This window comes from Streptomyces sp. XD-27, from assembly GCF_030553055.1.
Taxonomy (GTDB): Bacteria; Actinomycetota; Actinomycetes; order Streptomycetales; family Streptomycetaceae; genus Streptomyces.
In genome coordinates this window covers 4,904,046-5,019,388 of the sequence record NZ_CP130713.1, presented here as the reverse complement: position 1 = coordinate 5,019,388, position 115,343 = coordinate 4,904,046, and the positions used below count along the sequence as shown (strand labels likewise).

Sequence of the window (115,343 nt, the reverse complement as noted above, 5' to 3'; positions counted from 1 at the left end):
CCGTACGTACGCTGGACCCGGTGGCGGACGCGGAGCTGCTGCACGGCTGGCTGACCCACCCCAAGTCGGCGTACTGGATGATGCTGGACGCGGACGTGGCGGACGTGGCGCGGGAGTACCGCAGGATCGCCGACCACCCGCACCACGACGCGTACCTGGGGCTGCACCAGGGCCGCCCGGCGTTCCTCGTGGAGCGATACGACCCGAAGCACGTGGAACTGGTCGGCCTGTACGAACCGCTGGAGGGAGACGTCGGCATGCACTTCCTGTGCGCGCCGACCGACACCCCGCTGCATGGATTCACCCGTGCCGTGATCACGACCGTGATGGATTTCGTCCTCGCCGATCCGGCCGCCCGGCGCGTCGTGGTCGAGCCCGACATCGGCAACACGGCGGTGCACGCGCTGAACGCCGCGGTCGGCTTCGAGGTGGTCGGTCCGATCGTGAAGCCGGAGAAAGAGGCGCTGCTGAGCGTCTGCACGCGCGAGCAGTTCATGGCCACGCAAGGAGCAACGGTATGACCCCCGGCATGACCTCTGGAACGACCCCCGGCCTGACCTCTGGAACGACCTCCGGCCTGACCTCTGGAACGACCTCCGGCCTGACCTCTGGAACGACCTCCGGTACGACCCCCGCTACCCCCCCGCAGACGGACGCGCGGGGCGCGGTGGCGCACCTGACCCCGGAGCTGTGGGCCCGGGCGGGCAGGCAGCTGGTCCGCAAGGCGCTGGCGGAGTTCGCGCACGAGCGCCTGCTGAACCCGGAACCGCAGCCCGACGGCTCGTGGGTGGTGCGGAGCGACGACGCCGCGACGGAGTACCGCTTCCGGGCGCGGCGGCGTGCCCTGGACCACTGGCAGGTGGCGCCGGAGACCATCACCCGCCACCGGGACGGCACCGAACTCCCCCTGGACGCCCTCGAATTCTTCATCGAGCTACGAGGCACGCTGGGTCTCACCGACCGGATCCTTCCGGTCTATCTGGAGGAGATCAGCTCCACGCTCGCCGGTTCGGCGTACAAGCTCGCCAAGGAGCCGGTGAGCGCCGCCGAGCTGGCCGGGGCCGACTTCCAGGCGATCGAGACGGGCATGACCGAGGGCCACCCGTGCTTCGTCGCCAACAACGGGCGGCTGGGCTTCGGGGTGCACGAGTACCACGCGTACGCCCCGGAGGCCGCGTCCGAGGTCCGGCTGGTCTGGCTGGCCGGGCACCGCGACCACGCCACGTTCACCTGCGCCGCGGACCTGGACTACGAGGGCCTGATGCGCGCGGAACTGGGCCAGGAGGTGCTGGACGGCTTCGCGAAGACCCTGACCGACCTGGGCCTGAACGCGGCGGACTACCTCTACATCCCGGTCCACCCGTGGCAGTGGTGGAACAAGATGTCGGTGACGTTCGCGGCGGAGCTGGCCGAGCGCCGCCTGGTCTACCTGGGCACGGGAACGGACGCCTACCTGGCGCAGCAGTCCATCCGTACCTTCTTCAACACCACCGCCCCGTCCAAGCACTACGTCAAGACGGCGCTGTCCGTCCTCAACATGGGCTTCATGCGGGGCCTGTCGGCGGCGTACATGGAGGCGACCCCGGCGATCAACGACTGGCTGGCGGCCTTGATCGCCTCCGACGAGGTGTTCGGCGCCACGGGCCTGACGATCATCCGCGAGCGGGCGGCGATCGGCTACCGCCACGGCAGGTACGAGGCCGCGACCGACCGCTACTCCCCGTACCGCAAGATGCTGGCCGCGCTGTGGCGGGAGAGCCCGGTCCCGGCCCTGGAGCCGGGCGAGCGCCTGGCGACGATGGCGTCCCTCCTGCACACCGACGCCGAGGGCCGCTCCCTGGCGGCGGCCCTGATCCGCCGCTCCGGCCTGGCCCCGGAGGACTGGCTGCGCCGCTACCTGCACGCCTACCTGACCCCGCTGCTGCACAGCTTCTACGCGTACGACCTGGTCTTCATGCCGCACGGCGAGAACGTGATCCTGGCCCTGGACGAGACGGGGACGGTCCAACGGGCGATCTTCAAGGACATCGCCGAGGAGATCGCGGTCATGGACCCGGACGCGGCCCTCCCCCCGGCGGTCCAGCGCATCCGCGCCGACGTCCCCGAGGACAAGAAGCTCCTGTCGATCTTCACGGACGTCTTCGACTGCTTCTTCCGCTTCCTGGGCGCCACCCTGGCAGACGACGGCACCCTGCCGGAGGACGCCTTCTGGCGCACGGTCGCCGCATGCGTGGCGGACTACGAGAGGTCGGTCCCGCACCTGGCGGAGAAGTTCCGGCAGTACGACATGTTCACGGAAACCTTCGCCCTGTCCTGCCTGAACCGCCTCCAGCTCAGGAACAACGAGCAGATGGTCGACCTGTCGGACCCGGCGGGCGCTCTCCAGCTCGTAGGGACCCTGGAGAACCCGATCGCACGGTTCGCGGGGGAGGTACGCGGGGCCTGACCCGGGCGGGGGCGGGCCACAACGCACAAGCCCCTCCCCTCTCTCCCCCCCAGAGCCGCCGCCGGGCGGCCCGGTGCTGCCGGTTTCCATGCCGACCGGACAGCGCTGGGCCCCCGGCGGCCTTCTCCCCCGCCTCCGCGGGGCGGAGGCGGCCAGGACCTCCTCGTGCGGCCCGACCCTTCGGCCTGGCCCAGGGCTCATTGAGCGTCTTCAGTTGACGGGCGGGGCCGGCCCCGCCCGCCGGACTGGGTGAAGATGTCATTCACCACCTTCTGGGCCAGGTCCCTGTCCTTCTCCGGCACGTCCACCTTCACCCACAGCCTCCAGGTCCGCTGCCTGCCCTCGCTGTGCCAGACCACACTCCGGCGCAGATACATGGCGTAGCGCCGCTCCCTGCCCACGGTCCTGGTCTCCTGCGCGTAGTCGGTCGTACCGCGCTCGGGGGACGATGGGACGCCAGTCCACCGTGGGTCGCCATACTTCAGGAGAGCTCGCACGTAGGCGTCGGCGTCTCTTTCGTTGCAGGAGGCCCCGCAGCCGAGGTTGGACGCAATCCGGATCATGATGTCGGGCGCCAGTCCAGCCGCCGCCGTGGTGATGCGCTCACACTCGTACGTGAGGAGATCGCCCTCGCCGCCGGTGAGGCAGAACAACTGCTTGGGCGCACGGAAGGCGAACGGCAGGCGCCGGCTTGCCCACACGTACGATCGCTCCCTCTCCTTCCACGTCGCCCCGTACACAGACTGTCCCGGGACCTGGGTGTACTTGGCCAGCCGAGTGCCCTGCTTCGGGACCTCGGCGCGCGGAACATCGGCCAGTCGGCGCCGACTCGCTGTCAGCGTCCCCGTCCCGCCCCCGCCATCGGAGTCGTCGTCCAGGCCCGCGCGCCGCAGGAAGTCACGCATCAGGATCTCCGCGATCTCCCTGGTGCGCTCCCGGCCGGCGAACTCCTCGGCGTACGTGACGACGAACAGCGCGTTGCCGACCCGTACCCGCACCATCGCCTGCCAGGGCTCGGCCTCCATGGCCGACATCCCGTACCAGTCCTTCTTGACGAGTTCGGCAGCCTCGTCACCGAGCCCTGCCAGCCGCCGCTCCCCCCTCGCGAGGGGCCGCTTCCCGATGGTGCGGAACTGCTCTGCGGCGTATCGGACTCCGTTGACCTCCTTGTCCGACCTCCAGCCCACGGCGGCGATCCCGATCTCCACGTCCGGCGCGAACGGGGACTGTTCGGAGGCGACGCACACATTGCTGCCCGGTACGGTCGGCCACAGGCCCGGCAGCGTGACGACGTGCTTCTTCGTACGGCCCGACTTCGTGCCGTCGGTCATGACCTGCCGCATCTCGTGGTCGCTCAGCAGCGAACACGCCTCGGGCGCGAAGGCGACCGGGTCCGGCGGCGGCTCGGCGGACACGGCGCTGAAGAAGAGGACAAACAGCGCCAGGCCACCGGACAGGGAGGCCGAGGACGCGAACGGTGCCCGCATCGGAGTACGGACTTGGGGCTCACCGGTGTCGTAGGCCTCCGCCAGGCGGTCCCGCAGCTCGACGTGCCGGAACCGGTACACGCCCCCGGCCTGCCGCAGCACCCCCCTGGCGTGCGCGTCCTCGAGGAATGCCGTGAGGCGCCAGGGGAGTCGGCCCGTGACCGCGAGCCAGACGCGGGCCACGTTGTACCGGCCCCAGGCCGAGAACCCGGCGGCGTACAACCACACGGCGAGCAGGGTGGCGGCCACGGCGAACGCCCAGTCGCGTGGGGTCGCGACGTGCGGGCCGCGGTCGGTCCACTGCCAGGCGGCGAACACCAACGGGGGCAGGGCCAGCGGAAACCACGAGACCCCCGGCTCAGCCCCCGGCTCACCCTTTCCGAGCCTCAGCGGCGCGAGCCAGCCCAGGGTGAGCACCACGCGCCGGTCGGCCCGGAGCACCTCTCGCGGGGACAGACCCACCGCCGGATCGGCGAACCGCCACACGGCGGTCACGACCCGTTGCAGCTGGACCCCGATGACGAGCACACACCAGCCCGCCGCCCCCCACCCGAGGGCCACGGCCGCGGGGACGACGGCCCCGGCGGCGAGCACGGAGGCCACGGCCAGCACCCGCGCCTTCCATGCCCGCAGCGCCGCGCGCACCCGCGTTCCCGTGGGCCGGGCGAGCCGCCACGGGGAGGGGCGCTCGTCGTCGGGGTCGGCGGCGAAGCCGTAGAGCGTGAGCAGGCAGACCAGCGCGAACGCGGCCCACACCGGGAGCCACGCACCCCACCACGCGGCTCCCACGCCGGTCCACGCCACCATCAGGACCAGCAGCAGATACGCGGGCGCCAGACACAGTCCCCGCACCGGCCAGGGCATCTCCTCCTGCAGCCGCCACCACGCGAAGTCCTGCTCGTTGGCGGCCTTCATCCGGGCCGCGAGGAAGCCCACCCACCGGCGTGCGTCGCCGGGCTGCCAGCCGCCGTGTTCGGCGCGTATGTCGTGGGAGGCGCTGTAGGCGGTGTCGAGGAAGGCGTCGTACAAGTGCCGTTCCAGCACACCCTCTTCGGTGAACCGGCCCCGGGACAGCAGCTCCCGGGGATCGTTGCCGTCCCAGCCGTAGGCGACCCGGGCCAGTCCGGCCATGAGCGGCACACGCAGCACCTCGCGCAGCCGCACCGTCTCGGCGGACACGTCGTGCGCGTCGCGCAGCCGATCCAGGACCGGTGCCCAGGGGGAGCGGCCCGACCCCGAGGGGTTGAGATACGTGCCCACGGCGTCGACCGTGAGGCTCTGGAGGACGATCTCCGTGCGGGAGAACACGCTCGGGTCGGGTGCGTGCTCCCGGTACTCGTCCTCACGGCTGGTGAGGACGAACGGCCTTCCCCGCAGGCTCTCGCCGAGCTGGCGCAGGGCGTCCTTGCGGCGTGCAGAGGGCAGTTCGTCGAATCCGTCGAGGACCAGCAGGACGTGGTCGGTGGAGCGCAGGAGGTGGAGGGCGACGTCGTAAGGGCGGGCCCCGGGCACGGGCGTGCACACCTGGGGACAGTCGGCGGCCAGCTGCCGGGCCAGCCACTGGGCCAGTCCCCGGCGCGGGTTCCAGGACGCGAGGGAGACCACCAGGGGGACGGGTCGCGAAGAGTCCGGGGCGCGTGCGTCCAGCAGTTCGGAGGCGAGCCGCAGGGCCAGCACCGTCTTGCCCGCGCCCGCACCGCCGAGGACGATGAGCCGCCGGTCGGGGGTGCCTTCGAAGTACTCGGAGATGGAGGCGTGCGGCGTGTCCCCCGCGGGCGTCCACTCCACCTCGATGGGGTGGGGTTCCGCGATGTGCATCAGCCGCTCGTCGCGGGCGTACTGCCGCCGCAGCACCTCGGCGAGACCGTCGGCCACCCGCTGGAGGTGCTCCGGCGACTGCCAGGCCCGGTCACGCCGCCTGCGCCGCGCGGCCAGCACCCGTGCGGCAACGGCGGACGCCACGGCCAGGGCCAGCAGCAGCCAGCCGAGCCGCACCGGACCCGGATCGTAGCCGCGAGGCAGCGGCAACTCGGGTCGTACCGCGAGGAGATACAGCCCGAAGCCCGCGACCAGCCCCCGTACCCCCACCGCCACGTGCGGCTGGACGTACAGGTTCACAATGTCGCGCGCCTGGATGAGGAAGCCCTGCTGTCCACCGCTGGTGATGTTGTGCGTGTCCCCCGAGGGCTTCCCGTGCCCCGTCACCTGGCGCCTATCCGCCGTGGCCGCCGAGGTTGATGTCGCCGTGGATGTCGCGGGCCAGAATGACGGTCTCCTGCCGGCCGCCGGAGACCTCGTTGTGCACGTCACCGGGCCCGGTCCGCATCGCGTCGACGGCATCCTGCCGCCAGGCCCGCAGCGCATCGGCGAACGCGGAGTCCTGCCGAGCCCACTCGGCCAGCACCTGCGCCAACCGCTCGGCGCGCGCGACGCGTTCCACACTGCCGACCGCGGCGGCGAGAGCGGTCAACTCGCCCTCGCCGCCGGGTTCTGCGTCCGTCCGCCGCCGGACCAGATCGCGCAGGGACGTCCATATCTGCTGCCCGGCGGCACCGGCGGTGCCGCTCGCGAGAGCCATCAGCAGTTCCGGCGCTATCGGTTCCATGGACACCTCTTCGCGCTTGCCTGGACACGCTTCGTGCATCGAGGGTAGGGCAACCATCCCGAAGACAGGCCAAGGTCTTCATGAGCCTTCCAGGCTTCAGAAACCGGAACTCACCCGAGGCATCTCCATTTTGTCATGGCTCCATCAAGGCCAGCTTCTAGGGCGCAAGCTGGTCGAGACCACGCCCCCCTTCCCCCGCCCCGGCGCGCGGCCCCGCCCTCAGCCAACAGCCAACACCCAGAGCTCTGACAAACGGACCGCGACAGCCCGAGTCCGAGCTGCGACTCGGCCAGCTCACCGAAGACCCGCGCACTCAAGCAAGAAACCACCAGGTCAGCGCCGACAGCCACCCGCCGATCCCCACTCGGACACCCCAACCAAAGCCACATCCGCTACTCTGTCCCTGGTCAGCCACACCGGCGCAGGGGCCACCCACCACGCGGCCCTCACACCACGCTGACCAGCGGGCTTGCCGACCTCAATGAAGATCCACTACCCGGGTTTTCGACAAGGTTTTCTACAAGCCCCCGCCTCCGTAGCTCAGGGGATAGAGCACCGCTCTCCTAAAGCGGGTGTCGCAGGTTCGAATCCTGCCGGGGGCACAGAGAAACACCTGGTCAGAGGCCCTTCCGTCCGTCGGACGGGAGGGCCTTCGTACTCGCAGCACACATATGGCACACATGCGGCTGCGGGCAGAGGGTGGGGAGCTGTGCGCGATGCCCATGAAGGACGAGCTGGCCCAGCGCTGGTACGAGAAGCTGGTCGACCAGCTTGAGTCGGTGATGCGGACCGCCCTCAAGCCCGAGTACCAGGGCTACTACGGGCAGCTGATCCTGAGCGACGACGATCTTGGCGAGATGGGCGAGCTCAAGGACGTCCGGCGTGCCGCTCGGGAAGCGGGGCGCCGTCTCGGCTGGAAGACGACCACGCACCTCGTCGGTGGCCGACTCTTCGTGCTCGACGAGCGGGAGGTACCCGAGGAGATCGAGCAGCTGGCCGGGGACGCGACCGCTGCTGCGATCGACCGAGCCTGGCAGGAAAACCACCGACCGCGCGGCTGACCTGATCCGAGGGAGACGCAAGGGGCCGCCCCACCGCATCAGCGTGGTGGGGCGGCCCCTTCGGTTGCGGCTCCCCGGCACGGATCAGGCACACATCACGCGGCATCTTCCTCCAGGGCGGCCACCGCCTCAGCGGCCCTGCGGGTCTTCTTCTCCGCCTTCTCCAGCTTGGCCTTCGCCTTGGCCAGCTGCTTGGACCGGCGCTTGTGCATCTTCTTCGAGACCTCGTCCAGGCGGTCCGGAAAGAGGTGCCCGTACGTATCGAGGGTCAGCGTCGCGGACTTGTGGCCCAGCATCGTCTGTACGACGTTGACGTCCGCGCCACTGGCGATGGCGAGCGAGGCCGCGGTATGCCGCAGCTTGTGCGGGGTGACCTTGTGATGCCCCAGTCCAGCCTTCACGACCGCCGGCGCGAAGAACCGCTGACGGAAGTTGCGGGCCCGCAGCGGTCCGCCCTGTGGGGCGGTGAAGAGCAATTCCTCATCTCCCCGCCCCTGGACGTGGGGCTTCAACTCCTCGGCCAGGAACCGCGGGATCGGTACGGACCGGCGCTCATGGTTCTTGGGCGTGTCGAGGTAGAGCTTGCCGTTGTCCTCGGCGTACGCCTCGACGATGTGGGCCCGGCAGGCGTCGAGGTCAACGCGGCCCACCTTCAGCGCGGACCCCTCGCCCCAGCGCAGGCCGGTGTAGGCCAGCAGCAGTATGAACACCCTGTAGGCGCCCGACGCGTTGGCCAGCGTGTCGACCTGCATGTCGTCGAGGTACACGTGGTCGGCCGGCGTCGCCTTCGGCAGGGGAACGCCGACAGCCGGGTTGACCGCCAGACGACGAGCCTTGACCGCGTAGCCGAGAACGCGGCTGAGGACGACGTACGCCTTGCGCACCGATCGTGGGCTGAGTTTCCTGCCGCCGGTCGCCTCACCGGACAGCAGGTCTGCGAGCCACTCGGCGATGTCCTCGAAATGGATGCGGTCCAGCGGGGTGGTGCCCCACTTGGGGATCACGTGGACGTCGAGAACGCCGCGATAGCGGCTCCGGGTCGAGCGCTTGAGATGGATCTGCGCGGCCAGCCAGGACTCCGCCACCTCTGCGAACTTCACGCGGGCGGCTGCGGGATCACGGTAGGAGCCGTCGTTGAGACGGGACTCCATCCTCGTCCGCTCCGCCTCGGCGTCGACCTTGCGGGCGAAGGTCTTCATCTTCGGCTTGCCGTCGGGGTCGTACCAGCGCACGCGGTAGCGCCCGGGTGGCGTACGCCCTGCCCGCTTGGCTTCCGCCACGGCCCGTACGTACGCCGCGTGCCCTATGCGGTCCTCAATCCAGACCCGCGCCAACTAGCACCCCCTCCGGTCATCACTGGACACCGACGGGAGCGGCAGGAGCAGGGTCGTGGGAGGCACGCCGAGCGCGCTGGCGATGGCGACAAGGTCGTCTACGTCGCAGCGGCGGCGGGCGCGTTCGGTGCGACTGAGGGCGGTGTTGGTCATCGGGCGGCCCAGTGCGGTGCAGCGGGCGGCGAGCTGGTGCTGGGTCAGGCCGCGCACGAGGCGTATGTGCTCGATGGCGCGGGCGGTGTGGAGGCCGGCAGGGCCTATTTCGACAGGTCTGGTTGCCATGACAGTTAGCTGTAACTTGCAGCCTGGCGTTATGGCAAGAGTTAGTTCTTAAACTCTAGAAAAGTCGCCCGGGGGCGAAGTGGCGTTCGTCTCATCGAATTCCGGTACATCGCGAATCGTTTCGGCGCGGGCACCGTGCTACCTTCCCTAAACGTTTTCAAGATGGGCGTTTTGCGCAGGTATCAACCATAGCGTCCAGCGCGCTAGCCGCATCGCCCCAGACCACTCTGCACTGTCTCTGAGCTGCTGAGGTATCGGATTCCGACCCCTCTGCCGGCCGCTTCGCCGCAGAAAATTTCGGCTTCCGCGGGAGCGATTTCGGCAACCGGGGATCCGCCCTTACTGTTTTGGCCTCCCCGGCCACGCCGAGAGAAGTAGTACAGAGTTTCAGAACCAACTCTGGACTTTCCCCTGGATGGTGTGGCTGTGTTGTCCAGGCCCGTTGTTCAAGACCGAAAAGGAGCCCTGTGCCGAAGACCTCTCCCCGTAGTGCCAACGCACCTGCCGCCGCTGCGGCTGCCCAGCGTGGCCCGCTGGCCACCCCTGCGGAAGTCGCCGCGTACCTCGGGGTGCCGGTGAAGACCCTCTACCAGTGGAAGTACCGGGGGATCGGCCCCAACGTTTACAAGGTCGGCCGTCATCTGCGCTACCGCTGGTCCGAGGTGGACGCCTGGGTGACCGGCCAGTCCGCTTACGACCTCGCGGTCTGACGCCGCCCTTTCAAGGACAGCGAAACGGCTCTCGGCGAGCCACCGCCGAGAGCCGCACGGTCCCTGCCCCATCGCCCGCGAATGATCGATCCGGTGGGCCGGGCCTTGCCCGTCCGGCCCACCAGGGAGGAACGCCTGTGGACGAACCTACGTCCTCCACCACCCCCACCGCATCCCCGACGCCCACCTGGCCGCCTGTCGCCGTCCCAGGCCAGGGATCCCCCGCGACGCCCGATAGCTCGTCCGCCGAGGACGAGGAGCCGTCGCAGGCCACAGAGGGCGCCGCACTGCTGGATGAGCTGCGGGAAGCCATCGCCCGGTACGTGATCCTGCCCAGCGGCGAGGCACTGACCGCCGTCACACTGTGGGTGGCGGCCAGTCACGTGCAGCCCGCACTGCAGCACGCGCCCCGCCTGGCGGTGGTCGGACCGGCGAAGCGTTGCGGCAAGTCCCGCCTGCTGGATGTGATCACGGAGACCGTGCACGATCCGCTGATCACCGTGAATACCAGTCCCGCGGTAGTCTTCCGCGCCATCGGCGACGACCCGCCCACCCTGCTGGTGGACGAGGCCGACACCATCTTCGGCAGCATCAAGGCGGCCGAGAAGAACGAGGAGCTGCGCGGCCTGCTGAATGCCGGGCATCAGCGCAACCGGCCCGCCCTGCGGATCTCGGGTCCGGAGCACAAGCCGCAGGCGTTCCCCACCTTCGCCATGGCTGCGCTCGCCGGGATCGGCGATCTGCCGGACACGGTGATGGACCGGGCAGTGGTGATCCGCATGCAGCGCCGCAAGAGTGGGGAGCGGGTGGAGCAGTTCCGCTCCCGACGCGACATTCCCGCCCTGCACGAACTGCGAGACCGGCTCACCGCGTGGCTTCGCCCGCTGCTCGACACCGCCGCCGACCTGGTGCCCCCGATGCCAGTACAGGACAGGGCGGCTGACACTTGGGAGCCGCTGGTGGTCGTCGCCGAACTCGCAGGCGGCACTTGGCCGGAGCGGGCCCGCGAAGCATGCGTGGCCATGTGCGCGGCAGAGGTGGGCCAGGACGACGAGTCGAACTTGAAGACTCGCCTGCTGCGGGACATCCGCCGGGTCTTCGCGCGCTACGACGATCCCGACATCATGCGTACGCGGGACCTGCTGGAGGAGCTCCTCAAGGACCAGGAGGCTCCATGGGCGGAGTACCGCAACGCGGGCCTGACCCCACGCTACTTGGGGATCATGCTGAAGGACTTCGGCATTCAGGCGGCCGTTCTCCGTTTCGAGGGTGGACGGCAGGCCAGGGGCTTCACGCGCCTGCAGTTCACCGATGCCTGGGCCCGCTACTGCCCCGAGGAGCCGGCTCCCGGCAACGCTGACGAGACCACCCGTCACGGGTCGGGGGTCCACCCGTAAAGACTCGTCGCACGCGTCGCATCCCAGGTCATCCCAGTGACGGGTCGTGCAGCCGTGACGGGTCCTCCTGTATCACGCCGGGCCCCCGTACCTGCTCTGACCAGGCATGCGACGGGTGCGACAAGTCAGCACCTCTCTGCCCACGCCTCCCGCCGCGCCAGGCCACCTGCCATCACCCCGGAGTGCCTTTGCCTCTCGCCGCACCACCTCTCCCCTCCACCCCCGTCGTCCTTTCCGCCGTTGCTGCTGTCGTCCTGGGCGGCGCCCTCCTGGCCCGGCGGCTGATCCAGCAGCACACCCACCGCGGCCGAATCGAACGCCGAGCGGGCACACCCGCCGTGTGGGTTGCATCCCTGGCTGCGATCGGCTGCACCGCCTACAGCGCGGACACAAGCTGGCGGTTCGCCGCCGACTACCTGGACATGGGGAGCACCGTCGAGCGCGCCGCGATGTTCGCCGCCGCTGAGTTCGCCCTGTTCGCCACCGCCCTGCTGGCCCGGCAGAACCTCCACGGCCCTCGGCAGGCCCCCGGCCTGCCCGCCATCCTGACCTGGGCCATCACCGCGGTGCAGATCCTGCCCGCGTACGCAGAATCCGGGCCGGTCGGCGGCACGGTACGTGCCTTCGTCGGCCCGGTCATGGCCGCATTGCTCTGGCACCAGGCCATGGGCATCGAACTGCGGCACCGCCGACCCGAGGCCACGTCCCACAGCCTCATTGCCAGGGCTGGCCGGGAGATCCGCGAACGCGCGCTCTCCCGCCTCGGGCTCGCCGAACGCGACCGGGACGCCGCTCAGATCACCCGCGACCGTGCCACCCGCCAGGCCGTCGCCCTCGCTGCCCGCCACTCAGAACGCTCCCCGAAACAGCGGGGCAGCTGGCGCGGGCGACGCGCCGCCCGGCGGCTGTCGCGAGCCGTCGCACGGGCCCAGGTGGGCAGCGACCCACGCCAGCGCCAGGAGCTGCTGCACCAGCTCGCCGCCCGCCGCCACGCCAAGGCCCTGGCCACCATCGATCTCCCCTCCCCCTGGACCGACCTCACCGCTGCCACGAGTTCGGCTGACGCGCACAGCCGAGAAGCCGACGAGGGCAGGCGGTCAGGGGACGGAGCCCGGGAAGATTCCAGCCCGGAGCAGGAGACCACCGACCCAGTCCCGCCGCTCCCGGAACAAGCCGGTGCGACGCCGCGGCGCACCGGCCGCCCACCCGACGCCACGCACGAGGAACTGCTGGCCATCGGACGCACCGTGGTCGCCCGGATGGGAGAGGTCTCCCGCAAGGCCATCGTCGAAGAGATCCGGGAGAACCGTGGCCTCAAGGCCAGCAACGCACGTCTCAAGAACGTCGTCGACGCCCTGGAAGCCGAGTTCGAAAACGGGCCCGACCTCGGCAAGAGCACCAGCTAAGCCTGAGGACCACGACCTTCCGGTGGTACCGGAAGTACTTCCGGTACCACCGGTACGCCCCTAACAGGCCCTCGCGCTCAGGCGGCATCTTCCCGGGGACGGTCCCCATAGCTCGCATCACCCACGCGTCCGTCCTGGCGTGCGTGCACCACTCATGCAGGCCCACCCCCCATGCAACGGAGACATCAACCCCTAATGCACCACCCGCACCACGAACTCCCCTCTTCCCGGCTGGAGACGCCCACCACCCCAGACAACCGCGCAGCAAGTTGTCGGGTAAGGAGTCCTTACCCGGCCCCCGCCCTCAAGGAGGCGGAGGCATCCGGCGCCGAGGGGGCACCGGAGTCGGCCGGCCCTGGGGGGCCGACCGAGACGGGGACCAGCAAGCCGTCGTCGAACGTGCCGCAGAAGCCCGTGCAGCGTCGCCGTCTGCGTGACAAGCAGCTTCGCGAGCACCGCTTCCATCCCCGCTACAACGACGACGAGTTCGCCCTCGTCAAGAACGCCGCTGCCCTGAGCAAGATGGCAGCGGGCGGCTACGTCGCCGAATGCTCCCTCGCTGCCGCCCGCGCCGACGATCCCACCGCCGCGGTCGCCGACTACCGCGCCATGGTGAAGGCGCTGATGGCCGCCAACGGACAGCTCGGCAAGATCGGCAGCAACCTCAACCAGCTCACCTGGCACCTCAACAAGGACGGCGCCTGGCCCCACCACGACACCGTCCAACGACTCCTGGACCGCGTCGAGGCATCCATCGCCGAGCTGGATGCCGCCGTCGCCCAGGTCACTGAGGGGCGGTGAGCAGGTGATACCGAAGATCATCCTTGGCAAGGGCCCGAAGGCCATCCGCCGCACGATCGGCTACCTCTTCGGCCCCGGCCGGGCCAACGAACACACCGACCCGCACCTGGTGGCGTCGTGGAACGGCTTCGCCCCCGACCCTGGCCACAGCCCCCACCGCGATCCAAAGGACGTAGAGGCCCAGCTCGCCGCACAGCTCGACCAGCCCGTGAAGATGCTGGGCGACAAAGCCCCCAAGTACACCGTCTGGCACTGCCCCGTCCGCGCCGCACCCGAGGACCCGATCCTCACCGACGCCCAGTGGGCCGACATCGCCCGCCGCATCGTGGCCGCCGCCGGCATCGCCCCGGCCGGGGACGAGGAAGCCTGCCGCTGGGTCGCCGTCCGCCACGCCGACGACCACATCCACATCGCCGCCACCCTCGTCCGCCAAGACGGCCGCCGCCCCCGCCGCGACTACGACCAGCGCGCCGTCCAGCGCGAGGCCCGCAAGATCGAAATCGACTACGGGCTAAGGCGGCTCAAGCCCGGCGACGGCACCGCCGCCAAACGCCCCACCAGCAAGGAACACTTCAAAGCCAAGCGCCTGGGCCAGGACGCCGCATCCCGCGAGATCCTGCGCATGCGCGTACGCCGCGCCGTGGCCGCCGCCTCCAGCGAAACCGAGTTCTTCGCGTTCCTGGAGGCGACCGGCGTGAGCGTACGCCCGAAGACCGAGCCGTCCGGCGACGTGACCGGCTACAGCGTCGCCCTGCCCGGCGACGTCAACAAGCAAGGCGAACCCATCTGGTACGCGGGCTCCACCCTCGCAGGCGACCTCTCCCTGCCCAAGATCCGAAAGCGCCTCACCGACACCAGCCCCGAGCCCGCCGCTATCCCGCAGAGCAATCCGTGGCACCAGGCCACCGCCGCCACCGAACGCATCCCCCACCACCTCACCCACGGCGACGACCACGCCGCCCAAGGACAGCTCGCCGCACTCGGCGCCACCCTGGACCTGCTGCCACTCACCGCACCGACCGCGATGAAGGCCGAACTGGAACGAGCCTCCGCAGCATTCGAGCGCGCCACCCGCTCCCGCATCACCGCCGACCACGACAGCGCCCGCGTCCTGCGCCGCAGCGTCCAGGCAATCTGGCGCACCCCCTCCCCAGGAGGCGACGGGTCCGGCCTGGCGATGCTGATCGACGCCGCGCTCACCGCAGTGGCCTTCGCCAGGCACTGGCACCGCACCCGCCAGCACGCCCAACAGGAGGCAGCGGCCGAACAGACCCTCCTCCACCTGCAGACCGCGTACGCGCAGATCGCCGGACCGGTACTGGACGCCCTCGCCCACCGCGCGCCCACCCCACAGGCCAAGCACCGCTTCGCCCAGCACATCCGGCAGGCCGTCCCCGAGTACGCCGAGCGCATCCTCAAGGACTCCGCCTGGGGTGCCCTCGCCGCAGTGCTCGCGGAGGCAGAGAAGGCAGGGCACAACGCGGCCACCATCCTCGACCAGGCCCTCAGCCAGCGCCCCCTGGACGACGCACGCAACCCCGCCCGCGCGCTGACCTGGCGCATCCAGCGCCTCGGCCAACGCCACGCACCCGGCCCCGCGCCCAGGCCCGCAGCACCGCGCAGCACCCCACTGCTCCGGCGCACACGGCAGCGGCTGCCCTGCCCCCACAGCCGCCGCAGGCACGGCGCCGCTGATCAGGCCGGGGCGGACAGCTTGGGCGTGAGCAGCTCCAGCGCCTCATCCCACCGGAAGCGGTCCGCCCCGCCGCCGGCCTTCGGCCGGTGCGGCTCGTACGAGCCGACCAGGACGCCCATCTCGCGCAGCCGTTCCAGGCTCTGCCGGTACGCGGGATGGGCGGCCTGGGCAGAGTTCAGGTAGGGCAGGACCGCGGTGGGGATACCAAAGCCGTACGCCTCGCACAGGATGCCCAGCACCAGGGTGTCGGAGATCCCCGCGGCCCATTTGTTGATCGTGTTGAAGGTAGCCGGGGCCACCGCGATGGCGTCGGCGGGCGGCAGCGGACGCGGATCACCTGGGGAACGCCAGGCCGAGCGGATCGGGTAGCCGGTCTGTGCCTCGACGGCTGTCGCGTCTATGAAGCCGAGGCCCTGCGGGGTGGCGATTACACCGACGTCCCAGTTCGCCTCCTGAGCGGCCGTGATCAGCTTGCCGACGTCGCCAGCGATCCCGGCCGCGCACACGACGACGTACAGGAACGGCTTCTTGCTCTGCTGGTCGGGCTGATCACTCACGCGGGGACTCCCAGCTGTCGGCTGAAGTGGTGCAGTTCCGGCAGGGTACGGCGGCGGTCGCGGGCGGCCATGTCGGCGACCAGTTCCCGGACGGCAGGGCGGCGGATGTCCTGTGCCGCGCAGCTCTCAGCGATGCGCAGGGCCTGGTATCCGTCGGCGAGGCGGCCCTGCTGGCTGTAGGCGCGGGCAGTTTCGACCCACAGGGCAGCACGGCGCTCGGGTACGGGGATGTGGCGGCGCATGAGGGGACGGGCGGTCTCCAGGGCGATGCCCGCGTCGCCGAAGGAGACGGCCGCGCTGACCTCGTGCAGGGCGACATTGGTGGGGCTGAAGTTCGCCCAGGCGTCAGGCCGGTCGAAGGCGACGTAGCGAGCCACCTCCTTGGCCTCGGTGAGGAAGTCCTGGGTGGTGTCGCGGTCACCGTCTCTGCTGGCGGCGGTCGCCCCGCGGAGCAACAGCAGACCGACCGCTGCCAGGTACCGGGGCGAGCGCTGGTCGTAGGAGCCTGTGAGCTGGTCGGCGGTGTGGCGGATGATGTTCACGGCCTGGGCGGTGTGCTTCTCCCGCACGAGCACGTGGGCGTGAACGCGGACACTGGCGGCGAGGACGACAGGATCCCCGGACCTCTCCGCCTCGGCCATGGCCCGACCAGCCGCGAGCCAGGCGTTGCCCTGATCGGCTAGCTTCAGCAACAGGCTCACCGACGTCTGGTACGCGGTCGCGAGCAACCCGGACGCCTCCGCCGAGCCGGATGAGCCACCGGCGGCCTGGCGCAGATCGGCGATGAGACCCGGCAGGGTCTGCTCCAGTTCCGCGTAGTCGCACATGCAGAACATCCGGCGTACGGCCCGTGCCCGCTCCCGCAGCTCGTCGATGGCCAAGGCTTGCCCGGTGGCCGCAGGGCTCGTGCCTGGCAGCAGGACCCGGACCAGCTCGTGATGTGCTGCGGTCGACGGCGGCGGAGCCGCGAGCGCGGCGGCGCTCACGGCAAGGAAGGTACGGCGGTGCATGTCCTCGGTTCCGGGGTCGGCGGGGCTGGCGTCGGGGGCGGCGGCGAGGCCGAGACATTGCGGCGGAATCTCCAGTACCTGTGCGATCTCGCGCAGCACGCGCACGTCCTCCGTGCCCCTGCCGCTCTCCAGGCGGCTCACCTTCGACTGGTGATACCCCAGTGCGGCGGCGACGTCCCTCTGCGAGCGCCGCTGTAACACGCGTGCCTGACGGATCACTTCGCCGATCCGTCTCGCTTCGCTCTGCGCTTCGGCCATCTGTGCCACGGCTCCTCCTGCCGTCGCCGATCCTGCCTGCTCGACCGAGCGTAATCGACTGGCAATTGACCGTGATGCAGCTCCTGCATAAGTGATGCAGCCCTGGCACACGGCCTGGTTCCGGTTGCCCCTGGAGCGGTTGCGTGGAGTGGCCGCACCGATCCAGGAGGCCGCTCATGGAAGTGCACCAGATCTGTTTTCCCGTCGCGGGCACACGAGCCGCTGCCGCATCCGCACGGCAGCAGCTCGCTGCCGGGATACGGGCCTGGGGCGCCCTCCTCGACCCGGAGCTCCTGGACTCGGCGGAGCTGGTGGCCGCAGAGCTGATCACCAACGCGGTACGGCACACGAACGACGGTCCAATCGTGGCCACCGCCCGCCTGAACAGCGACGGTCTGCTGATCGAGGTGACCGACGCCAGCCCCAACGTCCCGCGGGTCGGCCTGCCGGATACGGAGAAGGAAGGCGGACGGGGCCTGTTCCTCATCGCCGCACTCGCCGATCGCCACGGATTCGATCCGACGCCGTCCGGCAAGCGCTGCTGGGCCCAGTTCAAGGTCAGCGCCCCGCTCCCGCCCCACCGCGCCTTCCAATGCAGAGGAGTTGACTGTTGACAGCTGTACGAGTTCCGCCAGTCGCCGCCGAAGTGGTCGCCGTCCGACCCGGCAGTCCCCTTGCCGGTTCCATCACCGTCGACGGGTCCAAGAACGCGGCTTTGCCCCTGCTGGCCGCCGCTGCGGCCCTGCACCGCCCGGTGCATCTGGGAAACGTCCCAGCGAACACGGACGTCGAGACGATGCTCACCCTGCTCCAGCAGGCTGGCTGGCACGCGGCCCGCCCGATCAGAGATCCGCACACCACGGTGATCCTGCCGAGCGACAAACCCCAGCCGGGCCAGGATCCCGAGGTCGCCGCTCGTATCCGGGCCTCGTACTACCTCGTACCGGCTCTGCTGGGCGCATACGGCCGCGCCTGGCTGCCGTGGCCGGGCGGCTGCCGGATCGGCGAACGTGGGATGGAATTGCACTTCAAGGTCTACGAGAGCTTCGGCGACCGCACGACCATCGACGACAACGGATACCTCGTCGAGGCAGCCGCCAGCCGGACCGGAACCGTGTCCCTGGTGCTGCCCTTCCGGTCCCGCGGGGCGACCATCGCCGCCCTCCTGCGCGCCGTCGTGGCTGGACGGTCTCTACGCCTCGGGAGGCCCAACCTCTCGCCCGAGGTGCTCAGCGTCGTTGAAGCACTGCAGGCAGCAGGATGGGAGTGCCGGGCCAGCGAGACCGTCCTGGCGCTCGAGCCGGCCGCCTCCGTCTCGGCGGAGACCATCGTCTGGAGGGTGCCCGGCGACAAGGTCGAAGCCGGAACCCTGGCCTGCGCGGTCGCTGCGACCGGCGGCAGCGCGCACATCTTCGGCGTACGCGGCGACGACGTCGCTCCTCTGATCAATGCCTTGCAGTGGATCGGTGTCCCCGCCGGCGTGGAGGGCGGTGCTCTCACCGTCCAGGCCCGCGACGCCGAGCCGACCGGCCGATCGCTGCGAGCCATCGCGTCCCTCTCCCCGGAGGGCCTGGACGCCGACTTCGAACCGCCACTGATGGCGCTGGCCCTGGGGTACACCGGCAAGCATCTGTTCGCCGACGCCATCAATCCCGGTCGCCACAGCAACCTGCTGCCCCAGCTCGCCCGCTTGGGTTCCGAGATCCACGAGCTGTCGCCCACCGAATGCCACCTCACCGGTCCGCAGCGGCTGACTGGCGCCGGGGTGGAGGCCACCGACATCCGCACGGGCTCCGCCCTGCTCATCGCTGGCCTCACCGCCCGCGGCGTCACCACCCTCGGCGGCCTCGACCAGCTCCGCCGCGGCCACGCCGACCTGCCCACCAAACTCCACGCCCTCGGCGCCGACATCTGCGAGGTCACCCCATGAGCCGAGAACTCCTCCGGATCACGGCCACGACCGATGTCCACTCCGCCTTCGACACGGGCGCGCCGATGCTCGCCCACCTCCACACCGCCAGGGCCGACAGCCTGATCGTCGATTGCGGCGACTTCTTCGAAGGCAGCGGCTTCTACCGCTTCGGCAAGGGCCAGATCGAACGCGAAATCCTCACCAGCCTGTACGACCTGCTCGCCCCGGGAAACCACGGCTGGCCGCACTACTTCGAACCGGATCTGCGCGTGATGACCGTATGCGCGAACACGATCGACGACGATGGCGAGCCCCTCTTCGACCGCGTACGCATCGAGCGCATCGGCGGCCGGCGAGTCGCCGTCACCGCGGCGATCGGCCCGCAAGCATTCAACGCGATCCCTGCTGACCAGCGCGCGGGCCACCACGTCACCGACCCGGCTCAGGCTCTGCGCGAGCTGATGCTGGAGCACCATCACCGGACCGACGCCTGGATAGTGCTGTCCCACTCCGGCTTCGACGAGGACCTGAAGCTGGCCGCGGCCTGCCCGTTCACAGACGTCATCTTCTCCGGGCACTGCCACAGCGACACCTACGGACCCGTCCACGTCGGCGACACCCTGGTGGTCAAAGGCCGTGAGCTCGGCATCGGCTACGCCACCGCCGAGCCCGTCGGCACCGGCTGGGCCGCCCGCACCTGCGCCTTCCCCACCCCATCCGTGGCCCCCGAGGACCTCGCCGTACTGCAGGAGAAGATCGCCTTCATCGGCCGGATGCTCGCCGCCACCCTCGGCACGGTGAACGCGCCGTACCGGGACACCGAATTGGATCGGCACCACCTACTGCAGGAAATCGCCGAACGGCTCCACACCGGGTTCGGGGCCGACGCGGTCGTTCTCAACGAGACCGCCCTGCGGCCCACCTACCTCGGTGACCGGCTCACGCTTGGGGACCTGCTGGCCATCGAGCCCTTCGACAACCAGCTCGTCCACGCCTTCCTCCCCGACACCTACACGAAGGACCTGGACGGCCTGCTCACGCGCCTGACCGAACAGGTCGGCCCCCTGGCCATCGCACCCCGGCCACTGCCAGCGGGAATCCGCTCCGTGCTGACCACCGGCTACCTCGCCGACACCTACCTCGGCGGACGCACCCGCCAGGCCGGGCTCCGGCTCGGCCAGGCCGTGCGCCGCACCATCGCCACCCCACTGCCCGAAGAGAAGGGAGAGACCGCCCGATGATCCTCACCGGCCCCGAGATCACCGCCGCCGCCCACGACGGACGCTTAACGATCACCCCCTTCGAGCCCGAGCAGGTCAACCCCAACAGCTACAACGTCCGCCTCGGCCCCACGCTGCTGACGTACACCGCAGCGGTCATCGACGCCCACCAGCCGAACCCCACACAGGTGGTCGAGATCGACGAGCACGGGTACGTGCTCCAGCCCGGCGAGCTCTACCTCGGCCACACCCTCGAACAGGTCGGCTCCGACACGTTCGTACCGCTGTTGTTCGGCCGCTCCTCCGTCGGCCGACTGGGACTTTTCGTCGAGATCACCGCCCCTATCGGCGACATCGGCTTTCACGGGCAGTGGACGCTGATGCTCACACCGATCCGGCCGCTGCGGGTGTACGCCGGCATGAAGATCGGGCAGATCATGTTCTTCGTCTCCACCGGTTCCATCACGCTCTACCGCGGCAAGTACCAGGCCGCCACAGGCCCGCAGCCCTCCCACTACTGGCAGGACACGGCCCGCATCCCGGCGGTCGCCTCGTGATCCTTACCGGCCCCGCGATCGCCGCCGCCATCCAGGCCGACGAGATCACCATCGACCCGTACGACCCCACCCGCCTCTCCCCGAACGCCTACGACTGGCGCCTCGGGGACACGATCCGCATCTGCGACAGCGACCTGGACGCCGCCGCCCCGACTGCATTCACCGAGCAGACCATCCCCACATCCGGCCTGGTGCTGAAGCCGGGCGTGCTCTACCTCGGCGTCACGCTGGAGAAGACCGGCTCCGAGACGTACGCGCAGATGCTCAACGGCGACCGTGCCACCGGCTCACTCGGCATCTGGGTCCACGTCTCCGCCCCGCTCGGCCACCAAGGCCACGCCATCCGCTGGACCCTGGAGATCCGCGCCACCAAGCCCGCCCGCATCTACCCGGGCATGACCTTCGGCAAGCTGATCTTCCTCACCGCCTTCGGCACCCCGGCCAGCTATCAGCAGCAACGCGCCAAGTACGCGGCCACCAGCGGCATCGACATCTCCCGCCTCTACGAAGAGATCTCCCGAGGAGCGCTGTGAGCCCCCTTGTCCGCCCGGCCACCGGACCGCTGGCCGCCACCTTCCTCGACCTGCCCGCCGGGAGCCCCGGCGGCAGCGTCGAACTCTTCCTCGACCTCTACACCGGCGACAGGCCCCTCATCCCCGCACGGGCATTCATGCTCACCCCGCCCGGTTCCACACGCCGCCCCCGAGCCGGCCTCGACCTGCTGCCCGTGGCCGGGAAGTGCCTGGAGGGCCCCGCCTTCGACCGCTACGTCGCAGCCCTACGCGAAGCTCTCGCGTCCGCGATCGACCCGTCCCAGATAGGCGTCCTGCACCTGCAGCACCTCGCCTTCGGCGCCACCCCCGCCCTGCTCCGAGCCCTGCCCGCACACCCCAGGATCGCCCTGGTCCACGGCACGGACCTGCTCTTCGCAGGAGTCCACCGCAACCAGCTCCAGGTCCTGCGGGAGACCGCCAGGGCCGCCCACGCCATCGTGGTACCCACCAGTGCGATGGCCGACCACCTCCTCAAACTCGCCCCACAGGTGGACCACCGGAAAATCGCCCACATCCCCTGGGGCATCCCCGACCACCTGATCACCGACCCACCACCTCGGCCTGCCCGCACGTCCACTAGCCACCTGCGCCTGCTGTACGCGGGTCGTCTGACCGCCGAGAAGGGCGTGGAGGCCCTGGTCAAGAGCCTGGTCCCCGTCCGAGGCGTCGAGCTGAGCATTGCCGCCCCCAGATCCCAGTTCCATGGCCTGGCCCCGCTGCTGCAGCGGGCAGGTGTGAGGGCCCGTTACCTCGGCTGGCTCCGCCGTCCCCAACTGTGGAAGGCGTTCACCGAACACGACGCGCTGGTCATGCCGTCCACCACCCTGGAGGCCATGGGCCTGGTCGCGCTGGAAGCCCAAGCCTGCGGATTGCCCGTCCTCTACCAACCCGTGCCTGGCCTCAGCGAAGCCCTCGCCGCCTCCGGCATGGCTACCGACTTCACCCACCCCGCCGCTCTCACCCGCGACCTCGACCGCCTGCGGACCACCCCCGGCCTACTACCAGCCCTACGACAAGCGGGCTACGCGAACGCCGCCCGCTACCCCCTCCCGGCGACGGCCCAGGCCCTGGCCGACCTCGGCCACCAGCTCACCTGAAACACGCTCACACATCTGGCCAGTGCGGCTGCTAGACCACCAGATGCCTGGTCAGAGCGCTGCGCCTAACAGCGTCGGCTGCTAGGTCCAGCACGGTGCGAGCAGCAGCGTGGCAACGAGAACGCCTGTGCCACGGCCGATGCCAGACACGCCATTGCCCCGCGCGTCCCGCCCGCGTCACTACGCTGACCCAGCGGGATGCCCACGGCGAACAGGGAGACCATGACGTACCGCACCGACTGCATCGAACAGCTCCTGAGTGAGGGCGTCCGCAACAAGGTCTACCCCGGCGCCGTGTGGGCCGTCGGCGACGCCGCGGCCACGCGCGCCCACAGCACCATCGGCGTCCTCGACCCCGACGAGCCGGACGTACCGATGCGGCCCGACACCGTCTTCGACGCCGCCAGCCTCACCAAGATCCTCGCCGTGTGGTCCTCCATCGGTGCCCTTTGGGAGGAAGGCAAACTCGATCTCGACTCCCCACTCGGCACCCTCTGGCCCGAGGTCGAAGGTCACCCGCTCGGAGCAGTGACCGCCCGCCACCTCCTGACCCACACCGCTGGCGTCCCACTGCGGGCCCAGCTCAAGAACCTGTACGGCACCGACCCACAGGACATCCGCGACGGCGTCCTCCACGAAGCCCTGCACCGCCACCCTGGCGAGGCCGTCGAGTACACCGACCGGGCCGCCCTCATCCTGGGCTACCTCGCCGAACACCTCTCCGCTCAGAGCCTCGACCGGCTCGCCACGGAACGAACCTGGCAGCCGCTGGGCATGAACTCCACTTGCTTCGGACCACTGCCCGCCGAGATCGCCGCCCGGTGCGCGCCAACCGAGCTCGACCAGGACACCGACACCCATCTCAAGGGCAATGCCCACGACTTCTCCGCCCGACTCCTGGGCGGAGTGTGCGGCATCGCCGGCGCCTTCACCGTCCTCGACGACCTCACAGTCTTCCTGCGCTACATGCTGGACACCGCCGCGGCCCCAGGGCGGGCCGGGTTCGGCCCGGCCTGGACCACGGAGTCGCTGACCATCCAGACCGGCACCCTGGAGCCCGCACGTGGCCTGTTCTGGCACCCCGCCCCCGGAACCGCTCCTGCCGACGACGTCTGGGTCCACTACGGCTTCACCGGCACCGGCATGTGGGTCTGCCCCAGACGCCGACGGTGGGCGGTGCTGCTGACCAACAAGCTCTACTACACCCGCGACCGCCAGCCCCTGACGGACCTTCGCAACGCCTTCCGCGAGCTGTCCTTCGGCTAGAACGGCAGCTGCGCAGCCAGCCGGCTCATCCCGCGCGGCGAGGAGCAAACGTGGCGACCAAGCCGTGGGGGACGCTGACACACCGCTGACACTGAGCACCAAGCACGGGTTTCGCCCGTACCTCCCAACCCACAAGACCAGGCTCAACCCCAAGGTGGCCGCGATCAGCACACGTTGTCAGAGCCTGCCAGTATCCTGACGGTCACTGATTTCGAGGGGGACAGTGTCAACCGTTCGTTCTAGCCGCCGGATTGAGAGGGCAGGCGTCAACGCCCTGCGCGCACTCCTTGAGGAAAACGATCACATCGTTCAGGAGATCGACGGAGGGAACGATCACGGTGAAGACATGATCGTTAACTTCACGCGCGGCGGCAAGAGAACGGGATACTGGATTGCCATTCAGGTAAAAAGCGGCAAGAAGTACAAGCGGGTCAATGGATATGCGATACCCGTAGAGGACCACTTCGAAGATTGGCGACAGAGCCGCATCCCCATCATTGGCGTCGTTTACGACATGAAAAAGAGAGAACTGTTCTGGATCAATCTCACCGAACAGTTACGATCCGTAGACGAAAGCCCTGGCTGGATTCAAGTAGCAAAGACCTCACGGCTCAACGCAGACACGGTTCACGAGTTTTACGCAGAAATTTCAACCTACGCCGGCGATTCCAGGATGCGCATTCGTGCGGCGAGTCAGGAAGAGGCGCTCACCGAAGCCGTGCGCGCCAGACGAGGGCTGGACCCTCAGACAGCACCCAACCCCCTCTACGAGAGCATGGCGGACTTCGCCCTTCGCCACGAGGAACGCCTTCACGTCATCTTAAGAGACCTGCGGCGGTCCCTTCCCTTGCAAGCCTTGGCCTTGATCATGCTATGGGAGTGGCCCCGCCAAATCCGCTTCGTTGAAGGATCTGCGGACATTAGCCCAGTCCCGTGGGTTCTCGGCCTTTACTCCTTCATGCTTCTCATGGGCTTGACCATATTCTTCGAGTTTAGGGCTGGGCGAGTCCCCAGAGAAACCGGCAAATGGCTCTCTCTAATCGCGGGCAACTTCCTCTGGATTCCGATAATGGACCCTGACGGGGATCGCGGCTGGTGGGGAACAACTTGGATCGTGGCCGGAGTCATCGTGCCCTCGCTTGGCATCAAATTTTTGATTATTAGCTTCGTCGGGTTTGCCCGCGACCGAAAGAAGAAGCAACTCCAATCACACATTTGAAAAACTCCGGCATAATCCCCATGAGTCGCCATTTTCATGCAAGGACGTAGGGCTGATCGGTTCGATCCCGGTGGCTCCCTCACCACCGCAGGAAGGCGAGGCAGTTGTGCACCGCAGCGTTGTCGCCGAAGCGTCGACTAGTAGTGCTTTGTCGGGTCCGGGACGTTGACCGTGAACCCGGCGATCGACGGCCTCGGGGCACGCCTGCGACCTGCGGCGAACGGCGCGGTCGCCGAGCAGACCCACTACCTGACCCCGCCGTATCGTCGCAGGTCAGCGACACCCGACAAAGCACTACTAGGCGGGCTGCGGGTCAGAGGCTCGAGCCTCGATGCGCTAGATCTCCAACAAGAGCGCCAATGCCGAGCGCAGCACTGCCTGTTCTTCGACTTCCGTCTCCACCTCGACGGCCCACACCTCCAGCTGGAAGTGCGCCCCCCGCCGACGGCATCGCACCGCTCTCCGACCTCTTGGGCCCGGTCTCCCGTTCCCTCGCCCTGCTCACCGTCGCTGGCCTCTGACTGTCGCTGTGTGCCCGGCTGAATGACCACCGCCTTCGAGGCGAGGTCGGGTGTGGGGTGCGCTTGATCAGGAGGGGGGTTCTCTTCGAGCGGGGCTCCCTGAATCTTCAACGCATCACGAGTCTGGGTGGGGCAACATGCGATTGGGCGATCCGGAGTCATTCGCGGGCCATGAGCTGGGCGAGTATGGCCACCACCGTGACAGCTCCCACTACGGCAGCCCCGAGTTTGGGGGCATGCAGGGTCAGGGCGCCGACGAGGGCGCCGACCAGCAGGAGGACTACGAGGCGCACGCTGATCTCTTCCATGAGGACCTGCTTTCCGTGTGCTGCCAACTGGGTTGTGCACCAGCGTGGACGCCACATGGTCAGCCTTGACGGCCCCAAGACGATCACTGACGACATCAGCCAAGAACAGCTATCGTCTGACGGTGTGCGACGGCCTCGGGCGATCGTGTGTTCAGGCGTCGGGGCGTCTGGTTTACAGGATCTGACACGGAACAACCGGGAGGGGCAGAGATAGTGGTCGCCCAGCCGTGGAAGAGGCCGGAGCTGTCCGACCAGCCTGACCTGAAGAAGCTGAACGATGAGCTCCACGATCTGAGACTGGACGCGGGGCTCCCGTCAGCCCGGACTATTCGCGATCGCGTCGGGAAGGATGCACAGGACTACTGGATCGTGAACCACCAGGCAGTGCTGGACACCTTTCAGAAGCCGGATCTCCCGCCTTGGGGCCGCCTTGAGGCCATCGTCAGCGCCCTAGCCGAAGTTGCTCGACGCAACGACGTTGACGGCGAAGTCGACCGTTTCAAGAGCCTGTGGAAGCAGGTCGTCAGGGAAACGGTGATGCAAGCCTCAGTACACCCTCCGGCAGATACCGCAGCCGACTGCGATGGTGACGCGGCTGACCTTTTCGAGGACCTGTGGAAGTGGTCGCAGGACGACAAGGAAACAAGCGGGCAGGCAGCAGAAGGGCCACCGGCCAGCGCCGAGACTCCTGCCGACGCCGACCAGGCCACTGCGCAGTTCAACTACGCGGAGGAGTCCTTGAAGGGCCTGATCCTCAACGCAGCGCAGGCCCTGTGGCACGACAAGGACGCGCTGAGAGTGTTCCTTGGTGTGGTGCGCCGCAGCGAGGGGTTCGTGAAGATGGCTGACGCAGCGGAGGAGCGAAGGCCGGCGAACGCGACGTTCTACGGCGTGAAGAGCAGAGAGTTCGAGGTGGACTACTCTCCGGCGCGATCGGAACTGGTCACGCTGCATCGCGTTCTAGACCAACACAGGCTGAAGCAGAAGTGGTCCTTCACCGACTTGGAGGAGCAGACGGGTGTCTCCGCGGATGCATGGATCCGCTGGTACACCCATGACGAGCTGCCCGAGCGTGAGGCGCTCGTTGCGTTCTCGCACATGGCGCGCCTGACGCCAGAGGATCACGTCCTGCTGCTCGGCCTTTGGGACGCGGCCCGTGATGCATCGGAGGTGCAGATACGCTCTGCCGCGTTGCCGTCCAGCATCAGCTTCGATGAGGCGTGGACGATGCGTGACCCGGCCGCATCGAGGTTGTGGGCGCTCGCCGGTGTCGGAGGCGACGGCATGACCGCGTACGGCCCTGATCTGGCCCGCGGCACGGCTCCGGCATTCGTTGTGGCCGGGTCGGCCAGGTCGGGTCGCTCCACGGCACTGGTAAACATCGCGCGCTCTCTTCTCGCAGCCGGCACCCGGCTCGTGCTGGCCACGCCCAGGCCGTCACCCTTGCGGGAATTGGCCGACCGGGACGGTGTGATGGCCTGCTTCGTGGAGGACAACATCGGGCACAAGCTCGACGAAGTTTTGTCGGAGGCGTCTACTGAGGAACCGGTCGCTATCGTGATGGACGACGCGGAGATCTTGAGCGAATGTGATGCCTGGCGCCTGCTGAAGAACCTATTGCAGCACGGCTTCGACGAGGGTACGGCGCTGGTCCTGGGCGGCGATGAAGGCAAGCTCCGGGGAGGCTACCGCTGGCTGAGCGAGGCGAAGAAAGCCCACCGCGGCCTCCTGCTGTCCCCCCAGAATCCGCACGCCGGCGATTGGATCGGCATCAAGACCGGAGACTCCATTATCGGCAGCCCTACCGCTCCTGGCCGGGGCTGGCTTCATCTCGGGGACGGCAGACTATTGGCAGTGACCGTGCCACACTAAGGGCTGTCCCCACTCGCAGTGCACTGTGCCAAGCCCGCGCCACGATGCCCCAGAACAGCTCACATGGTGACAGCCGCTGAGCTCATAACCAAGTAATGACTTACGTGGTGAGGCCATGTTGTGCGCAGGCGTGATCCGCGAGGGCGCGTAAGGCACCAGCGGTTCGGCTGAGGACCTCAAGGAACTGCTCGTCTGGCTTCAGACCCGCCAGGCCCGCACTAGCCAGAGTGGCGTCCCAGTTCGTTCCGCGGGCGTGGGCGGCGCCCGCGGAACGCAGACGCTGCAGGACACGCAGAGGCTCCACAAGAACGTTGGGATCGCCGCTGGTGGACTTGACCCATGCGTCCAAGCAGTTCAATGACGCCATCGACCGTTCGGTTACCCCCGGAAGCTGCCTTAGCAATTTGACATCGAGGTAATCCACAACGCCCTTCGCAAGGATCATCGTCAGTTTGTCAGCTTCGCCTTGCTCGCTGGTGAAGGGCCGGTGCAGTCCCTGGAAGTCGATCCTATCGGAGACATGCCACTCCCTGTAGACCGGACTCCCCAAGAACTGCGTCATAGCATTGCTGAAGCGCTCGCGGGCCTCATAGAGCTCCTGTAGAGGCTCATATGGGCCGACTCCCCATTCGCCAAGGATGTCTCTGCGGTATCGGGTTTCGTCCTTACCTCCTCGCGGGGGGACGTTGAAACCTCTCCAGTGGTCGCGTTCCTCGCTGGGAAGGCGACTACCAAGGTCGCCAAGGTAGACCTCAACAAGATCCTCTGCGTTACTGCCGATCGGCAGGCCCCACAACCGCAGGCAGCTCAGATAGCCATGTTCGATCCGATAACGCGAGGGCTCACTTCCGTAATGCGACAAGACCTGGCGACGAAAGTAGACCCTGGTCAGGTAATGCGGCGTCCCGCGATTAGTGAAGTGACTACTTAGCCTACTTGGATCGCAGGTAGCCGTGACTTCTTCACCCGTGTCGGGGTCTCTGTCGATGATGAATTCAGGGAAGCGCTCCTGCCTGGGGTGCGGGCGCGCGAGCTGCTCAGGCGATGCGTTAACCGGCAGCACGACGTACTTGCCGCATAGGCGCACAAAGCCAGGGTGCTCCGTCATGGAGAGGCTGCCGCTGTAGCAGGCGAAGTGGCGCTCAGACGTCCGCTCCACCGCGTCAATCTGGGGGTCGAGGACGGCATCCAACCAGTCGACACGGTTGTGTTGAACGACCAAGATCCGCTTGCGGATCGCTAGGTATCGACGCAGCGGCATTGCAGCCACCTCGATATGCAACTCGGCCTCGACCTGCCGGGACCGGACGAGCTCGTGATCGCGCCCAGCGTCATCCAGGTAGTACCAGGAGCCCGCCGATCTTGGAATCGCGTCGAAGTACCAAAGGAAGGATGGGGTGAACTCGACCGTAGGCTCTGCAAGCCCATGATGATCGCGGCGCTGCGCAAAGAACTCTGCTTCGGTCTCTGGGTCCACCAGCCCTTCTTCGAAGTGCATGGCGCCCGGACCGGTGGTCCACCATGAGCTCCCGATATCCCCGTCGTTCCAGGTGTAGTCCTGCAGTGCCTGATCCATGGCATCTGGCCGGATTAGGTAGCAGCCGACACCCCAGTCGCGATCGCCAGAAGAGAAGCCGAGGATCGTCACCCAGGCAGTGGGAGCCGATTTGAGCACAGACAGGTACGGTTCCGGCCGTACTTCGGGGGGTAGATCCTCGGGCCGTCCGCTGTTGTAGATCATCACGGCCACCTCCAAACGCACACACGCTCCCCGCCCACCGTTGACCACAGGTAGGCCGACAGCCAGTCCCCTCTCTCCAGGGTGCCGCGGCTGCAGCATGACCTGGGCGGCAGCACCCGTCGAGCCCGCACTTGTGCGTGAGCGATGCGTGAGCGGACGGTGCGGGAGGAGCTATCACAGGATGGATCTAGCGGCCTGCCGCGTGGCGCTGATTAGGCAAAACAGCGCCACGCGGCACAGCCAGGTACCACCCGGCAGGGATTCGATCCCACTCCTAAAGCGGGTGTCGCAGGTTCGAATCCTGCCGGGGTCACAACACGTTACCGCTCTGACCTGGAGTTTCTCCCCCAGGGAGGGGTTCTACTCGGCCTCGGACTTCTCGTCCGGGGCCGTTTGCGTGCGCGGTGCGTGAGTGGATGCGTCGCCAGAGCCGGTGGCTGCCGTGGACTCGGCGGCATCCCGTGGCCTGCGGGCGCGCGGTACAAGGCGCACCGCGGCCTCGGCGATCGCGAGGTAGCGTCGGGCAGAAGTCTCGTGTTAGGTCTCGGCCATGATGGTGATCGAGGAGTGGCCGAGCATCTCCTAGATGTCCTTCAGGGCGGCCCGGCCGCGAGGGCCAGCGTTGCGGCACCGTGGCGCAGGTCGTGGAGCCGATCCGGCGGGAGACCGATCTCTTCGTACAGCTCGACGAACCGCCGTGTGACGTTGGCGGGGTGGAGCAGCTCGCCGTTCTCGCGAGTGAAGACGCGTCCGGTCTCCACCCAGGCGCTCCCCCACTCCTCGCGGTCCTTGTCCTGCTTGGCACGATGTCGCTTGAGGGCCCGGAACCGTGTCGGAGTCCAGCGCGATGGTCCGCGCGCCCGCGTCCGTCTTGGGGTCGTTTCGTACACCTCCCAGCCGTCCACAACGAGCTGCTTGGCAACGGTAATGAGCCCGGCCCCGAGGTTAGTGTCGGTCCACTTCTGCCCGCACGCCTCACCCCGTCGCGGCCAGCGAAACGTGATCAGGTGGAACAGCGCGTACAGACGGCCCTCCGCGACGTGATCGGGGAAAAGGCCAGTGTGCTCTGGCGTCCAGACCATCACCGGAGAGGGCTTCTTCCCCGGTCCGCTTCCAGACCTCGCGCGAGCCCGATACAGGCGTCGGACTCGCCGGCGTAGCCATGCTCGTACCGACGTGCGGAGATCCCGTCATCGGAGGGCAGCGACCGTCATCGCCACCAGCCCTCTGAGGATGCCGCTCCCGGCGGCGGGGTGAGCGCACAACGATCCGATCCAAGTAGTTGGCGGCACCAGCTCACACCAGGGTCAGGTGACCGTCCGCTGTGTGCTGCGGGCACGCGACGAGAAATGGGAGAGCGGCGACACACACAACTGGCGTGGACACCGGGAGCGGCAGCGCGGGCCGTCAGTCACGACCTGGTCTGGGACTCTCCGCACGCGTGGCGAGCAGTCAACTGGTTCTGGCCATCCACTCGTGCAGGGAGATGACAGTGCTGGCTGGCGAATCACTTCTGATGCCTGGCCAATCCAGTACTTCCGCAAGCGGTGTCTCTTCCGCGCAGGTATCTAGACTCGAATTACCCTCGTTTTTGACGCCACTTGTAACTTCCGTCTTGGCACGGCCCTCGATGAGGGCATCGACGTAGCTCAACGTATTCTTCGGAGTCTCGGCCACTGTAGCAAGTCTGTCCATGGCAGCCACATAGTATTCAACTTCACGGCGTTCGTCGATGTACACGGCCCCCGAGAGTTGTTCACGATGAACAATGTCGGGCAGATCGCTGTCGCAAAACCCGAGAATGGTGAGTGCGCCACCGACCGCAAAGTTCCACTTTGCCTCGAACGGCACCACTTGCACGATGACGTTCGGCAGTTCGGAGATCTTGGTGAGCCGCTCCAGCTGATCCTTCATTACCCGGCGCCCCCCGACTACGCGGTGTAGCGTCGCTTCGTCGAGTACCGCCCACACCTTGGGGGCGTCGAGATCTGTCAGCAGCTGTTGCCGTTTCATTCTCAGTTCGACCCGCCGGTCGACCTCCCGCGCTGACGCAAGCGGCAGTGCAGTGCGGGTAACGGCCTCGGCATATTCAGGGGTCTGCAGGAGACCTGGGATCACTTGAGTGTCGTAGGTCCGAATTCTGCTGGCTGCGGATTCCAAGTCCAGCAGCCTTGGGAACCAATTTGGCAGGACATCGGAGAATGCGTGCCACCATGGTGTCCGATGTGATTGCCTCACCAGTTCCAGGTACGCTTCCCTTTCTCCCGGGTCCGCCACTCCATACAGGTCGAGCAGACCTACGATGTCATGCTCACGAAGAGAGGTCATGCCTCTTTCGATCCGAGACAGCTTGGCGGTGGACCAACCAGTGCCAGTACTCACGGTGCCCTGTGGCATCTGCCGCTCCACCCGCAGGTGGCGCAGTCGTGACCCGAGCTTGATCCTCGCGGCGGTGGGTCCAGCGCCTTCCAGGAGAGAGATGCCCACAGGGGTGGCCAGTGAGAGGTCGTGGTCACGCGTGGACTCAAATGCGCTACGAGACACGGAGGCTTTACTGCTCTCTTCATGCGCGGCCGTCCCACTGCCGGTCGACGCCAACGAGGCCGCCCTCCCGTCGGCGTGCGGATTGGCCTGAGCTGCAGCCTGGGCGGCAGCGCTAGGCGCTCGGGAAGTGGCCAGGCCCGTGTCAGGCCGGTCCGCGAGTGCGGCGTCCTCGTTTGCTCCCTGTTCGCGCGGTGGCAGTTCCTCGCGGACGACACGCTGTGCGTCGGTGACGTCGTATCGCGCGGCGACCTCCAGCCACTGTCTCGCCTTGTGTCGGACACCTAGCGAAAGGTACTCAAGCCCCAGCGTGTATGCGTCATAAGCGAGTTCGACGCATTCGACCTGGATCCGTAGGGCATCCGTCTCTCGCGGCGTCATCCGGGTCAAACCGTCCACCACGGAGCGGAATCCGCTATCCAGCTCGTCCTGTGTCATGTCAAGGCCGTTCTGCTGGTCATCCGCGGTCACCTGCGCTCCTCCCGCCTTGTCATCGTCGCACCGTAACCGTCCAGCGGTGTGGTCGTCCGTAGTGCTGAAAGGGCGTTCTTCAACAGTTTCTTTACGGTGTTCTCGCTGATGCCCATAAGACCCGCCGTCTCGCATACCGTTAGAGCGTCAACATGGTGGAGGAGAAGGGCTTCGCGCTGCCGGGGCGGTAAGGCAGCCACTGCGCGACTGACGTCGAGGCGCCGTTCGACGCCCTCCGTAAACTGCACTGCCCAAGGAGTCCCACCGATCGAGGCATCAAGGACGTCAGCAGTCATTAGATCCTCCTGAATGTTTCCGCGACGCCTCCAGAAGTCAGCGATCCGGCACTGGGCAATCCGGTAGAGCATCCGGGTCGGCTCCTTGTGCGCCGCAAATTCGTCGTACTTGACGAAAAACATTCTCCAAATGTCCTGGCATACGTCCTCGGCGTCCTTACGGAGTCCGACCCGGCGGGTGACGAACCGGATCAATCTAGGGTGGTTCATGATGTAGAAGACCCGCATCTCTTCCTGTGGGCCCTCCTCACTTCGCGGTGTCGGCGCTGTCGCTTCGGGCTGCGTCTGACTCACCGTGCCCGGTCACCACCGGAGAGATCCGGCACCTGTACCGGTGAGACCGGCAGAGGGCCCTCGTGGCCGATCGTGATGGACCATTCGGCCGCACCCGCTCGGTGGCTCACTCGAGCAGGCAAGCCCGCACGGGCTGCAACTGTGGCCAGGTCGCACAAGGCCCGTCTGTGTTCGCGGGCCAACGCGGTTCTCCCTGCCCTCCTGATCACCAACGCCATCAGCCCAGCCAAGCTGGAGACGGCTGCGACCGCCTCGCCGGGACTCACCGAATGCAGCACTCTGCGACCACCGTCCTTGTTTTCGGACCAGACACCTCCTACATCGTCGTCCGGTGGCACATCGGGTGCCTCGGTCCACGATTTTTCCCGGCGGTATCAACGGCGCACGGGAAGGCCGGAAGCGGTCGAGCCGTCGTCCCTGACCAAAGGGCCACCGTTGTGAACCGAACCTTGGCTCTCGGCCACTGCACACCGAGAGGAGTCCTTGAAGGGCCTGATCCTCAACGCAGCACAGGCCCTGTGGCACGGCAAGCACACGCTGAGAGGGTTCCTTGGTGTGGTGCGCCCCAGCGGGGGTTCGTGAAGATGGCTGACGCAGCAGAGGAGCGAAGGCCGGCGAACCCGACGTTCTGCGGCGTGAGGAGCAGAGAGTTTGAGGTGGACTACTCTCCGGCACGATCGGAACTGGTCACGCTGCACCGCGTTCTAGCAGATGGATGTGAGTAGCCGGGCGGACGTCCCGGGGTGGCCATGGATGTCGTCGGATTGTTCGTCATGCTGACGACCATGCCGTGGCCGGCAGGCGTCGGAGCAGGAGCTGAACTGCAGCGTCAGACCTGGGCATGACCCGTCGGACCGCCCAAACAAACACTGCCTCCAGCCCGCAACCTGGGCAATTGACGGCTTGCCGGGAAGGCATCCCTGCGGAACACATTCGGCACACATGAGGACGGGAAACCCCGTGAACACGTGAGAACTACGGAGAGGTGTTTTCCCAGGTCAGACACCCAGCAGCCGACGTTTCCGCAGGTCACAGCCCCGTCCAGGGAAAACTCCTAAAGCGGGTGTCGCAGGTTCGAATCCTGCCGGGGCACCACGCATTACCGCTCCGACCTGGGGTTTCTCCCTCAGGGAGGGGTCTTACTCGGCCTCGGACCCCTCGTCCGGGGCCGTTTGCGTGAGCGGTGCGTGAGCGGATGTCTCACCAGCCGCAGGTGCTGCTGCGGATACGGCGGCATCCCGTGGCATGCGGGTATGCGGTACGAGGCGGGCCGCCGCCTCGGCGATCGCGAGGTCGGCCTCGGGCAGCAGGCTCGTGTACGTGTCGGCCGTGATGGTGATCGAGGAGCGGCCCAGCATCTCCTGGATGTCCTTCAGATCGGCCCCTGCCGCGTGAGCCAGGGTCGCGGCGCCGTGCCGCAGGTCGTGGAGTCGGACCGGCGGGAGACCGATCTCCTCGTACAGCTCGACGAACCGCCGCGTGACGTCGGCGGGGTGGAACAGCTCGCCGTTCCCCTTGGTGAAGACGCGGCCGGTCAAGGTGGGTGTCGGTCCACTTCTGCCGCACGCCTCACCCCGTCGCAGTCCGCGGAAGGCGATCAGCCGGAACAGCGCGTAGAGCCGGCCCTCCGCGACGTGGTCGAGGAAGAGGCCGGTGTGCTCCGGCGTCCAGACCATCACCGGCGAGGGCTTCTCGCCAGTGCGCTTCCAGTCAAGGATGCGCCCCTCGGTCCACACGAGCGCCTTGGGGCGCCTACGCGCCTCCGGCTCGACGTGGGTTGCCGGGTTGAAGGTGATCAGCTGCTGAGCGATCGCGGCGTTCAGCGCGGCCCGCAGCGTGGAGCGGACGCGCTGCCGCGTAGCCGGACCCGCAATGCGGCGGTAGGGCTCCATCTCAGCGATGGCCGCCTGCATCGCGAGTCGCCCATCCGGCCTCCCACTCGCCCATCGATCGCCCAGGCCGTCGGCAGCTCTCGCCACTGCAACCGGCGTCCGCCTCGGCCTTCTTCGCGCCGTTCTTCACGCTCGCCCCAATTCATGTAAAACGTGAGGCGATTCTCCCATTGGAATGTGATGTTGAGTCACGCAGCATGCACTCTAGGCAATTTTAGCTATTTGACGGAGCGTCTAATGACGCCCGCGAACGGCAAAACTTATGCAAAGGCCCGACCTTGTCGGGCTACCGAGATGGCCTGGACCAACGATTTCACGGTGGCCAACTTCTCAGTGACTTAAGGAACTTGACGCTCTATCACTCCACTTCACTCTTGATAGTTGAATGAGTGACATCTTTGCAGGCAAATCAACGGCGTCCAAATCTCGCTATCTCTCTGGCAGGATTCCCGGCACCCATTCCACTCAAGGAAAGCGGGGCCGATATGCCCGGTCGCGGGAGAAGTGGTCAAGCAGCGGCACAACACCCGTATGCCGCCGGACGCAGCGGTCTTCACAGGCGTGCGGACCGCAGGGCCGGTCCTCGTCTCGTCGGGTAACGCTTCGACCACCCGAGCCCAGGCGGGACGGGGCAGCCCAGGCGGTTGCCTCGGGGCCGATCCTCCGGACGGCACGCCGCGCACCGGCCTGCGGGCACGCGCCGCGGGCGAGTGCGACGACGGCCCCCTGACCTCCCCATCGGCCCCGCCCTTTCGGACCGTCCCCCGCGCCGCCGCTCCGGCGAGCAACCATCCTCGCTCGGCCTATTGCTGACTGACCGTCAGCCACCGAGCGACGCCGAACCGGGGGCCGCAGCCGCGTCCCCTGGAGACCTGCCCCCGTAGCCCGGACGACCGGGTTGCCGGGCAGGCGAGCCCCCCACTTCAAGGAGCATGATGCACAAACGTCGCACGCCCCGCCGCAAGAAGGCGCTGATAGCCGCGATCACCGCGGCACTCTCCGGCGGCTTGCTGTACGGCTTCAGCGCCCTCGCCCAAGCCGATGAGGTCAGCGGCACGGTCATCGGCGGGCAGGGCAATTACAAGACCATCAACCACCGGGCCAAGCCGTCCCTCTCGGCCCAGGTCAACGGCTCCTCGAAGGCCGGCGACAAGATCCAGATGTCCTGCCGGACCAACGGGGACACCGTGGAGAACAACCCGCGTTGGATCTACACCGGCTCGTATTACATCGCCGACGCGTTCATCGACGAGAACACCACCGCCCTGCCGGTCTGCGGCTCGAACCCGAACCCGAAACCCACCCAGCCCAACCCCGGCACGAACTCCAAGACGCTCAAGATCGATATGCAGAAGCAGGTCAGGAGCCAGTGGTGCTGGGACGCCTCCGGCGTGACCATCGCCAAGTTCTGGGGCCGCGATGTCAGCCAGGAGCGGTTCTGCCAACTCGCCGCCCAGAGCGGCTGGGTGGACTGCAACAACCAGCCCGCGACGCTGGAGGACATGGCAGGTGGCCTGGCCAGGCTGGGGCTGAGCAGCAGTGGCCGCAGCCTGAACCGCAACGCCTCGTTCAGCGAGTCGAACGCCGAGATCGCCGCAGGCCGGCCGTTCGCCGTTCGGTTCGGCTGGCGCAGCGGGGGCGGCCACATGAACGTCATCTACGGCTACGACAGCACCAGCAACATGATCGCGGTCGGTGACCCCTGGCAGACCACCCAGACCTACACCTGGTGGAACTACTCCACCTACGTGAACAACAACTCGTTCCAGTGGACCCACTCCCGCATCGGCATCCAGGGCTGAGGAGAAGACCGACCATGCAGACCATGCGACGCACCAAGCGCGCAGCCGTCCGGGCAGCCGTCCTCGCCGCGACCGCGCTCGCCGCCACCCTCAGCGGAAACGTTTCCGCAGAGGCCGCGGAGGGCGACGGCATCGCGGGCTACCAATCCGCCCAGCAGACCCTCCGCAGCGACCAGCTCCGAGACACCGTCTCCCGGTTCCTGGTCGCGACCCGGCAGCCCGGCAGCGCTGCCAACGCGGACGGCGGCACCCTCGCCACCCCCGGGAAGGACCCCGCCACAGCCGGCGCGCCACCCCGGTTCGAGCTCAAGGACCCGGTGCCGATGTTCGAGATCAGCCCCGAGTTCGTGGCCGGCAAGACCAAGACGACCCCGCAGACCGCGCTGCGGCTCTCCTATCTGGCCTCCCGGGTGACCGCCTCCGACGGCCACCAGGCCGCCGTACTGCTCGCGCCCCGGGGGAACGCCGCTGCCGCGGGAAGCGGCACGAAGAACGTCGGCGCCGAGGGCTGGGAGCTGGCCGGCATCCGAGACGGGGACGTCGAGGTCGGCCTGGCCGAACGCGGCACCCCCAAGGTCCGCACCTTCACCGAGCCGCAGATCCACGCCTGGTACCGCATCACCGCCGAAGGCATGATCGAACCGCTCAACAAGGCGGCGACCACCGGCCTCGGCGGAAAGCGCGCCATCACCCTCGCCGCCTACCAGAAGCTGGTCTCCGCTCGTTACGGTGACAAACTGCCCGGCTCGGAATACGACCGCAAGGGCCTGGCCGGCGGGTACCCCGGCCTGGTCGAGGACCAGCCCTCTCAGGCGGCCGCCCCGTCCGCGAGGCCAGCGGCCGGGACATCCTGGCAGCCTGTAGCCGCCACCGGGGCCGCGGCCCTGGCAGCGGCCGCCGGCGCGGCGGTGTACGTGCGTCGCCGGTGCACGGTCGCCACGCGCTGACCTGTACAGATCCGGCCGGCGACCTCCCCTTCGATGCATGACCGGCAGGGACGGCCCGCCTGGGCCGATCTGCGGGCACGATGCGTGAACGGACGGAGCGGCATCCACTGGCAGGAGGCATGGCCAGGCGGCAGGCCGGGCGGCGCTGACCAGCAGGGGCAGCACCACCCGGCACAGCCGAGCATCCCCCGGCGGGGATTCGATCCCACTCCCAAAGCGGGTGTCGCAGGTTCGAATCCCGCCGGGGGCAGGGGGCACAGAGAAACACCAGGTCAGGGCCACATGGACCCTCCGTTGACGCCACGGAGGGTCCTTTGTGCGCTCGATGGGAGCATCCTGGGAACGCGATGTGGGCGATTTGGGAGACTTTAGGCCGATCGTGCGGTGCAGGAATCCTATGAAGCTTTACCTCGTCGCATGAGGAGTAAGGGCTGTCCCTCTGGCTGAGCTGTGAGACGGCGGCTCCAAGGCCGCCATCCGGGCGGCCGTGGAACGGATCCTGGCCGGGAACCTCCCACCCGGCGAGCCGGTCAGGAAACCGTCGCGGCCATGGCCGGAGTCACCCAAGAACGCCACCCGGCCGCGGTGGAGGCCAAGATGCGCCGCGCCATGCCGGCCAGGACCTGTCCGGCGGATCATTGCGCGCCGGGTAAGCCCGGGCAGTAATCCACCGGACACGATGGGGAACGGGGCGTCAGGCCATGGAGAACTTGGCAACGTACTCGTCGAAGGGCTCGATGCCGACTTCCGCGCGGAGTCCGTCCAAGCGCTCGGACTCTTCGCAGGGCCACGGAACCGGCGCCCCGTTCTTCACGCCGGCGATCTGAGTGCCGTAGACCTGCTTACGGCCCTCATTGACCAGCGTGCGGTCGCGCAGGAAGGCCAGCTCGCGGGGGCCGGCCGAGCCTGCCGACACCGCCTGCTGCATCAACTGGAGGGCACGACGCTGGACGTCGAGCTGCCGGTCGGCGTGCTGGGCGATCAGCCATGCAGCGCGTGCGGCCTCCTCGCCGACGAGTTCCGCCGTCGGCCAGCCGTACTCGTCCATGATCTCGCCGAGCCGGTCACCGTGCCGGGCGGCCAGCCGCCGCCAGGCCAACTGCTCGGCGGGGTCGTCGCTGTTCGCGCGGACTGCGGACTGGTGATCGGCCGCAGCCATGTCCGTGAGTTCCACCGTCAGCGCGGCAACGTCGTGCGCCACTTTCAACTCCCAGGTCGGATCCGTGCTTTGTGTCCGCTCGCAAGCCTAGAGGTGCAAATCGGGCGTAAAGATCATTCCGGAGAACGGTGACATACGCCTCCCCGCACGGGGATAATGGATCTACCCCCGAAGCCAGAGCCGGATCGCTGCGACGGTCACGGTACCCGTGGGGGTTGCCTGCGCGCTCCGACTGCGTGCTGGTGGGCGCGGCAGGAGGTGGAGTCCACGGACACCATGGACCAGTCGATACGGCCTTCCACGTCGGCGTCGGCCAGGACTGCCGCGAAGATCTTGTCCCAGGCGCCGTCCGCCGACCATCGTCTGTGCCGCTCGTACACGGTCTTCCACTTACCGAACCGCTCACCAGATCTCGCCACGGCACCCCCGTGCGCTGCCGGTACAGGATCCCGTTGATGATCCTGCGGTGGCCCTCCCAACGGCCTCCACCGCCCGGCCGGGCCCTACGTCATCCGTCCGGCGCCAGCAGAACCGACGGCAACAGCTGATCAGTCGATCTCGGCCTTCGTCTCCGCAAGCGCAGCTCGTGTCGCGCGGCGAGTTCGGAACGTGTGGAGACCGCTGCGACCCGCCGCTCGTGCAATAGCGTGACGACTTCCATATCCGCAGCCGTCAGCCGTCCCCTTAAAATCGCGATGTCGGCGGCACCGCGGTCCACCCCTGCGAGCTTCGCGTCATGCCGGTGAACCTGCACCGATGCGCCGGTTTCCCCCTCGAAGTGTGCGATGACCTCCTGTGGCCACCCCGTGGGAAACCCCCATGCGAAGCCCACGCGGAACGTGTCATCGTCCGATTCGGGACGCAGTGCCGCCTCCAACTGCGGGAGGAGGGCATGGAGTCACTGATGTGCACCCCATCGCCGCCTGGTGGGCTCTGACCGCGGCCGGGGCAGCCGCTGCCGCCTGTGTCCTCTTCGCTCGGACGCGCATCCCGCCCCGCCCGGACGGCACCGCAGGTCACGGCACCGGTGGCCCGGGGAAACAGGTCGGTAACGCTCTGTCATCCCCGGTTGGGGTCGACCACGAGACTCGCAACGACCTGCTTCGCACCGTCGACGGCCCGGCGAAACGCCGCAGGGTCTTGATGGGCACGGGCCAGGACATAGCCCCCCTGGACCGACGCCATGATCAGTGACGCCATCACGTCGGGGTCGGTGTCGGGCCGGAACTCACCTGCGCGCACACCCTCCGCGAGTACCGCGGACAGGCGCTCACTGAGCCACGTGAAGAAGTCCGCCATGGTCACGCGAAGGCCGTCGTCGGCGACGACCTCGTAGTCCTGCGCCAATCGCCCCATGCGACAGCCTGCGAGCGGGTCGCGTTCCAGATCGAGGAAGGCGTTGACGCGAGCGGCGGCCGACCCCTCCCCTGACAGGACTTCCTCCGTACGGGAGCGGAGCTGATCGCTCATGTAAGCCATGCCCGCGACAGCGAGCTCCGCCTTGCCGGAGAAGTGGTGGTACATACTCCCCTGCCCCGCCTGCGCGCGCTCCAAGATCATGGCCGGGCTCGTGCCCGTGTACCCCCGCTCCCACAGCAGCTCGGCCGCGGCCCGCGTCAGCGCCTCCTTCTTACTCATGCCCTCACTGTACCTACCGCTCGTTACATCACCGCGGACGCGGGCACGCCCAAACTGGGCCACCGGGCCGGCCCGTCGGGCGCGACCCGAGAGCCGGTTATCGCGGCTTCGCCCTGACACGCCGCCGCTCCGCCACGGCGGTTTCATACGGCGCCGGAGATGACCGTGGCCACGACCTTGCGGACGGCTTCGGACTCGGGCGGGGCGCCCTTCCGGTCGGCGAAGAGCAGGTGAGCGGCCCCGATCAGGGTGGGGGCGAGCGTGTCGACGTCGGCATCCGTCGCGACGCGACCCAGTTCGCGCTCGGCGGTCAGGTACGAGGCGATCATGGCCGTGGCTTCCGTGAGGATCGGGACGCCGGTCGGAATCGCCTCGCGCAGCCGGGTGCGCAGGTTGTCCCGGGAGGTGACGAGGCCGACGATGGCCACCGCGACCGTGCCGAACAGGTCCGTCAGCGCGCCGGTGAGGTTGTCGGTGACGGTGCCGGTCCCGGCGGAGTCGCGCAGGGCGGCGGCCTGGCCGTCGATCCGGCCGATGCGGTCCAGCACGAGCTCGGCGAGGAAGCCGTCGAAGTCGGCGAAGTGCCGGTGCAGGACGCCCTTGGCACAGCCTGCCTCCGTGGTGACCGCCCGGCTGGTCAGCGCGCTCGGCCCATCCCGCAGCAGGACGCACTCGGCGGCGTCGAACAGCTGCTGTCGTGGGTCGCGGATGGCCACCCCTGTCGGCACCTTGCATCCCTCTTTCCTGGCCGGGCCCCGACCCGTTGACGAGTGGGCGTACGCCCACTTACGGTGGGCACATGCCCACTTTACCTCCGGAGCAGTCACATGCTTCCGAGTACGAGCCTCATCGGCATCGACGGGTGGCGGAGTCGTTCGGCTGGGAACCACACCGCTACGACCGGACCCGGCCCCGCTACCCCGCCGCGCTGGTGGATCGGATCGTCGCGGCCAGTCCCGGGCCCGATGTCCTCGACGTCGGTTGCGGCACCGGCATAGCAGCCCGGCAGTTCCAGGCCGCGGGCTGCCGGGTGCTCGGCGTCGAGCCCGACGCGCGAATGGCCGCATTCGCACGCCGCAGCGGGGTCGAGGTCCAGGTGGCGACGTTCGAAGCCTGGGAGGCCGCCGGCCGGACATTCGACGCGGTCATCGCCGGGACCGCCTGGCACTGGGTCGACCCCGTCACCGGCGCGGCCAAAGCGGCACAGGTGCTGCGGCCCGGTGGCCGACTGGCGGCCTTCTGGCACGTGTTCCAGCTTCCGTCCGACGTGGCGGAAGCCTTCGCCGCGGCCCACCGGCGGGCGATGCCCGACTCGCCGTTCGACCTCCAGCCGACGAAGCAAGCCCTGGACGCGTACCAGGCGATGTTCACCAACGCCTCCGGCGGGATCCGAGCGGTGACCGGGTTCAGCGATCCGGAGCAGTGGCGATTCGACTGGGAGCAGTCCTACACGCGGGACGCTTGGCTGGACCAGATGCCCACGCAGGGCGCCCTCACCCAACTCCCGCCGGACAAGCTGGCGGAGGTGCTGGAGGGCGTTGGGGCCGCCATCGACGCGATGGGGGGAAGCTTCACGATGCGTTACGCGACGGTGGCGGTCACCGCGGCGCGCACCGATGCCGCCTGACCGGGCCGGTCGCGACCGTCCCGGTCAGGCGGAATCAGCCCGGATGACGTGATCAGCCGGGACGGCGGAATCAGTCCGGACGACCATGAACTGTCCTCGCCGAACAACTCCCCGCCGCCGACCGCGCCTTCGACCGCGTACTGTCGGTCTTCAGCGCCATGTACACGGCCGATCCCGCCGCGGCAACGAACGAACTCGTACGGTCCTGCCGGCCCGGCGGCCGTATCGTCATCACCGCCTGGAGCCACGTATGACCGCCCCTCCTTCGGACGCCGCGGCGTCCGCCGCAACGCGCCGCAGCTACGACGCGGTGGCCGAGCGCTACGCCACCGAGATCGGCGACGAACTCGACGGCAAACCCCTCGACCGCGCCCTGCTGGACGCCTTCGTCGAACTGGCCCCCGGCGGGCCCATCGTGGACGTCGGCTGCGGCCCGGGGCACGCGACGGCCCACCTGGCCCGCCACGGAGCCCGGACTCTCGGTGTCGACCTGTCGCCGGCCATGTGCGCCGTCGCGCGCCGCGCCACCGCTCTGCCGTTCGCCGCGGCGGACATGACCGCGCTGCCGATCCGTTCCCACGCGGCGGGCGGGATCCTGTGCTGGTACGCGGTGATCCATCTCGACCAGGACGAACGGGCCGCTGCCTACACCGAGTTCGCCCGCGTACTGCGCCCCGGCGGCCACGCCCTCATCGCCTTCCACACCAGCGACACCGACACCCGTTCCGGGCAGGCCAGACACCTCACCGAATGGTGGGACCGCCCCGTCGACCTCACCTTCCGCTTCCTCGACCCGGCCGCCGAAACGGCAGCCCTCGCGCGCGCGGGCCTCACCCTCGCCGCACGACTCGACCGAGCACCGCACCCCGGCCTCGAGCACGCCAGCCGGCGGTCCTACCTCCTGGTGCGGCGGCTTCCGTAGGGGCGACAGCGTCGTTTGCGTGTGCGGTGCGTGTGCGTGTGCGGACGCGTCATCAGAGGTGGTGGCTGCCGTGGGTTCGGCGGGTTCCCGTGGCGTGCCGGTGCCCCGGGCGGGGGCTGTCAGGCGGCCAGGGGCAGGGCGGCCGCTACCGCGTCTCGGTCCTTGCGGCCGATCAGGGGGAAGATGATCTTCAGACCCTGGTCGCTGTCCGGCGAGGAGACGACGAAGGACGAGTTGAGCAGGCGCTCCTTGATCTCCGAGCGGACGAGACCGGTGCGCGGAATCGTCATCAGGAGCTCCTCCGGGCGGGCGAACGTCGGGTTCGCCCGGAAGATGAAGAGGCGACGGTCGGTCATCGCCAGGTACATGGGGGTCGGCGCCGGGATCACTGCCATCGCACCGGCGCTCATGATCGCCGAGGCTGCCGCGAACGCCGCCGTCCGGCGTACGGAGACGGAACTCAGGTTCACTATGGTCGCCACCTCGACCTGCTCCCCGGGCTCGAGCATGGGGTCGACGGTGGCCAGCAGCAGTCTTCGGCGCTTTCCGTTCACGGGTACTCCTGGAAGATCGGGCGTGGACCGGGCCGGGATGCCCCCGTCCGGCATGCGGCGGTCCGGCTCCCCGGGCGCCGCTGCGGGGCCCGTACCCGGGAAGCAGCCGCGGGCCGGACTCCCTTGCGAGGCCGGTCGGCGCGAGTCGTCGGCATACCTTGCCATACGCGGTCAGGGAGCCCGCCCCGGGCACCGTGTGGTCCAGTTCACGGCAGAACGGTGACATCACGGTGTCGCGGGCCCGCACGACCGTGGTCGCATGAACACCGCGCACTCCACCGAATCCACCGCGTCCACTGAATCCACCGCACCCACTTCGCCCGCCGAATCCACCGCATACGCCGCACCCGCCGCCCACTCCATCGCCACCACCGGGCTCGACCCCGCCGAGTTGGCCGAGACCCGGGCCGCCAACGACCACCTGGAGCGGCTGCTCGACCGCGAGATCCCGCTGCACGTGCAGGACGACCCTCCGGCAGCCCGGGCCCTGCGTCGGGCGGGCGGTGGCGGGTTCCCGGCTGTCGCGCTGCTTCCGGAGGCCGCCTGGCGTACGGTCACCGCGCCGTCCGGTCACCGCGTGCGGCTGCGGGTCCTCACCCCGCCCGAGGACCGTCAGCCGGGCGGGGTGTTCCTGCACTTCCACGGCGGCGGAGGGGTGATCGGCTCCGCCGACGGGCAGGACGTCCGGCTGCGCGACCTGGCGCACCACGTGGGGGTCGCCGTGGTCAGTGTCGAGTACCGGCTGGCCCCCGAGCACCCCTATCCGGCGGGCGCCGACGACGCCGAGCAGGCCGCCCTGTGGCTGCTGGACCGGGCCGGCGCCGAGTTCGGCACCGAGCGGCTGCTGATCGGCGGGGAGTCGCACGGCGCCCGACTGTCCGTCACCACGCTGCTGCGGTTGCGCGACCGGCACGCGGTCGCGCCGGCCGACAGGTTCCTTGCCGCCCAACTCTCTTTCGGCTCCTACGATTTGGCCTTGGGAACTCCCAGCGCGCGGCGCGCGGGCGACCGCAACCTGCTCATCAACAGGCCGATTCTCACGTGGTTCCGCGAGCAGTTGCTGCCGGGCCTCGGCCCCGCCGAGCGCCTGGATCCGGACATCTCCCCGCTCCATGCCGACCTCGGCGGACTCCCCCTGGCCCGGTTCACCGTCGGCACCGCCGATCCCGTACTCGACGACACCCTGTTCATGGCCGCCCGCTGGCGGGCCGCCGGGAACCCCGTCGAGCTGGAGATCGTCGCGGAGGGGTGGCACGGCTTCACGCTCGCCCCGACCACCGTCGCCCGCCGCGAACTGGCCGCCCAGGAAGCGTTCCTGCGGAGGGCCCTCGCCTAGCTTTACGCCGTTAGCCTTACGCCGTCATGAATCGCACCGAACGCCTCTACGCCCTGGTCGAAGAGCTCCGGGCCGTCGCGCCCCGCCCCCGTACCGTCGGCTGGCTCGCGGCCAGGTTCGAGGTGTCCCGGCGCACCGTCCAGCGCGACCTCCAGGCCCTCTTGGAGAGCGGGGTGCCCGTACGGGCCGAGGCCGGGCGGCGGGGCGGTTGGTTCATCGACCGCAGGACCAGCCTGCCGCCGGTCAACCTCACGGCCGCCGAGGCACTCGCCGTGGCCACCGCGCTCGCCGGCGCCGAGGACACCACCCCGTTCTCGGCCGCCGGCCGGAGCGCGATGCGCAAACTCGCCGCCGCTCTCGGCGAGTCCACCGCCGAGGAGGTCCGCGCGCTCACCGGGCTGATCCACGTACTGCCCTCGCGGACCGCGCCCGGCGCGCTGACCGCCGTCGAACGGGCCGTGGCGGAGGGGAAGGTGCTGTGGATCCGGTACGTCGACGCGGACGGCCAGGAGAGCGAACGCGAGGTCGAGCCGGGCGGACTGCTCGCCGCCGAGGGTTCCTGGTACCTGATCGGCTGGTGCCGCAGCCGCCGCGCCGGACGCGGCTTCCGCCTGGACCGCGTCCGCGCCGCCGAGCTCACCGGAGAACCGAGCCCCGCCCGCGCCATCGCCGAACTCGACCGCGACCTGGCGGCCCGCGTCCGCCGTGCGGAGACGCTCCGCTCACTCCGGGCGTGAGCCCTTCACTCCGGGACTGAGCCTTCTCCCTGTCACTTCGGGACCGGCCCTTCTCTCTTCACTCCGGGACCGGCTCTTCTCCCTCACGCCAGCGCGCCGTGCGCACCCGGCGCCCCGTCCCGCCGCCGTACGAGCAGCAGTCCCGCCCCGTACGCCCGTCCCGGGCCGATGCCCGCCTCCAGGGCGTGGGTGAAGGCCGCGGGGTCGGTGACCGTGAGGGTGCCGCGGATCTCGGCGCGGGCGAGTGCCCTGCCGCGGTGGCAGTCGCCGAGGGTGAGCTTCGGGAGCATACGGACCGTCATGGCCAAGGGGTCGCCGGTGGCGCCGATCCGGCGGACGCCGTCGCGGCCGACGGGGGCGCCGCAGGCGGGCTGGAGGCGCTCGGCGAACCACTCGCGGGCGTACCTCGCGGTGGTGTCCGCGACCCGGAGGCGGGTCGGGCGGCGGCCCTGCGGGGTGTCCTGCCACAGCTCCCGGTCGCGGACCGGGCTGACGACCGTGCGGAAGGAGAGGACGTCGCCCCGGTGCACGCGCATGTCGACGGGCAGCAGGGTGGCCTCCCTGGCCAGCGCCCGACTGGGGAGGGACGTCCAGTCCGGCTGTACGCGGGACTGGACGACGACGCGCACCGTGTTCGTGCGCGGGTCGAGGGCCCAGGCGGTGAGGATGCCCATCTGGGCGCGGGGGTCGGGGCCGTCCGGTTCGGCCCAGCCGTAGAAGCCGGACATGACCGTGCGGTGCATGAGGCGGGGGTCGACAACGGCGCGTTGGGCGAGCGGATGGCGCGCGTCCAGATCCAGCACGCTGTGGCAGGAGATGAACCGGGCCGAGGTGAGCCGAGGCGTGGTGAGCCGAGGCGACGTGAACCGAGGGGAGGTGAACCGAGGGGAGGTGAGCCGAGGCGATCGGACCGGCTGGATCGGGGGCGTGGTCACAGAGGGGGGTCCCATCCGGTGGACTGGCGAGGGCGAGGAGGTGGGCCAAGGAAGTGGGCCGAGGAGGTGAGACCGTACTACAGCAAGGGCATTTCATCTGATGGATACGCATAAATCATCGTCAGTCTGGCTTATGCCATGACGAAAGTTCGGTCGTCACGGCATCAGCCGTGGTAAGGCGGGCCGGAAGGGGGCCGGGACCACGTGCCCCCGTACGGCCGTACGCCTCCCCGTACGGTCGTACACCGCGCGCGGTCCACGAACTGTCGCCACACGATGGTGGACATGGCTGACAAGACGCGGGCGCGGCGCTCGGGGCTGGTCGGGGAACTGGCCGCGGAGTTCGCCGGGACGATGGTGCTCATCCTCTTCGGCTGCGGCGTGGTCGCCCAAGTGGTGGCCGGTGGGGCGCTGACCGACGGCGGGCTGGGCGACCACGACAGCATCGCCTGGGCCTGGGGGCTCGGCGTCACTCTCGGAATCTACGTCGCCGCCCGGCTCAGCGGCGCCCACATCAACCCGGCGGTCACCCTCGCCCTCGCGGCGTTCAAGGGGTTCCCCTGGCGCAAGGTGGCGCCCTACGCCGTGGCGCAGACCGCCGGCGCCTTCGTCGCCGCGCTGCTGGTGCGGTGGAACTACACCGAGGCCCTGGCCGCCGCCGACCCGGGGCACACCATCGCCACTCAGGGGGTCTTCTCCACCCTGCCCGGCAACGGGGTGCTGCCCGTCAGCGAGTGGGGCGCCCTGCGCGACCAGGTGATCGGGACCGCGATCCTCGTGCTGCTGGTCTTCGCCGTCACCGACGTGGCCAACACGGCCCCGACCGCCAACCTCGCCCCGTTCGTCATCGGGCTCATCGTCGTGGCGATCGGCATGGCGTGGGGCGCCGACGCCGGGTACGCCATCAACCCCGCCCGCGACTTCGGGCCCCGGCTGGCCAGCTTCATCACCGGGTACGGCGAGGCCTGGCGAGATCAGGACGGCGATCTGTACTTCTGGGTGCCCATCGTCGGCCCGTTGGTCGGCGGAGTCGTCGGCGCCGCGTTCTACAAGGCCGTCGTCAGTCGGTACCTCCCGGTGCCCCGGCAGCAGGAAGTGGGCGAGACGCCCCGCCTCGACGAATCCTGAGGCCGCAGCCTCGACGAAGCCCGAGGCCCCCGCCTCGACGAAGCCCGAGCACGAGACCCCAGGGAGCGGAGGGAGCAGCGATGCCCGACTTCGTCGGCGCGGTGGACCAGGGCACCACCAGCACCCGGTTCATGATCTTCGACCACGACGGCAGCGAGGTCGCCCGGCACCAGCTCGAACACCGCCAGATCCTGCCCCGCTCCGGCTGGGTCGAGCACGATCCGGTGGAGATCTGGGAGCGCACGAACACGGTGATGCAGAACGCCATGCGCGACTGCGACCTGTCCGCCGCCGACCTGGCGGCGATCGGCATCACCAACCAGCGGGAGACGACCGTCGTCTGGGACCCCAGGACCGGCCGCCCGTACCACAACGCCATCGTCTGGCAGGACACCCGCACCGACCGCATCGCCGCCGCCCTCGAACGCGACGGGTACGGGGACGTCATCCGCCGCAAGACCGGGCTGCCGCCCGCCACCTACTTCTCCGGCGGCAAGATCCAGTGGCTGCTGGAGAACGTGGACGGCCTCCGCGAGGCCGCCGAGCGCGGCCACGCGCTCTTCGGCAACACCGACGCGTGGGTGCTGTGGAACCTCACCGGTGGCCCGGACGGCGGCGTGCACGCCACGGACGTGACGAACGCCAGCCGCACCATGCTGATGGACCTGGAGACCCTGGACTGGGACGACGAACTGCTCGGCCTCTTCGGGATCCCGCACGCGATGCTGCCCGCCATCCACCCGTCCGCCCACCCCGACGCCTTCGGCCAGGCCCGCACCTCCCGGCCGCTGCGCGCCGCCATCCCCATCGCGGGCGTCCTGGGCGACCAGCAGGCGGCGACCGTCGGACAGGTCTGCTTCGCCCCCGGCGAGGCGAAGAACACCTACGGCACCGGGAACTTCCTCGTCCTCAACACCGGCACCGAGCTGGTCCGTTCCCGGTACGGGCTGCTGACGACCGTGGCGTACCAGTTCGACGGCAGTCCCGCCGTCTACGCCCTGGAGGGCTCCATCGCCGTCACCGGCGCCGCCGTGCAGTGGCTCAGGGACCAGCTGAAGATCATCAACGACGCGGCGGAGAGCGAGCGGCTGGCCGGTTCGGTCGAGGACAACGGCGGCATGTACTTCGTGCCCGCCTTCTCCGGGCTGTTCGCCCCGTACTGGCGGTCCGACGCCCGTGGCGCGATCGTGGGCCTGGCCCGCTACAACACCGGCGCCCACCTCGCGCGGGCCACCCTGGAGGCGATCTGCTACCAGAGCCGGGACGTGGTGGAGGCCATGGAGCGGGACTCCGGCGTGCACCTGGACGTCCTGAAGGTGGACGGCGGAGTGACGGCCAACGACCTGTGCATGCAGATCCAGGCCGACGTCCTGGGGGTGCCGGTCAGCCGTCCCGTGGTCCCCGAGACCACCGCGCTGGGCGCCGCCTACGCCGCCGGGCTGGCCACCGGATTCTGGCAGGACACCGATGAACTGCGGTCCCACTGGCAGGAGTCGAAGCGGTGGCAGCCGCAGTGGAGCGAGGAGCGGCGTGCGGAGGGGTACGAGGGGTGGAAGCGGGCCGTGGAGCGGAGCCTGGACTGGGTGAAGGTCACCTGACCGGCGGCGGCCGCGCTTCCGACACCGGTCCGGCCGCCCGCGGGTCAGCCGCTCGTGCCCTCGGTGAACCCCGGCGGGTCCTGCGGCGCGCCGTCGCCCGTCGCCGGCAGGTCGCCGCGCTCGGTGCCGCCCTGCCCGCCGCCGTTCCGCACCGGGGGCAGGACCTCGGCCAGCTCGTCGTCGTCGGCCTGATGCGCCTGCTCGACGGCCTTGCGGAGGGTGTCGCGGGTGACGTCGTCCTGGTCGGCGGAGAGGCTGATGACCCGCCCGCCGTCCTCGCGCACGTACTCATGGGTCCCCCCTTCCGCGCTGTACCAGCTCTCGCCGTCCCGCTCGCCGGTGGGCGCGCCCCTGCGCTCGTCCACCCGCAGCTCGATCCGCCCGCTGCCGGAGTCGACGTAGAAGCTGCCGAAGCCGTGGTCGCCGATGACGCCGACGGACTGGGGCGCGACCTTGTAGCCGGGGATGTCGGTGACGTACACCATGTCCAGCTCGGTGCCCAGCGCCCTCGCGCGGGCCTCCAGTTCCGCGCGGTCGAACCCGTCGGCGGCCGCGGCGCTCGTCTCCGTCCCACAGGCGGTCAGCGCCAGGGGCAGCAGGAGCAGTGGCAGAAGCTTGCCTATGTGTCTCATGCGCCCATCTTGTCTGCCATTGCGGGCGGAAGGGGCCGGTCCGGGCAGGTGTCCGGACCGGCCCCTCTCCGTCACCGCGCCGGTTTCGCCTCCGCGTAGAAGTCGCGCGGCCTGCCGCGGTAGTCCTTGAGCTTGCCGAGCATGCCGGTCGGGTACTCCACCACCCAGTAGCTCAAGCCCGCCACGGGCAGCGCCACCAGCAGCACGATCAGCGTGGCCAGCGGATAGCCCGCCTGGCTCGCCGGGAGCAGTCCGGCCCTGTCGAGTTCGAGCATGACCGGCTCGTGCCAGATGAACAGGCTGTAGCTGACCAGCCCGACGCCGGTGAGCCAGCGGGAGGTCAGCATCCCGCGCCTGCGCTCCGGTCGGCGTACGTGGACCGTGCTGAACAGCAGGACCGCCCACAGCAGGGACGCGGCCGGGTGGAAGAACGTCGACGCGGCGTTCTCCGGGTCGGTGGTCAGCAGCGACAGGCCGTACGCGCCCGCGACGGCCGTCAGCCGCAGCGTCCAGGCCGCACCCGTGCCCACCCGGGCCCGGTCCTTCAGGGCGGTCACCAGGACGGCCAGGCCCATGCCCGCCGCGAACCCGCCGAACCGGGCCTGCGGGCCGAAGTACACGGGCCAGTCGGTGTGCGGCACCTCGAACCCGTAGCGCGCGACGGCGATCCACACCAGCGGCCCGACGTACAGCAGCAGGCAGCCCGCGGCGCACACGGCCACCCGGGCGGCGCGCCGCTCCAGCCGCCGGCAGGCGCGTACCGCCAGCGGTCCGAGCACCACGAGCGCGAAGTAGAACATGATCTCCAGGGACAGCGACCAGGTCGGGCCGATGGTGTAGAAGATCTGCTCCCGGTCCCAGACGTGGGTGAACGTCAGGTGCTCGAACAGGTCCGACCAGTTTCCGGGAAGGGTCGGATTGCGGATCGACCAGACGACCATGACGGCCAGGAAGTACAGCGGCACGATGCGGACGACCCGCCGGTACAGGAACGAGCGGGCGGGCCGGGTCGTTCCCCCGTCGATGGCCGCGCGCGCGTAGGACAGGGCCAGCAGGTAGGCGGACAGCACGAAGAACAGGTCGATGACCTCAAGGGAGATCAGCGAGCCGAGGAAGTGGTTGTCCACCGGTGGGTGGGCACCGTCCGCGTCGTACCGGAAGTACTGCTGCCATACGTGGAAGAGGACCGTACTCAGCGCGGCGAGCCCGCGGTAGCCCTCGATCTCCCGGGCCCGGCTGCGGGCGGGAGCGCCCTCCGGCGGCAGGCCCTTGCCCTGCGCGGTGGTGGCCTCGGTGGCCGTCGCCGTGGTCCTGGCGGTGGCAGTGGTGGTGGTGCTCACGCGCCGTCCCCCGCCTTCGCCGCGCGCGGGGTGACCCGCCACTGCCGCTCCCCCAGCGCCTCCTTGAGGCAGGCGTGCCGCGCCAGCATGTTCTTGAAGTGGCTGTAGAAGAACGTCGACACCAGCAGGTACCGCCAGAACCAGCCGCGCTTCCTGCGCAGTTCGGGTACGGCCAGCCGCCGGGCGAACGCGGCCTGCACCACCCCGGCGGACAGCGTGACCAGCGTGGCCAGCAGGCACACGGGCACCGCCCAGTCCATGTTCTGCGGCCCGCCCTCCTTCCACACCGAGTACAGCAGGATCGGCAGCATCTGGAGCGTCAGCCACGGTTGCGCCTCGCGCCAGCCGAGCAGGACGAACATCCCCAGCTTCTGGCGCGCGGTGAACACCGGCGAACGCAGGGCCCGCCACAGGTGCTTGAGGGAGACCTGGAGCCATCCCTGCGCCCAGCGGGACCGCTGGTTCCACAGCTGCTTGACGGTGGTGGGGGCCAGTTCGCGGGAGATGAGCGTGCGGTCGACGGTGAACCGGGCGCCCTCGGCCAGCGCGCGCATGGTGGAGTCGATGTCCTCGGTGAGCATCGATCCGTGCATCCGGGTGCGGGCGAGCAGATCGGTGCGCCAGAAGCCGTTCGAGCCGCCGAAGACCCCGAATCCGTACAGCCGGGTGCGGCCCGGGTGGCTCACCGCGTAGATCGACTCGAACTCCACCGCGACCATCCTGGCCACCCAGGAGCTGTCGCCGTTGCGGACCACGCAGTGGCCCTGGACGACGTCGTAGCCGTTGGAGAGCCAGTGCCAGGCGTGCTGGAAGGACTTGGGGGCCGGGTGGTGGTCGGCGTCGAAGATGCCGACCATCTCGCCGCGTATTCGGGTCACGGCGGCGTTGACGTTCTGGGCCTTGGAGGTGCTGCCGGACACCGGGAGCAGGACCAGGCGCGGGTCGCGGCGCGCCATCGCGCGCAGGGTGTCCTCCACCGGCAGCGGGTGCGGCGTGTTGTAGGCGAGCACGATCTCCAGCTCGCCGGGGTACTCCAGGCGCAGGAACGACTCGACGGTGTCGACGATGGTCGCGGCCTCGTTCGGCAGGTACGCGGCGATGACGGCGCTGGCCGGCGGGTACGGCTGCGCGGGCCCGTCGGGGCGTCGCGGGGGCCCGTCGGGGCGCTGGGTGGCGTCGAGCGCGTACAGGCACTCCAGCACGATGAGCACCGCGGAGACCAGGAGGCCGGCGACCACCACCCAGTACATGGCGGAGCCGAGGTCCCAGCCCATCGCGTACGTCTGCGTGTAGAGCAGGAACGGCAGGGCAACCCCGGCCAGCAGGACCAGGACCGGGGAGAGCGCGTTCAGCACGGTCCGGACGGCCACCCCGAAGGCGTGCGGGCGGCGGTGCGTCCCGCGCATCCACGCCTCGTACCTGACCGGGCGCAGATCCCGGTGGCTGACGGCCTCGGCCACCGCGTCGGCCGCGTAGCGGACGGCCTGGGCCTGGTCCGCGCAGCCGGCCAGCGGGGTCCAGCCGATGGCCGGGGTCAGCCGCACGTTCTCGTCGGCGACGATGAAGCGGGTCCCGGCGACGGCGGCGGCGAACCGCTCCAGGCCGCGCTGCGCCGCCTCCTCCTCGATCCCGGGCATCAGCACGAGCAGCCGGCCCTCGTCGTCCCAGCCGAGCCGGTCGCAGGAGCTGCCGAGCTTCTCGGCGACCGCGGCCAGCCGCTCGGCGACCTCCCGGCGCACGCGGGGTCCGAGCCGGGTTTCCAGGGCGCCCATCTCGGCGACGGCGACCAGGGCCATCACGCCGCCGCGGCGGCCCGCGGCGGGGCGGCCCAGCTCCCGGTCGAGCTCGTCCCGGAAGTGGGGCTCGGAGTACAGGCCGGTGCGGGGGTCGAGGAGCAGGTTCTCCACCGGGACCGGTACGCGGCGCAGCTTGGCCTCGATGCGGGCGGACAGCTCGACGGGGTCGGAGGTGTCCGGAATGCAGTCGTCCGCCCCGTGCCGCAGGATGTCGGCGACGTCGGCGGGTCCGGGTGCGGCGCTGACCACGAGGAGCGGCAGGGCCTGGCCCGCGGGGTCGGTGCGGACCTCGCGGATGACATCGCCCCTGACGTGGTCGTCGTCCAGGGCGACGATGGCGTCGGGGGGCGCCTGCTGGAGCTGGCGGGTCACCTGGCTGGGCACGGCGTGCCGTACCTCGTGGCCGGTGGACAGCAGCGTCGTGGTCAGCCGGTCGAGCCGGGGGCCCGGCATGCCGACGGTGAGGACCCGGCCGCGCGGGGCGGACGAGGGGCGGGACGGGGGCCGGGGATGGTCACCGGCCCGGTGTGGGGTGGGGTCCCGGGAGTGACGTGGGGTGGGGTCCCGGGGGTGGGCGTCGGGTGCGAAGTGAGCACCTGGGTTTCCTTCCTTGCATGGCGGCAGGCCGTGCACGGGGGCGTCTGCAGGGACACGCCGTGGGGGGCGCGCGGCCGCGTGCGCTGTGCGTACGCGGTGCGGATACGTGCTGCGCGTACGAAGAGCGCACGCCCGAGCGGCGGGTTGCGCGCGGCGTGTGAACTCCCTGTTAACGGCTCACCAGTTGGGCGCGGCGCCGCCCGGCGGGGCGCACCGGGTCGGTGTGCTGCCCGCGGGAGGCACGCCTGGTCGGTGCGGTGCCTCTGGGAGACGCGCGGTGCGCGGAACACGCCGTGGCCTCATGGCGCGTGGGAACCGGCCGGGCCGGTGCGGCCCGCCTCCGTACCGCCGCGGTACGCGCGCGTGGGGGCGCCCGGACGCGGCGGATCGCTTCCGGAGGGCGGCTGCCGCGGCGGGGCGGCCCGTGCCGTGGTCGTCACGTCGGACCCGGTGCGGGGCACCGGGTCCGGGCGGACCTAGCGGGGTGAGCCGGTTCTTCGCCGGGGCGCGCGAGGAGCCGCGGCCGGCACGGCGGTGGCAGACGGTGTGGGGAGCGCGAGGGCACGCTCCGGCAGATTCCGCATCTTTGTGGTCCCATCCTGGTCGGATCGTGGGGGGAGGACCGAAGGTCACGATCACGCTGACCAGCCCGCGTCACTGGAGGCAGTCGGCGCCATCAGACTCAGTTATCACTGTGAACACCACACCTACCACGACGTAACGCGTTGGTTAAGCCCTCTCGGGAGGCATGAGACGAACAACTCCCGCTAAGAACTTGCCTATTCAACGACCACGCGGGCGTCACGCGGGGAGCGCGGCGGCGGCGTCGGAGTCGAGCAGCGGGGCCAGCAGGTCCCCGTGCCGTGCGAGGCGGGCCGGGATGTCCTCGATACGGAAGGCGAGTTGGCCCGGGCGGTCGCAGCCCTCGATCTCGGCCCATGTCACGGGCGTGGAGACGGCGGGCTCGGGGCGTGCGCGCGGCGTGTAGGGGGCGGCGGTCGTCTTGGCGGCGGCGTTCTGGCTGAAGTCGACGAAGACCTTGCCGGGCCGCAGCGACCGCGTCATGCGGTGCAGGGCGAGGCTGGGCAGCGCCCGCTCCGCCTCCAGGGCGATCCGCTTGGCGTAGGCGGTGGCGGCGGCGGATCCGGTCGGCCGGAGCGGGGCGAGGAGGTGGATGCCCTTGGAGCCGCTGGTCTTGGGCAGGGCGCGCAGGCCGTCCTCCGCCAGCCGTTGGCGCAGCCATACGGCGACGGCGCAGCACTCGACCACGGTGGCGGGCTCGCCGGGGTCGAGGTCGAAGACGAGCCGGTCGGCCACGCCGTAGCCGTCGGCGGCGCGCCACATCGGCGCGTGGAGCTCCACCACGAGGTTGGCGGCCCACATCAGGGTCGCCAGGTCCTCGATCAGCACCTGGCGGGCCGTCTCGCCCTCGTGGCGCGGGACCTCGGCGGTCTTCACCCAGGCGGGCGTACCGGGCGGCGGGTTCTTGGTGAAGAACTTCTCGCCGTCGGGGCCGTCCGGGTAGCGCAGGAACGCCAGGGGGCGGCCGCGCAGGTGCGGGAGCAGCACGGCGCCGGTCGACGCCAGGTAGTGCAGCAGTTCGCCCTTGGTGGTGCCGGTGGCCGGATGGATGATCTTGTCCAGATTCCGCAGGGCGATACGCCGCCCCTCCACCTCCGCGATCGGCGACATAGGATAAGAATCCCATGAAAGGGATCAATGATGCGAGCCATATGGAATGGGGCTATTTCGTTTGGCCTGGTCAGCATCCCGATCAAGATGTACCCGGCCACGGAGGACCACTCCGTCTCCTTCCGCCAGATCCACACCGCCGACGGCGGCCGGATCCGCTACCGGAAGGTGTGCGAACTGGAGGACGAGCCGGTCGACACCCAGGACATCGGCAGGGCCTACGAGGACGCCGACGGCAGCCTGATCCCGATCTCCGACGAGGACCTGGCGGCGCTGCCGCTGCCGACCACGCACACCCTGGAGATCGAGGCGTTCGTCCCCGCGAGCGAGATCGACCCGCTCCAGATGGGTGACGCCTACTACCTGGGCGTACACGGCGCCACGGGTGCCAAGCCGTACGTCCTGCTGCGCGAGGCGCTCAAGCGCAGCGACAAGGTGGCCATCGCCAAGTACGTCCACCGGGGCCGGGAGCGGCTGGGCATGCTGCGCGTCTTCGGGGACACGATCACCATGCACCGCCTGGTCTGGCCGGACGAGGTGCGCGACGCGACCGGCCTGGCGCCGAAGGAGAAGGTGACGGTCAAGAAGGCGGAACTCGACCTGGCCGATACCCTGATGGCGACGCTCGGCAAGGTGGAGCTGGACGACCTGCACGACGAGTACCACGAGGCCCTGGAGGAACTGGTCGCGGCCAAGGTGTCCGGGGCGGCCCCGTCGGTGGAGTTCGGTGAGCCGCGCGAGACGGGCCAGGTCGTGGACCTCATGGCGGCGCTGAAGGACAGCGTGCGGACGGCCAGGAAGGCGCGCGGCGAAGCGGCCGAGGAGGGCGCGGAAGGCGAGGAGAAGGCCGAGGCGACGGTCACCACGCTGCACGCCCGCAAGACGGCGAAGAAGACCCCGGCCAAGCGCGCGGCGTCGGCCGGGGGCGGCCGCGGGGGCGGCGGGGCGGGCGAGAAGAAGACGGCGTCCGGCGCGAAGAAGACCGCGACCAAGAAGACCGCGGCCAAGACGACGGCGGCGAAGAAGGAACCCGCCAAGCGGAAGCCCAGGACGGCGTCCTGACCTAGGCGCTCCCCGCGCGCGGCCGGGTGCGCGCCTGGAACGTACGCCGATAGGCGACCGGCGAGACCCCCAGGACGGAACGCATGTGCTGGCGGAGCGAGTTGGCCGTGCCGAAGCCCGCGCGATGAGCCACCAGATCGACGGGGAGGTCACTCGTCTCCAGGAGCTGGCGGGCCAGTTCGATGCGCTGGGCCGTGAGCCAGCGGCCCGGGGTCTCGCCGACCTCGTCGCGGAAGCGGCGGGTGAACGTGCGCAGGCTCATCCGGGCGTGGTCCGCCAGTTCACCGAGCGTCAGCGGCTCCTGGAGCCGTTCCAGGGCCCACGCGCGCGTCGCGGCCGTGGTCGCCGACGTCGGCTCGGGCACCGGCCGTTCGATGAACTGCGCCTGCCCGCCGTCCCGCCACGGCGGTACGACACAGCGGCGGGCCACGTGATTGGCGACGGCGGCGCCGTGGTCGCGGCGTATGAGGTGCAGGCAGAGGTCGACGCCCGCGGCGGCCCCGGCGGCGGTCAGGACGTCGCCGTCGTCCACGAAGAGCACGTCCTCGTCCACCGTGACGCGTGGATAGGCGCGCCGGAAGTCCTGGGCGACCTGCCAGTGCGTGGTCGCCGGGCGGCCGTCGAGCAGCCCCGCGGCGGCGAGGACGTAACTGCCCGTGCAGATCGAGACCAGGCGGGTCCCGGGGCGGACCCGCGCCAGCGCGGCCGCGGTCGGCGGGGGCAGCGGATCGCCCTGCCCGAAGGGGCCGAGCCGGCTGGTGGGCGGAACGACGACGGTGTCCGCCGCCGCCAGCGCCTCCGGCCCGTGCTCGACCGCCACCGAGAACCCGGCATCGCTGCGCACCGGCGAGCCGTCCGGGGTGCAGACGACCACCTCGTACAGCGGCCGCCCCTCGGCGTCCTCCGCGTTGCCCAGAACCCGTGACGGAATGCTCAGTTCGAAGGGGTAGACGCCCTCCTGGGCGAGGACCGCCACGCGATGCCTGCGCCAGCCGCTGTCCTTGACCATCATGGCCAGATCCTGTCGCATCATGACCAAACTGCCAACACGGTGATCGATCGTTCCGCCGCACGCTGGTGTCCCGCTCACCAGAGAGGACACGTCCATGAGCGAGACGATGCGCGCTGTCAGCCCCCGCGCCTGGGGCGCCCCCGAGGTCCTGGCTCCGATCGAGGTGGACCGCCCCGAGCCGGGCCTGACGGAGATCCTCGTCCGGGTCCGTGCCGCGGGCGTGAACCCGGTCGACTGGAAAGTCCGTGCCAACGGGCCCATCGGGCCCGTCGGCGCACCCCCGATCCTCGGCTACGACGTCTCCGGCACCGTCGAGGCCGTCGGCCCCGGCGTGACCCTCTTCGCACCCGGCGACGAGGTCTTCGGCATGCCGCGCTTCCCGGAACAGGCGGGCGGCTACGCCGAGTTCGTCACCGCCCCCGCCCGGCGCTTCGTCCGCAAGCCGGTCGGCGTCGACCACGTCCAGGCCGCCGCGCTGCCGCTGGCCGCGCTCACCGCCTGGCAGTCCCTGGTCGACACAGCCGGGCTGCGGGCCGGGCAGCGGGTGCTGATCCACGCGGCCGCGGGCGGCGTCGGCCACCTCGCCGTGCAGATCGCCAAGGCACGGGGCGCCTATGTCATCGGGACGGCCCGCGCCGAGAAGCACGACTTCCTGCGGGGGCTCGGCGCCGACGAGGTCGTCGACTACACGCGGGTGGACTTCACCGAGACGGTGCGGGACGTGGACGTCGTCCTGGACGCGTTCGGCGGCGACTACGGAACGCGCTCCCTCGGCGTGCTGCGCCGCGGCGGCCACCTGGTGACGCTGCCCTCACCGGACGACCTCCCGGCCGCGGCAGAGGCCGAGGCGGCCGGGGTGCACTCCGGCTGGACCGTGGTCGAGCCGGACTCGGCGGGGCTGCGGGCGATCGCCCAGCTGGTGGCGGAGGGGAAGCTGCGCGCCGAGGTCGACACGGTGCTGCCGCTGGACGAGGCCGCCAAGGCCCACGCGTACGGAGAGCTGGGCCGGACCCGGGGCAAGATCGTCCTCACTGTCGGCTGAGGCGCACGGCCGCATGGCCGGCCCGTTGCCCCCCTGCGGCCCCCGGAGGGGCCTGAGGGCATCCCCCGAGGAGAAGGGCCGACCAGAAGGGCCGGCCGCCGTCAGGCGAAGAGCCGCGGGGCGTGCTCCGCGCACCACTCGGCGAACGTGCGGGCCGGGCGGCCGGTGATCCGCTCGGTCTCCGCGGAGATCTCGGCGGGGCGGCCGACCGTCCCCGCGAACATCCGCAGCAGCGAGTCCGCGATCTCCGCCGTCATATGGCCGCCGTCCGTCATCCGCTCGCGCGCCGCCTCCGGCGGGATCTCCGCGTACCGCAGCGGACGGCCGATCGCCTCGCCGATCACCCGCACCTGCTCGGCGAAGGTCAGCGACTGCGGCCCGCTCAGCACCGGCGCGCAGCCGACGAGCTCGTCGGAGAGCAGGGCCCGGGCGGCGACCGCGGCGATGTCCGCCTCGTGCACCGGGGCCTGCGCGGCCTCGGCGTACGGGCCGTGGATCACGTCCCCCGCCCGTATCTGCGCGGCCCACTGACCCGCGTTGGACGCGAACGCCCCGGGCCTGACGTGGGTCCACTCCAGCCCGGACTCCTCGATGGCGCGTTCCAGCTCCCGGTGGTGGGTGCCGATGGGGTTGCCGGGCCCGGCGTCGAGGACGGCGGACGAGGAGAGGGTGACCACGCGGCGCACCCCGTGCCAGGCGGCCTGGCGCAGGAAGGCCCCGGGGCCCTCCGCCCAGATCACCGCCGGGTTGAGGAAGACAGCCTGGACGTCGCACATGGGCAGGTCGCCGGTGCGCGCCACCTGCACCCCGGCGGGCACCTGGGCCGACTCCGGGTCCCGGCTGAGGGCGCACACCTTCGCACCCGCCCCGGCGAGCTCGCGCACCACGTACCGGCCGACCTTCCCGGTGGCTCCGGTCACCACGATCATGTCGTTTCTCCCCGCTTTTCTGCGCTCGCCCGAACTGGGCGCGCATACCCCGTCTCACCGATGGCCCCCGCCACCGGCGCACCACCAGGTTCAACCAAACGGATGAACTTGTCAAACACACAGATGGGTGACGTCGTCAGGCGGTCGGCTGACGACACCGCTAACCTGAACCCGTGACCGCAACGCCCCAGACGCCGCCGCCCGCCTCGAAGCGGCCCCGTCGTACGCCCGCACCCGAGGAACGCAAGATCGACGCCGAGCGCTCCCGGCGGCTGCTGCTGGAGGCGGCCAAGGACGAGTTCTCGGCCAAGGGGTTCGCGGGCGCCCGCGTCCAGGACATCGCCGATCGCGCCGGGCTCAACAAGCAGCTGATCAACTACTACTTCGGCGGCAAGGAGGGGCTGTACGAGGAGATCGGCCGCCAGTGGCTGGCGGAGGAGGCGACCTTCAACGACCCGGCCCTCCCCCTGGAGGACGTGGTGGCGGCCTACCTCCGGCACTCCTTGGCCGACCCCCGCGGCCTCCGCCTGTCCGTCTGGGACGCGCTCACCGGCGGCACGGCGCAGGAGGGGGCCCCGGAGGACCCGTCGGACGTGTCCGACGTCTCGGATGTGCGGCGGCGGCAGGCGGCGGGCGAGCTGGCCGACGACCTCGACCCGGCCGCCATGCTGCTGCTGTTCATGGGCGCCGTCGCGGCCCCGATCGTGATGCCGCACGTGGTCCGCCGGGCCTTCGGGGTGGAGCCGGACTCACCGGAGTTCCACGAGCGCTACGCGGAGCAGCTCCGGCGCGTCATCCGCCACCTGGCCTGACACCGCAGCCGAACGGCAATCGCCCCTGGTCGCGGAGCGGTACTCGCTCAGCGACCAGGGGCTGCACACCGCGTCCGCGCCACAGCGGGCGGTCATCGACTGCTACGCGCCGGCCCGGTTCCCCCGTCGTGCGCGGTTCGGAGCCGTCGAGGCCGAGATCACGTGGTTCCGCACTTCCAGGGGCCGAATCCACCCATCTCACCGTTGACCGATATGCCGGCGGAGACGCAGATCTTCTTGCCCTCGGGGAAGTTGAAGCGGTTCTCGACCTTCGTCGACCCCTTCCCACCGTTATTCGTGATCAGGTGGTCATAATCCGTCTGCCCGGCCAACGGAGCCACATCCACCTTCAGCTCCGCAGCCCAGCCATCGCCACACGTGTCCTTGATGTACAGCGTGTCGCCATTGGCCTTGAACCAGCCCTCAGAGGAGAAGCTGCAGCCTTGATGGGCTATACCGCGCGAATACCCGGTGTTGGTCCCGGCAGAAGCCGGCGAGCCCGCCAAGGCCACGCATGCAACCGCGGCCGCACCCGCTCCAAGGACCTTGCTCACACGAGACATGGTCATACCTATTCCCCCTTGATCGATTTACGTGCGAGCCAGAGCGCTCAGGGCCGAGATCACGTCGTTCCGCACTTCCAGGGGCCGAATCCGCCCATCTCGCGCCCCTTCGCCGAACCAACGGAGATGCAGATCTTCTTGCCCTCGGGGAAGTTGAAGCCGTTCTCGACCTTCGTCGACCCCTTCCCGCCGGAGTTCCTGATCAGGTGGTCGTAATTCCACTCCTCCGATTTCATCGGAGCCACATCCACCTTCAGCATCGCGTCATCGCCTTCGGCGCACGTGTCCTTGATGTACAGCGTGTCGCCGTCTGCCACGAACCAGCCCTCAGAGTTGAAGCTGCAGCCGTGGTGGCCCATAGAGCGCGCATGCGCGGTGTTAGTGCCGGCGGAAGCCGGCGAGCCCGCCAGGGCCACGCATGCGACAGCGGCCGCACCCGCCCCGAGGACCTTGCTCACACGAGAAATGGTCATGCCTTTCCCCCTTCAAACGATTGGTCGAGGAAAGCTTATGATCATTTAGCGTCAGAAGTGATCTTGAGGGGCGACTGTGACACGGCTGTGACGCGAAGTGACGGTACGGATTCCGGTCATGGCCCGGCGTCCGGTGCCGTGCCGCTCGTAGAATGCCCGGATGTCCTCCCCCGACCTGGCCGACGGTCCCGAGACGAGCGAAGCCCTGCGGACGCTGCGCCGAGTCTTCGGCTACGACGCGTTCCGCGGAGATCAGCAGGAGATCATCACGCATGTGGCGGGCGGCGGTGACGCGCTCGTGCTCATGCCGACCGGCGGCGGCAAGTCGCTGTGCTACCAGATCCCCGCCCTGATACGGAAGGGCACCGGCGTCGTCATCTCACCGCTCATCGCCCTCATGCAGGACCAGGTCGACGCGCTCAAGGCGCTCGGCGTGCGGGCCGGATTCCTCAACTCGACGCAGGATCTGGACGAGCGGCGGCTGGTCGAGGCGGAGTTCCTCGCGGGGGAGCTGGACCTGCTCTACCTGGCGCCCGAGCGGCTGCGGGTGGAGTCCACGCCGGCGCTGCTGGACCGGGGCACCATAGCGCTGTTCGCGATCGACGAGGCGCACTGCGTGGCGCAGTGGGGCCACGACTTCCGCCCCGACTACCTCGCCCTGTCCGCGCTGCACGAACGCTGGCCGACCGTGCCCCGTATCGCGCTGACCGCCACCGCCACCGAGGCCACCCACGCGGAGATCGCCTCCCGGCTCAAGCTCCAGGACGCCCGCCACTTCGTGGCCAGCTTCGACCGGCCGAACATCCAGTACCGCATCGCGCCGAAGAACGAGCCCAAGCGGCAGCTTCTGGAGCTGCTGCGCACCGAGCACCCCGGCGACGCGGGCATCGTCTACTGCCTCTCGCGCGCCTCGGTCGAGAAGACCGCCGCGTTCCTCGTGGACAGCGGCATCGCCGCGCTGCCGTACCACGCCGGGCTGGACGCGGCCACGCGCGCCACGCACCAGGCGCGCTTCCTGCGCGAGGACGGTCTGGTGATGGTCGCCACGATCGCGTTCGGCATGGGCATCGACAAGCCGGACGTGCGCTTCGTGGCCCACCTCGACCTGCCCAAGTCCGTCGAGGGCTACTACCAGGAGACGGGCCGCGCCGGGCGCGACGGGCTGCCGTCCACGGCCTGGCTCGCCTACGGGCTCCAGGACGTCGTCCAGCAGCGCAAGATGATCGACGGCTCCGACGGCGACGACGCCCACCGCCGCCGCCTGTCCGCCCACCTCGACGCGATGCTCGCCCTCTGCGAGACCGTCGAATGCCGCCGTGTGCAGCTCCTGGGCTACTTCGGGCAGGCCAGCGAGGCCTGCGGCAACTGCGACACGTGCCTGACCCCGCCCGCCTCCTGGGACGGCACCGTTCCCGCGCAGAAGCTGCTGTCGACCGTGGTACGGCTCAAGCGGGAGCGGAACCAGAAGTTCGGCGCGGGCCAGATCACCGACATCCTGCTCGGCAAGAAGACCGCCAAGGTCATCCAGTTCGACCACGACGCGCTGAGCGTCTTCGGCATCGGCGCCGAGCTGCGCGAGGCCGAGTGGCGCGGCGTGGTGCGGCAGCTGCTCGCCCAGGGCCTGCTGGCCGTCGAGGGCGACTACGGCACGCTGGTGCTGACCGACGCGAGCGGGGACGTCCTGCGCGGGCAGCGCACGGTGATGCTGCGCCGCGAACCGGAGCGGACGGCCCGCGCCGCGAAGGCGGAGAAGGCGGCCAAGAGCCGCCGGGCCGCGCCGGCCGACCTGCCGGAGGAGGCCGTGCCGGTCTTCGAGCGGCTGCGCGCCTGGCGGGCGGCGACCGCGAAGGAGCAGGGCGTGCCCGCGTACGTGATCTTCCACGACGCGACCCTCCGCGGGATCGCGACGCTGGCGCCGGGCACCGGTTCGCTGACGTTGGCCGACCTGGGCACGGTGACCGGCGTCGGCGAGAACAAGCTGGCGAAGTACGGCCAGCAGATCCTGGACGTCCTGGCGGACGGGGCCGTGCCCGCGGCCGCGGCCCCGGAGGCGGACGGCTTCCCGGACGACGCCCCACCGGAGGAGGAACCGCCCCCGCCCCCGAGGACGACCTGGACTGTTGACATCCTCCCTGGCCTAAAGGCCAGAGGTTCCCGCCTGCTCCCACCGTGCGAAGGAGGTGGGGAGCTTCGGGTGGGTTCCCGCTTCGCTGCGCTGCGCCGGGATCGAAGATCCCGGTCTTACCTGCGCTCCACGGGCAGACACGGCCAGTCCGGCCGCCTTGGCGACGTTGACCGCCGCGTTGATGTCCCGGTCCAGGACGGCCCCGCAGGCTCCGCACGTCCAGACGCGCACGTGCAGGGGCTTGGGGCCGTCCTGCACGCCGCACACCGAGCACACCTGACTGGTGGGCTCGAACCGGCCGATGCGCACGAAGGTGCGTCCATACCGTGCGGCCTTGTACTCCAGCATGGCCACGAACGCCGACCATCCGGCGTCGTGCACGGACTTGGCCAGGCGCGTGCGGGCGAGTCCCTTCACCGCCAGGTCCTCCACGGCAACCGCTTGGTTCTCGCGGATCAGCTTCGTGGAGAGCTGGTGGTGGAACTCGCGCCGCGCGTCGGCCACTCGCGCATGCCCGCGGGCGACCCGATGCCGGGCCTTATCGCGGTTCTTGCTGCCCTTCTCCTTGCGGGACAGGGCGCGCTGCGCCTTCTTGAGCTGCTTCTCCGCCCGGCGCAAACAGCGCGGAGAGTTGATCTTCGTCCCGTCCGACAGGACCGCGAAGTGCCCGAGACCCAGGTCGATGCCCACCTCGTGAGCCGCCTGCGGCAGGACTTCCTCCGGGCCGGTCTCCACGACGAAGGAGGCGAAGTACCGCCCTGCGCTGTCCTTGATCACCGTCACCGTGGACGGTGTCGAGGGCAGGGTACGTGACCACTTCACCCGCACGTCGCCGATCTTCGGCAGGGACAGCTTGCCGCCCGGCGTGATCTTCCATCGGGCGTTCGCGGTGAACCGTACCGCCTGGCGGGTGTCCTTCCGTGACTTGTACCGGGGTGCGCCCATGCGGGGACGCTTGCCCTTCAGGCCGTCGAAGAAGTTCCGGTACGCCGTATCCAGATCCCTGAGGGACTGCTGAAGGACGACGGCGGACACCTCGCCGAGCCAGGCCCGTTGCGGGGTGTTCTTCGCGTCGGTGATGAGCTGCTTGGACAGGTCCCCGGTCTTCGGGAACGGCAGCCTCTGCTCGCGGGCGGCCTCCCGCGCCCTCAGGGCGTCGTTGTAGACCACCCGCGCACACCCGAACGCCCGTGCCAGCTCAGCGCGCTGAGGCCCATTCGGGTACATGCGGAAGCCGTACCGAAGCTGCACGCCGATCACCTTAATGGCCGGTTTTGACAGTCGAGTTGGAGTTGCGCGACATCTTCGATAACGGCTGACCGGGATGGCGGTCCGCCGGGCCCGGTATCGGCACCCGCAGGAAGAACGGGACGGTGGCGGCCACCGCGACCGCGAAGACCAGGAACGCCGGTCGCGGGCCGAGCCACTCGGCCAGGACGCCGATCGCTCCCGCCCCGACCGGCATGGCGCCCCAGCTGAAGAGGCGGCTGACCGCGTTGGTGCGGCCGAGCATGTGGTCGGGAACCAGCTGCTGGCTGAGGGTGCGGGCGTTGACCGACCACAGGGTGCCGCCCATCCCGCCAGCGAACGTGGCCAAGGCGACGGCCCACAAGTCGGTGGTGAGGGCGGGCAGAGCCATCATCGCCAGGGTGCCGATCAGATCGGCGAACATCACCCGGCGGCGCCCCAGGCACCGGTTGAGCCGGGTGACGACGACGGCGCCCATGAGGCCGCCGAGGCCGAGCGCGCTCAGGACGGTGCCGTACTCACGCGCCGTCAGCCCCATGGTCGTGGTGGCGTACAGCGGCATCAGCGCCAGCCACCCGCCCCAGCAGGCGCACAGGACCGTGAGGATGAACGACATCGTACGCAGCAGCCGCTGCCGCCATACGAAACGCAGCCCCGCGGCGATGTCCCGGTGGACCGACCGGCCATCGCCGTCGCCACCCCCGCTCTCAGCCCAGCCCTGTTCGGGAGCCCGCCCCTGTTCGGGCTGCCGTCGCACCGCCCGGAACCGGCCCACCAGCAGCAGAAGCAGCAGTGAGGACGCGAGGTAGGACGCCCACGTCATACCGAGGGCGAAGCCCGCCCCTGCCGCGAGCAGCAGTCCGCCCACGAACGGTCCGCAGAACTCGTTGCAGACCGTCTCCGCCCCGGCGATCCACGCGTTGGCACGCTCCCGTCCGGCGGGCGGAACCAGGGAAGGGATCGCGGCGCCGGCCGCGGTGAGAGCGACGACCTCCGCGACGCCGAGGAGCGCGCCACCCACACAAAGGAACGGTATGGACAGCCGATCCCCCGTGGCGGCCCAGAACAACGCGCCCACCGCGAGCAGCCGCGTCGCGTCGGCGGCCCACAGCAGCCGACGGCGGTCGCACCGGTCGACCAGGACGCCGACATGCAGGGCGACCAGCAGCCAGGGCAGCGACAAGGTGAGCGATACCGCCGCCACCAGGGTCGGCGACCCGGTCTCCCGGGCCGCCAGCAGCGGCAGGGCGATCTTGGTGACGCCGTCCGCGAGGTTGGTGATCGCGGTGAACGCCAGCAGGACCACGGTGTTGCGCCTGCCGCGCCGCTCCTCGGCGGCCGGGCCCGGCTCGACGGCACCCGTCTCCGCGCCGCCTCCCGGCGCGGAGAGCACGGCCTGTCCGACCATCAACCCTCCCCCTCCCTAACCGCCTATCACGTTAGCCGGTTGATGGATACGAGTCTGGCACAGGACGAGGCTCGCGCGCCACCACCAAAACCGTTAGCCGGTTAGAGCGGTAGGGTGGGAGGCCAGGGAGGTGACAGATGCTCCAGGCCCCGGCCTCGGCCCAACTCATCGAGGCGTTCGCCAACACCCTCGACGTGGACGCGGGCACCGACGCCCTCGCCTCGCCTGCCGGGCTCGCCACCTGGCTGCTCGACCAAGGGCTGTTCGACCGGGCCCGCCGCGTGACCGCCGAGGACCACGCCCTCGCGCTGCGGTTGCGCGCCGGACTCCGCGAGGTGCTGGGGACGCATGTCGGTGACCTGCCCGATCCGGCGCTGGTCGCGGCGGCCGACGAAGCGCTGGGCATGCTGCCGGTCCTGGTCACCGTGGTCGGCGGTGCCGACACCCCGGGCCCCGGGCTGCCGCCGGTCCGGCGGGCGCTGGCCGCGGTGGCGCTCGCCTGGGCGCGGCTGATCGCCACCGGAGAGGCCGCCCGGCTCAAGCGGTGCGCCGAGCACACCTGCGCGGAGGTGTTCTGGGACGTGTCCAAGAACCGCAGCCGCCGGTGGTGCTCGATGTCCGTGTGCGGCAACCGCGCCAAGGCCCGCACGCACGCGCTGCGACAGGCGGCCGCCGCCGAGCGGTCACGCCAGGGCAGGTCCTGACGGGGTCCTGACCCCTGGTCCCCGCCGGCGGCGCCGGTCCTGACGGAGGGCGGCCCCGGTCACCGCCGCCAACACCCGCCCCGACCGAGGTCGGCCCCGGTCACCGCCGCCGGTCCCGGTGCCGAAGGAGGCGCCCGGTCCTCGGCGGCCGGTCCGGCCGCGTCAGCCGCCCTTCATCACCGGCCGCAGCCGCCGGGACAGTTCCGTCGCGACCGTCTCCTGGTCCGTGCCGTCCGTCAGCAGGCCGTGCACCTCCGTCTGGACCAGCTCGGTGAACGCCGCGTAGTACGGCGTCACCGGGCGCGGGCGCGCCGTCTCCAGCGCCCGGCGCAGCGGGGCCGCGTACGGCGGGAGCCCGTCCTTCCAGCGCTCGGGTCCGGCCCCCTGCTCCTCCCCGCCTCCGCCGCCCGGCTCCCTCGGCAGCGCGCACGCGGCCGTGCTCGACGGGTCGTACGACGACTTGAGGACCGGCGCGAAGCCGTACTCCAGCAGGCAGCGCTGCTGCTCGGGCCGGGTCAGATAGTCCAGCAGCTCCCGTGCGGCGGGCGACTGCTCGCTGTTCGCGGTGATGGCGAGGTTCTGGCCGCCGAGCACCGAGACGCCGGCCTTGCCGTCGCCGCGGCCCGGCAGCGGCGCCACCCCGAAACGGCCCTGGACCTTCGAGCCCGGCGCGTCGAGCAGGTTGTACACGTACGGCCAGTTGCGCATGAAGGGGACCTTGCCGTCGCGGAACGCGACCATGCTGTCGTGCTCGTCGGCGGTGCGCGCCAGCCCCTTGGGCATGATCTGCTCGTACTGGCGGTACAGGTCGGCCAGGCCGTTCTGCACCTCGGCGCTGGCGGCCGTCACCTCTCCCGCGCCGTTCACCAGCTCGCCGCCGCGCGCCCACACCGCCTCCTGGGCGTTGACGGTCAGGCCCTCGTAGGGCCCGAGCTGGGTGATGTAGCCGTGTCCGAAGCGCTTCCTGGCGCGGTCCGGGGTCGTCGCGTTGATCACGTCCAGCTCCAGCGCGCCCCAGGTGCTCGGCGGGCGCCAGTTCCGGTCCTTCCAGACGTCGGTGCGGTAATAGAGCAGGCCGGCGTCGGTGTTGAACGGGACGGCCCACGTCTTCCCGTCGTAGCGGGCGGTCTCGGCGACCCGCGGCCACATGTCGTCCGGCAGCCCGCCCGCCAGCGGGCGGATGAGACCGCCCGCCGCGAACTCCGCCGTCCACGCCACGTCGATGTTGACGACGTCGTAGTCGGCGCTGCCCGACTGGAGGGCGGCGACGAGCTGGCTGCGCACCCCGTCGGCGGCGACCGGCAGCTTCACGATCTCCACCGTGTAGTCGTCGCGGCTCTTGTCCCATGCCTCGATCAGCCGCTCGCGCACCGGGCCGACGGACACGTCCGAGGCGGTCGCCACCCGCAGGACGTGGCGGGTGGCGGCCGTTCCCGCGGTGCCCTCGGGCGGCGGCACGGCCCCGTCGTCCTCCGCGCCGCCCGAGGTGCAGGCGGCGCAGAGCAGGAGCAGCGCCCCCGCGGCGCTCCTCACCGCTCCCCTCATCCCGCGTCCCTTCGTCACGCGCCCCTTCATCGCGCGCCCCCTCCTTGTACGTACGCGCCGAGCCTGTCCGCGAGGCGCCGGGCCACGCTCTCCCCGGACCCGGAGAAGCAGAAGGAGTCCGCCCCGCCGGTGACGATCTGGGCCTGTTCGTCGCAGCCGGACGGGCGGACCGACACCACCAGGACGTCCGGGGTGGCCTGCCGCTCCCGCACCTCGTGCCAGTGGTTGATCTCGTCGGCGACCCCGTCGCCCGCCGGGCGGTTGTCGCCGTCGGTGATCAGCACGATCACCGGGGACTCGGCGCCGCGCAGCTCGTGCGCCGCCGCCTCCAGGGCCTCGTAGACGGCGGCTCCCTTCGGGACCATGCGGGCGCTGGACAGCGACTCCACCCAGTCCAGCGCCGCGCCCCGGTCCAGGCCCCGGGTGCCGGGCCGCACCACCGTACGGACCGCCTCCGGCTCGTCGGCGGACTTCGGGTAGGCCCAGATGCCGTAACGGTCCTCCGGGCCCAGGGCGGTCAGGGCGCGGTGCAGCACCCGGTCCACCGTGCCGAGCTTCCCGCCCTCGGCCATGGAACCGGAGTTGTCGACCAGGAAGAGCACCTGACCCGGGTCGAGGGTGGCGGCGTAGTCGGCGGCCGCGCGGGCGGCGGTGGCGCCGTCGGGCTCGTCGGCCGCCACCTCGGCTTCGGCCAGCACGCCGGTCGCCTCGGGGTCGGCCCACGCCTGCCCGCGGGTACGGCCGCCGTGGCCGCGCACCAGCCCGTCCAGGAAGTGGTCCTGGCCCTCCCCGATGACCCAGGTGAAGAACGCGCGAACGGCCGCGGCGCGCCGGAGGCTGTCCCCGGTGCCCTTCCACCGCACCTCGGCGAAGGGCAGGTCGAGCGCGGGCACGCCCTTGGGGTAGTACGCGAGCAGCCGCTCGTCGTCGTCGAGCGGCTTGCTGTTGTCGCAGGTCGAGCGGGGTCGCTTGCCGAGGTTGTAGTCGGCCACGGCCTTCTCGGAGACCAGGACGGCGGCCCTGCCGAGCCGGGGCAGTCCTCCCGCGCCCGTGGCGAGGTCGCAGACGAGGGTGTCGGCGTCCGCCACCGGTACGTGACGGCTGTCCACCCGGCCCTCCGCCCAGCCCGGATCGCGTGCGGCGCCGCCGCGCAGCGCGCCGTCCCGCGCCTCGTACAGGCCGATCGTGTGCAGCAGGCCGGTCTCGGAGGAGGCCGGGTCCGGGCGCAGCAGCGGCAGGTCGCGGTCGACGGCGCGCAGCGCGGTCAGCAGTTCCTGCCAGGTGCTGCCGGTGCGGCCGACGCCTTCCGCGCGCAACGCGTCCTCCAGCGAGGCCGGGACGGCGAGCACCAGGGGGGAGAATCCGGCCGGTCCCAGCTTCTCGAGTGAGGCCGGGCCTGGGGAGCGCCTCATCTGCTCGTCGATGCGCCCCAGTTCGGCGCTGGAGCCCACGGAGACGATGTCGGGCTGCGGGCCGACGTCCTGGAGCGGGTCCTGGCAGGGCGCCTCGTACGAACCGCCGTCGCCACCGTCGCCGTCGCCATCGCTCCGCGCGTCCTTGCCCCCGTCGGCGGACCGGCAGCCGCCGGAGCCCGGCTGCTCGGCCCCGGCCCAGGTGCGGGTGGCCCCGAAGGCGCCCACGATGTCGCCGGACGCGGCGTCGTAGACGGTGATGTTGGTACGGCGGCAGGTGCCCGGGGCGTGGTCGTCGGCGTCCAGCGCGCGGCGGTTGGCGGCGGAGGCGGTGTACTCGGCGACGGCCCGCGACACGGCCGCGCGGTTCTCGGTGGAGGTCAGCAGCCGCAGTTCCAGGGGCGGTCGGCACGAGGCGGCGGCCGACGAGCCGCCGGTCCGCAGCTGGTGGACCAGGGCTCCGGCGAGCAGCGCCAGGCCGAGTAAGCCCGCGGTGACGGTCCGCCGGCGCCGGGCCGACCCTGCGCGCCACGACCTCGGCCACCGTGCCGGCCGCGCGCGCCAGGCTCCGGGCCGCCATGCCGGCCGCGCGCCCGGCGACGCGTTCGCCCGCCCGCCCGCGCCCGCGCCGGAACCGGCACCCCCACCGGCACCCGCACCCGCACCCGCGCCGGAACTCTCGCCAGAACCGGAACTGGAACTGGAACCGGCACCGGCGCCGCGCACCGTACGGCGGGAGACGACGATGTCCGGCCCGTCCCCGCCGCTGCCGTTGCGCGGCCCCCACTCGTCGGTGACGTTGGGCGTGGGCCAGGTCGGCGTCTGCGCGCGCAGCCGGTTGAACAGCTCGTGCATCGTCAGCCCGCCGGTCTCCGCCGCGCCGCCCTCCCGCATCGCGGTGACGACCGCGTCGGTGAAGTAGCTCAGGCCGCCGGGCGCCGCCTTCGACGGCTGGGTCTTGGTCCGCGGGGTGGAGGCCAGGATGTAGTGGCCCGCCTCGCCGCCGCCGTGCTCCTCGGCGGCCATGCCGGAGTAGCAGCAGTCGAGGAGGAACACGACCCGCTCGGGCTGCCCGCCCTTGGCCCCGGCCACGGCGGCCAGCACATCGGACCAGGCCAGCGCGGTGCCGCTCAGATCACCGTCGAGGTCGGCGTCCTTCGTGACCAGGTAGAGCACGTTCTGCAGCGCGTGCCGGTAGCCGTGGCCGACGAAGTAGCACAGCAGCAGATCGCCGGCGTGCTCCGCCGCGTTCTGCAGCTCCCGGTACCAGGTGCCGCGGCTGGGGGACTCCAGCACCTGCACCTGGTCGGGGGCCAGGAGGGCGTCCGGTCCCTCGCACAGCGCGCTCTTGAGGGCCGCGAGGTCCGCGCCCACATACGGCAGCTCGTCGAATCCGCCCTTGCGGACGGACGGTATGCCGACCAGCAGTGCCCGGGACCCGGCTGCGTTCGGGACCTGTCCGGTCACCGCTCACTCCTCGCCGGACGTCGCGGCTTCCAGCTCCTCCCGGATCCGTTGGACGAGATCCGGCACCTTCTCGGCGGTCAGGTCGTCCTCGGTGATCTCCACCGGTGCGCGGCCGGGCACCCGCACCTCCACCACGGTCGGCTCCCCCTGGTCCAGCCGCCGCCGCGTACTGATCCAGCCCGCCAGCGCGTTCACCAGTGACCTGGCCGCCTCGCTCAGCACCGTGGTGGCGAGGACGATGGCCAGCTCCTGGGCGACGCCGGCGGTGCCCTGGACGGGCCTGGCGGTGAACTCCCAGTCGCGGGTGAAGTCCTCCTCGTCCTGCAGCCAGCCCTTGATGCCGCGCAGCTCCGCGTCCTGAGCCGTACCGCCTCTGACGTCGATCACCATGCTCTGTCGTGGCACAGCCCCGTCCCCGTCCCCTCGTCGCGCGCGTCTCCCCCGAGCGCGTCCGCGGTCCCAAGTCTCAGGGCTCGCGGCGTGGTTGCGCCAGAGTCGCGCGGAGCACGGTTATACCGGCCGTCACTCCACCATGTCGTCCGGGCAGGGCGTGCCGGGCGGGATCTGGTAGGGGGCGGCGATCCGGTACGTCCCCGGGTGCGGGGCGTGCAGGACCGTCCACTCGTCCTCCGGCTCGCCGTCGGCGGCCTTCTGGACCTGGTTGGTCAGACAGCCGTTGCGGTTGACCGGCGGGCCGCCGTGCTTGCCGCTGCTGGGGGCCTTGAGGCCGTCGCCGTCGGCGTCGACCAGGGCCAGCCACCGCGTGTACGGGATGCGGATGAGCACCGGGCCCTCGGACTCCACCGTGAGCTCCAGCTGGTCGGCGCCCGCGCGCACCACCGTGGCGGGCGGGTCGGCGATCGGCGTCGGCTCGGAGACCTTGTACAGCTTCCAGTTGCCGTCCGACCACACCTCGCGCAGGTACGGCAGGCCGCCCGTGATCAGCTCCGCCTCTTGTTTGGCGGCGTGGTCGGGTTCGTCCTTGGGCAGCACCACGTAGTGCACGGCCCACCGGTTGAGCCAGGCCCGGTAGGCGTCCGGGTCCAGCGGACGGTCCTCGTCCTCGTAGAAGAGCGGGTTGCGCTCCTTGTCCGCCTGGCGGTTCCAGCCGCGCGCCAGGTTGACGTACGGGGCGAGGGCGGAGGACTCGCGGTGGCTGCGGACCGGGACCACCTCGACCCGGCCGCGGTCGGCCTCGACCCGCTTGAGCTGGTCGACCAGCGGCGCCAGCTCGCGGTTCCAGGCCGCGTCGGGCCTGGCGTGGATGATGTCGTCGCCGGTCTTCACCAGCTGCCAGATGGTGATCGTCGTCAGGGCCAGCACGAGCGCCAGCCACTTGCGGCCGTACGGCGTCGTGCGCACCTCCTCGCGCGCGGGCCGCCGGTACGTGGTGAGCGCGGCCAGCATCACCACGCCGCCGAAGATCATGCCGAGGCGGGTGATGTTGGTGCCGATCTGCGAGGGGATCAGCCAGGTCAGGATGGTGCCGATGCCGTACAGGACGGCGCCGACCCGGACCGTGCGCCACTCCTTCGGGCAGAGGAAGGCGCCGACGGCGGCGACCACCGGCAGGATCGCGGACCCGATCGACATCGGTTGCGTCCCGGAGAACGGGAAGAGCCAGGCCGAAAGACCGACCACGATCACGGGGGTGACGCCGAGTGCGTACGCGGCGGGGCGCCGCTTGGTCAACCACAGGGCGGCGGCCACCACGCCCACGAACAGGCCCGCGACCGGGCTGGACATGGTCGCCAGCGCGGAGAGCAGGGCGGCCAGCGAGGCCCGCGCGGCCTTGTGGCTCCACTGGTGGGAGCGCCACTTGGTGGGCCAGGCGAAGATCACCGCGAGGGCGCCGAGACCGAACATCGCGCCGAGCCCGAAGGTGACCCGGCCCGAGATGGCGTTGCAGATCAGTGCGAACGTGCCGTAGAGCGCCACCGGCATCGGCCGGGTGACGGCACGGCTGCGGATGACCAGCAGCGCCAGCAGCCCGGCCGAGATCGTCCCCGCGATCATCATCGTCGTACGGACGCCGAGGGCGGCCATCAGATGCGGCGAGATGACGCTGTACGAGACGGGGTGCATGCCGCCGTACCAGCTGAGGTTGTACGCCAGGTCCGGGTGCTGGAGCGCGAACTCCGCCCACGCGTCCTGGGCCGCCAGGTCGCCACCGCTGTTGGCCAGCAGCACGACCCACAGCAGGTGCAGCAGCGCAGCGAGGATCAATGCGGCGGGCACAGGATGGAAGATTACGCTCCGGATACGCCCGCGCCAGCCAGGCGCCGGACGGGTGTCCTGGCCACGGCCGTCCGGGGCATCGGCACCGGCTGGGGTTTCCGTACCGCCGACGGTGTCCGCGCCGTCCGGGCCGCGGGTGCTCGCGTCGGCATCGGTCTCCTCGGGGCGGCGCGGCCCGGGAACGCGAACGCGCCCGCCGGCGCCGTCGGCACGGCTGCCGCTCTTCTCGGCCCGTGCCGGATCCACGGTGGTCACTTGCGCCTCTCCCCGTCTTCCCCCGAGGTCTCCCCCTCGTCAACAACAGTGTCCCGGCTCTCCCGGCCTCCGTCGCCCGGCAGGGGCGGGCCGAGGGCCGGGGCGGAGCCCCGCGACGCTAGCACGCGTCGCTGTCCCGCCGCCTTGGCGGGGCGGTAGGCCCGCCCCGCCGCCGTCCTGGCGGTGGGGCGGACCACCGGTGCGTGGTCGCCGGGCGAACCTCAGCCGACGCGGGTCAGCTTCGCGCCGAAGGACGGCTCGGCGAGGTCCTCCTGGAGCGCCACGGGGACCTTGGCCGCCTCCGGGCCGCTCCCCACGGTCAGCGTGCCGACGACCGTGCCCGCGTCGGCCGAGCGCGGGACCGCCTTGCCGCCGGTGCTCAGCTTGAACGCGATCTTCAGGCCGGGCCAGCCGACGGCCTTGAGGTCCTTGGTGGCCACCACCGGGACGGTGCCGCCGAGACCGTCGTCCACGTGGCCGACGACCTGCCCCTTCTTCACCAGCGTGGCGGAGGTCAGCGCGTCGCGTACGGCGGCGATCTGCGGCTTGCTCACCTGGAGCACCTTCAGCAGGTGGGCGTTGGAGTCGGTGCTGTTGCCGTAGTACTGGTGGAGGGTGACGCCGAGGATCAGCCGGTCCTTGCCGTCGACCGTCCGGTACGCGGCCCACATCAGCGCGCCGCCCGCGGGGAGCTGGAGCCGGTCTTGATGCCCGCCGTGCCCTGCTGCTTCAGGAGCAGGTCGTTGTTGTTGATGAGGCGCTGCGGCACGCCGGGGATCGCCTTGTCCGGGGTCCGGACGATCTGCCGGAAGGTCTTGTCCTTCATGACCGCCTTGGCCAGCTTGAGCTGGTCCACGGCGGTGGACTTGGTCTCGGCCATCAGCCCGCTGGGATCGGTGTAGGTGGTGTTGGTCATCCCCAGGTCCTTGGCGGCGGCGTTCATCTTCTTCACGAACGCGGCCTCGGTACCGGCCTCCCACCGGGCGAGCTGGCGGGAGATGTTGTTCCCGGACGGGATCATCATCATCTCCAGCATCTGCCGGTAGGTGTACTCCTGGTTCTCCTTCACCTCCACCCGCGACTCGTTCTTGGCGTCGGACTCGGAGCCCGCCTGGGCGTCGATACGGATCTTGGGGCCCTGGTCCTCGGGCTTGAGCGGGCGCTCCTTGAGCAGCACGTACGCCGTCATCACCTTGGTGACACTGGCGATCGGCACCGGCTTCTGCGGACCGTAGGAGCCCAGGCTGCCGACGCCCTCGACCTCGGCGGCCGCCTGGCCCTGCTGCGGCCAGGGCATCGTGAACGCGTCGCCGCCGAAGGTGTACGAGGCCGTGTCGGCGAGCTTGAGCTCGGGGTCCGGCAGCGGGCGCAGCGCCTGCACCGTGCCGAGGATGACCGCCAGCAGGATGACCAGCGGCGTCCAGATCTTGAACCGCCGCACGATGGTGCGCGCCGGGGTCTCCGGCGGCGGCGGGGTGTTCGTCAGCTGGGCGAGCAGGTCCAGCGGCGCGGGCTCCCCGGGCGGCGGCACCGGCGGCAGCGGCTGCTGCTTGGTCCGCTCGGTCTCGGGCAGCGCGCCGGGCGCGGCCGGGGCCGACGGCGACTTCGCGGCGGCGGCCGACGGCGGCTTGGCGGCACCGGGCGCGGCGGTCGGCGGCTTGGCGGCGGTGGCGCGGTCGTCCGCGGACCGCAGCGGCACGAACGTGCTCGGCCGCCCCGAGCCGGCGCCCTCGGCGGACGGCTCACCGCCGGAGCGCTCGGCGGTCCGGTCCTTGGCGTCGGGCCCGGCGGACGGGCTACCAAGAGCCTTGAAGGCAGTGGTGGGCTGGTCGACGGCCGACGTGCCCGCGCCGCCGGCGGCGGCCTTGCCGCTGCCGCCACGACCGGTGGCCGCGGCGCGGTCGCCGGTGGTCTTGGTGCTGTCGCCGGGCTTGGCGCGGTCGGCGGTCTTGGCGCGGTCGGCGGTCTTGGGACTGTCGGGGGCCGCCGTGGCGCGGCCGGTGGCCGCGGCACCGCCGGTGGCCCCGGCGCCGTCGCCGGACGTGGAGCTGTCGGCGGCGGTCTTGGCGCCGTCGGCGTCGCGCTTGTCCTCGGCGTCCTGTGCGGCTGCCGGTCGGCCACCCGGCTTGGCGGTCGACTCCGCGGCCGCAGGCCGCAGGGTGCCGAACACCGCCGTCGCCTGGTCTCGGGAAGACCGCGCACCGGCCGAGCCACCGCCGTCACCGGACGTGGCGCCCGTGCCCTTGGCCTTGCTCTCGTCGTCGGCCTCGCTCCCGGCGGCACCGGTACCGGTGCCGGAGTCATCACCGGGCGCGGCATCCTGGCCCTTGCCCGGCTTGCCGGACTCCGTGGGCTCCGGGTTCCTGGGCCGTACGGCGCCGAAGAAGGCCGTCGCCCGGTCCGCGGATCTCCGCTCGGCGGACGTGTCGACGGCCGTGGGCTCGGTGGACGTGGGCTCGGCGGACTCGCCGTCCGGCTCCCCCGGGCCGCCGGGCCGCCCCGGCTCCGCTTCCTTGGCCCGTACCGCGCCGAAGAACGCCGTGGCGCGGTCCGCCGACTTCCGCTCGGCCGACTCCGCCGCGCCCTCGGACCGGTTCGCGTCCGCCCGGTCCGCCTCCGCTTCCCCGGACGTCGGGCGTACGGTGCCGAAGACGGCCGTCGCCCGGTCCACGGGCTGCTCGTCCGACTTCTGCCGCATCGTGCCGAAGACCATGGTCCGGCTGTCGTTCCGCCGCTCCAGGTCGTCGCGGTCGTCGCCCTCGGCCTCGTCCCCGCCGGTCCGGACCGGCGTGTCCGCCGTCTCGCCCGCGCCGGAACCCGCCCCGGACCGGGACGCGTCGCCGTTCGCGCCGACCTCGCCGGTCTCGCCGTTCGCGCCGTCCTCGTCCTCGTTCGCACCGGAGACCCAGGCCGCGACGGCGGCTCGCAGCCGCGCGTCACCACCCGTACCGGAGCCACCCGTACCGGTGCCGGTCGCAGCGGAATCGGCCGCACCGGAACCGGCAACACCCGACTCGCCCGCGGACCGGGCCGCCGCGCCGTCGCCCGCGCTCTTCGCCGCGCCGCCACCGCGCGCACCGGGGCGGACGGGCAGCGGCCCGGCGGCCGGGCGCCCGTCCTTGCCGTCCGACGCGTTCGCCGCCTTCACCACTTCGCTCTCGCGAACATCGTTGTCAACGGTCTCGGCGGCGGCGCCGGACGCCTCGGCACCCGCGCCGCCCACCGGCTTCGCGTCCGCACCCAGGCCGTCGGCCTCCTCCGCGCCACCGGGACCGTCGGCACCGTCGGCACCAGCGGCATCGCCGACGCCCTCCGCGTCGCTGGACCCCTCGGCGCGATCCGCGCCCTCCGCACCGCGCTCCTCGCGGGCGTCGCGGGAGGCTTCCGCCGTACGGAAGACCGCGAGCCGCGGGTCACGTTCGCCCCGAGTCGCCTCCCCCGACGACTTCTGCTGCTCCGACGTGTCGGGGGACTCGCCCGCCACCGCTGCCTCCTCGCCATGCGCCACACGGGACGTCCGCCATCCGATGGCGACGTCCCGCCGTTGAACCATTTACCAGTGTCGTGTGTCTCCGCCGCACATCCGCGCAACGGCGCAGCCGGAAAGCCCGTTCAGGGCGCCGTCCTCGTGCTAGACGAGAACGACATACCTACCGGTTCCCTCCCTAACCCCCCACGCACTCTCGACAACCCAATGTGAGAGGGGTCACCCTGTCATTCATCCACGCGGGGAGGCATGGATGGGCAGGAGCCGCAGAACAATTCCGGAGGAGCTTCTGCTGCTGGCCCTGGACCCGGCCACGGGTACCACGGCGCAGCCGCAGTCGCTCGACCTGGGTCTCGCCGGGGCGCAGCTAGTGGAGCTGGCCCTGGCAGGACGGATAGCCCCGGACGGGGATCGTATCGCCGTGGTGCTGCCACGGCCGACCGGAGATCCGACATTGGACTCCGCGCTCGAGTTGCTGCGCCGCCGCGGCAGCCCGGTGCGGGCCGTCCACTGGATCGGCGGGCCCCGGCTGGGGCTGCGCCAGACGTATCTCACGCATCTGGAGCGGTGCGGCATGGTGCATGCCGTGGCGGGTCAGATGTGCGGGGTGCTGCCGACGACTCGCTACCAGGCGACGGACACGGCCATCAGCCGGGAGATCAGGGCCCGGCTGGACAACGCGATCCGCACCGGCGTGCCGCCGGACCCGCGGACCGCGGCGCTCGCCGCCCTGGCCCACGCGGTCGGCCTCGGCAAGCACCTCTACCCCGGGAACGAGGGGCGTTCTTCGCGCTCCCGGCTCCGGGACCTGATCAGGCACGACCCGATGGGCGGGCTCGTGGCGCACGCCGTGATGGATGTGCAGAACGGCGTGGCGGCGCAGCCCAGGCGGGCGCCGGGCGCGGGACGGCAGTCCGGGGCCCGTGCGGAGCCCGCGGCCGGGGTGCCGGCGCAGCCGGTCCGCCGCGGCGGCATGGCCCGCGTCGGAGCGCGCTGAGCGCGCGCGACGCCGCGGTACGCCGGTCTCCACCCCAAGGGCACCCAGGACGCCCGATCGACGCTCGAACGTTCCACCGACCGCACCGCAGTCCCCACTGACCCGGTACGGGAGCCGCTGTGACGCGCGGGGCGGTGGGCCGGCCGCCTGCACGACGGCCGGCCCGCCGCCCCGCGCGCCGTTCCGCGCGGCGACGGCGGTACCCGCGCACCACGCCGCGCCGTACCACCACCGCGCCGCGCCACGCCGCGCCGTTTCCGGCCATACCACATCGACGACCGGGTCTGTGCGGATGAGAACTTTATGCGGCCGTTTCCCAGCGCGTTGCCGATCGTTGGTGGCAGGCTGCTGACCAGCATGAAGCAGCAGTACGAAGCCGGAGGTGCACGTCCCGTGACGTCCAACGTCGGCCCCACCGTCAGGCGACGCCGGTTGGGTCAAGAACTGCGCAGGCTCCGCCAGGAGAAGGGCATGACGGCGGAGGAGGTGGCGGAGGAGCTGATGGTCTCCCAGTCGAAGATCAGCCGACTGGAGAACGGCCGCCGCAGTATCAGCCAGCGCGACGTGCGCGACCTCTGCCGGGTGTACAGGGTCGAGGACAAGCATCTCGTCGAATCGCTGATGCAAATGGCCAAGGACTCCCGCCAGCAGGGCTGGTGGAACGCCTTCGGCGACGTCCCGTACAGCGTGTACATCGGCTTCGAGACCGACGCCGCGTCACTGCGGGTGTACGAGCCGCAGATCCTGCCGGGCCTGCTGCAGACCCCGCAGTACGCGGAGGCGGTCATCAGCGGCGGGCTTCCCGAGGCCCCGGCGGACCACATCGCCCAGCGCGTCCAGGTACGGATGCGGCGCCAGGACCGGATCACCGATCCGCTGAGTCCGCTGCGGCTGTGGGCGGTGGTCGACGAGGCGGCGATGCGCCGCGTGGTGGGCAGTCCGCAGATCATGAGCGACCAACTGGAGCATCTGGTCCACATGAGTTACGAGCCGCATGTGACGGTGCAGGCACTCCCGTTCGACATGGGGGCGCATCCCGGGCTGAGCGGCCAGTTCTCCATCCTGGAGTTCTCGGATGAGTCGGACACCAGCGTGGTCTATCTGGAAGGTGTCACCAGCGACCTCTACCTGGAAAAGCTCAGCGACGTACAGAGCTACAGCATGATGTACGAGCATCTGCGGGCACAGGCGCTGAACGTGGACCAGAGCCGCCAGTTCATCACCATGGTCGCGCAGCAGTACCGCGACCGAAAGAATTAGGACGGACGGCGCGGCGGCGGAGCGTACACCGCCACGCCCACGGCATGGAAGCAGCCGATGAAATATGCCATCCGGAAGGGTGAACGCCTCATCCGCGCCCAGAAGTTGCCGCGTAACGTCGATCGAGCCTCCTGAAGGAGGAGGTGCACATCGATCGAACGCATCGGAGCAGACGTGTCAATTCAGCTCGGAAAACAGTACGCATGGATCAAGTCCTCGCGTTCGGGCGCCAATGGTGCGTGCGTGGAAGTGGCCTCACCAACAGCGCAGACGGTCGCCGTGCGCGACTCCAAGGACCCGCAGGGACCAGTGCTCGGCTTCGCCCCGGAGTCGTGGTCCGCGTTCGTCGCGGATGTCACGCGTGGGGCGTTCGACATCGATTGATCATTTCGTCCGCACCACGTAGCAACACCCCTCGCGGGCTCTCTCGACCGGTCGCCGTCCCTGCCGAGAGAGCCCGTTGCTGTTTCCCTTCACTACACGCGCCCGCCGGTTCCCCGAAACACCCCCCGGTTTCCCGATTCCACGGCCGCGCATTGTGTGTTCCGGAATGGAATTTCCTCCGCATTCGCGTCCGCCCAGTGGACAACTCGTTGCGTGCTGAACATGTTTCGTAGGATCTTCTTCATGCGTCCGTGCCCGCCGTCTCCGCGCGGGCACACGAGCGAAGGAGCCCGTCATGCGCGCCGCTGTCCCCGATCTCGCCACTCGTGCCACCTCCGTGGCCGGTTCGCTGATCCGCGACGTCCTCGCCCTGACCGCCCGCCCCGAGGTCATCTCCTTCGCCGGCGGTCTGCCCGCGCCCGAACTCTTCGACGCCGAAGGCGTGGCGGCGGCCTTCCGGAACGTCCTGGCCGAGGCCCCGCGGCAGGCGCTGCAGTACTCCACCACCGAGGGGGAGACCGGGCTGCGCGCCGCCACCGCCGCCCGGCTCACCGCGCGCGGGCTGCCGACCGACACGGACCGACTCCTCGTCACCACCGGCTCGCAGCAGGCCATTTCGCTGCTGACGGCGGCGCTGCTGGCGCCGGGGGACGTGGTGCTGGTGGAGAACCCCAGCTATCTGGCGGCGTTGCAGTGCTTCGGGTTCGCGGGCGCGCGGATCGTTCCGGTGCCGTCGGACGACGACGGCCTGGACCCGGTGGCGCTGGCGGAACTGGTCGCCGCCCACCGGCCCAAGGCGCTCTACACCATCCCGACCTTCCAGAACCCCACCGGTCGTACCCTGCCCGCCGAGCGGCGGCAGGCGGTCGCGGCGGTGGCGGAGCGGCACGGGCTGTGGATCCTCGAGGACGACCCGTACGGAGAGCTGCGGTACGGCGGCGAGCCGCAGCCCTGGATAGCCTCATACCCGGAGGCCGCCGACCGCACCGTACTGATCGGCAGCTACTCGAAGATCATGTCGCCCGGACTGCGCGTGGGCTGGCTGCGCGCCCCGGCGGCGCTGCACCGCGCCTGCGTCGTCGCCAAGCAGGCCGCGGACATGCACACGTCGACCATCGCGCAGTTGGCGGTCGCCCGCTACCTGGCCGACACCGACCTGGAGGCGCACCTGGGGCGGGTGCGCGGCGCGTACCGCGAGCGCCGCGACGCACTGCTCGCGGGCCTGCCCGAGGCACTGCCGGAGGGTTCGCGCTGGAACGAGCCGGAAGGCGGCATGTTCGTCTGGGCGTCGCTGCCGCAGGGCCGCGACGCGATGGAACTGCTGCGGGTGGCCGTGACCCATGACGTGGCCTACGTGCCGGGGGCCCCGTTCTTCGCGGGCGACCCGAACCCGGCGGCGCTGCGGCTGTCGTTCGTGACGCACACCCCGGAGGAGATCGAGGAGGGGCTGCGCCGCCTGGCGAAGGCGCTGCGCTGACCTGTCCGACGGGCCGGGGACGGACCGGGCGGCCGCCGCCCAGGCCAGGAAGGCGGATCAGGCGCGCGGGTAGCGGGCCAGCCAGGCCGGGGCGGAGGACGCCGGGCCGTGCAGCGCCGGCCCCTGGGTCATCTCCATCGCGAAGTCGTCGGCCAGCTCCAGGATCGTGGCGCGCCCCTCCACCTCGGCCAGCCAGGCCGGCGGCAGCGCGGTCTCGCCGTGCAGCGCGCCCAGCAGATTGCCGCAGATGGAGCCGGTGGAGTCGCTGTCCCCGCCGTGGTTGACGGCGAGCAGCAGACCGTGGCGTACGTCCTCGGCGACCAGCGCGCAGTACACGCCCATGGCCAGCGCCTCGTCCCCCGTCCAGCCCTCGCCGAGGGACTCCACCCGCTCGGGCGTCGGCAGCCCCTGCCGTACGGCGCCGAGCGCGTGCTTGAGCGCGTCCGCCGTCTCCTCGTGCCCCGGCCGGGTCGCGAGATGGACCAGGGCGCGCTGTACGGAACCGTCGAGGTCATCGCCGCGCGCGAGCCCGTGCACGATGAGGGCGAAGGCACCGGCCGAGAGGTACCCGGTGGGGTGCCCGTGGGTCTGGGCCGCGCACTCGATCGCCAGCTGGAAGACCAACTGGGGCTCCCAGCCCACCAGCAGCCCGAAGGGCGCGGACCGCATGACCGCGCCGCACCCCTTGGACTCGGGGTTCTTGGGGCTGTCGAGGGTGCCCATGGTCGCGTCGGCCAACCCGGACAGACAGGCCCGGCCGGGCGCGCGCTGCGCGTACAGCCACTCCTCGCGCGCCAGCCAGCCGTCGTCCTCTTTGCGCTCGTCGGGCCCCCAGTCGCGCTGCGTGGCGTACCAGCGGCGGTGCGCGGAGTGGATGTCGGTGGGCGGATGCCAGGCCCCGGTGTCGCGCCGCACCTGGGCCCGTATCAGCCCGTCGACGGTGAACAGCGTCATCTGCGTGTCGTCGGTGACGCTGCCGCGCCTTCCATACGCCGGGACGAGGTCGGTGACGCCCGTGGGCCCGTGGTTCTGCCGGATGTCGGCGAGCGAGAGGAACTCGATCGCCGCGCCGAGCGCGTCCCCGATGGCCCCGCCGAGCAGACAGCCGCGCACCCGGCTGCGGAAATCCTGCTGTTCGGCACGGCCCCACACGGCGGCCGCAGCGCCGGCGCTTGCGGTCACGACCCCGCTCCTCTCCGTAGCGCTTCGTACGGACTCAAACTGGCGTGCACTGTAATCGACCGAGGAGAACGCGCTACGGCCCAGCCGTGAATGTGAACGAGGTCATCACGCGGGCCGCCGCGGATGCCCAAGGGGAATGTGAACGAGATGATCACGCGAGCCGGCCCGCGGATGCCAGTGGGAATGTGAACGAGGCCATGGACGCGGACCACCGCGCGGACCCTAGGCTGCGACGATGACACGCCACGCCTTCGACCTCACCGTTCTCGGCAGCGCCACGCCCTACCCCGCGCCGGAGAACCCGTGCTCCGGCTATCTGGTGTCGACCGCGGAGACCAGGCTGTGGCTGGACGCCGGCCCCGGGACCCTGGCCGCGCTGCGGCGGCACACCGCCCTGGACCGGCTCGGCGGTATCTGGATCTCCCACCTGCACGCCGACCACAGCGCGGATCTGCTCACCGCCTACTACGGCGCCCTGTACGCCGATGTGGAACTCGCGGCGCCCATCCCCCTGTACGGCCCGCCGGGCATCGCCGACCGGCTGGCGCACTTCCTCACCAACACGCCGGTACGCAGCCCCATCGAGTCGGCCTTCGCCGTCCACGAACTGCACGACGGGCACCGCGCGCAGGTCGGCGACCTCACGCTGACCACGAGGACGGTCGCCCACGGAATCCCGGCCTTCTCGGTGCGTATCGAGGCGGGCCACGCCGAGGAGGACGGCGCCGAGGCGGGCGGCGCCTCCCTCGTCTACTCCGGCGACACGGCCCCCTGCGCGAACCTGACGAGCCTGGCGGAGGACTGCGACGTCCTGCTCTGCGAGGCGGAGAGCGCCGCCGCCCCCGACGACGGCGAACAGGTCCACCACACTCCCGAGGACACCGGGCAGACGGCACGTTCCGCCCGCGCCGGGCGCCTGATCGTCACGCACGTCGGCCCCTTCCTCACGCCGGAGGAAGCGGTGTCCCGCGCCGCGAAGCGCTACGACGGCCCGATCGACTACGCGGCGCCGGGCACCACGTTCACCATCGCCTAGACCGTCGCCGAACGGAGGCGGGCATCGGCGCGGCGGCGGTCGGGCAATTCCTTGGGGCGCGACCGCATCCCGGCCCGGATGCCCGCCGCGTACCGGTGCACGTCGACGGCGGCCGGGCCACCGGACGCCGGGTACGGACCGGCCGCCTCGCCACGGCACTCCCGGCACACACCACCGGGAAGCGCTTCGGCCCGGCCGGGCGCCCGGCACACAGCGCACTTACCAACGACGGGGTTGCGGATTGCCGGTGATCGAGGCGGGCGTGGGGCGGGGGCGTGTCCTGGACACGTGTCGGTCGTTGATGTTTGCGATGCACGTACACCGGATCGATCGGAGACGGGGGTGGTGGTCGTGGGCGGGGCATCGGGGCTGCGTGCCATCGCCGAACCCTTCGTCGTCCCGGGTCCGTCAGGGGTGGCTGTCCGTACCCGTCTGCGGGTGGACGCCGCCGAGGCGGCGGTCCTGTGGGAGGTCGGCCGATATCTGGGCTCGCTGGCGTCGCGGGATCTGGCCGCGCGCTGCCGCGATGGCCTGGGCCACGGCAAGGACACCTGGGCAGCGCGGAAGCGTGCACTGACGTCCGTGTCGTCGTCGCGGTGGGCGGGCAGCATCACCAAGGCGTCGCATGACCAGTGGGCCCTGGCCCGGCGTGGCCTGGCCGCGCACATCCACAAGCTGCGCGCGGGGGTCGCCACCGTGCGGTGCCGCCTGTCACTCCCCATCGGGGCCAGGGGTAGCAGGAGGGCTCCGGGCGGCTACCGGTCACAGCAGGAATGGCATGCCAAGTCCCGGCGGCTGCGGGTACTTGAGGACAGGCTGGCCCGTGCGGTGGCGGACTGGGAGGCGGGCCGGGTGCGGGTGGTGCGTGGCGGCAAGCGCCTGGCCAACTCCCGCCACCACCTGGAGCCCGCACGGCTCACCGAGGGCCAGTGGCGGCAGCGGTGGGACGCCGCGCGGATGTTCCTCCACGCGGATGGGGAGTCGGGCAAGCGGTACGGGAACGAGACGATCCGCGTCACCGGCGACGGGCAGGTGTCCATCAAGCTCCCCGCGCCGCTCGCCCACCTGGCCAACGGCCCACAGGGCCGGTACGTGCTCGGCCGCACGGTCGCCTTCGCCCATCGGGGCCGGGAGTGGGCCGACCGTATCGCCGCCGACCGGGCAGTGGCATACACGATCAGCTACGACACCGCCAGGGACCGCTGGTACCTCACCGCTTCCTGGCGCTACCAGCCCGCCCCCATCATCCCGCTCCATACCGCGCTCGCACACGGCTGCATCGGCGTGGACGCCAACAACGACCACCTCGCCGCCTGGCACCTGGACACCCACGGCAACCCGATCGGCCACCCCCGACGCTTCCCCTACGACCTGACCGGCACCGCCCAGCACCGCGACGCACAGATCCGGCACGCCCTCACAGGCCTACTGCGCTGGGCCCGTGGGGTCGGCGTGAAGGCCATAGCGGTCGAGGACCTGGACTTCACCGCCGAGACCACCCGGGAGAAGCACGGCAGACGCAAGCAGTTCCGGCGCCTCATCTCACGCTTCCCCACCGCCAAGCTGCGCGCCCGGCTGACCTCGATGGCCGACGCCACCAGCATCGCCATCATCGCCGTCGACCCCGCCTACACCAGCCGCTGGGGCGCACAGCACTGGCAGAAGCCACTCACCAGCAACAACCGCAAGACCACCGGTCACGACGCGGCGAGCATCGCGATCGGACGACGCGCCCTGGGGCACCCGATCCGGCGACGGACGACACCGCCCCCTGCTCACCGGAGCGATGAGCAGGGGCATCGGACCGTCCAGGCCAGGCCGGGCACCTTGGGGCGTGAGGGAACCCGCCCCCGCATCCCCGGACCACGGACACGATCCGTCGGCGCCGGATGCGGAGCGAACGCGGGAGACCAGTGTGCCCAACACCGTTCGGGGCACGCGGCTGAGCATGTGCAACTCATGCTCAGTCTTTAGGAACGGTCGTTCTGTTGTGGCGCACGCCACTGGGCCTTACTCGGGTGCCTGTGCGCGCACCATGAGCGTGCCCACGTCTGCGGGGTCCGGCGCTTCCAGGACGTGAGCGTCGACCTGCGTGAACCCGTTGCGCTTAAGGATGTCTGCCCACGTCTCGGGGGCGTAGTTCCAGCGGAGTACGGTGAGTTTGCGGCCGGAGAGCCCGTTGCCGTACATCGCCTGGGCGCCGTAGTGGCCCTCGATCGGCTCGGCCTGGCTGAACGCGAACACACCACCCGGGTTGAGGGACTTGACGACGAGCGGGATGAGGTCGTCAGGGTCGGTGAACCAGACGGCTCCCCAGACGGAGTAGATGGCGTCGTACGTCGTCTCGGTGGCCGCGAGGTACTCGCACGCCTCCGCGTGGACGAACGCCAGACGATCCGTGCCGTTCCACCACGTGCGGGCCCGCTCCGCCTGAGAGGCGGAGAAGTCCAACGCGGTCACCTCGATGCCCTTGCGGGCGAGGAAGACGGCTTCCTTGCTCTCTGCGGAACCGAGTTCCAGCGCGGTACGCGGCCAACCGAGGAACTCCTCACCAGGCCCGTGGCCGGGGTGCTGCGTCCACTCGAACCCGTCGGCCTCCGGTGCCGGTGGCTCGCCATCACCTCTGTGGGGCTTATACGTGTCCCAGTATTCGGGGAGGTTGCGCGCTGAGCGGGACATGCGGCTTCTTCGAAGTGAGCAGGGGCGAGACGTCCGACAGGCTGGACACCGTACCCACCGCCCTCGCATAGCCGCCGCCGGACAACGCGATGTCATCCGCCCGGTTCACCGAGCACAGCGGCTCGGGCATCTAGGAGGTGGCGAGCAGAGTGGAAGCGACCGGCTTGGCGACCCCGGGCTCAGGCGTCGGCATACGCACAGATGCTGTGCACGGCTTCGTACACGGCGGCCCGAGCCGGAGACCGCGATCAGGCAGTGACCATGATCCGTGAAGCGTCTCAAGCGGCCCGGCATCTTCGCGCGAGCGGTGTCCGCGAACTGGCTGCGGCGACGGGCCTGCGTGGCTGATTCCTCTATGCCGTGGCGAGCGTCATGCCGATGACCACGCCGCACGAGACAGCCAGCCCGACAAGGAAGAGCAGTCCCGAGTAGGCCACGACACGGCGTAGGGCCGAACTCACCGCTGGGCGTAACCGTAAAGGGCGCGGCTTCGCATGGACACGTGCTCCTGGCGCTGCTTCGCAGGCAACGGCCGGACCACCAGCCTGGACGGCCGGGGTGGGGTCGACCCTCCAGTGCCGCTCGGTCCTGACAAGGAACTGCTGGTGTGTGGGGTGGTCCCTGGTATGCGCGATGGCCCATACGCCGACGGGGCGCGAGTCGTCGTCCACCAGGCCGGACTCTTCCGCGCATGCCAGACACTGCGCGCCGTAGATCCCCTGTGGTGCCCCTTCGGCGGTCTCGGGGCTCATCATCCACTCAGCGCCCTTGATGATGGTGCGATCCATCGCGGCACTCCTCGGCTCGTTGCATCAGTTCCGTCTCCACCACCAGCGACTTGCGTTCAGTGTGGTCCGCTAAGCGCGACCACACGTAGGCATGGTCGGCATCAACCCCCGCCCAACCGCTGCCGACTTGGACCACGACGCCCTCGAAGGGCTCGGGGCGCTCCCAGCGGAGCCGTTCAGGGTCCACGTAGGAGAGGCCGCGTACGCGGTCACCGATGCGGAACGGGGGGCGGGGTGAGTCTTCCTGGGGAGTTTGTTTTGGCATGACCATCTCCGGGTCGTGAGCCCATGCGTGACCGCCACCGGCAATCGACAACCGACGGCCAATCACGGCCCTGCCCAGGCAGAATGCCCGTCCCGAATTCGAACGGGCAAGTCTGTAACCGGAATTCACATGACAAGGAACCTCTGTTCTATCGACATGGAAACCAGGGGGCTGCCAAGCTGCACCCACGGGGTTATCTCATTCACCTTGGAGGTGTTAAAACGCACCATGCCGAATGTTCGAGCAGTACCAACAGTTCGCAGGCGCCGACTCGGTGATGCTCTGCGCACCTACCGCACCAGCGCGGGGATGAGCCAGGACAGTGCCGGTCGCGCGATGGGCTGGGACGAGAGCAAGATGTCCCGCATCGAGGGCGCCAAGGCGCGCATGCGCCCGCAGGACATCGCGCCGCTGTTGAAGCTGTACGGCGTGACAGATCCCGATGTCGTCGCGAAGCTGGAAGCCCTGGCCAAGGATGCGGGGAAGCAGGGCTGGTGGCACGCGTACGGCGATGTCGTGGGCCTTTCGTACAAGGACTACCTGACTTTGGAGTCCGACGCCGAGAGCACGCACATCTACGCACCGGGCCTCATTCCCGGCCTGTTACAGACTGGGGCGTACGCGCGGGAGATCATCGCCGCGACCGCCATGACCCACACTCCGGAGGAAGTGGTCGCCCTCGCCGAGATCCGAAAGACCCGCCAGGCCATTCTCACCAAGCCAGGCCGGCCGCTGAAGCTGTGGGCCGTCATCCACGAGGCTGCGCTGCACCAGCGCTTCGCTTCCTACCCGTCCCTGATGCGTGAGCAGCTCCGTCACCTACTGGACATGGCGGACCTGCCGAACATCACCATCCAGATCATGCCGCTGGCCGCTACCCCGCACCCCGGGATGCTCGGGCTCTTCCACGTGGTGCGCTTCCCGCAGCCATGGCCCACCGTGGTCAACCTCGAAAACATCCGAGGCGGCTACTTCGTGGAGGGCACCGAGGACGTGAAGCTCTTCGAGACGGCGTTCGACCGGGTCGTCGCCGCAGCCCTTTCGGTAGATGATTCGCGAGAGACCATCAAGAACCTCCTGGAGAGGAACACGACGTGAGCAGCACCGGTCGTAAGGACGATCTCTACGCCATAGACCTCAGCACCGCCCAGTGGCGCAAGTCACCGTTCAGCGACGGCGGCAATCAGTGCGTCGAGATCACCGACCTCCCCGGCGGCGCCGTCGCCATCCGCGACTCCAAGAACCCCGAGCGCCCCGCCCTCCGCTACACCGCCGAGGAGTGGACCGCCTTCCGCAGGGCCGTGATCGAAGGCGCCCTGTAGCCCCGTCGAACGTGCAGCCGCGCCCCGTCCACAGCCCGAGCCGTGGGCGGGGCGCAGTCGTAGTCTCATCAGGTGAATCAGGTCGCGGGACCCGCTGACACGCCCGGGGAAGGTGGAACCAGGTGGCTTGGGGCCCCCGGCATGGCGGCCCCATCACATCACGGCGGGGCCAACGTCGCCGCCGATCGAAGGAGGGCACCTACGTGGCAGCCATTTCCGACGGCATCTACCGCATCCAATTCACCAATGAGCAGTTGCTCACCTCCCTCGACGGCAGCCCGGGCGGACCGCTCGTGCTCTTGTCCCCCGGCGAGGGCAGCACACAGGACTGGATCGTGGAAAACCGGGGCAACGGGCGCTGTTCCATCAAGGACCGGGACTCGAATCTGTACGTGAGCTTCGAGGGCGAACCGGACATGCACGAGCTGGCGATTCTGCTGCCTGAGCCGCGCGCCTGGAACCTGATTCCCGACAAGGGACGGAACTCCTTCATCATCGGTGTCGAGGGTGCGCCGATGCGGCTGGGTATGAGCCTGCTCAAGATCTTCCCGCCGCGCGTGGCCCTCGCCCCCGAGTACGGGCCCCAGTACCAGGCATGGACCTTCGAACTCGTTGAAGAGCTCGTGTCCTGAGCCGGAGCCCCTTCGGCGACGTGCGGTGGCTCGGCCTCAGTCCCCCAGCACCGGCAGCAGCTCTCCGGCAGCCGCCCGTCCGACGGCAGCTCCGCCGCCTGCCGCTCCGCCGGGCCCTCGCCGTACGTCGTCGTCCGGGGGCGGGACATGTCCGGCATCCGTCTCGCACCGCCAGATGACACACCGGGCACCGGGGTGTCCGCGCTCATCACCGACAGCCAGGGCGAATACCTGTTGCACCTGCGTGACACATCGAAGGCATCTGCTGGCCCGGCTATTGGACCCCTATCGGCGGACGCCCCGAACCCGGCGAACCACTGGCCGACGCCATCGCCCGAGAAGTGAAGGAAGAGACCGGCCTCTCCATCCCTCTGACGGAGCTCACCACCGTCCAGCAGCGGAACGCCGAACACCTCGGCAAAGGTCCCATCGCCGTCTACCAAGGCCGATGGGACGGCGACGCCCACGCTCTCCCCCTCACCGAGGGCATCATGCTCCACTGGTTCCCCGCCTCGGTGCTCCCGCGACTCCGCGTACCTCCGTGGTGCCGGGAGGCCATCGCCTACCACCAGGCCACCTGAGGCGTGTCCGGCGGCTCGTTGCCCCCTTTCCCTGCCTCGGCCCAGCTCGCCGCCAGGCCAGGTGTCAGCCGCGAGAGCCCAGCGCGCGGGCCAGGGCAATGACATCGTCGGCGACGAGGTCGACGCCGGCAGGCGGGTCGACCCGGTCGGCGTTCGGGCCCCACTCCAGCGGGCGCGGGATGTACGCGGTGCGGAGCCCGGCCTTGGCCGCCGCTTCGAGATCGTCAGGGTGGCAGGCCACCATGAGGAGCCGTCGCGGCTCAACCTCCAGCAACCTGGCGGCCATCAGATAGACCTCGGGGTCGGGCTTGTAGGACCTGGCTAGCTCGGCCGACAGGACGCAGTCGAAGCGGAGCCCGGCCTGTTTGGCGAGGCGGGCGAGCAGGCCGACCCCGCCGTTGGACAGTGTCGCGGTGACCACCGGGGTGTTGTGCAGCAGCTCCAAGCCGGGCACGGCGTCGGGCCAAGGCCGCAGCCGGTGCCAGGCCCGCACGAGCTTGCCTCGCTCGGCCTCGCCGAGGGCGTTGCGCCCGTGGTCGGTCGACACCTCGGTCAACCCCTCGTCCAACACCTCGTCGAGCGCGAGCCGGTGCAGGTCGTCCAGCGGCCGCCAGGACAGCTCTCCGTTCAGGACCCTGCCCAGGACCGGGCGGTAGCGGCGCCGCCAGGCGTCGGCGACGGCGGGCCAGTCGGCACGCAGTCCGACCCGTTCCCCGACGACGGCCAGCTCGTCGGCCACGCTGGACCGCCAGTCGGTCAGCGTCCCGAAGACATCGAACACGACGGCATCAACGTCCATGAGCGGTCCCCACCCTTCGACTCGTCGTACCGGCCCCCGCGGGAGCCCGGCGCCTTAACGATCATGCCCCAAGTCGGTACACGGGATTGCCCCGGGGCCATGAGGGACGGCCCGCGCGGCTTGCGTGAGCATTGGTCCCGTTTCTTGCGGTCTATCTTCTACATCGGTTTAGATGATCAGGACCAACGGGCATGACGCCCCTTACTCCCGACCGGAGTGGCGTCGGCACTGTCATGCCCGAACGCGTGTAGAGATACAGGGAGCACCACCCACATGAGCACCGCCTTGACCAGGCCGCGCAACGTGTTCACCCGCACCGCAGCGATGATCGTCGCAACCGTCACCGCCGGGGCCGTCTTCGCCACCACCACCGGCGCCCACGCGGCCGAGCCCGCGCCTAAGCCGGCGGCGGCCGCCCCGACCACCCCGGTCGCGCCGTCGGCGGACGACGACGGCCTCGCCGGCTTCACTGCCGAGGAGCGTCAGCAGGCCGCGGCGTTCGCGAAGGGGATATCGCAACTCGGCGTGACGGAGGAGCAGTTCGCCGCGGCGCTGGACGTGGCCCTGAGCCGCCCCGCGCTCGACACCGCTGACCTGCGCAAGCGGCTGGCGGCCCTGCCCGAGCACCCGACCGCCGAGCAGACGGTCCAGGCCGCCTACCCCGGCGACGCCCAGGCTCAGGCAGCGCTGACCCCGCTCCTCGCCGACGACGCGGTACGCCGCACGGCCCTCGCCCTGCTGGCCGAGTCCTCCGGGGAGAAGCGCCCGGCCGTCATGTTCGGCTGGTGGGACGAGACCAAGTTCGTCGTCAAGTGCAGTGCGGCCGTCGCAGGCGTGCTCCTCTCCTTCGTCCCGGCCGGATCCAGCATCAAGGTCGTCCGGGCCGTGGCCCTGTTCAAGCGGTACGGTGCGAAGAAGACCGCCAACATCATCTGGCGGTTCGTCAACGGCAAGCGGATCGGCTCCAACGAGCGCGAGGCCGTCAAGGCGTTCATCGGCATCAGCGCCATCTCGGCCGCCTGCTCCAGGTGAGGTGCTGAATGACGGTTGAGTATGTCGCCGTGATCGCCCTGGTGGTCGAGGTGGCGGTCATGGCGCTGGCCCGCTTCGGCACCGAACGGCGGCACTGGAAGCACCACAAGAACGGCGGCCCGGCCCCGAGGCGCGAGGACGACCTCACGCGCGCGTCGGGTCTCCTGTACGGGATCGCCGCCGCGGCCGTCGCGGTCGCCGCCGCGGTCACGCGGGTGGACCTGACGCTGCCCGCCGTCGGCACGTTCGCGATGTTCGGCATCCTCCTGCCGGCGTTCGCCGCCAACTCGGTGATGGTCCTGGCCTCCCGAGGCCACCGGACCGAGGTCACCGGCTGGCAGCGCGCCCTCGCGTACGCGGTCGCCGCCGGAGGCGGCCTGGTGTCAGTGGGCCTCACCGGCTGACAGCTGTTTGCGCATCAGGATGCACATCGTCTCGTAGCGGACGAGCGAGCCGTCCGGGGCTCGCTCGTCCCACGAGTCGGGTCGGCGGTCGTACGCCACGTACCCCAGCCGCTCGTACAGCGCCCGGGCCCGCGGGTTGCCCTCCTCCACGCCGAGCTCCGCATGCCGCAGACCACGGCGCCTGATCCGCCGCTCCGCGGCGCCGATGAGGAACATACCGATCCCGCATGACTGCAACGCGGGGTGGACGGCCAGCTGCCACAGGGTGGCGATCAGCACCACCGGATACACAACGAAAATCCGCTGGCCCGCGACCCCCGCCTCGCCGAAGATGATCCGCATGTCACAGCGGCATCAGCACCTGGTCGAGCGGCACACGATCCTCTCGGTTGTCGTCGGATCGCGGGCGTTCGGGCTCGCCACCGCCGCGTCGGATGTCGACCGGCGCGGGGTGTACGTCGCGCCCACCGAGGACTTCTGGCGCTTCGGCAAGCCGCCGCCCCACGTGGAGGGCCCGCTGCCCGAGCAGTTCAGCTGGGAGGTCGAGCGGTTCTGCGAGCTGGCCCTGTCCGCCAATCCCAACCTTCTCGAAGTCCTGCACAGTCCTCTCGTCGAACAGTGCACGCCGCTCGGTGCCGAACTGCGGGAACTCGCGCCCGCCTTCCTCTCCCGCCGCGCCCACCAGACCTACGCGCGCTACGCGCAGTCCCAGTTCACCAAGGCGCGGGCTCGGCGAGAGCGGGAGGGCGAGCCGCGCTGGAAGCACGTCATGCACCTGCTGCGCCTGTTGCTCAGCGGCGCCACGCTCCTGGAGAGCGGCGCCGTCCAGGTCGACGTCGGGCCGCACCGCGGCCGGCTGCTCGCGGTGCGCCAAGGCGAAGTGTCCTGGGACGAGGTCTGCGCCTGGCGCGACGACCTCGCCACACGCCTGGACCAGGCCCTCGCGCAGAGCCCCTTGCCCGAAGAGCCCGACACCGCGCGCGTGGAGGCCTGGCTGGCCTCGGTGCGCCGCCGGTCTCTTCGCAGCGAGCACGCTACTCGGGTGCCTGGGCACGCACCATGAGCGTGCCCGCGTCTGCGGGGTCTGGCGCTGTCGAGGCGTGCCTCCGCATGGACGAAGGCCAATCGCGCCGTGCGAGGTTGACCACGAACCTTCATGGCCGCTCGGCGTCGCACAGGGCATTGTCGACGAGCTTGCGGGTGGTGGTGTTGAAGGGGGCGAGGTCGGGGGTGCTGCCGTTGCTGGTTATGGAGATGACGACGGAGCGACGGCCGTCGGGAGTGACGCCAGTGCGGGTGTACGAGCCGAAACCGTCGCCCTCGTGGTGCCAGTAGCCGCTGCCGCAGGAGAGGGGAACCCAGCGCAATCCGAGGCCGTAGCCGCCCTGAGGCCATTCGGTGAGGTCGTCGGCGTCGCCGGTGCGTGCCACGGTGTGCTGCATCTCGGCGAGTTGGGCTTTGGGCAGGAGCTTGCCGGTGACCAGGGCACGGAAGAACGTGTTCAGGTCCGTGGTGGTACTGATGACAGCCGAGTCGGCGGTGTGCTGGAGGCTCTGTTCGGTGACGTCCAGCGCTGCTCCGGTGGGGGTGCGAAGGGTGACACGTGCGTGAGGGCCGGGCATGAAGGGGTTTGCGCCAGCGACGTAGGTGTGCCGCAGTCCGAGTGGGGCGATGATGCGATGCTCGACCTGCTCCCGCCAGGCGACTCCGCCGGCCTTCTCGATGACCATGGCGGCGAGGAGGTAGTTGGTATTGGAGTAGGCCCAACGGGGGCGCTTGGGGTCAGGTGTGAAGAGGGGGCGGTGGCGCATGGCCGTTGCCACCCACTGTTGCGGCGCAGTGGTGTCGTAACGGTGCTTTTCGAAGTCCCGGAAGAGGGAACCGGCGACGTCGGGGTCGTCGACGTAGTCGAATACGCCGCTGGTCTGCTGCAACAAGTCCCGGATCGTGATCTTGGAGCCGTCGTTGCCGTTGCCCGAAACGACTCCCGGCAGCCACTTCTCGACCGTGTCCTCCAGTGACAGCTTCCGCTCGGCGACCAGCTGCAGTGCGACGGTGGAGGTGAACGTCTTTGTCGTACTTGCCGCGCGGAACTGGGCGTCCCACGGTACCTGCTTGCCGCCATCGGCCACTGCGGCCCCGGTTCTCGCTCGTACGGACCCCAGGCCGGTGTCCACTTCCGCCAGGACACTGACGTCTCCCCCCGCCTTCCTCACCGCGCGTACGTCCGCTTCAAGTGCACTCCGTCCGTATCCCCGCTGCTCACCGGTGTCCGAGCCGAAGGCGCTCACCTGCGGTGCCGCGATCCCGGCAGCGATGGCGGCCGTTACCAGGACGGCGCCGATTCGACCCTTCCTCCCCCAACGACCGGTTGAACCACACGTAGCCATCATTCGTCCCTTTATTCGCCGGGTCCGTGCACCCCGATACGAGTACGAAGGCCGACTGGATCGGCCGGCGGAGCCTGTTGCCCCCTGCCGATAAGCCAACCAGCGCGTGATGTCAGAGACCATGGACCCACCCACCCAAAACGTGGTGGGGCTATCCCCACCACGCGCAATGAAGGTGGTCGGCGATGGGTGGTCAGCGTCGTCACCGCCGCTTCCGCGTCAACAACCGCACACACGGCTTCTCCACGTGGTCGTGCAGCAGGACCGCGAGCACCAGGGCAGTGCAGAAGCAGGCCGCGGTGAGTGCCAGCGCCGGTGTCGTCGCGAGCCTGGGGTGGCCGCCGAACAGGGTGACGGCGGTGAAAAGGACCAGTTCGTGCACCAGATAGAACGCGAAGGACACCTCGCCCATCCGGACCAGCCGCGGAGTTCGGAACACCGAGACGGAGCCTTCCGCGTCGGCGCGGGCGGCCGCCGGGATGAGCAGGGCGCATCCGACGATGCCGGTGGCCGCGCAGGCGAGCAGGGGCTCGTCGGTGACGCGGACGATCTCCCGGGTCAGGAGCAGCCCGGCCACCCATACCGCCGTCGAGCAGACGATCCCGGGGCCGCGCCAGCGTCCGTCCCGTACGAGGAGAGCCAGCACCATGCCCAGCACGAATTCCAGGAGACGAGCGGGCGGGAACTGGTAGACGGCGTAGAAGGCGTCGCCGCCAACGGTCGGTTCGCTCCGCCACGTGGCGACGACGGGCAGGCAGATGACGCCGGCGACGCAGGCGGCAGCGGTGGCCCACCACCACGTGATACGCGGCCGCCGCCAGGAAGGTGACGAAAACGCCCCGCGCCTGCTTGTCGGCGAAGAACCCGGACTCCAGCATCACGTGGTAACCGAAGATCGTCGCTGCCGCGATCCAACGGAGGCCGGTGAGCGAGGGCAGCCGGGACGGTAGGGCCGCCGGGCGCGCGCGGTCGATCGTGCAGGCCGCCGGGCGCGCGCGGTCGGTCGTGCGCGGCGCGTGGCCGCGTATGGCGGTGTCTGGCAAAGCGTCAACCTTGGGCTGGTGGAGGGGGCGTCACCCCCTTCCTGTCCGGCACCGGCATCCGGGTTCCCAGCCACCAGGCGTCAGTCGAGCACCGGCAGCAGCTCCGGCAGGTGTCCGTCCGAGGCCAGTGCCGCCTGTTGGCGTTCGGCCGGGACCTCGCCGTACGTCGTCGTCCGGGGGCGGGCCGGGCGGCCCGCCGCCTCGGCGATGGCGATCAGGTCCCGGATCGAGCGGTACGAGCCGTACGACGAGCCCGCCATGCGGGAGATGGTCTCCTCCATGAGCGTGCCGCCCAGGTCGTTCGCTCCGGAGCGGAGCATCTCCGCCGCGCCGTCCGCGCCGAGCTTCACCCAGCTGGTCTGGATGTTGGTGATGTACGGGTGGAGGAGGAGCCGCGCCATCGCGGTGACCGCGCGGTTGTCGCGGGTCGTGGGGCCGGGGCGGGCGATGCCCGCCAGGTAGACCGGGGCGTTGGTGTGGATGAACGGCAGCGTCACGAACTCCGTGAAGCCGCCGGTCTCCTGCTGGATCTCGGCGAGCAGGCGCAGGTGGCCCAGCCAGTGGCGGGGCTGGTCCACGTGGCCGTACATCATGGTCGACGAGGAGCGAATGCCCAGGTCGTGGGCGGTCTTCACCACCTCGACCCACGTGGCCGTCGGCAGCTTTCCCTTGGTGAGGACCCAGCGGACCTCGTCGTCCAGGATCTCGGCGGCGGTCCCCGGGATGCTGTCCAGGCCCGCCTCCTTCGCCGCCGCCAGCCACTCGCGGATGGACATCCCGGTGCGCGTGGCGCCGTTGACCACCTCCATCGGGGAGAAGGCGTGGACGTGCATCCCCGGGACGCGCTCCTTCACCGCGCGCGCGATGTCGAAGTACGCGGTGCCGGGCAGGTCCGGGTGGATGCCGCCCTGCATGCACACCTCGACGGCGCCCACATCCCACGCCTGCTGGGCGCGGTCGGCGACCTGGCTCAGGGACAGGGTGAAGGCGTCGGCGTCGGTCCTGCGCTGGGCGAACGCGCAGAAGCGGCAGCCGGTGTAGCAGACGTTGGTGAAGTTGATGTTGCGCGTGACGATGTACGTCACGTCGTCGCCGACGGTGGCGCGGCGCAGGTCGTCGGCAATCCGGCACAGGGCGTCGAGCGCGGGCCCTTCGGCGTGCAGCAGGGCCAGGGCCTGCGGGTCGGTGAGCTTGGTGGGGTCGTCGGCGGCCTGGGCCAGGGCCTGCTTCACATCGGCGTCGATCGCCTCGGGAACCATGCCCGGGGCCGCCGCCTCGCGCAGCGCCTCCCAGTCGCCGTACACCGCGTCGAAGTCGTCGCGGCGGTCGCCGGTGCGGCCCTCGGTGTCGATGGTGTGGTGCAGGTCCGTACGGCCCGAGGCGACGAAGACGTCCTCGGGCTCCTGCCAGGGGTGGCCCTCGACCACGGCGTCCTCGCGCGCGAGGCCCGTCTCCGGGTCGGCCAGGGCCCGGACGTGCGGCAGCAGGCGCGGGTCCAGCCAGGGCTCGCCGCGCTGGACGAACTCCGGGTAGACGCAGAGGCGTTCGCGCAGCTCGAAGCCGGCGGCGGCCGAGCGCTCGGCCAGCTCCTCGATCTGGGGCCAGGGCCGCTCGGGGTTGACGTGGTCCGGGGTGACCGGGGAGACCCCGCCCCAGTCGTCGATGCCGGCGCCGATGAGCCGCGCGTACTCGTCGTCCACCAGGTTGGGCGGCGCCTGGAGGCAGGCGGAAGGGCCCATGATGTGCCGGGCGACGGCGACGGTGGCGACGAGTTCGTCCAGTTCCGCGTCCGGCATTCCGCGCATCGCCGTGTCCGGCTTGGCGCGGAAGTTCTGCATGATGAGTTCCTGGATGCCGTGGTACGCGCGGGAGACGCGGCGCAGCGCGAAGAGCGACTCGGCCCGCTCCTCGTACGTCTCGCCGATCCCGATCAGCAGCCCGCTGGTGAGGGGGACGGAGCTGCGGCCCGCGTCCTCCAGGTGCCGCAGCCGGACGGCGGGCTCCTTGTCGGGTGAGCCGTAGTGCGGCCCGCCGGGCTCGCTCCACAGCCGGGTCGCCGTGGTCTCCAGCATCAGCCCCATGGAGGGGGAGACCGGCTTGAGCCGCTGGAAGTCGGTCCAGGTCATGATGCCGGGGTTGAGGTGCGGCAGCAGGCCGGTCTCCTCCAGGATCCGGATCGAGACGGCCCGTACGTACGCGATGGTGTCGTCGTACCCCTCGGCCTCCAGCCACTCGCGCGCCTCGGGCCAACGCTCCTCCGGCTTGTCCCCGAGCGTGATCAGCGCCTCTTTGCAGCCCAGTTCGGCACCGCGCCGGGCGATGGCCAGCACCTCGTCGGGGGACATGAACATTCCGTGGCCCGCGCGGCGCAGCTTGCCGGGGACGGTCGCGAAGGTGCAGTAGTGGCACTTGTCGCGGCACAGGCGGGTGAGCGGGATGAAGACGCTCTTGGAGTACGTGATGACGCCGGGTCGGCCCGCGGCCTCCAGCCCGGCGTCCCGGACCCGGGCCGCGGACGCGCACAGGTCCGCCAGGTCCGCGCCGCGCGCCTGGAGCAGCACAGCGGCCTCGGCGACGTCGAGCGCCACCCCGTCACGGGCGCGTTTGAGCGCACGCCGCATGGCGTTGGCGGTGGGGGCGGACGGGCGGGGTCCCTGCGCGCTCGTGGTCATCCTCCGAGGATACGAGCGGGCTGTGACAGGGGCGGCTCCGCCGGGGCACCGGATCTGTGCGACTGATCACGGCCTGACCTGGCCCTGTCCGGGAATAGCGGCGCGACGGCCCGACAGCCCCGGCCCACCCCCGGTCACAGGTACCGCGCGTACGCGTCCAACGTCCGCAGGACCTCGTTCTCGTCGCCGGACGGGAGTTGCAGCACGACCTCCGCGATGCCGAGGTCGCGGAGGTGCGCGAGCTTGCCCGGGGACGGCAGTACGGCGTACGGGACGACCTCCGGTGCCGCCGGGTCGCGCCCGGCGTCCGCCCAGGTCCGGCGCAGTCGCGGGAGGGCCTCGGTCAGGCCGCGGCCGCCGACGGGGAGCCAGCCGTCGGCGTGGGCCGCGATGTCGGCGAACAGCCCCGGCCCGGCCGCTCCCCCAAGGAGGGTGCGGGGGCCGGTGAGCCGGTCGCCGGGCTGCCGGTTCCGTACCGGTTTGGGGTGGGCGTGGCTGGCGCTCACGGAGCCGAACTCCCCCTCGTAGGCGGTGGGCTCGGCGGCCCACAGCGCCCGCATCAGGGACATGCGGTCGCGGACGAGGCGGCGGCGGGTGGGCCAGTGGACGCCGTGGTCGGCGGCCTCCTCCACGTTCCAGCCGAAGCCGACGCCGAGGGTGAACCGTCCGCCGGAGACGAAGTCGAGGGTGGCGGCGCGCTTGGCGAGGGCGATGGGGTCGTGCTGCGCGACGAGGGTGATGCCGGTGGCGAGGCCGATCCGGTCGGTGACGGCGGCGGCCTGGGCGAGGGCGACGAAGGAGTCGAGGGTGCGGCCGTAGGCGCGGGGCAGCGGTCCGCCGCCGGGTGCGGGGGTGTCGCGGCTGACGGGGATGTGGGTGTGTTCGGGGAGGTAGAGGGCGGCGAAGCCGCGCTGTTCCAGCTCGTGGGCGAGTCGGACGGGCCGGATGGTCTCGTCGGTGAGGAAGACGGTGGTGGAGATCCGCATGCCGGGTGGACACCTCCGCGAGGGACCTGATGGAGCGGGTTCGGTGCTGGTCGCGTGCATGTTCTCGCACCGGCCCTGGCATGTTCTCGCACCGTCACCCGGTTATCCACAGGCGTTTCGCTTCGCGTCGGGTGGGCGTACAACGGTGTCACGCGGCACTTCCGACTCTGGGGGCACGGATGCGACGACGCGATGTACTGAGGCTTTCGGCTCTGGCGGGTGCGGCGGGGGCGATGACACTCGACCCGGTGACGTTCGCCCACGCCGAGGACCGGGACGGGGCGGATGCGACGGCGGGAACGGGGGCGGAGGCGGGGGACGAGCAGACGCGGACGGTCCGCGGGCATCTGCCGACCGGGGCGCCGGACTTCGTCTACCTGCCGGTCGAGGTGCCGCGCGGGGTCCGGGAGATCGCCGTCTCCTATACGTACGACAAGCCCACCGTGCCGTCCGGGACCCAGGGGAACGCCTGCGACATCGGGATATTCGACGAGCGGGGCACCGCGCTGGGCGGGCGCGGCTTCCGCGGCTGGTCCGGCGGGGCCCGCACGGCGTTCTCGATCAGCGCGGAGGAGGCCACGCCCGGGTATCTGGCGGGTCCGGTGAACGCGGGGACCTGGCATGTCGTGCTCGGCCCGTACACGGTCGCGCCGCAGGGGCTGGCGTACGAGGTGACGGTGACGCTGCGGTTCGGGGAACAGGGCGAGACCCCGAGGCCGGTGTATCCGCCGCAGCGGGCGAAGGGACGGGGGCGTGCCTGGTACCGCGGGGACAGCCATCTGCACACGGTGTACTCGGACGGCAAACGCACCCCGGCGGAGCTGGTGGCCGCGGCGCGTGCCGCGGGGCTGGACTTCATCACCACCACCGAGCACAACACCACCTCCAGCCATGGCGCGTTCGAGGGCCTGTGGGGCGACGACCTGCTGATCCTCACCGGCGAGGAGGTCACCACACGCAACGGCCACGTGGTGGCGCTCGGCACCGACCCCGGGGTCTTCATCGACTGGCGCTACCGGGCCCGGGACAACGCCTTCGGGCGGTACGCGCGCAAGATCCGGCAGGCGGGCGGGCTGGTCGTCCCGGCGCACCCGCACGGCACCTGCGTCGGCTGCAACTGGAAGTTCGGCTTCAACGAGGCCGACGCGGTCGAGGTGTGGAACGGCACCTTCACCCCGATGACGAGGTGACGATCGCGGAGTGGGACAACACCCTGGTGGCCGCCGCCCGCTCGGGCGGCCGCTGGCTGCCGGCCGTGGGCCACAGCGACGCCCACCGGGAACCGCAGGTGGTGGGGATGCCGCAGACGGTGGTGCTCGCCGACGACCTGTCGCGCACGGCGATCCAGGACGGCATCCGCGCCGGCCGGTGCTGGATAGCGGAGTCCGCGGCGGTCCGACTGGCGTTCTCGGCGACCGGCGGCCCGGGGCGGCACGCGGGCATCGGCGAGCGGCTGGCGGTCGGGCGGGGCGAGGCGGTGACGGTCCGGCTGGAGGTCTCCGGCGTCGGGCCGGACTGCTCGGTGCGCTTCGTCACCGACCAGGGCCAGCTGTTCGCCTCGGCCCTGCCGCCGTCCGGGTCGGCCACGGTGGAGTGGCGGACCACGGCCTCGTACGCGGCGTACGTACGCGCGGAGGTACGGCACGCGGCGGCGGACGGCGGCGCGTCGGGAATACCGGGCCCCATGACCGCGCTGACGAACCCGATCTTCCTGGGCGAGGCTTAGCCGGGCCCTCGGGCGGGCGGCAAGGGGCGGTGACCGGGTCGTAACGGCGAGGCCACCGGCCGGATGCCGCCCGTGGGCGGCGCGTACGGCCGCCGCCGCACGGGCGCACGGCCTGTCCGGCGGTGCGGCCCGCGGCTCGCCCGCCGCGGGCCGCACGACCAGGGGCCGCGCCGGCTCAGCCCCTGGTGACGACGGTCGCGGTGTCGTGGCCGGACCGCAGCACCCGGCCCGGGGTCGCGCCGGTCACCGTGCCGTCCCGTACGGTCTCCACGCCGCCCACGCGCACGCTCACCACGCCCACCGCCCGCGAGTCCAGCCGCGGGCCGCCGCCCGGCAGGTCGTGCACCAGCGTGGCCGGGCCCGCGTCGATCCGCTCCGGGTCGAAGAGCACCAGGTCGGCGTGGTGGCCGGGGGCGATCCGGCCGCGCTCGCGCAGCCCGAACAGGCGCGCCGGGTCGTCGGTGAGCATCCGTACGGCGCGTTCGAGACCGACCAGTCGGCGTCCGCGCAGGCAGTCGCCGAGGAAGCGCGTGGTGTACGGCGCCCCGCACATCCGGTCCAGGTGCGCCCCGGCGTCCGAGCCGCCCAGCAGCACGTCCTCGTGCTCCCAGGTGCGGCGCCGCAGCTCCCAGCTGTCCGGATCGTTGTCGGTCGGCATCGGCCACAGCACCGTGCGCAGCTCGTCGGCGGCGCAGATCTCGACCAGGGTGGTGAAGGCGTCCTGGCCGCGCTCGGCGGCGATGTCGGCCACGACCCGGCCGGTCAGCCCGGCGTTGGCGGGCGTGTAGGTGTCGCCGATGACGTACCGGTCGAAGTGCGCCAGCCGCCGGAAGACCCCCGCCTCCGGGGCGTGGGCCCGCCGCAGGAGCTCCGCCCGCACCCGCGGGTCGCGGAGCCGGGCGATCCGCTCCGGCACGGGCAGCCCGAGCACCTCGCCCCAGCCCGGGATGAGGTTGAGCGCGCAGAAGGTGCCCAGCGACATGTTCATGGGGGTGAGGATCGGCATGGTCAGCGCGACGATCCGGCCGCCCGCCTTGCGTGCCCGCTCGCTCGGCACGAGCTGGCGCGGCACCCGTTCCGGCACGGCGGCGTCGACGGTGAGGACGTTCCAGTTCAGCGGGCGTCCGGCGGCGGCGGTCAGCTCCACCAGCAGGTCGATCTCCTCGTCCGCGAACCGGTCCAGGCACCCGGCGACGATGGCCTCCAGCTGCGTCCCCTCGTGTTCGCCGACCGCCCGCGCGAGCGCGATGAGCTCCTCCGGCCGCGCGTACCGGGAGGCGACCGGGCGGCCGTCACCGTCGGAGTGGGTGCCGGACTGGGTGGTGGACAGCCCCCAGGCCCCGGCGTCCATGGCCTCGTGCAGCAGCGCCAGCATCCGCTCCAGTTGCGCGGGGTCCGGCTGCCCGCCGACGGCGTCCGGCCCCATCGCATGGCGGCGCAGCGCGCAGTGCCCGACCATGAACCCGGCGTTGACGGCGATCCGGCCCTCCAGGGCGTCGAGGTAGGCGCCGAAGGAGGACCAGTTCCAGGGGGCGCCCCGCTCCAGCGCCACCAGCGACATGCCCTCGACCTTGCTCATCATGCGGCGGGTGTAGTCGGCGTCCTCGGGCCGGTCCGGGTGCAGCGGCGCGAGGGTGAAGCCGCAGTTGCCGCCGACGACGGTGGTGACGCCGTGGTGCATCGAGGGGGTGGCGTACGGGTCCCAGAACAGCTGGGCGTCGTAGTGGGTGTGCGGGTCGACGAAGCCGGGCGCGAGCACCAGCCCGGTCGCGTCCTCGGTGGTGCGGGCGGGTTCCGTGACGGCGCCGGCGGGCCCGAGGGCCGCGATCCGCCCGTCCCGCAGCCCCACGTCGGCGTCGTACGCGGGCGCGCCCGTCCCGTCCACCAGGGACGCCCCTCGAATGACGTGGTCGAGCATGACGGCACTCCCTTCCATCGCGGTCCGAGCCTCTCGGGTGGGCGGTCAGCCCGCCGCCTGGCGGAACCGGGTCGTCCGGTGCACCGGATCGGTGTCGATCTTCGGGATCACGTGCTCGCCGATCAGCCGGATGGTGTTCAGCGTGTCCTCGTAGCCGATGCCGATCGGCAGCCCGAAGGACAGCTGGTCGGCACCCGCCCGCTCCCAGCGCTCGCACTGCCGGAACACCTCGTCCGGGTCGCCGCAGATCATCAGCTCCTCCGCGATCAGCAGCTCGACGATCTCCTCGGTGTACTCGGGGAGCAACTGCGGCCACTCGGGGATGCCGTCGGGGCGCGGGAAGGTGTCGTGGTAGCGGAAGAGCAGCGACTGGAGGTAGTGCAGTCCGCCGCCGACGGCGATCTCGACGGCCTTCGCGTGGGTCTCGGCGCAGATCGCCGTCGAGGTCACCATGACGTTGTCGTTGACGAAGCGGCCGACCGGCCGGGCCCGCTCGATCGCCGTCTTGTACGAGTCGACCACCCACTCCATGTCGGAGACCTTCTGCACGCTGAACCCCAGCACGCCGAGGCCCTTCTCGGCCGCCATGGCGTACGAGGACGGCGACCCGGCGGCGTACCACATGGCGGGGTGGGCGGGGCCGTACGGCTTGGGCAGCACCTTGCGGCGGGGCAGCGACCAGTGGGCGCCCGAGAACCCCTCGTACTCCTCCTGGAGCCACATCCGGGGGAACTCGGCGATCGTCTCCTCCCAGATCTCCTTGGTGCGGTCCATGTCGGTGATGCCGGGCAGGAAGCCGAGGATCTCGTGGCTGCCCGCGCCGCGCCCGGTGCCGAACTCGAACCGCCCGCCGGACAGATGGTCGAGCATCGCGGCCTTCTCGGCGACCTTGGCCGGGTGGTTGACCTGCGGCAGCGGGTTGAAGATCCCGGAGCCGAGGTGGATGCGGTCGGTGGCGTGCGCCAGATAGCCGAGGAAGACGTCGTTGGCCGACAGGTGCGAGTACTCGTCCAGGAAGTGGTGCTCGGAGGCCCAGGCGTACTTGAAGCCGGACCGGTCGGCCTGGATGACGTACTCGGTCTCCTCGATCAGCGCGTGGTGCTCGGCTTCCGGGTCGGCCCGCCGCCGGCTCTCCGGTACGTATCCCTGCACAAAGATCCCGAATTCCACGGCCGCTCCTGGAGGTTGCGGTGGCGCTTCGACAATCTGACGATGCGTCAGATTCTAGAGGACGGAGACGCCCGCGAGCCAGCCGCCGTCGATGACGAACGGCTGGCCGGTGATGTACGAGGAGTCCTCGCAGGACAGGAAGAGCGCGAGCCGGGCGACCTCCTCGGGGCGGCCGATCCGGGCGAGCGGCACGACCTTGCGGTAGAGCCCGTCAGCGGCCTCGGCCACCTCGGCGGGATCGGTGTCCGGGTCCAGCAGGGCCGGGTTGGTCATGGCCGTGTCCACCGCTCCCGGGCACATCGCGTTGACCCGGATGTTGCGCCCGGCCAGCTCCATCGCGGCCACCCGCGTCATCCCGACGACGGCGGCCTTCGTCGCGGCATACGCGGTCAGGAAGGTCATGCCGGACAGCGCGACGTAGGAGGCGGTGTTGACGATGGTCCCGCCGCCCGCGGCCATCAGCTCCGGGGCCACCGCCCGCATGCCGAGGAAAGCGCCCACCTGGTTGACCCGCACCACCGCCTCGAACTCCGCCAGCGGGGTGTCGACCAGCTCGTTGACCCGCAGCACGCCCGCGTTGTTGACCAGTCCGTCGATCCTGCCGAAGGCGTCCTTGGCGGCGGCGACGGCGGCCGTCCAGCCGTCCTCCGTTCCGACGTCGAGATGGACATAGGCGGCGGCGTCCCGGCCGAGCTCCGCGGCCAGCGCCTCGCCCTGGTCGTCCAGGACGTCGGTCAGCACCACCCGCGCCCCCTCCGCGGCGAACAGCCGTGCCTCCGCGGCACCCTGGCCGCGGGCCGCGCCCGTGACGAGGATGACGCGCCCGTCGAGTTTTCCCACGATGGCCTCCCTGGTGGTGTGGTCCTGCGGCGCGTCCGGCGGGCGGGGCGGAGAAGAAGACGACCCGCCGCAGGCGGCCTAGTCGGTCAGATGCGGGGCGACCTCGGCGGCGAACGCCGCCATCTGGTCCGTCAGTTCGGTGCGGCCGCGGCTGCGGAACCGCACCTGGACCTGGTCCACGCCCATCGCCCGGTACGCGCGCAGGCTCTCCGCGATCCGCTCCCCCGGCCCGGTCAGGGTCCGGCGGCCGACGCGCCAGCGGGGCTCCCCGACGTAAGCGGGTTCGGCGATGGCACCGATTTCGGCGGGCTCGGTGACCCCGGCCCGCTCGCGCAGGGCGCGCAGCCGGGCGATCAGCCCCGGCAGCCGGTCCCGCGGGTCCCCCTGCGGCAGCCAGCCGTCACCCCGCACCGCCGCCCTGCGCAGCGCCGCGGGCGAGGAGCCGCCGACCCACAGCGGCGGCCGCGGCAGCTGGGCGGGGCGGGGCGCCTGCCCCAGGCCGGAGACGTCCAGGCTCTCGCCGTGGAACTCCCAGAACTCCTCGGGCCCCAGCCCGGCCTTCAGCGCGTCGATCGTCTCGTCCAGCAGCGGTCCGCGCCGGTCGAAGTCCACTCCCAGCGCCGCGAACTCCTCGGCCACGTGCCCGGCGCCGACACCGAGGATCAGCCGCCCGCCGGAGAGCCGGTCGAGGGTCGCGTACTGCTTGGCGGTGACCAGCGGGTGGCGCAGCGCGACGACCGCGACATGGCTGAGCAGCCGCACCCGTTCGGTCGCGGCGGCGAGATACGCCAGGGTGGTCACCGGGTCATACCAGACGGTGCTCATGGCGGCGGCCAGCCGCCGGGGCACGGCCACGTGGTCGCAGGTGGCGACGTACGCAAAGCCGAGGCGGTCGGCCGCGCGGGCGACGGCGACCAGGTCGGCGGGCCCGGCCCCGGCCTCCCACGACTCGGCGTAAAGGGTGCTCTGCGACTGGACGGGGAGCTGGATGCCGTAGCTGAGCCGGCCCCGCGGCAGGACCCGTATGCCGCTGCCGCCATCAACGCCCTTGCCGGCATTCGTGCCGTTGCCGCCCACGAGGCCTCCCTTGGTCGCGCCCGACGTCCGCCATCGTGGAATCTGACGGCCCATCAGACAAGAGGGCGGGCGGACCGGGTCAGGGGCGGGTGACCTCCACCAGCTCCAGGTGCCCCTTGCCGCCCTTGACCGCCTCCTCGCGCACGAGACCCACACCCCGGGCATAGAACTTGTGCTCGACCACGTCCGGCTCCAGCGGCGTGAAGTCCTTGGTCTTGAGCACGCGGTCGAACTTGCCGTACGCCACCGTGACCCGCTCGTCCAGGCCGAGCACCTCGCCCATGTCCTCGGCCACGCCCTTGGCGTGCTCCTGGCGGTAGACGTCCCCGGCCTTGGGGTGGGCCTCCATGACGATGCCGGGCTCGGCGCCGTCCTTGCCCGCCTGCCACGAGCCCTCGGTGCTCACGACCTTGCCGCCCTCCAGGTCCTTGGAGTCCTCGCCGAAGTACCAGACGTTGCCGTCGCGGTCCTGGGCGTACCAGTCGAAGGTGTCCTCGACGACCTCGCCGTCCTCGCGGACGGTGTCCCGTACGACGGTGGTGCGCACCCCGAGGATCTCCTTGGTCTGCCGGGTGACCTCCACGACGCCCTGCTCCCTCTGCCCCTCGTCGCCGACGCCCTCGTAGCGGAACGTGGTGCCGGGCACGAGCGGCAGATACGGGTTGTCGATCTTCGCGACGAAGTCCGCGGGGTCCGGGGTCCCGGTCGGGGACGGCGAGGGGGTGGCCGTCGTCGCAGGGGTCCGCTCCGGCTCCTCGCCGTCTCCGTCCCCGTCGCCGCAGGCCGTCAGCGCCATCGCCATGAGCAGCGCGCAGGCGGACAGCGCGGCCCTCCTTCCTCGCCGTGCCGACCAGCCCATGGACGCCTCCAGATGTGCCACGTATGTCCGAATACGGTCTGATACGGCCATCATGGGACGCCGGGCACGGGCACGCGCCGGAGGCCGCGCCCGCGCGGCGGACGCGACCGCGGTCCGCCACCCGGACGGGCGTACGGAGCGGTCAGGTCACGGGCCCGCCCACAGCCCGTCCTCGGTCAGCCCCAGCAGTTCGATGGCGTTGCCCCGGACGATCCGCTCCACGGTCTCCGGCGGCAGGTGCGCCATCTGCGCCTCGCCGACCTCCCGGGAACGGGGCCAGGTGGAGTCGGAGTGCGGGTAGTCGGTCTCGTACAGCACGTTTCCCACCCCGATCGCGTCGAGGTTCCGCAGCCCCACCGGGTCGTCGAAGAAGCAGCCGTAGACGTGTTCCGCGAACAGCTCCGAGGGCGGTCGCAGCACCTTGTCCGCCACCCCGCCCCAGCCGCGGTTCTCCTCCCAGACCACGTCCGCGCGCTCCAGGATGTACGGGATCCACCCGATCTGCCCCTCGGCGTACATGATCCGCAGCCGGGGGAAGCGGTCGAAGATCCCGGACATCAGCCAGTCGACCAGCGAGAAGCAGCAGTTGGCGAAGGTGATGGTGGAACCGACCGCCGGCGGCGCGTCCGCCGAGGTGGACGGCATCTGCGAGGACGAGCCGATGTGCATCGCGATGACCGTGCCGGTCTCCTCGCAGGCCGCCAGGAACGGGTCCCAGGCGCGGGTGTGCACCGACGGCAGGCCCAGGCGCGGCGGGATCTCCGAGAAGCAGACGGCCCGCACCCCGCGGGCGGCGTTGCGGCGCACCTCGGCGGCGGCCGGCTCCGCGTCCCACAGCGGGATGAGGGTCAGTGGTATCAGGCGCCCGCCCGCCTGCGGCCCGCACCACTCCTCCACCATCCAGTCGTTGTACGCGCGCACCCCCAGCAGTCCGAGTTCGCGGTCCTTCGCCTCGGTGAACGTCTGCCCGCAGAAGCGCGGGAAGGTGGGGAAGCACAGGGCGGAGCGGACATGGTTGAGGTCCATGTCGGCCAACCGCTCCGGCACCGAGAACGAACCCGGCCGCATCTGCTCGAAGGTGATCGCTTCGAGCCTGACCTCGTCCCGGTCGTAGCCGACGGCGGTGTCCAGGCGGGTGAGGGGGCGGCGCAGGTCCTCGTAGACCCACCAGTCGGCGAGCGGCCCCTCGTCCCCGGGCCCACCCATGACGGGGGCGAACCTGCCGCCGATGAACGTGAGGTCTTTCAGCGGGGCGCGGACGACACGCGGACCCACGTCGCGGTACTTCGACGGAAGCCGGTCCCGCCAGACGTGCGGGGGCTCAACCGTGTGGTCGTCCACCGAGATGATCTCCGGGAAGCTCTCCATGGGTGCCACCGTAGCGCCGATCTGACGGGTCGTCAGCTCTGAGCGGTCCGGTTCCCCGGTACGTACTCACGCGCATCCGTGCTGACGCGACGGGTCCGGCAAGGCAGACTGGCCAGCGCAGCGAGAAAGTACGCGCAGGGGGAAACCATGGCCCAGGACAAGGGGCAGGGGTACAAGCGACCGCCGCACTCCACGGTGCTCGGCCCGGCCGATGGCCGTCCGGACCATGGGGCGCATGAGGCACATGACGCGCATGGGGCGGATGAGTCCCACGGGGTCGACGAGGGCGGCGAGGACGTCGGCGCGCACGCCCGCACCGGGCGGCCTCAGGCACGCCACGGAATCCGCGCGGACGACCACACGGACGGCCACGCGGACGGCCACACGCCGGAGCGCGCCCAGGACCGCCCGCGGAGCCACGCCCACGAGCACCCGCACGAGCCCCTCGCCCTGGCCGAGGCCCGGCTCGACCTGGCGCTGGAGCGCGGCCGGCACGCCGAGGCCGTCTCCGAGCTCACCGCGCTCACCGCCGCGCACCCACTGAACGAGCGGCTGCGCGAACTCCTCATGGTGGCCCTGTACCGCAGCGGACGGCAGGCGGAGGCGCTGGCCGTCTACGCCGACACCCGCCGGCTGCTCGCGGCCGAGCTCGGCATCGCCCCCGGCGAGCGGCTCACCGAGACCCGGCTGCGCGTCCTGCGCCGGGATCCGGGGCTGGCCTGGCCCGCCGGCGCGCCCGCCGCGCCGCCCGCCCCCACGGCGCCCGTACGGCCCGCGCAGCTGCCCGCCACCGTCGCCGACTTCACCGGCCGCACGGACGTCGCCGGCGAGCTCGGCGCCCGGCTCGCCGCCGTGCGCGGCGGCACGCCCGCGGTGCTGTCCGTGGCCGGCACCGGCGGCATCGGCAAGACGGCGCTGGCCGTCCATGTCGCGCACGCGGCCCGCGCGCACTTCCCCGACGGCCAGCTCTACGTCGACCTGCGGGGCACCGGTTCCTCGCCGGTCGAACCGGAGGCCGTCCTCGGCTCCTTCCTGCGCGCCCTGGGGACCCCCGACACCGCGATCCCCGACGGCGTGGAGCAGCGCACCGCGCTCTACCGCTCCGCGCTCGGCGGCCGCCGCGTCCTGGCGCTGCTGGACAACGCCCGCGACGCCACGCAGATCCGCCCGCTGCTGCCCGGTACCGACGGCTGCGCCGCGCTGGTCACCAGCCGGGTCCGGATGTCCGACCTGGACGGCGCCCATCTGATCGACCTCGACGTGCTGAGCCCGCGGGAGGCGTACGCGCTCTTCGCGCACATCGTGGGGCAGGAGCGCGCCGACGTCGAACGCGAGGAGGCCAGGCGGGTGGTGGCGGCCTGCGGCTTCCTGCCGCTGGCGATCCGGATCGCGGCCTCCCGGCTGGCCGCCCGCCGCACCTGGACCGTCTCCGTCCTGGCCCGCAAGCTCGCCGACGAACGCCGCCGCCTGGACGAACTGCGCGCCGGAGACCTGGCCGTCAAGGCCACCTTCGAGCTGGGATACGGCCAGCTGGAGCACCGGCAGGCCCGCGCCTTCCGCCTGCTCGGCCTCGCCGACGGCCCGGACATCTCACTGGCCGCCGCCGCTGCCGTACTCGACATGGACACCGACGCCACCGCGCGGCTGCTGGACTCCCTGGTCGGCAGCTCCCTGCTGGAGTCGGCGGTGCCCGGCCGCTACCGGTTCCACGACCTGGTACGCCTGTACGCCCGCGCGTGCGCCGAACGCGACCAGCGGCCCGCCGAGCGGGAGGCGGCGCTCTCCCGGCTGCTGGACTTCTACCTCGCCACGGCGGGCCGGGTGCACGCCATGGAGCGCCCCGGCGACCCGACCGTGGAGCACCTGGCGCCCACCGCCCAGCGCGGGCCTGCCTTCGCCACCTCGGCACAGGCCCTGGACTGGCTGTTCACCGAGGCGGACAGCCTGATCGCGTGCGCCCGGCAGTGCGTCGGCGGCGCCCTGCCGCGCCGCGCCGCCGATCTGCTCACCGCCGCCTTCGACCTCGCCGAGTCGGGCGCCAAGTCGCGTCCGTACGAGGCCGCGGCCCGGGCCGTCAGCGAAGCGGCGCGGGCCGCGGGGGACGCCCGCGCCGAGGGGCGCGCCCGCTCCACCCTGGGGCATCTGTACAACGTCGGCGGGCGGTTCCAGGAGGGGGACCGCGAACTGCGCAGGGCCATCGAGCTGGGGCGCGCCGCCGCCGATCCGCTCATCGGGCGGATGTACAACCAGCGCGGCATCATCGCCCTGTACCAGAACCGGCAGCGGGACGCGGCCGAGTGCTTCGCCCGGGCGCTGCGCGCCTTCCGCGCCATCGGCGACGAGCCGGGCGAGGCGAGCGCGCTGTCCAACCTGGCCAGGACCCGGCTGAACACCGGACGCACCCAGGACGGGCTGGAGATGATCGAGCAGGCGCTGGCCATCTACCGGCGGCTGGGGGGCTCACTGCGGCTCGGCAACGGCATGTACGCGCTGGGCATCGCGCTCACCCGGGCGGGCCGACCGGACGAGGCCGTGGCTCAACTCAACGGTGCTCTGCGCATCTTCAGGGAGTGCCGCCAGCAACTCTGGGAGGGCATGACGCACTACCGGTTGGCCGAAACCCTCCTGTTGGCGGACCGTCCGGCGCTCGCCGCGGAACACGCCGAGCGGGCGCTGGCGTTGCGCGGCCTGGGCGGCGCGTGGCGGCGTGGCGCCTTCCTGACAGTGCTCGGCAGGGCGCTTGACGCCATCGGACAGACCGACCGAGCGCGCGCATGCTGGGGCGAAGCGCTCGCCATTTATGAGCACCTGGGGTCGTCGGAGCAGCACGAGGTGCGGGAACTGCTCTCCGGCGCGGCGCGCGGAGCCGGCTCGCCGGCGGCCCCGGACCGGCCGCCGGACGGCTCCCCAGCAGCGCCCCAACCGCCGTTCCTGCACCTGCTAAACGGCACAGATTCGATTTCCTGGCATAAAACTGACGAGCCGCCAGCTGTGTGAGTTCGGACAACTCTGGTGGGCCTTGTGGAGAGCACCGGCCCCTACTGACGCCGGGGGCGCGGACAAGGCAAACTGGCCGGTGCGACTGGCAGGCACAGGCAGGGGGAGACCATGACCGGCGACAAGGGGCACGGGCTGCGTTTGCGCTTCGCCGTGCTCGGACCGGTCCGGGCCTGGCGGGGCGAGGAACCGCTGGGCCTCGGCTCACCGCAGCAGCGCGCGCTGCTCGCGGCCCTGCTGCTGCGCGGCGGACGCACCGCGACCGCCCCGGAGCTGGTCGACGGGCTGTGGGGCGAGGAGCCGCCGCAGGCGGCGGTGGCGGCGCTGCGTACGTACGCCTCCCGGCTCCGCAAGGCCTTCGGGCCGGAGGCGGACGCCCTGGTGAGCGAGTCCGGCGGCTACGCGATCCGCACCGGCCTGGGCGCCCTGGACGCCGACGTGGCCGAGCAGTTGGCGGCGGAGGCGGACAAGGCGCGCCACTCCGGTGATCGTGAACGGGCCCGCGAACTGATCGGCGAGGCGCTGGAGCTGTGGGACGGCGAACCGCTGGCCGGGCTCTCCGGCCCGTACGCGGAGACCCAGCGCGCCCGGCTGGAGGAGTGGCACCGCTCCCTCATCGAGACCCGGCTCGACCTGGACCTGGAGCTCGGCCACCACGCGGAGGCGGTCTCGGAGCTCACCGCGCTGACCGCCGCCCATCCGCTGCGCGAGCGGCTGCGCGAGCTGCTGATGCTGGCGCTGTACCGCAGCGGGCGGCAGGCGGAGGCGCTGGCCGTCTACGCCGACACCCGCCGGCTGCTCGCCGACGAGCTGGGGGTGGACCCCTGCCCGGAGCTCTCCGAGCTCCAGCAGCGCATCCTGCAGGCGGACGCCGAGCTGGCCGCGCCGCCGAGCGCCGTCGCGGAGCACTCCGGCGCCGGTGCGACGTTCGTGCGCCCCGCCCAGCTGCCCGCGACCGTCGCGGACTTCACCGGCCGGGCCGCGTTCGTACAGGAGCTGAGCGAGCAGCTGGGCAGCAGCGAGGGCAGCGTCATGGCCGTCTCGGCGGTCGCCGGGATCGGCGGCGTCGGCAAGACCACCCTGGCCGTGCACGTGGCGCACGCCGCCCGGCACCACTTCCCGGACGGCCAGCTCTACGTCGACCTCCAGGGCACCGGACCCGTCGTCGCCGAGCCGGAGGCCGTCCTGGGCTCCTTCCTGCGCGCCCTCGGCACCCCGGACAACGCCATCCCCGACGGGGTCGAGGAGCGCGCCGCGCTCTACCGCTCGCTGCTCGACGGGCGCCGCATCCTGACGCTGCTGGACAACGCCCGGGACGCCGCCCAGGTGCGCCCGCTGCTGCCCGGCGCCGACGGCTGCGCCGCGCTGGTCACCAGCCGCAACCGGATGGTGGACCTGGAGAGCGCCCATCTGGTGGACCTGGACGTGATGAGCCCGGAGGAGGCGCTCGTCCTGTTCACCCGCATCGTCGGGCGGGAGCGGGTGGACGCCGAGCGGGACGCCGCCATGGACGTGGTGGCGGCCTGCGGCTTCCTGCCGCTGGCGATCCGGATCGCCGCCTCCCGGCTGGCGTCCCGCCGCACCTGGTCGGTGTCGGTCCTGGCCCGCAAGCTCGCCGACGAGCGCCGCCGCCTGGACGAACTGCGCGCCGGTGACCTGGCCGTCAAGGCCACCTTCGAGCTGGGGTACGGCCAGTTGGAGCCCCAGCAGGCCCGCGCCTTCCGCCTGCTGGGGTTGGCGGACGGCCCGGACATGTCGCTGGCCGCCGCCGCTGCCGTACTCGACATGGACGTCGCCGACACCGAGGACCTGCTCGAATCGCTGGTGGACACCAGCCTCCTGGAGTCCGCCGCGCCGGGCCGCTACCGCTACCACGATCTGGTGCGGCTGTTCGCGCGCGCCTGCGCCGAGCGGGACGAGCAGCCCCCCGCGGAGCGGGACGCGGCGCGGTCCCGGCTGCTGGACTTCTACCTGGCCAGCGCGGCACGGGTGTTCGCGCTGGAGCGGCCGGGCGACCGGCTGGTGGACCACCTGGAGCCCACCAGCCACCCGGGGCTGGACTTCGCCGACCGCAAGGAGTCCCTGGACTGGCTGTTCGCGGAGGCCGACTGCCTGCTGGCGTGCGTGAACCAGTGCGCGCAGGGCGTGACGCTGCGGCGCGCGGCCGACTTGCTGCTCGCCGCCAAGGACCTGGGCGAGTCGGGGGCCAACTCGCGGCAGTACGAGGTGGCGGCGCTGGCCGTGCGGGACACGGCGCACGCGGCCGAGGACGCCCGCGCCGAGGGCCGGGCCCGGTTGATGCTCACCCACATGCACTGGATGGCCTCACGGTTCGAGCAGGCCGACGACGAGGCGCAGCGCACCATGCTGCTGGCGCTGGCGGCCGAGGACCCGGTGCCCGGCTGCGAGGCGCCGAACGAGCGCGGAATCATCGCTCTGTACAAGAAGCGATACGACGACGCCGCGGCCTACTTCCAGCAGGCGCTGGAGGCCTTCCGCTCGGACGACAACCTGCCCGGTGTCGCCGGCGCGCTGTGCAATATCTCGCGGGTGCACGCGGCCATGGGGCGCACCGACAACGCCATCGAACTCGCCGCGGAGGGCACCGAGATCTACAGCAGCCTGGGACTGGCGCTGCGCGTCGCCAACGGCCGGTACGCGCTGGGGCTCGCACTGCACCACGCGGAGCGGCACACCGATGCCCTGGTCCAGCTCACCGAGGCGCTGACACTGTTCCGCAACAACCGGCAGCGGCTGTGGGAAGGGTCCACGCACGCCCGCCTGGCCGAGGTGCATCTGGCGGCAGCCCGCCCGGCGGACGCGGCCACGCACGCCGAACAGGCGCTGGCCCTGCGGTTCGTCGGCGGTGAGTGGCGCCGCGGCACGGTGCTGACGGTTCTGGGCAAGGCCCTGGACTCGATCGGGCAGCCCGATCGTGCCCGGGCCTGTTGGCGCGAGGCGCTGGCCATCCACGAGCGGCTGAACACGGCCGAAGCGGAGGAAGTCCGCTTGCTGCTGGCCCCCGCGGCCGCCGTGTAGCGGAGCGCGTGCTGAGCGTTCATCAATCGTTTATCGCCGCCCGGCAGCCTTAAGGCAGTCGATCCGTCCCCGCGGGGGGCAGACGGGTCGATCGTCAGGCCACTGCCCTAGGGTGAGCGGTCCTGAAATGAGCAGCCCCGTCCGGCGACCCACGGGGGAGTCGCCGGGCGGGCGTCTGTGTCCCGATGCCCTATGTTCGAGGAGTTGATCCTGATGACTCAGGACAAGAAGCCCACGTCCGACGCTTACCGCCCGCTGGACAGCCACCCGGACGGCGCGACGCTCGTCACGCTGGACAGCCACCCGGACGGCATCGCGATCAAGCCGCGCGACAGCCACCCGGACGGCACGGGGACGGCCACCACTCAGGACAGCCATCCCGACGGCGCGTCGATAACGACGATGGACAGTCACCCGGACAGCTCGCCCATCAAGCCGCTGGACAGCCACCCGGACGCCACCACCCAGGACAGCCACCCGGACAGCGCTGAGAAGTAGGACCGCAACACATCGGGGGGCGGGGGCCGGCGTCGGTGGCGGGGAGGGGGAGCCACCGCGGTCGGCCCCCGCAGCATGCGGGGGGGGCGAAACGCCTTTCGTCGCTTCGACGTTGGATTGTTCCAACCCGGAGCGGCCGGGCACTCTCTCCCCTACCATTGGCCTTGGTTTCGTTTCGCAAACCATATATTTGCTTCCTACGGAGGAGTTGGAATGACTCGCCCCAAGAAAGCCCTGGTCGCCATAGCCTTCGCGGCAGCGCTTGCCGCCGGTTCGGCAGCGCCCGCGCTGGCCGACAACCACTCGGACAGTGGCACCGTTTTCGTCGTGAACGACGCTCACCCGGACGGCACCACCGTCACCCCGCAGGACCATCACGCCGGCTGAGCCGGGAAGCGCACTGCGGCCGGGGGCCGGGGGATCCCTCCGGCCCCCGTTCGCGTTCGCAGGCGCAGACGGAGGCTGCCGTCAGCCGAGCGCACGCAGCCGCGTCTTGAGCACCTTGCCGCTCGCGTTCCGCGGCAGCTCGGCGACGAACTCCACCTGCCGGGGCACCTTGTAGTTGGCCATCTCGCGCCGGGCCCAGGCGATCAGGCCGTCGGCGGTCAGCGGCGCGCCGCGCCGGCGGACGGCGTACGCCTTGGCCACCTCGCCCAGCCGGGGGTCGGGAACGCCCACCACCGCCACGTCGGCGATGTCCGGGTGGCGGGCCAGCATCCGTTCGATCTCGGCCGGGTAGGCGTTGAACCCGCCCACGATGAACATGTCCTTGACGCGGTCGGTGATCCGCAGATTGCCGCGGCTGTCCAGGACTCCGATGTCGCCCGTGCGCAGCCAGCCGTCGCCGGTGACGGCCCGCGTGGTGGCGTCCGGGTCCTCGAAGTAGCCG

At 70.8% G+C, this 115,343-nt stretch carries 93 protein-coding genes, 2 tRNA genes and 7 pseudogenes (2 of these 102 cut by a window edge); 51 read left to right on the top strand and 51 right to left on the bottom strand.

All coding sequences use genetic code 11. The features are described 5' to 3' along the window. Together Q3Y56_RS21775 and Q3Y56_RS21770 are read left to right on the top strand one after the other, a co-directional pair. On the top strand, positions 1-521 hold the 3' portion of the coding sequence (locus tag Q3Y56_RS21775) for a GNAT family N-acetyltransferase (RefSeq protein WP_304463536.1). 61 nt of this gene lie to the left of the window's left edge; the window shows 521 of its 582 coding nt (coding positions 62-582); its start codon lies beyond the left edge, outside the window; its stop codon occupies positions 519-521. 8 nt (positions 522-529) lie between these two features. Further along, the gene (locus Q3Y56_RS21770) at positions 530-2,446 is read left to right on the top strand and encodes an IucA/IucC family siderophore biosynthesis protein (RefSeq protein WP_304463535.1); all 1,917 of its coding nucleotides are present in this window, start codon (positions 530-532) and stop codon (positions 2,444-2,446) included. A 197-nt stretch (positions 2,447-2,643) separates the two neighbouring features. On the opposite strand, the gene Q3Y56_RS21765 is transcribed toward Q3Y56_RS21770, so the two are convergent. Further along, positions 2,644-6,138 (bottom strand): NACHT domain-containing NTPase, encoded by a 3,495-nt coding sequence (locus tag Q3Y56_RS21765; protein WP_304463534.1) that lies wholly within the window; start codon positions 6,136-6,138, stop codon positions 2,644-2,646. 7 nt (positions 6,139-6,145) lie between these two features. Continuing rightward, positions 6,146-6,538 carry a hypothetical protein gene (locus tag Q3Y56_RS21760; protein WP_304463533.1) on the bottom strand — a complete coding sequence of 131 codons (393 nt, stop codon included), beginning with the start codon at positions 6,536-6,538 and terminating at the stop codon, positions 6,146-6,148. Positions 6,539-7,067: 529 nt separating this feature from the next. Here Q3Y56_RS21760 and Q3Y56_RS21755 point away from each other — a divergent pair. Both Q3Y56_RS21755 and Q3Y56_RS21750 read left to right on the top strand, forming a co-directional pair. Then, a tRNA-Arg gene (locus Q3Y56_RS21755) sits at positions 7,068-7,140 on the top strand. A gap of 114 nt (positions 7,141-7,254) precedes the next feature. Next, entirely contained in the window at positions 7,255-7,599 is a 345-nt protein-coding gene (locus Q3Y56_RS21750) for a hypothetical protein (RefSeq protein WP_304463532.1), read from the top strand. Positions 7,600-7,694: 95 nt separating this feature from the next. Here the strand turns inward: Q3Y56_RS21750 and Q3Y56_RS21745 are convergent, their stop codons facing one another. Next, the gene (locus tag Q3Y56_RS21745) at positions 7,695-8,933 is read right to left on the bottom strand and encodes a site-specific integrase (RefSeq protein WP_304463531.1); all 1,239 of its coding nucleotides are present in this window, start codon (positions 8,931-8,933) and stop codon (positions 7,695-7,697) included. After that, on the bottom strand, positions 8,934-9,215 hold the full coding sequence (locus Q3Y56_RS21740; RefSeq protein WP_304463530.1) for a helix-turn-helix domain-containing protein: 282 nt from the start codon (positions 9,213-9,215) through the stop codon (positions 8,934-8,936). It abuts the gene before it with no gap. 467 nt (positions 9,216-9,682) lie between these two features. On the opposite strand from Q3Y56_RS21740, the gene Q3Y56_RS21735 reads away from it, so the two are divergent. The 5 genes and pseudogenes from Q3Y56_RS21735 to Q3Y56_RS33560 form a co-directional block, all read left to right on the top strand. Beyond that, positions 9,683-9,925 carry an AlpA family transcriptional regulator gene (locus Q3Y56_RS21735; RefSeq protein WP_304463529.1) on the top strand — a complete coding sequence of 81 codons (243 nt, stop codon included), beginning with the start codon at positions 9,683-9,685 and terminating at the stop codon, positions 9,923-9,925. A gap of 137 nt (positions 9,926-10,062) precedes the next feature. After that, entirely contained in the window at positions 10,063-11,322 is a 1,260-nt protein-coding gene (locus Q3Y56_RS21730) for a DUF3631 domain-containing protein (protein WP_304463528.1), read from the top strand. Between the two features lie 182 nt (positions 11,323-11,504). Beyond that, entirely contained in the window at positions 11,505-12,728 is a 1,224-nt protein-coding gene (locus Q3Y56_RS21725) for a hypothetical protein (RefSeq protein WP_304463527.1), read from the top strand. Positions 12,729-13,127: 399 nt separating this feature from the next. Beyond that, a complete protein-coding gene (mobC, locus tag Q3Y56_RS21720) occupies positions 13,128-13,529 on the top strand; it encodes a plasmid mobilization relaxosome protein MobC (protein WP_304463526.1) in 402 nt (133 codons plus the stop codon). Between the two features lie 4 nt (positions 13,530-13,533). Next, positions 13,534-15,156 (top strand): annotated as a pseudogene (locus tag Q3Y56_RS33560) (relaxase/mobilization nuclease domain-containing protein); the annotation flags it as partial. 68 nt (positions 15,157-15,224) lie between these two features. Here the strand turns inward: Q3Y56_RS33560 and Q3Y56_RS21710 are convergent. Together Q3Y56_RS21710 and Q3Y56_RS21705 are read right to left on the bottom strand one after the other, a co-directional pair. Continuing rightward, entirely contained in the window at positions 15,225-15,782 is a 558-nt protein-coding gene (locus tag Q3Y56_RS21710; RefSeq protein ID WP_304463525.1) for a flavoprotein, read from the bottom strand. Continuing rightward, complete coding sequence (locus tag Q3Y56_RS21705) at positions 15,779-17,050, bottom strand: helix-turn-helix domain-containing protein (RefSeq protein ID WP_304463524.1); 1,272 nt, start codon at positions 17,048-17,050, stop codon at positions 15,779-15,781. The genes Q3Y56_RS21710 and Q3Y56_RS21705 overlap by 4 nt, the downstream gene beginning before the upstream one ends. Positions 17,051-17,226: 176 nt before the next feature. Here Q3Y56_RS21705 and Q3Y56_RS21700 point away from each other — a divergent pair, with 176 nt between their 5' ends. The 8 genes from Q3Y56_RS21700 (at position 17,227) to Q3Y56_RS21665 (ending at position 24,875) form a co-directional block, all read left to right on the top strand. Continuing rightward, a complete protein-coding gene (locus Q3Y56_RS21700; RefSeq protein ID WP_304463523.1) occupies positions 17,227-17,664 on the top strand; it encodes an ATP-binding protein in 438 nt (145 codons plus the stop codon). A gap of 32 nt (positions 17,665-17,696) precedes the next feature. After that, entirely contained in the window at positions 17,697-18,980 is a 1,284-nt protein-coding gene (locus tag Q3Y56_RS21695) for a UDP-N-acetylglucosamine 1-carboxyvinyltransferase (protein ID WP_304465721.1), read from the top strand. Next, complete coding sequence (locus Q3Y56_RS21690) at positions 18,977-20,203, top strand: metallophosphoesterase (protein ID WP_304463522.1); 1,227 nt, start codon at positions 18,977-18,979, stop codon at positions 20,201-20,203. Before Q3Y56_RS21695 ends, Q3Y56_RS21690 begins: the two co-directional genes overlap by 4 nt. Continuing rightward, the gene (dcd, locus tag Q3Y56_RS21685) at positions 20,200-20,739 is read left to right on the top strand and encodes a dCTP deaminase (protein ID WP_304463521.1); all 540 of its coding nucleotides are present in this window, start codon (positions 20,200-20,202) and stop codon (positions 20,737-20,739) included. Before Q3Y56_RS21690 ends, dcd begins: the two co-directional genes overlap by 4 nt. Then, positions 20,736-21,272 carry a deoxycytidine triphosphate deaminase gene (locus tag Q3Y56_RS21680; protein WP_304463520.1) on the top strand — a complete coding sequence of 179 codons (537 nt, stop codon included), beginning with the start codon at positions 20,736-20,738 and terminating at the stop codon, positions 21,270-21,272. The genes dcd and Q3Y56_RS21680 overlap by 4 nt, the downstream gene beginning before the upstream one ends. Beyond that, positions 21,269-22,390, top strand: coding sequence for a glycosyltransferase family 4 protein (locus Q3Y56_RS21675; protein ID WP_304463519.1), 1,122 nt, complete (start codon positions 21,269-21,271; stop codon positions 22,388-22,390). The genes Q3Y56_RS21680 and Q3Y56_RS21675 overlap by 4 nt, the downstream gene beginning before the upstream one ends. A 222-nt stretch (positions 22,391-22,612) precedes the next feature. Continuing rightward, positions 22,613-23,656, top strand: coding sequence for a serine hydrolase (locus tag Q3Y56_RS21670; RefSeq protein WP_304463518.1), 1,044 nt, complete (start codon positions 22,613-22,615; stop codon positions 23,654-23,656). A 223-nt stretch (positions 23,657-23,879) separates the two neighbouring features. Beyond that, the gene (locus Q3Y56_RS21665; RefSeq protein ID WP_304463517.1) at positions 23,880-24,875 is read left to right on the top strand and encodes a DUF4365 domain-containing protein; all 996 of its coding nucleotides are present in this window, start codon (positions 23,880-23,882) and stop codon (positions 24,873-24,875) included. A 679-nt stretch (positions 24,876-25,554) separates the two neighbouring features. Here Q3Y56_RS21665 and Q3Y56_RS21660 read toward each other — a convergent pair. Beyond that, positions 25,555-25,704 (bottom strand): hypothetical protein, encoded by a 150-nt coding sequence (locus Q3Y56_RS21660; RefSeq protein WP_304463516.1) that lies wholly within the window; start codon positions 25,702-25,704, stop codon positions 25,555-25,557. 213 nt (positions 25,705-25,917) lie between these two features. On the opposite strand from Q3Y56_RS21660, the gene Q3Y56_RS21655 reads away from it, so the two are divergent. Further along, on the top strand, positions 25,918-27,576 hold the full coding sequence (locus Q3Y56_RS21655; RefSeq protein WP_304463515.1) for a hypothetical protein: 1,659 nt from the start codon (positions 25,918-25,920) through the stop codon (positions 27,574-27,576). A gap of 100 nt (positions 27,577-27,676) precedes the next feature. Here the strand turns inward: Q3Y56_RS21655 and Q3Y56_RS21650 are convergent, their stop codons facing one another. From Q3Y56_RS21650 to Q3Y56_RS21635, 4 genes and pseudogenes are all read right to left on the bottom strand, one after another. Then, entirely contained in the window at positions 27,677-29,317 is a 1,641-nt protein-coding gene (locus tag Q3Y56_RS21650) for a hypothetical protein (RefSeq protein ID WP_304463514.1), read from the bottom strand. Between the two features lie 360 nt (positions 29,318-29,677). After that, positions 29,678-30,420 (bottom strand): annotated as a pseudogene (locus Q3Y56_RS21645) (tyrosine-type recombinase/integrase); the annotation flags it as partial. A 349-nt stretch (positions 30,421-30,769) separates the two neighbouring features. Further along, positions 30,770-32,329, bottom strand: a complete 1,560-nt coding sequence (locus Q3Y56_RS21640; RefSeq protein ID WP_304463513.1) for a helix-turn-helix transcriptional regulator — start codon at positions 32,327-32,329, stop codon at positions 30,770-30,772. Next, on the bottom strand, positions 32,326-32,919 hold the full coding sequence (locus tag Q3Y56_RS21635; protein ID WP_304463512.1) for an RNA polymerase sigma factor: 594 nt from the start codon (positions 32,917-32,919) through the stop codon (positions 32,326-32,328). Before Q3Y56_RS21635 ends, Q3Y56_RS21640 begins: the two co-directional genes overlap by 4 nt. Positions 32,920-33,953: 1,034 nt before the next feature. On the opposite strand from Q3Y56_RS21635, the gene Q3Y56_RS21630 reads away from it, so the two are divergent. Continuing rightward, positions 33,954-34,014, top strand: a tRNA-OTHER gene (locus Q3Y56_RS21630). A gap of 44 nt (positions 34,015-34,058) precedes the next feature. Here Q3Y56_RS21630 and xerC read toward each other — a convergent pair. Continuing rightward, the gene (gene xerC / locus Q3Y56_RS21625) at positions 34,059-34,811 is read right to left on the bottom strand and encodes a tyrosine recombinase XerC (protein WP_304463511.1); all 753 of its coding nucleotides are present in this window, start codon (positions 34,809-34,811) and stop codon (positions 34,059-34,061) included. A 932-nt stretch (positions 34,812-35,743) separates the two neighbouring features. Here xerC and Q3Y56_RS21620 point away from each other — a divergent pair. Together Q3Y56_RS21620 and Q3Y56_RS21615 are read left to right on the top strand one after the other, a co-directional pair. Beyond that, positions 35,744-36,613 carry a papain-like cysteine protease family protein gene (locus Q3Y56_RS21620; RefSeq protein ID WP_304463510.1) on the top strand — a complete coding sequence of 290 codons (870 nt, stop codon included), beginning with the start codon at positions 35,744-35,746 and terminating at the stop codon, positions 36,611-36,613. 14 nt (positions 36,614-36,627) lie between these two features. Continuing rightward, the gene (locus Q3Y56_RS21615; RefSeq protein WP_304463509.1) at positions 36,628-37,560 is read left to right on the top strand and encodes a hypothetical protein; all 933 of its coding nucleotides are present in this window, start codon (positions 36,628-36,630) and stop codon (positions 37,558-37,560) included. Between the two features lie 694 nt (positions 37,561-38,254). Here Q3Y56_RS21615 and Q3Y56_RS21610 read toward each other — a convergent pair. The 5 genes and pseudogenes from Q3Y56_RS21610 to Q3Y56_RS21590 form a co-directional block, all read right to left on the bottom strand. After that, positions 38,255-38,761: a DUF6624 domain-containing protein gene (locus Q3Y56_RS21610; protein ID WP_304463508.1), complete on the bottom strand. Its 507-nt coding sequence runs from the start codon at positions 38,759-38,761 to the stop codon at positions 38,255-38,257. 158 nt (positions 38,762-38,919) lie between these two features. Beyond that, positions 38,920-39,212, bottom strand: a pseudogene (locus Q3Y56_RS21605) (transposase); the annotation flags it as partial. Positions 39,213-39,227: 15 nt separating this feature from the next. Further along, positions 39,228-39,596, bottom strand: a complete 369-nt coding sequence (locus Q3Y56_RS21600) for a LysR substrate-binding domain-containing protein (protein ID WP_304463507.1) — start codon at positions 39,594-39,596, stop codon at positions 39,228-39,230. 182 nt (positions 39,597-39,778) lie between these two features. Then, a complete protein-coding gene (locus Q3Y56_RS21595; protein WP_304463506.1) occupies positions 39,779-40,357 on the bottom strand; it encodes a TetR/AcrR family transcriptional regulator in 579 nt (192 codons plus the stop codon). Positions 40,358-40,500: 143 nt separating this feature from the next. Next, positions 40,501-41,085, bottom strand: a complete 585-nt coding sequence (locus Q3Y56_RS21590; protein ID WP_304463505.1) for a TetR/AcrR family transcriptional regulator — start codon at positions 41,083-41,085, stop codon at positions 40,501-40,503. 71 nt (positions 41,086-41,156) lie between these two features. Here Q3Y56_RS21590 and Q3Y56_RS21585 point away from each other — a divergent pair, with 71 nt between their 5' ends. The 3 genes and pseudogenes from Q3Y56_RS21585 to Q3Y56_RS21580 all read left to right on the top strand — a co-directional run bounded on the left by Q3Y56_RS21585 (position 41,157) and on the right by Q3Y56_RS21580 (position 42,906). Next, on the top strand, positions 41,157-41,984 hold the full coding sequence (locus Q3Y56_RS21585; protein WP_304463504.1) for a class I SAM-dependent methyltransferase: 828 nt from the start codon (positions 41,157-41,159) through the stop codon (positions 41,982-41,984). A gap of 110 nt (positions 41,985-42,094) precedes the next feature. Next, positions 42,095-42,238 (top strand): annotated as a pseudogene (locus tag Q3Y56_RS33555) (class I SAM-dependent methyltransferase); the annotation flags it as partial. Next, positions 42,235-42,906 (top strand): class I SAM-dependent methyltransferase, encoded by a 672-nt coding sequence (locus tag Q3Y56_RS21580; RefSeq protein ID WP_304463503.1) that lies wholly within the window; start codon positions 42,235-42,237, stop codon positions 42,904-42,906. The pseudogene Q3Y56_RS33555 and the gene Q3Y56_RS21580, both read left to right, overlap by 4 nt. Before the next feature lie 119 nt (positions 42,907-43,025). Here Q3Y56_RS21580 and Q3Y56_RS21575 read toward each other — a convergent pair whose 3' ends face one another. After that, positions 43,026-43,460, bottom strand: a complete 435-nt coding sequence (locus tag Q3Y56_RS21575; RefSeq protein ID WP_304463502.1) for a hypothetical protein — start codon at positions 43,458-43,460, stop codon at positions 43,026-43,028. A gap of 259 nt (positions 43,461-43,719) precedes the next feature. Between Q3Y56_RS21575 and Q3Y56_RS21570 the strand changes: the two genes are divergently transcribed. Beyond that, complete coding sequence (locus Q3Y56_RS21570; RefSeq protein ID WP_304463501.1) at positions 43,720-44,796, top strand: alpha/beta hydrolase; 1,077 nt, start codon at positions 43,720-43,722, stop codon at positions 44,794-44,796. 26 nt (positions 44,797-44,822) lie between these two features. Next, positions 44,823-45,533, top strand: coding sequence for a YafY family protein (locus Q3Y56_RS21565; protein WP_304463500.1), 711 nt, complete (start codon positions 44,823-44,825; stop codon positions 45,531-45,533). 83 nt (positions 45,534-45,616) lie between these two features. Here the strand turns inward: Q3Y56_RS21565 and Q3Y56_RS21560 are convergent, their stop codons facing one another. Next, complete coding sequence (locus Q3Y56_RS21560; protein ID WP_304463499.1) at positions 45,617-46,336, bottom strand: type I-E CRISPR-associated protein Cas6/Cse3/CasE; 720 nt, start codon at positions 46,334-46,336, stop codon at positions 45,617-45,619. 417 nt (positions 46,337-46,753) lie between these two features. Here Q3Y56_RS21560 and Q3Y56_RS21555 point away from each other — a divergent pair, with 417 nt between their 5' ends. Beyond that, complete coding sequence (locus tag Q3Y56_RS21555) at positions 46,754-47,596, top strand: MIP/aquaporin family protein (RefSeq protein WP_304463498.1); 843 nt, start codon at positions 46,754-46,756, stop codon at positions 47,594-47,596. Between the two features lie 80 nt (positions 47,597-47,676). Continuing rightward, complete coding sequence (gene glpK, locus Q3Y56_RS21550; RefSeq protein WP_304463497.1) at positions 47,677-49,194, top strand: glycerol kinase GlpK; 1,518 nt, start codon at positions 47,677-47,679, stop codon at positions 49,192-49,194. Positions 49,195-49,238: 44 nt separating this feature from the next. On the opposite strand, the gene Q3Y56_RS21545 is transcribed toward glpK, so the two are convergent. From Q3Y56_RS21545 to ligD, 4 genes are all read right to left on the bottom strand, one after another. Further along, entirely contained in the window at positions 49,239-49,826 is a 588-nt protein-coding gene (locus Q3Y56_RS21545; RefSeq protein ID WP_304463496.1) for a hypothetical protein, read from the bottom strand. A gap of 71 nt (positions 49,827-49,897) precedes the next feature. After that, positions 49,898-51,166 carry an acyltransferase gene (locus Q3Y56_RS21540; RefSeq protein WP_304463495.1) on the bottom strand — a complete coding sequence of 423 codons (1,269 nt, stop codon included), beginning with the start codon at positions 51,164-51,166 and terminating at the stop codon, positions 49,898-49,900. Beyond that, complete coding sequence (locus Q3Y56_RS21535) at positions 51,163-53,415, bottom strand: glycosyltransferase (RefSeq protein WP_304463494.1); 2,253 nt, start codon at positions 53,413-53,415, stop codon at positions 51,163-51,165. Before Q3Y56_RS21535 ends, Q3Y56_RS21540 begins: the two co-directional genes overlap by 4 nt. A gap of 945 nt (positions 53,416-54,360) precedes the next feature. Next, positions 54,361-55,251, bottom strand: a complete 891-nt coding sequence (ligD, locus tag Q3Y56_RS21530) for a non-homologous end-joining DNA ligase (protein WP_304463493.1) — start codon at positions 55,249-55,251, stop codon at positions 54,361-54,363. 30 nt (positions 55,252-55,281) lie between these two features. Between ligD and Q3Y56_RS21525 the strand changes: the two genes are divergently transcribed. After that, complete coding sequence (locus Q3Y56_RS21525) at positions 55,282-56,313, top strand: Ku protein (protein WP_304463492.1); 1,032 nt, start codon at positions 55,282-55,284, stop codon at positions 56,311-56,313. A gap of 1 nt (position 56,314) precedes the next feature. On the opposite strand, the gene Q3Y56_RS21520 is transcribed toward Q3Y56_RS21525, so the two are convergent. Beyond that, positions 56,315-57,346 (bottom strand): GlxA family transcriptional regulator, encoded by a 1,032-nt coding sequence (locus Q3Y56_RS21520; protein ID WP_304463491.1) that lies wholly within the window; start codon positions 57,344-57,346, stop codon positions 56,315-56,317. A gap of 73 nt (positions 57,347-57,419) precedes the next feature. Between Q3Y56_RS21520 and Q3Y56_RS21515 the strand changes: the two genes are divergently transcribed. After that, a complete protein-coding gene (locus Q3Y56_RS21515; protein ID WP_304463490.1) occupies positions 57,420-58,367 on the top strand; it encodes an NADP-dependent oxidoreductase in 948 nt (315 codons plus the stop codon). A gap of 101 nt (positions 58,368-58,468) precedes the next feature. On the opposite strand, the gene Q3Y56_RS21510 is transcribed toward Q3Y56_RS21515, so the two are convergent. Further along, positions 58,469-59,296 (bottom strand): NAD(P)H-binding protein, encoded by an 828-nt coding sequence (locus Q3Y56_RS21510; RefSeq protein WP_304463489.1) that lies wholly within the window; start codon positions 59,294-59,296, stop codon positions 58,469-58,471. A gap of 173 nt (positions 59,297-59,469) precedes the next feature. Between Q3Y56_RS21510 and Q3Y56_RS21505 the strand changes: the two genes are divergently transcribed. Next, positions 59,470-60,108, top strand: coding sequence for a TetR/AcrR family transcriptional regulator (locus Q3Y56_RS21505; protein ID WP_304463488.1), 639 nt, complete (start codon positions 59,470-59,472; stop codon positions 60,106-60,108). Between the two features lie 158 nt (positions 60,109-60,266). Here Q3Y56_RS21505 and Q3Y56_RS21500 read toward each other — a convergent pair whose 3' ends face one another. Both Q3Y56_RS21500 and Q3Y56_RS21495 read right to left on the bottom strand, forming a co-directional pair. Beyond that, complete coding sequence (locus tag Q3Y56_RS21500; RefSeq protein ID WP_304463487.1) at positions 60,267-60,662, bottom strand: hypothetical protein; 396 nt, start codon at positions 60,660-60,662, stop codon at positions 60,267-60,269. Positions 60,663-60,730: 68 nt separating this feature from the next. Further along, positions 60,731-61,129, bottom strand: coding sequence for a hypothetical protein (locus Q3Y56_RS21495; protein ID WP_304463486.1), 399 nt, complete (start codon positions 61,127-61,129; stop codon positions 60,731-60,733). A 175-nt stretch (positions 61,130-61,304) separates the two neighbouring features. Here Q3Y56_RS21495 and recQ point away from each other — a divergent pair. Beyond that, positions 61,305-63,161: pseudogene (recQ, locus tag Q3Y56_RS21490) on the top strand (DNA helicase RecQ); the annotation flags it as partial. 120 nt (positions 63,162-63,281) lie between these two features. On the opposite strand, the gene Q3Y56_RS21485 reads toward recQ, so the two are convergent. Both Q3Y56_RS21485 and Q3Y56_RS21480 read right to left on the bottom strand, forming a co-directional pair. Next, positions 63,282-64,520: an RNA-guided endonuclease TnpB family protein gene (locus Q3Y56_RS21485; protein ID WP_304465720.1), complete on the bottom strand. Its 1,239-nt coding sequence runs from the start codon at positions 64,518-64,520 to the stop codon at positions 63,282-63,284. A 10-nt stretch (positions 64,521-64,530) separates the two neighbouring features. After that, positions 64,531-65,925 carry an MFS transporter gene (locus Q3Y56_RS21480; RefSeq protein WP_304463485.1) on the bottom strand — a complete coding sequence of 465 codons (1,395 nt, stop codon included), beginning with the start codon at positions 65,923-65,925 and terminating at the stop codon, positions 64,531-64,533. Between the two features lie 137 nt (positions 65,926-66,062). Here Q3Y56_RS21480 and Q3Y56_RS21475 point away from each other — a divergent pair, with 137 nt between their 5' ends. Further along, positions 66,063-66,629 (top strand): CGNR zinc finger domain-containing protein, encoded by a 567-nt coding sequence (locus Q3Y56_RS21475; protein ID WP_304463484.1) that lies wholly within the window; start codon positions 66,063-66,065, stop codon positions 66,627-66,629. 162 nt (positions 66,630-66,791) lie between these two features. Here Q3Y56_RS21475 and Q3Y56_RS21470 read toward each other — a convergent pair whose 3' ends face one another. The 6 genes from Q3Y56_RS21470 to Q3Y56_RS21445 all read right to left on the bottom strand — a co-directional run bounded on the left by Q3Y56_RS21470 (position 66,792) and on the right by Q3Y56_RS21445 (position 77,030). Beyond that, complete coding sequence (locus Q3Y56_RS21470) at positions 66,792-68,162, bottom strand: extracellular solute-binding protein (protein WP_304463483.1); 1,371 nt, start codon at positions 68,160-68,162, stop codon at positions 66,792-66,794. A 38-nt stretch (positions 68,163-68,200) separates the two neighbouring features. Then, on the bottom strand, positions 68,201-71,053 hold the full coding sequence (locus Q3Y56_RS21465; protein ID WP_304463482.1) for a vWA domain-containing protein: 2,853 nt from the start codon (positions 71,051-71,053) through the stop codon (positions 68,201-68,203). 3 nt (positions 71,054-71,056) lie between these two features. Continuing rightward, on the bottom strand, positions 71,057-71,458 hold the full coding sequence (locus Q3Y56_RS21460; protein WP_304463481.1) for a hypothetical protein: 402 nt from the start codon (positions 71,456-71,458) through the stop codon (positions 71,057-71,059). A 117-nt stretch (positions 71,459-71,575) separates the two neighbouring features. After that, positions 71,576-73,546 (bottom strand): MFS transporter, encoded by a 1,971-nt coding sequence (locus Q3Y56_RS21455; protein WP_304463480.1) that lies wholly within the window; start codon positions 73,544-73,546, stop codon positions 71,576-71,578. Positions 73,547-73,767: 221 nt separating this feature from the next. After that, the gene (locus Q3Y56_RS21450; protein ID WP_304463479.1) at positions 73,768-74,217 is read right to left on the bottom strand and encodes a hypothetical protein; all 450 of its coding nucleotides are present in this window, start codon (positions 74,215-74,217) and stop codon (positions 73,768-73,770) included. Beyond that, positions 74,217-77,030, bottom strand: a complete 2,814-nt coding sequence (locus Q3Y56_RS21445) for a D-alanyl-D-alanine carboxypeptidase (protein ID WP_304463478.1) — start codon at positions 77,028-77,030, stop codon at positions 74,217-74,219. Before Q3Y56_RS21445 ends, Q3Y56_RS21450 begins: the two co-directional genes overlap by 1 nt. Before the next feature lie 256 nt (positions 77,031-77,286). Here Q3Y56_RS21445 and Q3Y56_RS21440 point away from each other — a divergent pair, with 256 nt between their 5' ends. The 4 genes from Q3Y56_RS21440 (at position 77,287) to Q3Y56_RS21425 (ending at position 81,151) form a co-directional block, all read left to right on the top strand. Next, positions 77,287-78,030 (top strand): GPP34 family phosphoprotein, encoded by a 744-nt coding sequence (locus tag Q3Y56_RS21440; RefSeq protein ID WP_304463477.1) that lies wholly within the window; start codon positions 77,287-77,289, stop codon positions 78,028-78,030. A gap of 393 nt (positions 78,031-78,423) precedes the next feature. Continuing rightward, positions 78,424-79,290, top strand: coding sequence for a helix-turn-helix transcriptional regulator (locus Q3Y56_RS21435; protein WP_304463476.1), 867 nt, complete (start codon positions 78,424-78,426; stop codon positions 79,288-79,290). A 174-nt stretch (positions 79,291-79,464) separates the two neighbouring features. Next, positions 79,465-79,674, top strand: coding sequence for a DUF397 domain-containing protein (locus tag Q3Y56_RS21430; RefSeq protein ID WP_304463475.1), 210 nt, complete (start codon positions 79,465-79,467; stop codon positions 79,672-79,674). Between the two features lie 295 nt (positions 79,675-79,969). Continuing rightward, a complete protein-coding gene (locus Q3Y56_RS21425) occupies positions 79,970-81,151 on the top strand; it encodes a PLP-dependent aminotransferase family protein (protein ID WP_304463474.1) in 1,182 nt (393 codons plus the stop codon). Between the two features lie 57 nt (positions 81,152-81,208). On the opposite strand, the gene Q3Y56_RS21420 is transcribed toward Q3Y56_RS21425, so the two are convergent. Then, the gene (locus tag Q3Y56_RS21420) at positions 81,209-82,333 is read right to left on the bottom strand and encodes an ADP-ribosylglycohydrolase family protein (protein ID WP_304463473.1); all 1,125 of its coding nucleotides are present in this window, start codon (positions 82,331-82,333) and stop codon (positions 81,209-81,211) included. Between the two features lie 235 nt (positions 82,334-82,568). Here Q3Y56_RS21420 and Q3Y56_RS21415 point away from each other — a divergent pair, with 235 nt between their 5' ends. After that, entirely contained in the window at positions 82,569-83,369 is an 801-nt protein-coding gene (locus tag Q3Y56_RS21415; RefSeq protein WP_304463472.1) for an MBL fold metallo-hydrolase, read from the top strand. A 351-nt stretch (positions 83,370-83,720) separates the two neighbouring features. Beyond that, entirely contained in the window at positions 83,721-85,343 is a 1,623-nt protein-coding gene (locus Q3Y56_RS21410; protein WP_304463471.1) for a transposase, read from the top strand. Between the two features lie 36 nt (positions 85,344-85,379). Here Q3Y56_RS21410 and Q3Y56_RS21405 read toward each other — a convergent pair whose 3' ends face one another. Both Q3Y56_RS21405 and Q3Y56_RS21400 read right to left on the bottom strand, forming a co-directional pair. Further along, positions 85,380-86,048: a bifunctional 2-polyprenyl-6-hydroxyphenol methylase/3-demethylubiquinol 3-O-methyltransferase UbiG gene (locus Q3Y56_RS21405; RefSeq protein ID WP_304463470.1), complete on the bottom strand. Its 669-nt coding sequence runs from the start codon at positions 86,046-86,048 to the stop codon at positions 85,380-85,382. A 353-nt stretch (positions 86,049-86,401) separates the two neighbouring features. Continuing rightward, positions 86,402-86,836 carry a hypothetical protein gene (locus tag Q3Y56_RS21400; protein WP_304463469.1) on the bottom strand — a complete coding sequence of 145 codons (435 nt, stop codon included), beginning with the start codon at positions 86,834-86,836 and terminating at the stop codon, positions 86,402-86,404. Positions 86,837-87,329: 493 nt separating this feature from the next. Here Q3Y56_RS21400 and Q3Y56_RS21395 point away from each other — a divergent pair, with 493 nt between their 5' ends. The 4 genes from Q3Y56_RS21395 to Q3Y56_RS21380 all read left to right on the top strand — a co-directional run bounded on the left by Q3Y56_RS21395 (position 87,330) and on the right by Q3Y56_RS21380 (position 89,636). After that, positions 87,330-88,199, top strand: a complete 870-nt coding sequence (locus tag Q3Y56_RS21395) for a helix-turn-helix transcriptional regulator (RefSeq protein ID WP_304465719.1) — start codon at positions 87,330-87,332, stop codon at positions 88,197-88,199. Continuing rightward, positions 88,196-88,423, top strand: coding sequence for a DUF397 domain-containing protein (locus Q3Y56_RS21390; protein WP_304463468.1), 228 nt, complete (start codon positions 88,196-88,198; stop codon positions 88,421-88,423). Before Q3Y56_RS21395 ends, Q3Y56_RS21390 begins: the two co-directional genes overlap by 4 nt. A 203-nt stretch (positions 88,424-88,626) precedes the next feature. Beyond that, the gene (locus tag Q3Y56_RS21385; protein WP_304463467.1) at positions 88,627-89,055 is read left to right on the top strand and encodes a hypothetical protein; all 429 of its coding nucleotides are present in this window, start codon (positions 88,627-88,629) and stop codon (positions 89,053-89,055) included. Between the two features lie 251 nt (positions 89,056-89,306). Further along, positions 89,307-89,636 carry an NUDIX domain-containing protein gene (locus Q3Y56_RS21380; RefSeq protein WP_369696862.1) on the top strand — a complete coding sequence of 110 codons (330 nt, stop codon included), beginning with the start codon at positions 89,307-89,309 and terminating at the stop codon, positions 89,634-89,636. A 64-nt stretch (positions 89,637-89,700) separates the two neighbouring features. Here Q3Y56_RS21380 and Q3Y56_RS21375 read toward each other — a convergent pair whose 3' ends face one another. After that, a complete protein-coding gene (locus tag Q3Y56_RS21375) occupies positions 89,701-90,435 on the bottom strand; it encodes a haloacid dehalogenase type II (protein WP_304463466.1) in 735 nt (244 codons plus the stop codon). Between the two features lie 273 nt (positions 90,436-90,708). Here Q3Y56_RS21375 and Q3Y56_RS21370 point away from each other — a divergent pair, with 273 nt between their 5' ends. Together Q3Y56_RS21370 and Q3Y56_RS21365 are read left to right on the top strand one after the other, a co-directional pair. Further along, the gene (locus tag Q3Y56_RS21370; protein WP_304463465.1) at positions 90,709-91,467 is read left to right on the top strand and encodes a hypothetical protein; all 759 of its coding nucleotides are present in this window, start codon (positions 90,709-90,711) and stop codon (positions 91,465-91,467) included. A gap of 8 nt (positions 91,468-91,475) precedes the next feature. Next, positions 91,476-91,871, top strand: a complete 396-nt coding sequence (locus Q3Y56_RS21365; protein ID WP_304463464.1) for a hypothetical protein — start codon at positions 91,476-91,478, stop codon at positions 91,869-91,871. Here Q3Y56_RS21365 and Q3Y56_RS21360 read toward each other — a convergent pair. Continuing rightward, positions 91,851-92,144: pseudogene (locus Q3Y56_RS21360) on the bottom strand (GNAT family N-acetyltransferase); the annotation flags it as partial. The gene Q3Y56_RS21365 and the pseudogene Q3Y56_RS21360 sit on opposite strands and share 21 nt — an antisense overlap. 67 nt (positions 92,145-92,211) lie before the next feature. Here Q3Y56_RS21360 and Q3Y56_RS21355 point away from each other — a divergent pair. After that, positions 92,212-92,934, top strand: coding sequence for a DNA polymerase beta superfamily protein (locus Q3Y56_RS21355; protein WP_304463463.1), 723 nt, complete (start codon positions 92,212-92,214; stop codon positions 92,932-92,934). A gap of 91 nt (positions 92,935-93,025) precedes the next feature. Here the strand turns inward: Q3Y56_RS21355 and Q3Y56_RS21350 are convergent, their stop codons facing one another. The 4 genes from Q3Y56_RS21350 to Q3Y56_RS21335 form a co-directional block, all read right to left on the bottom strand. Beyond that, positions 93,026-94,048: a serine hydrolase gene (locus Q3Y56_RS21350; RefSeq protein ID WP_304463462.1), complete on the bottom strand. Its 1,023-nt coding sequence runs from the start codon at positions 94,046-94,048 to the stop codon at positions 93,026-93,028. Positions 94,049-94,463: 415 nt separating this feature from the next. Continuing rightward, complete coding sequence (locus Q3Y56_RS21345; protein ID WP_304465717.1) at positions 94,464-95,066, bottom strand: acyltransferase family protein; 603 nt, start codon at positions 95,064-95,066, stop codon at positions 94,464-94,466. Between the two features lie 318 nt (positions 95,067-95,384). Further along, positions 95,385-97,976, bottom strand: coding sequence for a bifunctional FO biosynthesis protein CofGH (locus Q3Y56_RS21340; protein ID WP_304463461.1), 2,592 nt, complete (start codon positions 97,974-97,976; stop codon positions 95,385-95,387). Positions 97,977-98,110: 134 nt separating this feature from the next. After that, positions 98,111-98,962: a TIGR03619 family F420-dependent LLM class oxidoreductase gene (locus Q3Y56_RS21335; RefSeq protein WP_304463460.1), complete on the bottom strand. Its 852-nt coding sequence runs from the start codon at positions 98,960-98,962 to the stop codon at positions 98,111-98,113. 179 nt (positions 98,963-99,141) lie between these two features. Between Q3Y56_RS21335 and Q3Y56_RS21330 the strand changes: the two are divergent. Beyond that, positions 99,142-100,688, top strand: a pseudogene (locus Q3Y56_RS21330) (CehA/McbA family metallohydrolase). 175 nt (positions 100,689-100,863) lie between these two features. Here the strand turns inward: Q3Y56_RS21330 and Q3Y56_RS21325 are convergent. The 6 genes from Q3Y56_RS21325 to Q3Y56_RS21300 form a co-directional block, all read right to left on the bottom strand. Further along, the gene (locus Q3Y56_RS21325; protein ID WP_304463459.1) at positions 100,864-102,606 is read right to left on the bottom strand and encodes an amidohydrolase family protein; all 1,743 of its coding nucleotides are present in this window, start codon (positions 102,604-102,606) and stop codon (positions 100,864-100,866) included. 45 nt (positions 102,607-102,651) lie between these two features. After that, complete coding sequence (locus Q3Y56_RS21320) at positions 102,652-103,776, bottom strand: LLM class flavin-dependent oxidoreductase (RefSeq protein ID WP_304463458.1); 1,125 nt, start codon at positions 103,774-103,776, stop codon at positions 102,652-102,654. A gap of 54 nt (positions 103,777-103,830) precedes the next feature. After that, complete coding sequence (locus Q3Y56_RS21315; protein WP_304463457.1) at positions 103,831-104,616, bottom strand: SDR family NAD(P)-dependent oxidoreductase; 786 nt, start codon at positions 104,614-104,616, stop codon at positions 103,831-103,833. Between the two features lie 78 nt (positions 104,617-104,694). Beyond that, the gene (locus tag Q3Y56_RS21310) at positions 104,695-105,642 is read right to left on the bottom strand and encodes an LLM class F420-dependent oxidoreductase (RefSeq protein ID WP_304465716.1); all 948 of its coding nucleotides are present in this window, start codon (positions 105,640-105,642) and stop codon (positions 104,695-104,697) included. Between the two features lie 130 nt (positions 105,643-105,772). Continuing rightward, a complete protein-coding gene (locus Q3Y56_RS21305; protein WP_304463456.1) occupies positions 105,773-106,573 on the bottom strand; it encodes a hypothetical protein in 801 nt (266 codons plus the stop codon). A gap of 126 nt (positions 106,574-106,699) precedes the next feature. Continuing rightward, on the bottom strand, positions 106,700-107,920 hold the full coding sequence (locus Q3Y56_RS21300; protein WP_304463455.1) for an amidohydrolase family protein: 1,221 nt from the start codon (positions 107,918-107,920) through the stop codon (positions 106,700-106,702). A 147-nt stretch (positions 107,921-108,067) separates the two neighbouring features. On the opposite strand from Q3Y56_RS21300, the gene Q3Y56_RS21295 reads away from it, so the two are divergent. The 4 genes from Q3Y56_RS21295 to Q3Y56_RS21280 all read left to right on the top strand — a co-directional run bounded on the left by Q3Y56_RS21295 (position 108,068) and on the right by Q3Y56_RS21280 (position 114,841). Beyond that, positions 108,068-110,917: a BTAD domain-containing putative transcriptional regulator gene (locus Q3Y56_RS21295; RefSeq protein WP_304463454.1), complete on the top strand. Its 2,850-nt coding sequence runs from the start codon at positions 108,068-108,070 to the stop codon at positions 110,915-110,917. A gap of 111 nt (positions 110,918-111,028) precedes the next feature. After that, a complete protein-coding gene (locus Q3Y56_RS21290) occupies positions 111,029-113,956 on the top strand; it encodes a BTAD domain-containing putative transcriptional regulator (RefSeq protein WP_304463453.1) in 2,928 nt (975 codons plus the stop codon). 213 nt (positions 113,957-114,169) lie between these two features. Next, positions 114,170-114,454 carry a hypothetical protein gene (locus Q3Y56_RS21285; protein ID WP_304463452.1) on the top strand — a complete coding sequence of 95 codons (285 nt, stop codon included), beginning with the start codon at positions 114,170-114,172 and terminating at the stop codon, positions 114,452-114,454. Positions 114,455-114,667: 213 nt separating this feature from the next. Then, positions 114,668-114,841, top strand: a complete 174-nt coding sequence (locus Q3Y56_RS21280) for a hypothetical protein (RefSeq protein WP_304463451.1) — start codon at positions 114,668-114,670, stop codon at positions 114,839-114,841. Positions 114,842-114,922: 81 nt separating this feature from the next. Here Q3Y56_RS21280 and Q3Y56_RS21275 read toward each other — a convergent pair whose 3' ends face one another. Continuing rightward, a protein-coding gene (locus Q3Y56_RS21275; protein WP_304463450.1) for a FadD3 family acyl-CoA ligase crosses the window boundary here: on the bottom strand, positions 114,923-115,343 show its end. 1,181 nt of this gene lie beyond the right edge of the window; 421 of the gene's 1,602 nt are visible here — the last part of the coding sequence; its start codon lies off the right edge, out of view; it ends in the stop codon at positions 114,923-114,925.

Excerpts from the sequence above, each read along its gene's own strand:
- Q3Y56_RS21520 (WP_304463491.1), bottom strand. The coding sequence starts at position 57,346 with ATGATGCGACAGGATCTGGCCATGATGGTCAAGGACAGCGGCTGGCGC.
- Q3Y56_RS21475 (WP_304463484.1), top strand. The coding sequence starts at position 66,063 with ATGCTCCAGGCCCCGGCCTCGGCCCAACTCATCGAGGCGTTCGCCAAC.
- Q3Y56_RS21750 (WP_304463532.1), top strand. The coding sequence starts at position 7,255 with ATGCCCATGAAGGACGAGCTGGCCCAGCGCTGGTACGAGAAGCTGGTC.
- Q3Y56_RS21660 (WP_304463516.1), bottom strand. The coding sequence starts at position 25,704 with ATGGAAGAGATCAGCGTGCGCCTCGTAGTCCTCCTGCTGGTCGGCGCC.
- Q3Y56_RS21760 (WP_304463533.1), bottom strand. The coding sequence starts at position 6,538 with ATGGAACCGATAGCGCCGGAACTGCTGATGGCTCTCGCGAGCGGCACC.
- Q3Y56_RS21595 (WP_304463506.1), bottom strand. The coding sequence starts at position 40,357 with ATGAGTAAGAAGGAGGCGCTGACGCGGGCCGCGGCCGAGCTGCTGTGG.
- Q3Y56_RS21615 (WP_304463509.1), top strand. The coding sequence starts at position 36,628 with ATGCAGACCATGCGACGCACCAAGCGCGCAGCCGTCCGGGCAGCCGTC.
- Q3Y56_RS21415 (WP_304463472.1), top strand. The coding sequence starts at position 82,569 with ATGACACGCCACGCCTTCGACCTCACCGTTCTCGGCAGCGCCACGCCC.
- Q3Y56_RS21585 (WP_304463504.1), top strand. The coding sequence starts at position 41,157 with ATGCCCACTTTACCTCCGGAGCAGTCACATGCTTCCGAGTACGAGCCT.
- Q3Y56_RS21525 (WP_304463492.1), top strand. The coding sequence starts at position 55,282 with ATGCGAGCCATATGGAATGGGGCTATTTCGTTTGGCCTGGTCAGCATC.
- dcd (WP_304463521.1), top strand. The coding sequence starts at position 20,200 with ATGATCCTCACCGGCCCCGAGATCACCGCCGCCGCCCACGACGGACGC.
- Q3Y56_RS21705 (WP_304463524.1), bottom strand. The coding sequence starts at position 17,050 with ATGGCCGAAGCGCAGAGCGAAGCGAGACGGATCGGCGAAGTGATCCGT.
- Q3Y56_RS21440 (WP_304463477.1), top strand. The coding sequence starts at position 77,287 with ATGGGCAGGAGCCGCAGAACAATTCCGGAGGAGCTTCTGCTGCTGGCC.
- Q3Y56_RS21425 (WP_304463474.1), top strand. The coding sequence starts at position 79,970 with ATGCGCGCCGCTGTCCCCGATCTCGCCACTCGTGCCACCTCCGTGGCC.
- xerC (WP_304463511.1), bottom strand. The coding sequence starts at position 34,811 with ATGGAGCCCTACCGCCGCATTGCGGGTCCGGCTACGCGGCAGCGCGTC.
- Q3Y56_RS21395 (WP_304465719.1), top strand. The coding sequence starts at position 87,330 with ATGCCGAATGTTCGAGCAGTACCAACAGTTCGCAGGCGCCGACTCGGT.
- Q3Y56_RS21450 (WP_304463479.1), bottom strand. The coding sequence starts at position 74,217 with ATGTGGGCCGCGTACCGGACGGTCGACGGCAAGGACCGGCTGATCCTC.
- Q3Y56_RS21565 (WP_304463500.1), top strand. The coding sequence starts at position 44,823 with ATGAATCGCACCGAACGCCTCTACGCCCTGGTCGAAGAGCTCCGGGCC.
- Q3Y56_RS21365 (WP_304463464.1), top strand. The coding sequence starts at position 91,476 with ATGACGGTTGAGTATGTCGCCGTGATCGCCCTGGTGGTCGAGGTGGCG.
- Q3Y56_RS21480 (WP_304463485.1), bottom strand. The coding sequence starts at position 65,925 with ATGGTCGGACAGGCCGTGCTCTCCGCGCCGGGAGGCGGCGCGGAGACG.
- Q3Y56_RS21510 (WP_304463489.1), bottom strand. The coding sequence starts at position 59,296 with ATGATCGTGGTGACCGGAGCCACCGGGAAGGTCGGCCGGTACGTGGTG.
- Q3Y56_RS21535 (WP_304463494.1), bottom strand. The coding sequence starts at position 53,415 with ATGCCGGGCCCCCGGCTCGACCGGCTGACCACGACGCTGCTGTCCACC.
- Q3Y56_RS21290 (WP_304463453.1), top strand. The coding sequence starts at position 111,029 with ATGACCGGCGACAAGGGGCACGGGCTGCGTTTGCGCTTCGCCGTGCTC.
- Q3Y56_RS21545 (WP_304463496.1), bottom strand. The coding sequence starts at position 49,826 with ATGAGACACATAGGCAAGCTTCTGCCACTGCTCCTGCTGCCCCTGGCG.
- Q3Y56_RS21700 (WP_304463523.1), top strand. The coding sequence starts at position 17,227 with ATGGAAGTGCACCAGATCTGTTTTCCCGTCGCGGGCACACGAGCCGCT.
- ligD (WP_304463493.1), bottom strand. The coding sequence starts at position 55,251 with ATGTCGCCGATCGCGGAGGTGGAGGGGCGGCGTATCGCCCTGCGGAAT.
- Q3Y56_RS21370 (WP_304463465.1), top strand. The coding sequence starts at position 90,709 with ATGAGCACCGCCTTGACCAGGCCGCGCAACGTGTTCACCCGCACCGCA.
- Q3Y56_RS21400 (WP_304463469.1), bottom strand. The coding sequence starts at position 86,836 with ATGGATCGCACCATCATCAAGGGCGCTGAGTGGATGATGAGCCCCGAG.
- Q3Y56_RS21285 (WP_304463452.1), top strand. The coding sequence starts at position 114,170 with ATGACTCAGGACAAGAAGCCCACGTCCGACGCTTACCGCCCGCTGGAC.
- Q3Y56_RS21325 (WP_304463459.1), bottom strand. The coding sequence starts at position 102,606 with ATGCTCGACCACGTCATTCGAGGGGCGTCCCTGGTGGACGGGACGGGC.
- Q3Y56_RS21740 (WP_304463530.1), bottom strand. The coding sequence starts at position 9,215 with ATGGCAACCAGACCTGTCGAAATAGGCCCTGCCGGCCTCCACACCGCC.
- Q3Y56_RS21300 (WP_304463455.1), bottom strand. The coding sequence starts at position 107,920 with ATGGAGAGCTTCCCGGAGATCATCTCGGTGGACGACCACACGGTTGAG.
- Q3Y56_RS21555 (WP_304463498.1), top strand. The coding sequence starts at position 46,754 with ATGGCTGACAAGACGCGGGCGCGGCGCTCGGGGCTGGTCGGGGAACTG.
- Q3Y56_RS21690 (WP_304463522.1), top strand. The coding sequence starts at position 18,977 with ATGAGCCGAGAACTCCTCCGGATCACGGCCACGACCGATGTCCACTCC.
- Q3Y56_RS21375 (WP_304463466.1), bottom strand. The coding sequence starts at position 90,435 with ATGGACGTTGATGCCGTCGTGTTCGATGTCTTCGGGACGCTGACCGAC.
- Q3Y56_RS21620 (WP_304463510.1), top strand. The coding sequence starts at position 35,744 with ATGATGCACAAACGTCGCACGCCCCGCCGCAAGAAGGCGCTGATAGCC.
- Q3Y56_RS21355 (WP_304463463.1), top strand. The coding sequence starts at position 92,212 with ATGTCACAGCGGCATCAGCACCTGGTCGAGCGGCACACGATCCTCTCG.
- Q3Y56_RS21405 (WP_304463470.1), bottom strand. The coding sequence starts at position 86,048 with ATGTCCCGCTCAGCGCGCAACCTCCCCGAATACTGGGACACGTATAAG.
- Q3Y56_RS21340 (WP_304463461.1), bottom strand. The coding sequence starts at position 97,976 with ATGACCACGAGCGCGCAGGGACCCCGCCCGTCCGCCCCCACCGCCAAC.
- Q3Y56_RS21295 (WP_304463454.1), top strand. The coding sequence starts at position 108,068 with ATGGCCCAGGACAAGGGGCAGGGGTACAAGCGACCGCCGCACTCCACG.
- Q3Y56_RS21335 (WP_304463460.1), bottom strand. The coding sequence starts at position 98,962 with ATGCGGATCTCCACCACCGTCTTCCTCACCGACGAGACCATCCGGCCC.
- Q3Y56_RS21670 (WP_304463518.1), top strand. The coding sequence starts at position 22,613 with ATGACGTACCGCACCGACTGCATCGAACAGCTCCTGAGTGAGGGCGTC.
- Q3Y56_RS21770 (WP_304463535.1), top strand. The coding sequence starts at position 530 with ATGACCTCTGGAACGACCCCCGGCCTGACCTCTGGAACGACCTCCGGC.
- Q3Y56_RS21650 (WP_304463514.1), bottom strand. The coding sequence starts at position 29,317 with ATGATCTACAACAGCGGACGGCCCGAGGATCTACCCCCCGAAGTACGG.
- Q3Y56_RS21570 (WP_304463501.1), top strand. The coding sequence starts at position 43,720 with ATGAACACCGCGCACTCCACCGAATCCACCGCGTCCACTGAATCCACC.
- Q3Y56_RS21280 (WP_304463451.1), top strand. The coding sequence starts at position 114,668 with ATGACTCGCCCCAAGAAAGCCCTGGTCGCCATAGCCTTCGCGGCAGCG.
- Q3Y56_RS21580 (WP_304463503.1), top strand. The coding sequence starts at position 42,235 with ATGACCGCCCCTCCTTCGGACGCCGCGGCGTCCGCCGCAACGCGCCGC.
- Q3Y56_RS21515 (WP_304463490.1), top strand. The coding sequence starts at position 57,420 with ATGAGCGAGACGATGCGCGCTGTCAGCCCCCGCGCCTGGGGCGCCCCC.
- glpK (WP_304463497.1), top strand. The coding sequence starts at position 47,677 with ATGCCCGACTTCGTCGGCGCGGTGGACCAGGGCACCACCAGCACCCGG.